General features: G+C 68.9%; 120 protein-coding genes, 2 tRNA genes and 1 pseudogene (2 of these 123 only partly in view). 64 read left to right on the top strand and 59 right to left on the bottom strand.

The window, feature by feature from the left end; all coding sequences use genetic code 11:
* Positions 1–53, top strand: the final stretch of a protein-coding gene (gene pgsA / locus LZ009_RS07490) for a CDP-diacylglycerol--glycerol-3-phosphate 3-phosphatidyltransferase (protein ID WP_275697282.1). It extends 517 nt beyond the left edge of the window; only the last 53 of its 570 coding nucleotides appear in the window; its start codon lies off the left edge, out of view; it ends in the stop codon at positions 51–53.
* A gap of 46 nt (positions 54–99) precedes the next feature.
* Positions 100–963, top strand: coding sequence for a DMT family transporter (locus tag LZ009_RS07485; protein WP_275697904.1), 864 nt, complete (start codon positions 100–102; stop codon positions 961–963).
* On the opposite strand, the gene LZ009_RS07480 is transcribed toward LZ009_RS07485, so the two are convergent.
* Positions 917–1,891, bottom strand: a complete 975-nt coding sequence (locus LZ009_RS07480) for a LysR substrate-binding domain-containing protein (RefSeq protein WP_275697281.1) — start codon at positions 1,889–1,891, stop codon at positions 917–919. The two genes, LZ009_RS07485 and LZ009_RS07480, sit on opposite strands and share 47 nt — an antisense overlap.
* Before the next feature lie 95 nt (positions 1,892–1,986).
* Here LZ009_RS07480 and LZ009_RS07475 point away from each other — a divergent pair, with 95 nt between their 5' ends.
* From LZ009_RS07475 to LZ009_RS07455, 5 genes are all read left to right on the top strand, one after another.
* Positions 1,987–2,844, top strand: a complete 858-nt coding sequence (locus LZ009_RS07475; protein ID WP_430300251.1) for an alpha/beta fold hydrolase — start codon at positions 1,987–1,989, stop codon at positions 2,842–2,844.
* Entirely contained in the window at positions 2,841–3,926 is a 1,086-nt protein-coding gene (locus LZ009_RS07470) for a tartrate dehydrogenase (RefSeq protein ID WP_275697279.1), read from the top strand. The genes LZ009_RS07475 and LZ009_RS07470 overlap by 4 nt, the downstream gene beginning before the upstream one ends.
* 284 nt (positions 3,927–4,210) lie before the next feature.
* On the top strand, positions 4,211–4,483 hold the full coding sequence (locus LZ009_RS07465) for an HU family DNA-binding protein (protein WP_275697278.1): 273 nt from the start codon (positions 4,211–4,213) through the stop codon (positions 4,481–4,483).
* A 19-nt stretch (positions 4,484–4,502) separates the two neighbouring features.
* A tRNA-Val gene (locus LZ009_RS07460) sits at positions 4,503–4,578 on the top strand.
* Positions 4,579–4,637: 59 nt separating this feature from the next.
* Complete coding sequence (locus LZ009_RS07455; protein ID WP_275697277.1) at positions 4,638–6,557, top strand: peptidylprolyl isomerase; 1,920 nt, start codon at positions 4,638–4,640, stop codon at positions 6,555–6,557.
* Positions 6,558–6,575: 18 nt separating this feature from the next.
* On the opposite strand, the gene LZ009_RS07450 is transcribed toward LZ009_RS07455, so the two are convergent.
* A complete protein-coding gene (locus tag LZ009_RS07450) occupies positions 6,576–7,241 on the bottom strand; it encodes a GntR family transcriptional regulator (protein WP_275697276.1) in 666 nt (221 codons plus the stop codon).
* 99 nt (positions 7,242–7,340) lie between these two features.
* Between LZ009_RS07450 and LZ009_RS07445 the strand changes: the two genes are divergently transcribed.
* The 5 genes from LZ009_RS07445 (at position 7,341) to LZ009_RS07425 (ending at position 12,590) form a co-directional block, all read left to right on the top strand.
* On the top strand, positions 7,341–8,735 hold the full coding sequence (locus LZ009_RS07445; protein ID WP_275697275.1) for an NAD(P)H-dependent oxidoreductase: 1,395 nt from the start codon (positions 7,341–7,343) through the stop codon (positions 8,733–8,735).
* A gap of 20 nt (positions 8,736–8,755) precedes the next feature.
* A complete protein-coding gene (locus LZ009_RS07440; RefSeq protein ID WP_275697274.1) occupies positions 8,756–9,769 on the top strand; it encodes a tripartite tricarboxylate transporter substrate binding protein in 1,014 nt (337 codons plus the stop codon).
* 4 nt (positions 9,770–9,773) lie between these two features.
* Complete coding sequence (locus LZ009_RS07435; RefSeq protein WP_275697273.1) at positions 9,774–10,247, top strand: tripartite tricarboxylate transporter TctB family protein; 474 nt, start codon at positions 9,774–9,776, stop codon at positions 10,245–10,247.
* Between the two features lie 7 nt (positions 10,248–10,254).
* On the top strand, positions 10,255–11,754 hold the full coding sequence (locus LZ009_RS07430; protein WP_430300249.1) for a tripartite tricarboxylate transporter permease: 1,500 nt from the start codon (positions 10,255–10,257) through the stop codon (positions 11,752–11,754).
* A 95-nt stretch (positions 11,755–11,849) separates the two neighbouring features.
* Positions 11,850–12,590 carry a phytanoyl-CoA dioxygenase family protein gene (locus LZ009_RS07425; protein ID WP_275697271.1) on the top strand — a complete coding sequence of 247 codons (741 nt, stop codon included), beginning with the start codon at positions 11,850–11,852 and terminating at the stop codon, positions 12,588–12,590.
* Positions 12,591–12,638: 48 nt separating this feature from the next.
* Here LZ009_RS07425 and LZ009_RS07420 read toward each other — a convergent pair.
* Both LZ009_RS07420 and LZ009_RS07415 read right to left on the bottom strand, forming a co-directional pair.
* A tRNA-His gene (locus LZ009_RS07420) sits at positions 12,639–12,714 on the bottom strand.
* A gap of 59 nt (positions 12,715–12,773) precedes the next feature.
* The gene (locus LZ009_RS07415; RefSeq protein WP_275697270.1) at positions 12,774–13,760 is read right to left on the bottom strand and encodes an NADPH:quinone oxidoreductase family protein; all 987 of its coding nucleotides are present in this window, start codon (positions 13,758–13,760) and stop codon (positions 12,774–12,776) included.
* A gap of 95 nt (positions 13,761–13,855) precedes the next feature.
* On the opposite strand from LZ009_RS07415, the gene surE reads away from it, so the two are divergent.
* The 6 genes from surE (at position 13,856) to rlmD (ending at position 19,555) form a co-directional block, all read left to right on the top strand.
* Complete coding sequence (gene surE, locus LZ009_RS07410) at positions 13,856–14,620, top strand: 5'/3'-nucleotidase SurE (protein WP_275697269.1); 765 nt, start codon at positions 13,856–13,858, stop codon at positions 14,618–14,620.
* Entirely contained in the window at positions 14,620–15,378 is a 759-nt protein-coding gene (locus LZ009_RS07405) for a protein-L-isoaspartate(D-aspartate) O-methyltransferase (protein ID WP_275697268.1), read from the top strand. Before surE ends, LZ009_RS07405 begins: the two co-directional genes overlap by 1 nt.
* A gap of 11 nt (positions 15,379–15,389) precedes the next feature.
* Complete coding sequence (locus LZ009_RS07400; protein ID WP_275697903.1) at positions 15,390–16,250, top strand: peptidoglycan DD-metalloendopeptidase family protein; 861 nt, start codon at positions 15,390–15,392, stop codon at positions 16,248–16,250.
* Between the two features lie 2 nt (positions 16,251–16,252).
* Positions 16,253–17,266 (top strand): RNA polymerase sigma factor RpoS, encoded by a 1,014-nt coding sequence (gene rpoS, locus LZ009_RS07395; RefSeq protein ID WP_430300206.1) that lies wholly within the window; start codon positions 16,253–16,255, stop codon positions 17,264–17,266.
* A gap of 18 nt (positions 17,267–17,284) precedes the next feature.
* Positions 17,285–18,070: a 3'-5' exonuclease gene (locus LZ009_RS07390; protein WP_275697267.1), complete on the top strand. Its 786-nt coding sequence runs from the start codon at positions 17,285–17,287 to the stop codon at positions 18,068–18,070.
* 96 nt (positions 18,071–18,166) lie between these two features.
* A complete protein-coding gene (gene rlmD, locus LZ009_RS07385) occupies positions 18,167–19,555 on the top strand; it encodes a 23S rRNA (uracil(1939)-C(5))-methyltransferase RlmD (RefSeq protein WP_275697266.1) in 1,389 nt (462 codons plus the stop codon).
* Between the two features lie 43 nt (positions 19,556–19,598).
* Here the strand turns inward: rlmD and LZ009_RS07380 are convergent, their stop codons facing one another.
* Positions 19,599–20,294: a Bax inhibitor-1/YccA family protein gene (locus LZ009_RS07380; RefSeq protein ID WP_275697265.1), complete on the bottom strand. Its 696-nt coding sequence runs from the start codon at positions 20,292–20,294 to the stop codon at positions 19,599–19,601.
* A gap of 118 nt (positions 20,295–20,412) precedes the next feature.
* Between LZ009_RS07380 and LZ009_RS07375 the strand changes: the two genes are divergently transcribed.
* The gene (locus tag LZ009_RS07375; protein WP_275697264.1) at positions 20,413–20,820 is read left to right on the top strand and encodes a GlcG/HbpS family heme-binding protein; all 408 of its coding nucleotides are present in this window, start codon (positions 20,413–20,415) and stop codon (positions 20,818–20,820) included.
* Positions 20,821–20,826: 6 nt separating this feature from the next.
* Here LZ009_RS07375 and hemP read toward each other — a convergent pair whose 3' ends face one another.
* The 10 genes from hemP to LZ009_RS07325 form a co-directional block, all read right to left on the bottom strand.
* Positions 20,827–21,015 (bottom strand): hemin uptake protein HemP, encoded by a 189-nt coding sequence (gene hemP / locus LZ009_RS07370; protein ID WP_275697263.1) that lies wholly within the window; start codon positions 21,013–21,015, stop codon positions 20,827–20,829.
* Positions 21,012–21,425, bottom strand: coding sequence for an ExbD/TolR family protein (locus LZ009_RS07365; RefSeq protein WP_275697262.1), 414 nt, complete (start codon positions 21,423–21,425; stop codon positions 21,012–21,014). The genes hemP and LZ009_RS07365 overlap by 4 nt, the downstream gene beginning before the upstream one ends.
* Positions 21,426–21,427: 2 nt before the next feature.
* Positions 21,428–22,144, bottom strand: a complete 717-nt coding sequence (locus tag LZ009_RS07360) for a MotA/TolQ/ExbB proton channel family protein (protein WP_275697261.1) — start codon at positions 22,142–22,144, stop codon at positions 21,428–21,430.
* A 2-nt stretch (positions 22,145–22,146) separates the two neighbouring features.
* Positions 22,147–22,887 carry an energy transducer TonB gene (locus tag LZ009_RS07355; protein ID WP_275697260.1) on the bottom strand — a complete coding sequence of 247 codons (741 nt, stop codon included), beginning with the start codon at positions 22,885–22,887 and terminating at the stop codon, positions 22,147–22,149.
* Positions 22,888–22,932: 45 nt separating this feature from the next.
* Entirely contained in the window at positions 22,933–23,175 is a 243-nt protein-coding gene (locus tag LZ009_RS07350) for a (2Fe-2S)-binding protein (RefSeq protein WP_275697259.1), read from the bottom strand.
* Between the two features lie 81 nt (positions 23,176–23,256).
* Positions 23,257–23,784: a cytochrome b/b6 domain-containing protein gene (locus tag LZ009_RS07345; RefSeq protein ID WP_275697258.1), complete on the bottom strand. Its 528-nt coding sequence runs from the start codon at positions 23,782–23,784 to the stop codon at positions 23,257–23,259.
* Positions 23,784–24,059, bottom strand: a complete 276-nt coding sequence (locus LZ009_RS07340; protein WP_275697257.1) for a PepSY domain-containing protein — start codon at positions 24,057–24,059, stop codon at positions 23,784–23,786. Before LZ009_RS07340 ends, LZ009_RS07345 begins: the two co-directional genes overlap by 1 nt.
* Positions 24,056–25,105 (bottom strand): alpha-hydroxy acid oxidase, encoded by a 1,050-nt coding sequence (locus tag LZ009_RS07335; protein WP_275697256.1) that lies wholly within the window; start codon positions 25,103–25,105, stop codon positions 24,056–24,058. The genes LZ009_RS07340 and LZ009_RS07335 overlap by 4 nt, the downstream gene beginning before the upstream one ends.
* A gap of 4 nt (positions 25,106–25,109) precedes the next feature.
* The gene (locus tag LZ009_RS07330) at positions 25,110–25,787 is read right to left on the bottom strand and encodes a Fe2+-dependent dioxygenase (protein WP_275697255.1); all 678 of its coding nucleotides are present in this window, start codon (positions 25,785–25,787) and stop codon (positions 25,110–25,112) included.
* A 28-nt stretch (positions 25,788–25,815) separates the two neighbouring features.
* Complete coding sequence (locus LZ009_RS07325; RefSeq protein WP_275697254.1) at positions 25,816–28,089, bottom strand: TonB-dependent receptor; 2,274 nt, start codon at positions 28,087–28,089, stop codon at positions 25,816–25,818.
* A gap of 173 nt (positions 28,090–28,262) precedes the next feature.
* Between LZ009_RS07325 and LZ009_RS07320 the strand changes: the two genes are divergently transcribed.
* Positions 28,263–28,502 (top strand): FeoA family protein, encoded by a 240-nt coding sequence (locus LZ009_RS07320; protein ID WP_275697253.1) that lies wholly within the window; start codon positions 28,263–28,265, stop codon positions 28,500–28,502.
* A complete protein-coding gene (gene feoB, locus LZ009_RS07315; protein WP_275697252.1) occupies positions 28,499–30,382 on the top strand; it encodes a ferrous iron transporter B in 1,884 nt (627 codons plus the stop codon). The genes LZ009_RS07320 and feoB overlap by 4 nt, the downstream gene beginning before the upstream one ends.
* Here feoB and bfr read toward each other — a convergent pair whose 3' ends face one another.
* The 4 genes from bfr to ppsR all read right to left on the bottom strand — a co-directional run bounded on the left by bfr (position 30,383) and on the right by ppsR (position 34,073).
* Entirely contained in the window at positions 30,383–30,859 is a 477-nt protein-coding gene (bfr, locus tag LZ009_RS07310) for a bacterioferritin (RefSeq protein WP_275697251.1), read from the bottom strand. It lies immediately after the preceding gene.
* A 74-nt stretch (positions 30,860–30,933) separates the two neighbouring features.
* Positions 30,934–32,478, bottom strand: a complete 1,545-nt coding sequence (ahpF, locus tag LZ009_RS07305) for an alkyl hydroperoxide reductase subunit F (protein ID WP_275697250.1) — start codon at positions 32,476–32,478, stop codon at positions 30,934–30,936.
* 78 nt (positions 32,479–32,556) lie between these two features.
* Positions 32,557–33,129 (bottom strand): alkyl hydroperoxide reductase subunit C, encoded by a 573-nt coding sequence (gene ahpC / locus LZ009_RS07300; RefSeq protein WP_275697249.1) that lies wholly within the window; start codon positions 33,127–33,129, stop codon positions 32,557–32,559.
* A gap of 122 nt (positions 33,130–33,251) precedes the next feature.
* A complete protein-coding gene (ppsR, locus tag LZ009_RS07295; RefSeq protein WP_275697248.1) occupies positions 33,252–34,073 on the bottom strand; it encodes a posphoenolpyruvate synthetase regulatory kinase/phosphorylase PpsR in 822 nt (273 codons plus the stop codon).
* A 147-nt stretch (positions 34,074–34,220) separates the two neighbouring features.
* Here ppsR and ppsA point away from each other — a divergent pair, with 147 nt between their 5' ends.
* Positions 34,221–36,614: a phosphoenolpyruvate synthase gene (gene ppsA, locus LZ009_RS07290; RefSeq protein ID WP_275697247.1), complete on the top strand. Its 2,394-nt coding sequence runs from the start codon at positions 34,221–34,223 to the stop codon at positions 36,612–36,614.
* A gap of 9 nt (positions 36,615–36,623) precedes the next feature.
* Here ppsA and LZ009_RS07285 read toward each other — a convergent pair whose 3' ends face one another.
* Entirely contained in the window at positions 36,624–37,199 is a 576-nt protein-coding gene (locus tag LZ009_RS07285; RefSeq protein ID WP_275697246.1) for a hypothetical protein, read from the bottom strand.
* A gap of 129 nt (positions 37,200–37,328) precedes the next feature.
* On the opposite strand from LZ009_RS07285, the gene LZ009_RS07280 reads away from it, so the two are divergent.
* The 9 genes from LZ009_RS07280 (at position 37,329) to LZ009_RS07240 (ending at position 44,949) form a co-directional block, all read left to right on the top strand.
* Complete coding sequence (locus tag LZ009_RS07280) at positions 37,329–37,577, top strand: DUF4212 domain-containing protein (RefSeq protein ID WP_430300203.1); 249 nt, start codon at positions 37,329–37,331, stop codon at positions 37,575–37,577.
* On the top strand, positions 37,570–39,636 hold the full coding sequence (locus LZ009_RS07275) for a VC_2705 family sodium/solute symporter (protein WP_275697245.1): 2,067 nt from the start codon (positions 37,570–37,572) through the stop codon (positions 39,634–39,636). Before LZ009_RS07280 ends, LZ009_RS07275 begins: the two co-directional genes overlap by 8 nt.
* 59 nt (positions 39,637–39,695) lie before the next feature.
* On the top strand, positions 39,696–41,396 hold the full coding sequence (locus tag LZ009_RS07270; RefSeq protein WP_275697244.1) for an MFS transporter: 1,701 nt from the start codon (positions 39,696–39,698) through the stop codon (positions 41,394–41,396).
* A gap of 128 nt (positions 41,397–41,524) precedes the next feature.
* Complete coding sequence (rpsF, locus tag LZ009_RS07265; RefSeq protein ID WP_275697243.1) at positions 41,525–41,890, top strand: 30S ribosomal protein S6; 366 nt, start codon at positions 41,525–41,527, stop codon at positions 41,888–41,890.
* 16 nt (positions 41,891–41,906) lie between these two features.
* Positions 41,907–42,197, top strand: a complete 291-nt coding sequence (gene priB / locus LZ009_RS07260; RefSeq protein ID WP_275697242.1) for a primosomal replication protein N — start codon at positions 41,907–41,909, stop codon at positions 42,195–42,197.
* A 15-nt stretch (positions 42,198–42,212) separates the two neighbouring features.
* Entirely contained in the window at positions 42,213–42,494 is a 282-nt protein-coding gene (gene rpsR / locus LZ009_RS07255) for a 30S ribosomal protein S18 (protein ID WP_275697241.1), read from the top strand.
* A gap of 10 nt (positions 42,495–42,504) precedes the next feature.
* A complete protein-coding gene (rplI, locus tag LZ009_RS07250; RefSeq protein ID WP_275697240.1) occupies positions 42,505–42,957 on the top strand; it encodes a 50S ribosomal protein L9 in 453 nt (150 codons plus the stop codon).
* Between the two features lie 150 nt (positions 42,958–43,107).
* Positions 43,108–44,520, top strand: coding sequence for a replicative DNA helicase (gene dnaB / locus LZ009_RS07245; protein WP_275697239.1), 1,413 nt, complete (start codon positions 43,108–43,110; stop codon positions 44,518–44,520).
* 81 nt (positions 44,521–44,601) lie between these two features.
* Positions 44,602–44,949, top strand: coding sequence for a hypothetical protein (locus LZ009_RS07240; protein ID WP_275697238.1), 348 nt, complete (start codon positions 44,602–44,604; stop codon positions 44,947–44,949).
* Positions 44,950–44,988: 39 nt separating this feature from the next.
* On the opposite strand, the gene LZ009_RS07235 is transcribed toward LZ009_RS07240, so the two are convergent.
* The 3 genes from LZ009_RS07235 to LZ009_RS07225 all read right to left on the bottom strand — a co-directional run bounded on the left by LZ009_RS07235 (position 44,989) and on the right by LZ009_RS07225 (position 47,836).
* Entirely contained in the window at positions 44,989–46,674 is a 1,686-nt protein-coding gene (locus LZ009_RS07235) for a PhoH family protein (protein WP_275697237.1), read from the bottom strand.
* A 194-nt stretch (positions 46,675–46,868) separates the two neighbouring features.
* Positions 46,869–47,345: a peroxiredoxin gene (locus tag LZ009_RS07230; protein ID WP_275697236.1), complete on the bottom strand. Its 477-nt coding sequence runs from the start codon at positions 47,343–47,345 to the stop codon at positions 46,869–46,871.
* A gap of 116 nt (positions 47,346–47,461) precedes the next feature.
* Complete coding sequence (locus LZ009_RS07225; RefSeq protein WP_275697235.1) at positions 47,462–47,836, bottom strand: Mth938-like domain-containing protein; 375 nt, start codon at positions 47,834–47,836, stop codon at positions 47,462–47,464.
* Between the two features lie 77 nt (positions 47,837–47,913).
* On the opposite strand from LZ009_RS07225, the gene LZ009_RS07220 reads away from it, so the two are divergent.
* The 6 genes from LZ009_RS07220 to moaD are packed head-to-tail and all read left to right on the top strand — an operon-like array spanning position 47,914 to position 53,887.
* A complete protein-coding gene (locus LZ009_RS07220) occupies positions 47,914–49,140 on the top strand; it encodes a pyridoxal phosphate-dependent aminotransferase (RefSeq protein ID WP_275697234.1) in 1,227 nt (408 codons plus the stop codon).
* On the top strand, positions 49,137–50,459 hold the full coding sequence (locus LZ009_RS07215) for a homoserine dehydrogenase (RefSeq protein ID WP_275697233.1): 1,323 nt from the start codon (positions 49,137–49,139) through the stop codon (positions 50,457–50,459). The genes LZ009_RS07220 and LZ009_RS07215 overlap by 4 nt, the downstream gene beginning before the upstream one ends.
* A 5-nt stretch (positions 50,460–50,464) precedes the next feature.
* The gene (gene thrC / locus LZ009_RS07210) at positions 50,465–51,874 is read left to right on the top strand and encodes a threonine synthase (RefSeq protein WP_275697232.1); all 1,410 of its coding nucleotides are present in this window, start codon (positions 50,465–50,467) and stop codon (positions 51,872–51,874) included.
* Positions 51,871–52,404: a molybdopterin-guanine dinucleotide biosynthesis protein B gene (mobB, locus tag LZ009_RS07205; RefSeq protein ID WP_275697231.1), complete on the top strand. Its 534-nt coding sequence runs from the start codon at positions 51,871–51,873 to the stop codon at positions 52,402–52,404. Before thrC ends, mobB begins: the two co-directional genes overlap by 4 nt.
* Positions 52,401–53,639 carry a molybdopterin molybdotransferase MoeA gene (locus tag LZ009_RS07200; protein ID WP_275697230.1) on the top strand — a complete coding sequence of 413 codons (1,239 nt, stop codon included), beginning with the start codon at positions 52,401–52,403 and terminating at the stop codon, positions 53,637–53,639. Before mobB ends, LZ009_RS07200 begins: the two co-directional genes overlap by 4 nt.
* On the top strand, positions 53,636–53,887 hold the full coding sequence (gene moaD / locus LZ009_RS07195; RefSeq protein ID WP_275697229.1) for a molybdopterin converting factor subunit 1: 252 nt from the start codon (positions 53,636–53,638) through the stop codon (positions 53,885–53,887). Before LZ009_RS07200 ends, moaD begins: the two co-directional genes overlap by 4 nt.
* Here the strand turns inward: moaD and LZ009_RS07190 are convergent, their stop codons facing one another.
* A complete protein-coding gene (locus LZ009_RS07190) occupies positions 53,888–54,601 on the bottom strand; it encodes a formylglycine-generating enzyme family protein (RefSeq protein ID WP_275697228.1) in 714 nt (237 codons plus the stop codon).
* Positions 54,602–54,641: 40 nt separating this feature from the next.
* Here LZ009_RS07190 and LZ009_RS07185 point away from each other — a divergent pair, with 40 nt between their 5' ends.
* Positions 54,642–55,121, top strand: coding sequence for a molybdenum cofactor biosynthesis protein MoaE (locus LZ009_RS07185; RefSeq protein ID WP_275697227.1), 480 nt, complete (start codon positions 54,642–54,644; stop codon positions 55,119–55,121).
* Between the two features lie 25 nt (positions 55,122–55,146).
* Positions 55,147–57,297 carry a prolyl oligopeptidase family serine peptidase gene (locus LZ009_RS07180; protein WP_275697226.1) on the top strand — a complete coding sequence of 717 codons (2,151 nt, stop codon included), beginning with the start codon at positions 55,147–55,149 and terminating at the stop codon, positions 57,295–57,297.
* 37 nt (positions 57,298–57,334) lie between these two features.
* Here LZ009_RS07180 and LZ009_RS07175 read toward each other — a convergent pair whose 3' ends face one another.
* Positions 57,335–57,841: a MarR family winged helix-turn-helix transcriptional regulator gene (locus LZ009_RS07175; RefSeq protein WP_275697225.1), complete on the bottom strand. Its 507-nt coding sequence runs from the start codon at positions 57,839–57,841 to the stop codon at positions 57,335–57,337.
* Positions 57,842–57,931: 90 nt separating this feature from the next.
* Here LZ009_RS07175 and LZ009_RS07170 point away from each other — a divergent pair, with 90 nt between their 5' ends.
* Positions 57,932–58,906, top strand: coding sequence for a tripartite tricarboxylate transporter substrate binding protein (locus tag LZ009_RS07170; RefSeq protein ID WP_275697224.1), 975 nt, complete (start codon positions 57,932–57,934; stop codon positions 58,904–58,906).
* Complete coding sequence (locus tag LZ009_RS07165; protein ID WP_275697223.1) at positions 58,906–60,120, top strand: flavin-dependent oxidoreductase; 1,215 nt, start codon at positions 58,906–58,908, stop codon at positions 60,118–60,120. The genes LZ009_RS07170 and LZ009_RS07165 overlap by 1 nt, the downstream gene beginning before the upstream one ends.
* Before the next feature lie 115 nt (positions 60,121–60,235).
* Here the strand turns inward: LZ009_RS07165 and LZ009_RS07160 are convergent, their stop codons facing one another.
* On the bottom strand, positions 60,236–60,808 hold the full coding sequence (locus tag LZ009_RS07160; RefSeq protein WP_275697222.1) for a hypothetical protein: 573 nt from the start codon (positions 60,806–60,808) through the stop codon (positions 60,236–60,238).
* A 99-nt stretch (positions 60,809–60,907) separates the two neighbouring features.
* Here LZ009_RS07160 and clpB point away from each other — a divergent pair, with 99 nt between their 5' ends.
* Both clpB and LZ009_RS07150 read left to right on the top strand, forming a co-directional pair.
* Complete coding sequence (clpB, locus tag LZ009_RS07155) at positions 60,908–63,532, top strand: ATP-dependent chaperone ClpB (RefSeq protein ID WP_275697221.1); 2,625 nt, start codon at positions 60,908–60,910, stop codon at positions 63,530–63,532.
* A 46-nt stretch (positions 63,533–63,578) separates the two neighbouring features.
* Positions 63,579–63,842: a hypothetical protein gene (locus tag LZ009_RS07150; protein WP_275697220.1), complete on the top strand. Its 264-nt coding sequence runs from the start codon at positions 63,579–63,581 to the stop codon at positions 63,840–63,842.
* Between the two features lie 2 nt (positions 63,843–63,844).
* Here the strand turns inward: LZ009_RS07150 and LZ009_RS07145 are convergent, their stop codons facing one another.
* From LZ009_RS07145 to LZ009_RS07135, 3 genes are all read right to left on the bottom strand, one after another.
* Complete coding sequence (locus LZ009_RS07145) at positions 63,845–64,165, bottom strand: hypothetical protein (protein WP_275697219.1); 321 nt, start codon at positions 64,163–64,165, stop codon at positions 63,845–63,847.
* A 51-nt stretch (positions 64,166–64,216) separates the two neighbouring features.
* Positions 64,217–65,194, bottom strand: a complete 978-nt coding sequence (locus LZ009_RS07140) for a Bug family tripartite tricarboxylate transporter substrate binding protein (RefSeq protein ID WP_275697218.1) — start codon at positions 65,192–65,194, stop codon at positions 64,217–64,219.
* Positions 65,195–65,267: 73 nt separating this feature from the next.
* The gene (locus LZ009_RS07135; RefSeq protein ID WP_275697217.1) at positions 65,268–66,701 is read right to left on the bottom strand and encodes an amidase; all 1,434 of its coding nucleotides are present in this window, start codon (positions 66,699–66,701) and stop codon (positions 65,268–65,270) included.
* Positions 66,702–66,883: 182 nt separating this feature from the next.
* On the opposite strand from LZ009_RS07135, the gene LZ009_RS07130 reads away from it, so the two are divergent.
* A complete protein-coding gene (locus tag LZ009_RS07130; RefSeq protein ID WP_275697216.1) occupies positions 66,884–67,528 on the top strand; it encodes a response regulator in 645 nt (214 codons plus the stop codon).
* On the opposite strand, the gene LZ009_RS07125 is transcribed toward LZ009_RS07130, so the two are convergent.
* From LZ009_RS07125 to LZ009_RS07090, 8 genes are all read right to left on the bottom strand, one after another.
* Positions 67,525–67,782, bottom strand: coding sequence for a hypothetical protein (locus LZ009_RS07125; protein ID WP_275697215.1), 258 nt, complete (start codon positions 67,780–67,782; stop codon positions 67,525–67,527). The two genes, LZ009_RS07130 and LZ009_RS07125, sit on opposite strands and share 4 nt — an antisense overlap.
* Before the next feature lie 4 nt (positions 67,783–67,786).
* Positions 67,787–68,209: a VOC family protein gene (locus LZ009_RS07120; RefSeq protein ID WP_275697214.1), complete on the bottom strand. Its 423-nt coding sequence runs from the start codon at positions 68,207–68,209 to the stop codon at positions 67,787–67,789.
* A gap of 18 nt (positions 68,210–68,227) precedes the next feature.
* A complete protein-coding gene (locus LZ009_RS07115; protein ID WP_275697213.1) occupies positions 68,228–68,566 on the bottom strand; it encodes a DUF4148 domain-containing protein in 339 nt (112 codons plus the stop codon).
* A gap of 110 nt (positions 68,567–68,676) precedes the next feature.
* Entirely contained in the window at positions 68,677–69,711 is a 1,035-nt protein-coding gene (locus tag LZ009_RS07110) for an L-idonate 5-dehydrogenase (RefSeq protein ID WP_275697212.1), read from the bottom strand.
* A 4-nt stretch (positions 69,712–69,715) separates the two neighbouring features.
* A complete protein-coding gene (locus tag LZ009_RS07105; RefSeq protein ID WP_275697211.1) occupies positions 69,716–70,486 on the bottom strand; it encodes a glucose 1-dehydrogenase in 771 nt (256 codons plus the stop codon).
* 56 nt (positions 70,487–70,542) lie between these two features.
* Positions 70,543–70,932: a hypothetical protein gene (locus LZ009_RS07100; protein WP_275697210.1), complete on the bottom strand. Its 390-nt coding sequence runs from the start codon at positions 70,930–70,932 to the stop codon at positions 70,543–70,545.
* Between the two features lie 56 nt (positions 70,933–70,988).
* Entirely contained in the window at positions 70,989–71,450 is a 462-nt protein-coding gene (locus LZ009_RS07095) for a cache domain-containing protein (protein ID WP_275697209.1), read from the bottom strand.
* Between the two features lie 153 nt (positions 71,451–71,603).
* Positions 71,604–72,521, bottom strand: coding sequence for a diacylglycerol/lipid kinase family protein (locus tag LZ009_RS07090; protein ID WP_275697208.1), 918 nt, complete (start codon positions 72,519–72,521; stop codon positions 71,604–71,606).
* Positions 72,522–72,699: 178 nt separating this feature from the next.
* On the opposite strand from LZ009_RS07090, the gene LZ009_RS07085 reads away from it, so the two are divergent.
* Positions 72,700–73,014: a hypothetical protein gene (locus tag LZ009_RS07085; RefSeq protein WP_275697207.1), complete on the top strand. Its 315-nt coding sequence runs from the start codon at positions 72,700–72,702 to the stop codon at positions 73,012–73,014.
* Here the strand turns inward: LZ009_RS07085 and LZ009_RS07080 are convergent.
* Complete coding sequence (locus tag LZ009_RS07080; RefSeq protein WP_275697206.1) at positions 72,980–74,047, bottom strand: tartrate dehydrogenase; 1,068 nt, start codon at positions 74,045–74,047, stop codon at positions 72,980–72,982. The genes LZ009_RS07085 and LZ009_RS07080 overlap by 35 nt on opposite strands.
* A 93-nt stretch (positions 74,048–74,140) precedes the next feature.
* Between LZ009_RS07080 and LZ009_RS07075 the strand changes: the two genes are divergently transcribed.
* Genes LZ009_RS07075 through LZ009_RS07060 form a run of 4 tightly spaced genes read left to right on the top strand, consistent with a single transcriptional unit; the run spans position 74,141 to position 78,526 of the window.
* Positions 74,141–75,058: a LysR family transcriptional regulator gene (locus tag LZ009_RS07075; RefSeq protein ID WP_275697205.1), complete on the top strand. Its 918-nt coding sequence runs from the start codon at positions 74,141–74,143 to the stop codon at positions 75,056–75,058.
* Between the two features lie 30 nt (positions 75,059–75,088).
* Positions 75,089–75,883: an HpcH/HpaI aldolase family protein gene (locus LZ009_RS07070; protein WP_275697204.1), complete on the top strand. Its 795-nt coding sequence runs from the start codon at positions 75,089–75,091 to the stop codon at positions 75,881–75,883.
* A 22-nt stretch (positions 75,884–75,905) separates the two neighbouring features.
* On the top strand, positions 75,906–76,790 hold the full coding sequence (gene glxR / locus LZ009_RS07065; RefSeq protein WP_275697203.1) for a 2-hydroxy-3-oxopropionate reductase: 885 nt from the start codon (positions 75,906–75,908) through the stop codon (positions 76,788–76,790).
* A 2-nt stretch (positions 76,791–76,792) separates the two neighbouring features.
* Positions 76,793–78,526 carry an IlvD/Edd family dehydratase gene (locus LZ009_RS07060; protein WP_275697202.1) on the top strand — a complete coding sequence of 578 codons (1,734 nt, stop codon included), beginning with the start codon at positions 76,793–76,795 and terminating at the stop codon, positions 78,524–78,526.
* A gap of 4 nt (positions 78,527–78,530) precedes the next feature.
* On the opposite strand, the gene LZ009_RS07055 is transcribed toward LZ009_RS07060, so the two are convergent.
* Both LZ009_RS07055 and LZ009_RS07050 read right to left on the bottom strand, forming a co-directional pair.
* Entirely contained in the window at positions 78,531–78,905 is a 375-nt protein-coding gene (locus LZ009_RS07055) for a hypothetical protein (protein ID WP_275697201.1), read from the bottom strand.
* Positions 78,890–79,618: an RNA polymerase sigma factor gene (locus LZ009_RS07050; protein ID WP_275697200.1), complete on the bottom strand. Its 729-nt coding sequence runs from the start codon at positions 79,616–79,618 to the stop codon at positions 78,890–78,892. The genes LZ009_RS07055 and LZ009_RS07050 overlap by 16 nt, the downstream gene beginning before the upstream one ends.
* 100 nt (positions 79,619–79,718) lie before the next feature.
* Between LZ009_RS07050 and LZ009_RS07045 the strand changes: the two genes are divergently transcribed.
* On the top strand, positions 79,719–79,856 hold the full coding sequence (locus LZ009_RS07045) for a DUF3096 domain-containing protein (protein ID WP_275697199.1): 138 nt from the start codon (positions 79,719–79,721) through the stop codon (positions 79,854–79,856).
* Positions 79,857–79,952: 96 nt separating this feature from the next.
* Here the strand turns inward: LZ009_RS07045 and LZ009_RS07040 are convergent, their stop codons facing one another.
* Positions 79,953–80,363 carry a hypothetical protein gene (locus LZ009_RS07040; protein WP_275697198.1) on the bottom strand — a complete coding sequence of 137 codons (411 nt, stop codon included), beginning with the start codon at positions 80,361–80,363 and terminating at the stop codon, positions 79,953–79,955.
* Positions 80,360–81,145 (bottom strand): SDR family oxidoreductase, encoded by a 786-nt coding sequence (locus LZ009_RS07035; protein WP_275697197.1) that lies wholly within the window; start codon positions 81,143–81,145, stop codon positions 80,360–80,362. Before LZ009_RS07035 ends, LZ009_RS07040 begins: the two co-directional genes overlap by 4 nt.
* A gap of 207 nt (positions 81,146–81,352) precedes the next feature.
* Here LZ009_RS07035 and LZ009_RS07030 point away from each other — a divergent pair, with 207 nt between their 5' ends.
* On the top strand, positions 81,353–81,766 hold the full coding sequence (locus LZ009_RS07030; protein ID WP_275697196.1) for a hypothetical protein: 414 nt from the start codon (positions 81,353–81,355) through the stop codon (positions 81,764–81,766).
* 43 nt (positions 81,767–81,809) lie between these two features.
* Here LZ009_RS07030 and LZ009_RS07025 read toward each other — a convergent pair whose 3' ends face one another.
* The 8 genes and pseudogenes from LZ009_RS07025 to hutU form a co-directional block, all read right to left on the bottom strand.
* Positions 81,810–82,277 carry an NUDIX hydrolase gene (locus LZ009_RS07025; RefSeq protein ID WP_275697195.1) on the bottom strand — a complete coding sequence of 156 codons (468 nt, stop codon included), beginning with the start codon at positions 82,275–82,277 and terminating at the stop codon, positions 81,810–81,812.
* A 50-nt stretch (positions 82,278–82,327) separates the two neighbouring features.
* The gene (locus LZ009_RS07020; protein ID WP_275697194.1) at positions 82,328–82,501 is read right to left on the bottom strand and encodes a hypothetical protein; all 174 of its coding nucleotides are present in this window, start codon (positions 82,499–82,501) and stop codon (positions 82,328–82,330) included.
* The gene (locus LZ009_RS07015) at positions 82,498–82,692 is read right to left on the bottom strand and encodes a hypothetical protein (RefSeq protein ID WP_275697193.1); all 195 of its coding nucleotides are present in this window, start codon (positions 82,690–82,692) and stop codon (positions 82,498–82,500) included. Before LZ009_RS07015 ends, LZ009_RS07020 begins: the two co-directional genes overlap by 4 nt.
* A gap of 130 nt (positions 82,693–82,822) precedes the next feature.
* Positions 82,823–83,608, bottom strand: a complete 786-nt coding sequence (locus LZ009_RS07010) for an ABC transporter ATP-binding protein (RefSeq protein ID WP_275697192.1) — start codon at positions 83,606–83,608, stop codon at positions 82,823–82,825.
* Complete coding sequence (locus LZ009_RS07005; protein ID WP_430300247.1) at positions 83,605–84,528, bottom strand: ABC transporter permease; 924 nt, start codon at positions 84,526–84,528, stop codon at positions 83,605–83,607. Before LZ009_RS07005 ends, LZ009_RS07010 begins: the two co-directional genes overlap by 4 nt.
* A gap of 83 nt (positions 84,529–84,611) precedes the next feature.
* Positions 84,612–85,325: pseudogene (locus LZ009_RS07000) on the bottom strand (ABC transporter substrate-binding protein); the annotation flags it as partial.
* 41 nt (positions 85,326–85,366) lie between these two features.
* Positions 85,367–86,941 (bottom strand): histidine ammonia-lyase, encoded by a 1,575-nt coding sequence (gene hutH / locus LZ009_RS06995; RefSeq protein ID WP_275697190.1) that lies wholly within the window; start codon positions 86,939–86,941, stop codon positions 85,367–85,369.
* The gene (hutU, locus tag LZ009_RS06990; protein WP_275697189.1) at positions 86,938–88,641 is read right to left on the bottom strand and encodes a urocanate hydratase; all 1,704 of its coding nucleotides are present in this window, start codon (positions 88,639–88,641) and stop codon (positions 86,938–86,940) included. Before hutU ends, hutH begins: the two co-directional genes overlap by 4 nt.
* Positions 88,642–88,712: 71 nt before the next feature.
* Here hutU and hutC point away from each other — a divergent pair, with 71 nt between their 5' ends.
* The 5 genes from hutC to LZ009_RS06965 are packed head-to-tail and all read left to right on the top strand — an operon-like array spanning position 88,713 to position 93,294.
* Positions 88,713–89,420, top strand: coding sequence for a histidine utilization transcriptional repressor HutC (gene hutC, locus LZ009_RS06985; protein ID WP_275697188.1), 708 nt, complete (start codon positions 88,713–88,715; stop codon positions 89,418–89,420).
* Positions 89,417–89,971: a HutD/Ves family protein gene (locus LZ009_RS06980; protein ID WP_275697187.1), complete on the top strand. Its 555-nt coding sequence runs from the start codon at positions 89,417–89,419 to the stop codon at positions 89,969–89,971. Before hutC ends, LZ009_RS06980 begins: the two co-directional genes overlap by 4 nt.
* Entirely contained in the window at positions 89,968–91,173 is a 1,206-nt protein-coding gene (gene hutI, locus LZ009_RS06975; protein WP_430300201.1) for an imidazolonepropionase, read from the top strand. The genes LZ009_RS06980 and hutI overlap by 4 nt, the downstream gene beginning before the upstream one ends.
* Positions 91,170–91,967, top strand: a complete 798-nt coding sequence (gene hutG / locus LZ009_RS06970) for an N-formylglutamate deformylase (protein ID WP_275697186.1) — start codon at positions 91,170–91,172, stop codon at positions 91,965–91,967. The genes hutI and hutG overlap by 4 nt, the downstream gene beginning before the upstream one ends.
* Positions 91,957–93,294: a formimidoylglutamate deiminase gene (locus tag LZ009_RS06965; RefSeq protein ID WP_275697185.1), complete on the top strand. Its 1,338-nt coding sequence runs from the start codon at positions 91,957–91,959 to the stop codon at positions 93,292–93,294. The genes hutG and LZ009_RS06965 overlap by 11 nt, the downstream gene beginning before the upstream one ends.
* A 3-nt stretch (positions 93,295–93,297) precedes the next feature.
* On the opposite strand, the gene LZ009_RS06960 is transcribed toward LZ009_RS06965, so the two are convergent.
* Entirely contained in the window at positions 93,298–94,158 is an 861-nt protein-coding gene (locus LZ009_RS06960) for an MBL fold metallo-hydrolase (protein WP_275697184.1), read from the bottom strand.
* Between the two features lie 86 nt (positions 94,159–94,244).
* Here LZ009_RS06960 and LZ009_RS06955 point away from each other — a divergent pair, with 86 nt between their 5' ends.
* Genes LZ009_RS06955 through LZ009_RS06940 form a run of 4 tightly spaced genes read left to right on the top strand, consistent with a single transcriptional unit; the run spans position 94,245 to position 96,281 of the window.
* The gene (locus LZ009_RS06955) at positions 94,245–94,583 is read left to right on the top strand and encodes an ArsR/SmtB family transcription factor (protein ID WP_275697183.1); all 339 of its coding nucleotides are present in this window, start codon (positions 94,245–94,247) and stop codon (positions 94,581–94,583) included.
* The gene (locus tag LZ009_RS06950) at positions 94,580–95,011 is read left to right on the top strand and encodes a YeeE/YedE family protein (protein ID WP_275697182.1); all 432 of its coding nucleotides are present in this window, start codon (positions 94,580–94,582) and stop codon (positions 95,009–95,011) included. Before LZ009_RS06955 ends, LZ009_RS06950 begins: the two co-directional genes overlap by 4 nt.
* Before the next feature lie 9 nt (positions 95,012–95,020).
* Positions 95,021–95,458, top strand: a complete 438-nt coding sequence (locus LZ009_RS06945) for a YeeE/YedE family protein (RefSeq protein ID WP_275697181.1) — start codon at positions 95,021–95,023, stop codon at positions 95,456–95,458.
* Positions 95,459–95,462: 4 nt separating this feature from the next.
* Positions 95,463–96,281, top strand: coding sequence for a sulfite exporter TauE/SafE family protein (locus LZ009_RS06940; protein WP_275697180.1), 819 nt, complete (start codon positions 95,463–95,465; stop codon positions 96,279–96,281).
* On the opposite strand, the gene LZ009_RS06935 is transcribed toward LZ009_RS06940, so the two are convergent.
* Positions 96,278–96,934: a peroxiredoxin gene (locus LZ009_RS06935; protein WP_275697179.1), complete on the bottom strand. Its 657-nt coding sequence runs from the start codon at positions 96,932–96,934 to the stop codon at positions 96,278–96,280. The genes LZ009_RS06940 and LZ009_RS06935 overlap by 4 nt on opposite strands.
* A gap of 72 nt (positions 96,935–97,006) precedes the next feature.
* Positions 97,007–97,822, bottom strand: coding sequence for an AraC family transcriptional regulator (locus tag LZ009_RS06930; RefSeq protein WP_275697178.1), 816 nt, complete (start codon positions 97,820–97,822; stop codon positions 97,007–97,009).
* A 71-nt stretch (positions 97,823–97,893) separates the two neighbouring features.
* Here LZ009_RS06930 and LZ009_RS06925 point away from each other — a divergent pair, with 71 nt between their 5' ends.
* Genes LZ009_RS06925 through LZ009_RS06915 form a run of 3 tightly spaced genes read left to right on the top strand, consistent with a single transcriptional unit; the run spans position 97,894 to position 101,439 of the window.
* Positions 97,894–99,138 carry an MFS transporter gene (locus LZ009_RS06925; RefSeq protein WP_275697177.1) on the top strand — a complete coding sequence of 415 codons (1,245 nt, stop codon included), beginning with the start codon at positions 97,894–97,896 and terminating at the stop codon, positions 99,136–99,138.
* Positions 99,139–99,184: 46 nt separating this feature from the next.
* On the top strand, positions 99,185–100,798 hold the full coding sequence (locus LZ009_RS06920; RefSeq protein WP_275697176.1) for an ExeA family protein: 1,614 nt from the start codon (positions 99,185–99,187) through the stop codon (positions 100,796–100,798).
* 8 nt (positions 100,799–100,806) lie between these two features.
* Positions 100,807–101,439, top strand: a complete 633-nt coding sequence (locus tag LZ009_RS06915) for a general secretion pathway protein GspB (RefSeq protein WP_275697175.1) — start codon at positions 100,807–100,809, stop codon at positions 101,437–101,439.
* A 12-nt stretch (positions 101,440–101,451) separates the two neighbouring features.
* On the opposite strand, the gene LZ009_RS06910 is transcribed toward LZ009_RS06915, so the two are convergent.
* Positions 101,452–102,144, bottom strand: a complete 693-nt coding sequence (locus tag LZ009_RS06910) for a hypothetical protein (RefSeq protein WP_275697174.1) — start codon at positions 102,142–102,144, stop codon at positions 101,452–101,454.
* Between the two features lie 224 nt (positions 102,145–102,368).
* Here LZ009_RS06910 and LZ009_RS06905 point away from each other — a divergent pair, with 224 nt between their 5' ends.
* The gene (locus LZ009_RS06905; protein ID WP_275697173.1) at positions 102,369–102,917 is read left to right on the top strand and encodes a bactofilin family protein; all 549 of its coding nucleotides are present in this window, start codon (positions 102,369–102,371) and stop codon (positions 102,915–102,917) included.
* A gap of 4 nt (positions 102,918–102,921) precedes the next feature.
* Here LZ009_RS06905 and LZ009_RS06900 read toward each other — a convergent pair whose 3' ends face one another.
* The 5 genes in view from LZ009_RS06900 to LZ009_RS06880 are tightly spaced (at most 23 nt apart) and all read right to left on the bottom strand, a layout consistent with a single transcriptional unit that may run on beyond the window.
* Entirely contained in the window at positions 102,922–103,800 is an 879-nt protein-coding gene (locus tag LZ009_RS06900; RefSeq protein ID WP_275697172.1) for a sugar phosphate isomerase/epimerase family protein, read from the bottom strand.
* A 6-nt stretch (positions 103,801–103,806) separates the two neighbouring features.
* Positions 103,807–104,679 (bottom strand): NAD(P)-dependent oxidoreductase, encoded by an 873-nt coding sequence (locus LZ009_RS06895; protein WP_275697171.1) that lies wholly within the window; start codon positions 104,677–104,679, stop codon positions 103,807–103,809.
* Positions 104,676–105,374, bottom strand: a complete 699-nt coding sequence (locus LZ009_RS06890; protein WP_275697170.1) for an SDR family NAD(P)-dependent oxidoreductase — start codon at positions 105,372–105,374, stop codon at positions 104,676–104,678. The genes LZ009_RS06895 and LZ009_RS06890 overlap by 4 nt, the downstream gene beginning before the upstream one ends.
* Positions 105,364–106,320 carry a Bug family tripartite tricarboxylate transporter substrate binding protein gene (locus tag LZ009_RS06885; RefSeq protein WP_275697169.1) on the bottom strand — a complete coding sequence of 319 codons (957 nt, stop codon included), beginning with the start codon at positions 106,318–106,320 and terminating at the stop codon, positions 105,364–105,366. Before LZ009_RS06885 ends, LZ009_RS06890 begins: the two co-directional genes overlap by 11 nt.
* Positions 106,321–106,343: 23 nt before the next feature.
* Positions 106,344–106,729, bottom strand: partial view of a dihydrodipicolinate synthase family protein gene (locus tag LZ009_RS06880; RefSeq protein WP_275697168.1) — the end only. The gene runs 799 nt beyond the window's last position; only the last 386 of its 1,185 coding nucleotides appear in the window; the start codon falls outside the window, past its right edge; the stop codon is at positions 106,344–106,346.

Here is a 106,729-nt window from a genome sequence, read left to right as displayed (position 1 = left end):
TCTACTACCTGCAGAAGGCGCTGCCCGAGATCCGCCGGCGCGTGAAGAAATAGCGCCGTGAGCGTCACCGCCTCGCGCGAGGACCCGCTGCTGCGGGCCATGCCCGCCGTCTTCGTCCTGATCTGGGCCACCGGCTTCATCGTCGCGCGCTACGGCATGCCGCACGCGCCGCCGATGAAGTTCCTGGCGCTGCGCTACGTGCTGTCGGTCGCGTGCTTCCTGCTGTGGGCGCTGGCCGCGCGGGCGGCGTGGCCGCAGGGCGCGGCGCAGTTCGGCCACCTCGCCGTCACCGGCATCCTGATGCACGCGCTCTACCTGGGCGGCGTGTGGGGCGCGGTGAAGTTGGGCATGGGCGCGGGGCTGTCTTCGCTGCTGGTCGGCCTGCAGCCGGTGCTGACCGCCTTCTGGGTGGCGGCCTGGGGCGGCCGGGTCGCGCCGAAGCAGTGGGCCGGCCTTGCGCTCGGCCTGGCGGGGCTGCTGCTGGTGGTCTGGCAGAAGCTCGGGCTGGGCGAGGTGCATCCCCTCAACCTGTCCTTCGCGCTGGTGGCGCTGTGCGGCATCACCGCCGGCACGCTGTACCAGAAGCGCTTCGTCGCGCCCTGCGACGTGCGCACCGCCAACCTGGTGCAGCTGGCGTCGGCCTTCGTCGTCACGCTGCCGCTGGCGCTGCTGGAGACCGAGGGCATGCGCTGGTTCCATGGCGACGGCAGCCTCAATGGCCAGCTCGCCGGCGCGATGGCGTGGTCGGTGCTGGGCCTCACGCTGGGCGGCAGCTCGCTGCTGTACCTGTTGATCCAGCGCGGGGCGGCGACCACCGTGACCAGCCTCATGTACTTGGTGCCGCCGACGACGGCGGTGATGGCCTGGTTGCTGTTCGGCGAGCCGATCACCCCGGCGATCGTGGCGGGGGTGGCCCTTACCGCCGTGGGCGTGAGCCTGGTCGTGCGCCAGCCTCGCTCCTGACCTTCCACGGTTCGGCCCGGAACCGCTCCGCCAGGAAATCCACCAGCAGCTTGATGCGCTTGGGCGTGGCCGTCGTATGCGGCGCCAGCCAGTGGATGTCCGCATCCACCATCGCGTAACCCGGCAGCACTCGCACCAGCTCGCCGGCGGCCAGCGCGCCCGCGATGTCCCACAGGCTGCGCAACATGATGCCGTGGCCGGCCAGGCACCAGTCGCGCACCAGCTCGCCGGAGTTGCTGGAAAGCCGCCCTCCGACGCGCACCCGCACTTCCGAGCGGTCGCGTTCGCGCTGCAGGCGCCAGACGTCGAACTGCTCGTTCTCGCGCACCACCAGGCAGTCGTGCGCGGCCAGTTCCTCGACGCTCGCGGGCGTGCTGCGGCGGCGCAGGTAGTCGGGCGCTGCGGCCAGCACGCGCTGGTTCCGCGCCAGCCGCCGGCCGGTCCATTCGCTGGCGCGCTGGCCGCGCACGGCCCACAGCCACACGGCGCCGTCGAAACCCTCCACCGCCAGGTCGGGCAGCTGTTCCACCAGCTGCAGCTGCACCTCGAGCTGCGGATGCCGGGCCTGGAAGTCCGCCAGGGCAGGGCCCAGCCAGAGGCGGCCGAAGCCGAAGGTGGCCGCCAGGCGGATGCGCCCGACCGGCTCCTTCTGCCGCTCCTGCAGCTCCGCTTCCATCGCGCTGAAGCCCGCCAGCAGGCCGACCGCGCGCTCGCACAGCGCGTCGCCTTCGGGCGTGGGAACGACCTTGCGCGTCGTCCGCTGGAACAGCTTGAGCCCCAGGCGCGCCTCCAGCGCCGCGAGGCGCTTCGTGATGACCGAAGGCACGACGTCGGCGGCCGACGCCGCGCCGGCCAGGCTGCCGTGCTCGCGGATGGCCAGCAGCAGCACGAGGTCGGCGCGGTCGAGGTTGGGGCTGGATTGCTGCATGGATGGAAAGAATCGCTTGCCGGATTATTGCTTGTTGGTGCGCCCCCCGCTGGCGCAGAATCAGCCCCATGCTGCAAGGCTTCGAACTGGTCCCCATGACGCGCGACGGCGTCGCACTGCAGGTGCGCCGCGCGGGGCAGGGCGCACCGCTGCTGCTGCTGCACGGCCATCCGCAGAGCCAGGGCATGTGGCACCGCGTGGCGCCGCAATTGGCCGAGCGCTTCAGCGTCGTGCTGATGGACCTGCGCGGCTACGGCGACTCCGGCCGCCCCGCCGCCGCCGAACAGTCCGCGAACTATGCCAAGCGCGAGATGGCGCGCGATGCGCTGCACGTCATGCGCACGCTGGGCCACGAGCGCTTCCAGGTGCTGGCGCACGACCGCGGCGCGCGCGTCGCGCATCGCCTCGCGCTGGACCATCCGCAAGCGGTGGAACGCCTGCTGCTGCTGGACATCGCGCCCACGCTGGCCATGTACCGCAACACCGGCGAGGCCTTCGCCCGCGCCTACTGGCACTGGTTCTTCCTGATCCAGCCGCCGCCGCTGCCCGAGGCGCTGATCGCCTCCGACCCGGTGCGCTACGTGCGCAGCGTGATGGGGGCGCGCCATGCCGGCCTCGCGGCCTTCGCGCCCGAAGCGCTGGCCGAGTACGAGCGCTGCGCCGCCATCGCCGGCACCGCTGAATCCATATGCGCCGACTACCGCGCCAGCGCCGGCATCGACCTGCAGCACGACCAGGCCGACCAGGACGCCGGCAACAGGCTCACCCAGCCGCTCCACGTGCTGTGGGGCGAGCATGGCGCCGTGGGCCGCAACTTCGACGTGCCCGCGCTCTGGCGCGCGGCCGCCACCGATTTCACCGGCCGCAGCCTGCCTTGCGGCCACTACATCGCCGAGGAAGCGCCCGCGCTTCTCCTGGACGAGGCCTTTTCATTTCTAAGGAGCATCCCGTGAGCAAGAAGCGCATCGCAGCCATCGCCGGTGACGGCATCGGCAAGGAAGTCATGCCCGAAGGCATGCGCGTCGTCGACGCCGCCGCCCGCAAGTTCGGCATCGACCTGCATTTCGACGTGTTCGACTTCTCCAGCTGGGACTACTGCGAGAAGCACGGCAAGTACCTGCCCGACGACTGGAAAGACCAGGTCGGCGGCCACGACGCCATCTTCTTCGGCGCGGTGGGCTGGCCCGAGAAGATCGCCGACCACACGTCCCTCTGGCAGTCGCTGCTGCTGTTCCGCCGCGAGTTCGACCAGTACGTCAACCTGCGCCCGGCGCGCCTGATGCCCGGCATCATCGCCCCGGTGGTGCGCAAGGACGGCAGCCCGCGCCAGCCCGGCGAGATCGACATGTACATCGTGCGCGAGAACACCGAGGGCGAGTACAGCTCCATCGGCGGCCGCATGTACCCCGGCACCGAGCGCGAGATCGTGATGCAGGAGACGGTGATGTCCCGCCACGGGGTCGACCGCGTGCTGAAGTTCGCCTTCGAGCTGGCCCAGGCCCGCCCGAAGAAGCACCTGACCAGCGCCACCAAGTCCAACGGCATCGCGATCACCATGCCGTACTGGGACGAGCGCGTCGCCGAGATGGCGAAGAAGTACCCGCAGGTCAAGCAGGACAAGTTCCACATCGACATCCTCACCGCCCACTTCGTGCAGCGGCCGGACTTCTTCGACGTGGTGGTGGCGTCCAACCTGTTCGGCGACATCCTGTCCGACCTGGGCCCGGCCTGCACCGGCACCATCGGCATCGCGCCCAGCGCCAACCTGAACCCGGACCGCAAGTTCCCCTCGCTGTTCGAGCCGGTGCACGGCTCGGCGCCGGACATCTACGGCAAGAACATCGCCAACCCGATCGGCCAGATCTGGTGCGGCGCGATGATGCTGGAGTTCCTGGGCCACAAGGACGCGCACGACGCCATCCTGGCCGCGATCGAGAAGGTGCTGGACCCGAAGTCGGGCGCGCCGCGCACCGGCGACATCGGCGGCAAGGCCAGCACCACCGACGTGGGCAAGGCGATCGCCGAAGCGCTGTAACGCTTTGCGCCACCGCGGTGCGTGCGCGTCATTGCGCACCGCCGCATGAAAAACGTGCTGCCCTCCACGTGGACGCCCCTAGAATGCGCTCCGCGTGTTGTATTGCCGCAGGCCGTATTGACACGGTTTGCGGCCGTGGCTTTAATCGACGCCAGTGGCCGCAACAGGCTGACTACACCGTCTCCCCTTCCCCGTCATCCGCCGCTTGCGGCCATGCGCGGGAACGGGAGACAAATTTTTGAAGAGACGAACCGTCCAAAACCATTTCCTCACGAGGGGCCCCAATGAACAAGACCGAACTGATCGAGCACATCGCCAAACACGCCGACATTTCCAAGGCCGCCGCCACCCGCGCGCTGGAGTCGATGATCGGCGCTGTGAAGACCACGCTGAAGAAAGGCGGCTCGGTTTCGCTCGTCGGATTCGGCACTTTCGCGGTGGGCAAGCGGGCCGCGCGCAGCGGCCGGAATCCCCGGACCGGCGCTACGATTAAAATCAAGGCTGCCAAGGTACCCAAGTTCCGTCCCGGCAAGGCGCTCAAGGATGCGCTGAACTGATGGCCGGTTTTTCCCGGTGGGGTGCTTAGCTCAGCTGGTAGAGCGGCGCCCTTACAAGGCGTAGGTCGGCGGTTCGATCCCGTCAGCACCCACCAAACGAGAAGGCGAACCGAGGCGGTTCGCCTTTTTGATTTTTACAAGAGCCTGAAGCGACATGTTCGATTTCGTCCGCAAGCACAACAAGATCATGCAGTGGCTGCTGTTCCTGCTGATCTTCCCCTCGTTCGTGCTGTTTGGCCTGGAGGGCTACAACCGCTACAAGGAAAAAGGGGAGGCCGTCGCCAAGGTCGACGGCCGCGAGATCACCCAGCAGGACTGGGACAACATGCACAAGCAGGAAGTCGACCGCATGCGGCAGCAGATGCCCACGCTCGACGCCAAGCTGCTCGACTCGCCCGAGGCCAAGTACGGCACGCTGGAGCGCATGGTGCGCGAGCGCGTGCTGCAGGCGGCGGTGGAGCACGGCCACATGACCGTGTCCGACCAGCGCCTGGCGCGCGAGCTGCAGCGCAACGAGCTGGTCACCATGCTGCGCAAGCCCGATGGCACGCTGGACATGGAGCGCTACACGCAGCTGCTCGCCGCGCAGGGCATGACGCCGCAGATGTACGAGAACTCGGTGCGCGGTGAACTGGCCACGCGCCAGGTCCTGGGCGGCATCAACGACACCGGCACGCCGGTGGCGGCACCGGCCGCCGTGGCCCTCAACAGCTTCTTCGAGAAGCGCGAGGCGCAGGTCGCGCGTTTCGCGACGGCCGACTACCAGGCCAAGGTGGAGCCGAGCGACACCGAGCTCGAGGCCTTCTACAAGGCCAACGGCAAGCTGTTCCAGGCCGCGGAGCAGGCCAACGTCGAGTGGGTGATGCTGGACCTGGCCTCGGTGAGCAAGGGCATCGCGCTGAACGAAGCGGACCTCAAGACCTATTACGAACAGAACGCGCTGCGGCTGGGTGGCCAGGAAGAGCGCCGCGCGAGCCACATCCTGATCTCGGTGCCCAAGGGCGCGCCGCAGGCGGACAAGGACAAGGCCAAGGCGAAAGCCGAGGAGCTGCTGGCGCAGGTGAAGAAGAACCCGGAGAGTTTCGCCGACGTGGCGAAGAAGAATTCGCAGGACCCGGGGTCGGCCCCGCAAGGCGGCGACCTCGACTTCTTCGCGCGCGGCGCGATGACCAAGCCGTTCGAGGACGCGGCCTTCGCGCTGAAGGCCAAGGGCGACATCAGCCCGGTGGTGGAGTCGGACTTCGGCTTCCACATCATCAAGCTCACCGACCTGAAAGGCGGCCAGCCCAAGCCCTTCGAGGAACTGCGCCCGCAGATCGAGGCGGAGCTGAAGAAGGCGCAGGCGCAGAAGAAGTACGCCGAGGCGGCCGAAGCCTTCAGCAACGGCGTCTACGAACAGTCCGACAGCCTGAAGCCCGTGGCCGACAAGCTGAAGCTGGAGATCCACCCGCAGGCCGGCGTCACGCGCACGCCCGCGCCCGGCGCGACCGGCCCGCTCGCCAATCCGAAGTTCCTGGCCGCGCTGTTCGGGCCGGAGGCGGTGGAGCGCAAGCGCAATACCGAGGCGCTGGAGATCGGTCCCAACCAGATGGTGTCGGGCCGCATCACCAAGTACACGCCGGCCACGACCCGGCCCTTCGCGGAAGTGAAGGCGCAGGTGCGCGAGCAGGTGGTGGCGCAGCGCGCCGCCGAACTGGCCCGCAAGGAAGGCCAGGCCAAGCTGGAAGCGTGGAAGAAGGCGCCCGACACCGCCACGCTGCCGCCGGCCGTGACCGTCACGCGCCAGGACGCCGGCAAGCTGCCGCGTGCCGTGATCGAAGCCGCGCTGCGCGCCGATCCGGCCGCGCTGCCGGCATGGATCGGCGTGGACCTCGGCAACGACGGCTATGCCGTGGTGAAGGTGGCGAAGGTGCTGCCGCGCGACACGCCGCCGGCGGAGCAGGCCAAGCAGGAGCAGGCGCAATACCTGCGCTCGTGGACCGGCGCCGAGACGCTGGCGTACTACGAGAGCCTGAAGGCCCGCTACAAGACGACGATCAACGTGGCGAAGCCGAAGGCGGCGCTGGCGGAGTAACGCGTCAGTCGCGCGCGTTCACGCGCGCGACTCCAATACCCGCCGCGACGCCACCCAGCCGCGGCGGTGGTGCTGGCGCAAGGTCTCGCGCAGCATCGCGCCGGCGCGCTCGCGCAGCGCGTCGAGAATCCCCTCGTGTTCGTGCACCGCGCGGCCCCAGCGCTCGTTCTGCTGGTTGCCGGCATAGCGGTAGCGCCGGATGCGCGCGCACTCGCTGGCATAGATGCGTGACAGCACCGGGTTGCGCGCCGCGTCCACGATCTTCTGGTGGATGGCCTGGTTCAGGTTGAAGTAGGCCATGAGGTCGCCCTCGCGGTAGGCCCGCGCCATGCGCGCGTGCAGCGACTCCACTTCCGCGACTTCCGCATCGGTGATGCGCTCGCAGGCCGGTTCGGCGGCCAGCGTCTCCAGGCCGATCAGCACTTCGATCGCCGCTTCCACTTCGTCCACCGACAGGGCCGTCACCACGGCGCCGCGGTTCGGCTCGATCTTCACCAGGCCTTCGGCCTCGAGGATCTTGAAGGCTTCGCGCAGGGGCGTGCGCGACATGCCGTCCAGGTGGTCGGCCACGAAGCGCTCCGTGATGCGCTGGCCGGGCGCGAGCTCGCCCGACACGATCAGTTCGCGCAATTTCCGGGCCGCGACGACGGTGCGGGTGCCGCGGTCTTCCAGCAGGGCATTCATGGACGGTATTTTGAACTGAATGCAATCAACGGCCTAGACCACGCGAATCGGGGAAATCACGTACCAGATCAGCCAATATTGCATGCAATACTGCCGGCCATGAATCATCTGACGCACTACGCCAGCGCCACGCGGCCGGTCGAGACCTGCGTGGTCGGCAGCGGCGGTTTCGGCCGCAGCTTCCTGGCGCAGGCCCTGCGCATCCCCCTGATCAACGCCCGCGTCGCCGTCGACCGCGAGGCTTCCATCGCCGCCGCGGCGCTGCGTTCCATCGGTCTGGCGGAAGACCGCATCGCCGTTTGCGAAACGCGTGAACAGGCAAGCGCGGCCTGGGAGCGTGGCCAGCACATCGCCGCGGCCGACGTCGCCGTGGTGCTCGGACTGCCGCTGGACCTGCTGGTCGAGGCGACGGGCCATCCGGAAGCGGGCGCGCGCCATGCGCGGCTGGCCATCGAGGCCGGCCTGCACGTGGCCATGGCCTCGAAGGAAGTCGACAGCGTGGTCGGCCCCGAGCTGGCGCGCCTGGCGCAAGCGAAGCAGCGCGTGGTGACGCCGGTCGATGGCGACCAGCCCGCCTTGCTGATCGGCCTGGTCACCTGGGCCCGCACGCTCGGCCTGGAGGTGGTGGCGGCGGGCAAGTCGAGCGAATACGACTTCGTCTACGACGCTGCCAAGGGCACGATCTCGAGCAACGGCCGCACCATCCCGGTGGCCGGTTTCGACTCCTTGTGGTCGCTCGGCGAGCGCGACATTGCCGGTCTGGCCAAGGCCCGCGCCGAAGCCTGCGCCGAGTTGCCGCAGCGCGCCGTGCCCGACCTGTGCGAGCTGCTGGTGGTGGCCAACTCCACCGGCATGCAGCCGGACGCCAAGGCCTTGCATGCCCCCATCCTGCGCATCGCCGAAGTGCCGACGGCCTTCGTCCCGAAGGGCGCCGGCGGCCTGCTGGCCAACGCCGGCACCCTCGACGTCTTCCATTGCCTGCGCGCGCCCGACGAAGTGAGCCTGGCCGGGGGCGTGTTCGTCGTCGTGCGCTGCGACGACGCCGAGACCTGGCAGCTGCTGGCGGGCAAGGGCCACATCATGAGCCGCGACGGCAAGCACGCGATGCTGCCGATCCCGCGCCACCTGCTGGGGCTGGAGGCGGCTACCAGCGTGCTCGATGCGGCGGTGCTGGGCCGCTCCAGTGGCGCGCAGCAGCCGCAGCCGGTGCTGGACCTGGTGGCGCGCGCGACGCGGCCGCTCAAGGCCGGCGCGCTGCTGGAAATGGGCGGCCACCACCACACCATGGACGGCACCACCGCCGAATTGATTCCCGCCGCGGCGCTGGGCGCCGGCGTGCCCGTGCCTTTCTACCTGGCCGCCAACAAGCGGCTGGTGCGCGACGTGGCCGCGGGCCAGCCGGTCTGCTTCGACGACATCGCGATCGATGCTGGCTCCGAACTGCTGGCGCTGCGCCGCCGCCAGGACGCGATGCTGTCCGCCGCCAAGAACTGACATTCCACAGGAGACAAACCATGAACCGCATGTCCACTTCGTTCGCCCTGGCTGCCGTGGCCCTGGCCGCCGCCGCCTCCGCTCCTTTCGCGGCGGCCGCTGCCGACTGGAAGCCGACGCGCCCGGTCGAATTCATCGTCACCGCCGGCCCCGGCGGCGGCACCGACCAGTTCGCGCGCGTGGTGCAGTCGATCATCCAGAAGTACAAGCTGATGCCGGTGGCCGTGGTCGTGAGCAACAAGAGCGGCGGCGCCGGCACCGAAGGCTTGATCTATGCGAAGGCGGCCAAGGGCGACCCGAACAAGCTGGTGTTCTCCACCAACCTGGCCTACCTGATGCCCATGATCACCAAGGTGGGCTACAGCATCGACGACCTGACGCCGGTGGCGATCATGGCCGCCGACGAATTCATCCTCTGGTCCTATGCCGACGGCCCGTACAAGACGGCGAAGGACCTGGTCGCCGCGGCCAAGGCCAAGAACGGCGGCTTCAAGATGGGCGGCGCGCAATCCAAGGACACCGACCACATCCTCACGCGCCAGATCGAGAAGGCCACCGGCACCACCATGACCTACGTGCCCTTCAAGTCGGGCGGCGAGGTCGCGGTGCAGCTGGCCGGCGGCCACGTCGAGGCCAACACCAACAACCCCTCGGAGAACGTGTCGCACTGGCGCGCCGGCAAGGTGCGTCCGCTGTGCGTCTTCAGCAAGAACCGCCTGCCGCTGAAGGACAAGGTCACCGCCGACATGGGCTGGAACGACATCCCCACCTGCAAGGAGCAGGGCATCGCCATCGATGAATTCCGCATGCCGCGCACGGTGTGGGCCGCGGGCGACCTGACGCCGGAACAGTCGGCCTACTACGGCAAGCTGATGGCGCAGGTGCGCGAGAAGCCGGAGTTCAAGGAGTGGCTGCAGAAGGGCCTGCAGACCGACATGTTCGTGACCGGCACCGAGCTGGCGCGCTACATCGCCAACGACAAGGCCAACCACAAGGTGCAGTTCAGCCAGGACGGCTGGCTGCTGAAGGACTGATTCCATGGCCGCCACGCGCCGCACGCTGGAGATCGCGACCGCCGCCACGCTGGGGCTGTTTGCCGCCGCCGTCATCGCCGGCAGCCTGCAGCTGAACACCGGCTGGGCCGCCACCGGCCCGCAGTCCGGCTACGTTCCGCTGCGCCTGGGCGTGCTGCTGCTGGTGGTCAGCGCGCTGCTGCTGCTGCAGGCGGTGCGCGGCCCGGCGGGCGAGCCCTTCGCCACGCGCGAGCAACTGGCGCGCAGCCTGTCGCTGCTGCTGCCCACCATCGTGATGGCGATCGCCATGGCCTTCCTGGGCGTCTACCTCACCGGCGCCGTCTACCTCGCGTACATGGCGCGCACGCATGGCCGCTTCAGCTGGCTGCGCGCGATCGCGCTGGGCGTGGTGGCCAGCCTGCTGTTCTTCCTGACTTTCGAGATCTGGTTCGGCGTGCCCCTCGCCAAGGGACCGATCGAGACCTGGCTCGGTTTCTGATTCCATGCTGCACCAACTGCAACTGCTGGCTGGCGGCTTCGACACCGCCTTCAGCCTGTACCACGTCTCGCTGATGATCGCGGGCGTGCTGCTCGGCATCCTGGTCGGCGTGCTGCCCGGCCTGGGCGCGCCCAATGGCGTGACCCTCTTGCTGCCGCTGACGTTCACCATGACGCCGGTGGCCGCGATCATCCTGCTGTCCTCGATGTACTGGGGCGCGCTGTTCGGCGGCTCGACGACCTCGATCCTGTTCAACATCCCGGGTGAGCCTTCGTCGGTCGCGACGACCTTTGACGGCCATCCGATGGCGAAGAAGGGCGATGCGGCCCGTGCGCTGGCCGTGGCCTTCCTCTCGGCGGGCTTCGGCGCGCTGGCCGGCGTGATCGTGGTGACGCTGGTGGCCAATGCCATCGCCGACTTCGCGCTCAAGTTCAGTCCCGCCGAATACTTCGCGGTCTACCTGCTCACGTTCTGCAGCTATGCCGGCATGAGCGGCGGCCGGCCGCTGAAGACGATCGCGGCGCTGCTGCTCGGATTGATCCTCGCAGGCGTGGGCACCGACACGGTGTCGGGCGAGATGCGCCTGACCGGCGGCACCGACATCCTGGTGGGCGGCGTGTCCTTCCTCGCGGCGGTGGTCGGCCTGTTCGGCATCGGCGAGCTGCTGGTGACGGTGGAAGAGGGCCTGTCCTTCCAGGGCCTGCATGCGCGCATGAGCTGGCGCACGGTGTGGAACGCGGCCAAGGAGATGCCGGGGCACGCCTGGGCGCTGGTGCGCTCCACCATCATCGGCTGCTGGATGGGCATCACGCCCGGCGGGCCGACCGCGGCCTCGTTCATGTCCTACGGCATCGCCAAGCGCTTCTCCAGGCGGCGCGACAACTTCGGCCACGGCGAGCCGGAAGGCGTGGTCGCGCCCGAGGCCGCCGACCACTCGGCCGGCGTCTCGGCGCTGCTGCCCATGCTCGCGCTTGGCGTGCCGGGTTCCGCCACCGCGGCGGTGATGATGGGCGGCCTGATGATCTGGGGCCTGCAGCCGGGTCCCATGCTGTTCACCGAGCAGGCCGATTTCGTCTGGGGCCTGATCGCCTCGATGTACATGGCCAACGTGGTGGCCATCGTGCTGGTGCTTGCCACCATTCCGCTGTTCGCGGCGATCCTGCGCGCGCCCTTCGCCATCATCGGCCCGCTGATCGTCGTGGTCTGCCTGATCGGCGCCTACACCATCGGCGGCCGCATGTTCGACGTCTACCTGGCGCTGGTCTTCGGCGTGGTGGGCTACGTGTTCAAGAAGCTCGATTACCCGATCGCGCCGCTGATCCTGGCCATGGTGCTGGGCGACAAGACCGAGGACGCGTTCCGCCAGTCGATGCTGCTCTCCGACGGCTCGCTGGGCATCTTCTACGGCAACGGGCTGGTCGGCACGCTGGTGACCGTGGCGCTACTGCTGCTGGCATGGAGCTTCGTCGGGCCGCTGTTGAAGAAGAGGACTGTTGCAACAGCTTGAGATTGGGTACAGCGTGCGCGGGGACCAGCCGGTAAGATCGGTAGCTCTTGCCAAGCAGGGAGTCCGCGTTGAATGGGAACGAGCACAAAGGGCGGTTGTCCGACGCCCAGGTCGCGACCTTTCGCCAGGACGGAATCGTGGTCCTGGAGAGCGGCCTGGCCGACGAAGTGCTCGATGGCATCACCGCGGACCTGGAACGCCTGCCGCAGCAGCTGCTGGCCGACTACCGCGAGGGCCGCGTGCAGGACGCCTGGCGCGCGGCGCCCAACGTGCAGGCGGCCGCCACCTTCGATCCCATCCTCGAAGTGCTGGCCCAGCTTTACGGCGCGACCCCGCGGCCTTTCCAGACGCTCAACTTCCCGCGGGGCACGCAGCAACGGGCGCATTCCGACTCCATCCACTTCAACAGCGAACCGTTCGGCATGATGTGCGGCGTGTGGCTGGCGCTCGAGGACATCGGTCCCGACCAGGGGCCGCTGGTGTACTACCCCGGCAGCCAGGACCTGCCGGAGATGAACTTCGAGGACATGGGGCTGCCGCCGGACTACGCGCACTACCGCGCGTACGAGGACTACATCGAAGCCACGATCGCGAGGCACGGCTTCGCCCCGCGCTACGGCCTGCTGAAGAAGGGCCAGATGATCGTGTGGTCGGCCAACGTGCTGCACGGCGGCGCCGCCCAGCGCGACATGTCGCTCAGCCGCCTGTCGCAGGTGACGCACTATTTCTTCGAGGGCTGCAGGTACTGGCGGCCGGGCCTGAGCAAGGACGGGCGGGCGTATTTCGAGCCGCAGTGGATCCCGGCCGCCGTGGCCGCGGACAGCTGCATCGCCTGACGCGCAAAACGAAAACGGCCCGCTGGGGGCCGTTTCACGAAGATTCACTGGGGTGGCTGATGGGACTCGAACCCACGACAACAGGAATCACAATCCTGGACTCTACCAACTGAGCTACAGCCACCGTGAGCCGGCGATTATAGCGCGAGCCGGGGCATGGTCGCCGCGCGCGCCGCGGCAGGGTCAGTTCACCATCACCAGCTTGCCCTTGACGCCGCGCGAACCCATGTGCGCATAAGCCTCCTTGAGCTGGGCCATGGGCATGGTGCGGTCGATCACGGGCTTGACCTTGCCCTGCGCGTACCACTGCGCCAGCTCGCCCATCATGGCCGCATTGGCCTTGGGCTCGCGGCGCGCGAAGTCGCCCCAGAACACGCCGACGATGGAGGCGCCCTTCAGCAGCGCCAGGTTCAGCGGCAGGCTGGGGATGGGGCCGGCGGCGAAGCCCACGACCAGGTAGCGACCGCGCCAGGCGATGGAACGGAAGGCGGGTTCGGCGAAATCGCCGCCCACCGGGTCGTAGATCACATCCGGGCCCTTGCCGCCGGTGGCTTCCTTGATCGCCTCGCGCAGGGCGGGGCCGGGCGCATGCTGGCTGTAGTCGATGGTGGCGTCGGCGCCGATCTCCTTGCACAGCGCGCATTTCTCGGCGGAAGAGGCCGCCGCGATCACCTTCGCGCCCACGGCCTTGGCGATCTGGATCGCCGCGGTGCCGACGCCGCCGGCCGCGCCCAGCACCAGCACGGTCTCGCCGGCCTTCAGCTGCGCGCGGTCCACCAGGGCGTGGTGCGAAGTGGCATAGATCATGATGAAGGCGGCCGCATCCACGAACGGAAAGCCCGGCGGCAGCGGCATGCACAAGGCAGCCGGCGCGATCGTGTGGGTGCCGAAGCCGCCCGTGCCCGAGAGGCAGGCCACCGGCTGGCCCACCTTCAGCTGCGTCACGCCTTCGCCGACGGCGGCCACCACGCCCGCGTACTCGGAACCCGGCACGAAGGGCAGGGCCGGCTTCATCTGGTACTTGTTCTGCACGATCAGCAGGTCGGGGAAGTTCAGGCTGGCCGCCTTGATCTCCACCAGCACCTCGCCGGCCTTGGGCTGCGGCGTGGGCAGTTCCTTCCATTGCAGCGCTTCGACGCCGACGGGGTTTTCGCAAAGCCAGGCATGCATGGGAACGCTCCGAATCGTGATGCGCCGAATGATAGGCAAACGGCGCGATGCTGCCTTGTCCCGGCCGTGACCGCGAACCCTACAATCCTCGCAAGATGAAGATCCTGCTCTCCAACGACGACGGCTACCAGGCGCCCGGCATCGTGGCGCTGTACGAGGCGATCCGCGACCTCGGCGAGGTGGAGGTGGTCGCCCCCGAGCACAACAACAGCGCGAAGTCGAATGCGCTGACGCTCAACGCGCCGCTCTATGTCACCGAAGCGGCCAACGGCTTTCGCTACGTGAACGGCACGCCGGCGGACTGCGTGCACATCGCGCTGACCGGCCTGCTCGGTTACAAGCCCGACCTGGTGGTGAGCGGCATCAACAACGGCGCCAACATGGGCGACGACACGATCTATTCCGGCACCGTCGGCGCCGCCATGGAAGGCTACCTGTTCGGCGTGCCCGCCATCGCCTTCTCGCAGGTGGAAAAGGGCTGGGGCCACCTGGACGCAGCGGCGCGCAAGGCGCGGGAGCTGGTGCAGTACCTCGCCGAACACCATCGCACCGACGGCGCGCACTGGCTGCTGAACGTCAACATCCCCAACCTGCCGTTCGAGGCGCTGAAGCCCTTCAAGGTCTGCCGCCTCGGGCGCCGGCATGCGGCGGAGAAGGTGATCTCGCAGACCAGCCCGCGCGGCGACACCATGTACTGGATCGGCGGCGCCGGCAAGGCCAAGGACGATGCCGAGGGCACCGACTTCCACGCTTCGCTGCAAGGCCACCCGACGATCACGCCGCTGAAGGTGGACCTGACCGACCACGAGGCGCTGCGGTACTGGGGCCAGTCGGCCGCGCAGCTGGCCAAGGGCAGTTGATGACGCGCCGCCCCTCCTTTCCCGCCCGGCTCGATGGCGGGCCGGCCCGGCCCGCGGCGCCGCGCGCGGCCGCGCCTGCCGTCGCCGCATCGCCCACGGGTGTCGGGCTCGCCTCGCAGGCCGTGCGCGCGCGCATGGTGCAGAAGCTGGCGGCCCAGGGCGTGAGCGACCCGCGCGTGCTGGCCGCCATGGGCACGGTGGAGCGGCACCGCTTCGTGGACACGGCGCTGGCGAACCAGGCTTACGAAGACACCAGCCTGCCGATCGGGCTGGGCCAGACCATCTCGAAACCGAACGTGGTGGCGCGCATGATCGAGCTGCTGCTGGCCGGACGCACCGACGCGCAGGGCAAGCTCGGTCGCGTGCTCGAAGTGGGCACGGGTTGCGGTTACCAGGCCGCGGTGCTGAGCTGCGTGGCCACCGAGGTGTACAGCGTGGAGCGCCTGCGCGGCCTGCATGACAAGGCGCGCGAGAACCTGCGCCACCTTCGCCTGCCGAACGTGCACCTGCTGTTCGGCGATGGCATGGTGGGTTACGCCAAGGGCGCACCCTATGCGGGCATCATTGCCGCGGCCGGCGGCGAGGCGCTGCCTGCGGCGTGGACCGATCAGCTTGCCGAAGGCGGCCGCATCGTGGCGCCCGTCGTGAGCCCCGGCGGACAGCAGGCGCTGGTGGTGGTGGAGAAGGCCGCCGGTCAACTGAAACACTCCGTGCTGGAGTCGGTCCACTTTGTCCCCCTAAAATCGGGCGTTGCATGAGGAACAAGACGATGTTGCTGGCCCAAGGGCGCGGATGGAAATGGGCGGGCGCCGCGATGGCGTGCGCCTTGCTGGCGGCGTGCGCGTCGCCGCGGCACACGCCCGCGCCGGTGGAAGACCGCACTGCGCGGCATGGCGCCCCGGTGGAACCGGGCCGTGTCGCGACGGCTCCGGCCCCGGCCGTGAACGACAACGCGGGCAAGGCCGGCTACTACACGGTGAAGCCCGGCGACACGCTGATCCGCATCGCGCTGGAGTCCGGCCAGAACTGGAAGGACATCGCGCGCTGGAACGGCCTGGAGAATCCGAACGTGATCGAGGTCGGCCAGGTGCTGCGCGTGGTGCCGCCGGGCGCGGTGGAAACGGCCGCGCCGCGGACGATGCCGCCGGCATCCGCCGCATCGGCCCCGGTTGCGGCCGCCAGCGCAGCCACTGCAGCCAGCGCGCCGCGGCCCTCGTCGTCGGCGGCCAGCACCACTGCGCCGGTGCCGGCCGAGGAAGAAGTCGCCTGGGCCTGGCCCACGGCCGCGGGCACCAGCGTGCTGGCGGGCTTCGACGAGCAGAAGAACAAGGGCCTGGACCTCGGTGGCAAGGCGGGCGACCCCGTGCTGGCGGCGGCCGACGGCCGCGTGGTCTATGCCGGCGCGGGCTTGCGCGGCTACGGCAACCTGATCATCCTCAAACATAACAACACCTACCTCACCGCATACGCGCACAATCAGTCGCTGCTGGTGAAGGAAGACCAGTCGGTCCGCAAGGGCCAGAAGATCGCCGAGATGGGCTCCAGCGATGCCGATCGCGTCAAGCTGCATTTCGAAATCCGTCGGCAGGGCAAGCCCGTCGACCCGAGCAGGTACCTGCCAGCGAGGTAGCCATGAAACGCCGCAACGGCCACGATCCTGCGACGCCCGAGGGCGCCCGGCAGGATGCGGACAGGCCCGTTGCGGATGAGTCGGAGCCGGCGGCGGAGCCGGCCAGCGTCGAACTGCCGCCGCTGCGCGACATGGCGAAGGAATTCGCCGGCGAGTCCAGCGACACGCTCACCCTGTACCTGCGCGACGTGCGCCGCACGACGCTCTTCACCGCCGAAGAGGAATTCGAGACGGCGACCCGCGCGCGGGCCGGCGACTTCGCCGCCCGCCAGTCGATGATCGAGCACAACCTGCGGCTGGTGGTGAGCATCGCCAAGGGCTACCTCGGGCGCGGCGTGCCGCTGTCGGACCTGATCGAGGAAGGCAACCTCGGCCTGATGCACGCCATCGACAAGTTCGAACCCGAACGCGGCTTCCGCTTCTCCACCTACGCCACCTGGTGGATCCGCCAGGCGGTGGAGCGCGCGGTGATGAACCAGGGCCGCGTGATCCGCCTGCCGGTGCACGTGGTGCGCGAACTGCAGCAGGTGCTGCGCGCGCGCCGCACGCTGGAGAACGATCCGGCCTTCGCCATGGGCCGCAATGGCGTCGAGGGCGACGGCGTGCGGGTCGAAGACGTGGCGGCCTTGCTGGGGCGCGACGTGCAGGAGGTGGCGCAGCTGCTGGCGATGGCGGAAACGCCCAAGTCGCTGGACGCGGTGGTGGAGCGTTCGGACGACGAGCACACGCTGGGCGACTTCATGGCCGACGAACTGGCGCTGGACCCGACCGGCGTGACGCAGAACCACGAGGTCGAGCGGCTGCTCGCCAGCTGGATCGACGCCCTCTCGTACCGCGAGAAGGAGGTGCTGGAAGGCCGCTTCGGCCTGCACGACCGCGAACCGGAAACGCTGGAAGTCCTGAGCGACCGCCTCGGGCTCACGCGCGAGCGGGTGCGGCAGATCCAGAACGAGGCGCTCATGAAGCTGAAGCGCCACATGGTGCGCAGCGGGATCGACAAGGAAGCCTTGCTGTAGGTGCTGTACAGTGCCGCCATGCCGTGGCCCGTACTTGTTTTCGACATCGAATCCATCCCTGACGTCGCCGGATTGCGCACCCTGCGCGGGGCGCCTCCGGACCTGGACGACGCCGCCGTCTACGCCCAGTGGGCGCAGGAGCGCAAGGACGAAGGCAAGAGCGACTTCATGCCGCTGCACCTGCAGCGCATCCTGGTCATCAGCTGCGTATTCCGCAACGCCGAGGGCTTGCGCGTGCACTCCTTCGTCGACCGGGACGACAAGAGCGAAGGCAAGGTCGTCCAGAATTTCTTCAATTCCATCGACAAGCATTCGCCGCAGCTGGTGAGCTGGAACGGCGGCGGTTTCGACCTGCCGGTGCTGCACTACCGGGGCCTGCGCCACGGCGTCGTGGCCGGCAAGTACTGGGACATGGGCGAAGACGACCGCGAGTTCAAGTGGAACAACTACATCAGCCGCTACCACATGCGGCACCTGGACCTGATGGACCTGCTGGCGATGTACCAGCCGCGTGCCAGCGCACCGCTGGACGCCATGGCCAAGTTGTGCGGCTTCCCGGGCAAGCTCGGGATGGACGGCTCGCAGGTGTTCAACGCCTACCGCGAAGGCAAGCTGGACGAGATCCGGCGCTACTGCGAAACCGACGTCATGAACACCTACCTGCTGTACTGCCGCTTCCAGAAGATGCGCTGCGGCTTCACCGAGGCCGAATACGAGCAGGAGATCGCCTTCGTCAAGCAGAGCCTGGGCGCGCTGGCGCCCGACGAGCCGCACTGGCAGGAGTACCTGGCGGCATGGGGCTGATCCGCCGCTTCCTGCGCCTGGCCTTCTGCACGCTGGCCCTGGCGTCCGCCTGCACGGACTCGTCGGCCGGCGACGCCGGCCTGAGACAATCGGGGCATGACGGAACAGAAGGAACGGCCGGCGCTGCCTGAGGGCTGGCTGGAAATCGAATCGCTGGACATCGAGGCCCAGGGCGTGGCCCGGCGGCCCGACGGCAAGGTGGTGTTCGTCGACGGCGCGCTGCCCGGCGAACTGGTGACGGTCAACGTCCACCGCAGGAAGAACAACTGGGAACAGGCTTCGCTGGTCGAGGTGCACCGCGAGTCGGCGCAGCGCGTGCGTCCGCGCTGCCCGCATTTCGGCCTGCACGAGGGCGCCTGCGGCGGCTGCAAGATGCAGCACCTGCACCTGGGCGCGCAGGTGGCGATCAAGCAGCGCGTGCTCGAGGACAACTTGTGGCACCTGTCCAAGGTCAAGGCCGACACGATCCTGCCGGCGATCGAGGGGCCGGGCTGGGGCTACCGCTGGCGCGCGCGCTTCAGCGTGCGCCACGTGCGCAAGAAGGGCGCGGTGCTGGTGGGCTTCCACGAGCGCAAGAGCCGCTACGTCGCCGACATCAAGGAATGCCACGTGGTGCCGGCGCACGTCAGCGACCTGCTGCTGCCGCTGCGCGCGCTGATCGCATCCATGGACGCCATCGAGACCTGCCCGCAGATCGAGCTGGCCTGCGGCGACCGCGTCACGGCGCTGGTGCTGCGCCACCTGGAACCGCTCAGCGCCGGTGACCTGGCGAAGCTGCGCGCCTTCGCGGTGGAACATCCCGGCGTGCAGTGGTGGCTGCAGCCGAAAGGGCCGGACACGGTCAAGCTGCTCGATGAAGGCGGCGATGCGCTGGACTACGCGCTGCCGGAGTTCGGCATCACCATGCCGTTCCGGCCGACCGACTTCACGCAGGTCAACCCGCACATCAACCGCGTGCTGGTCGACCGCGCGCTGCGCCTGCTGGCGCCGCAGCGCCAGGAACGCGTGATCGACTGGTTCTGCGGGCTCGGCAACTTCACGCTGCCGCTGGCCACGCGTGCCGGCGAGGTGCTGGGCATCGAAGGCAGCGAGGCGCTGGTGGCGCGCTCGCGCGAGAACTACGCCTTGAATGCGCAGGAGCAGCCGCTGGCGCCCACCACCTTCGCCGCGCGCAACCTGTTCGAGATGACGCCGCAGCAGCTGGTGGAAGACGGCCACGCCGACCGCTGGCTGGTGGATCCGCCGCGCGAGGGCGCCTTCGCCCTGGCCAAGGCGCTGGCCGACCTGCACCAGGACCCATCCTTGCGCGGGGCCTGGAAGCCGCCCAAGCGCATCGTCTACGTGAGCTGCAATCCGGCGACCCTGGCGCGCGACGCGGGCCTGCTGGTGCACCAGGCGGGCTATGCCTGCAGCGCGGCGGGGGTGGTGAACATGTTCCCGCACACGGCGCACGTGGAGTCGATCGCGGTGTTCGATCTCCAATGAAAAAGGGGCCGCGGAGGCCCCTTTTTCCTGGTGCGCGACGCGCTCAGTCGTCGCCGGACGTGATGCCCAGGATCATCAGCAGGCTCTGGAAGATGTTGAACAGATCCAGGTACAGCGCCAGCGTGGCGTTGATGTAGTTGGTCTCGCCGCCGTCGATGATCTGCTTCAGGTCGTACAGCATGTACAGGCTGAAGAGGCCGATGGCCAGCGTGCTGATCACCAGCATGCCGGTGGTGGAGCCGATGAACACGTTGACGATGGCGCCGATCATGATCACCAGCGCGCCGGCGAACAGCCACTTGGACATGCCGGACAGGTCGCGCTTGATCACGGTGGAGAGCGTGGCCATCACGAAGAACACACCGGCGGTGCCGCCGAATGCCGTCATCACCAGGCCGGTGCCGTTCTTGAAGCCCAGGACCATCGCGATCAGCCGCGACAGCATCAGGCCCATGAAGAAGGTGAAGCCAAGCAGCACCGCCACGCCGGCGGCGGAATCCTTGGTCTTCTGGATGGCGTACATGAAGCCGAAGGCGCCGCCCAGGAACACGATCAGGCCGATGCCGCCGGTGAGGTTGCGGGTGATGCCGGTCGCCACGCCCAGCCAGGCACCCAGCACGGTGGGGATCAGGCTCAGGGCCAGCAGCCAGTAGGTGTTGCGCAGGACCTTGTTGCGCTGCTCCAGCGAGGCAACTTCGCCGTAGCCTAGGGTCTGGACCGTCTCGACGCTATCGTTCATGGACATCTCCTGGGGCTGTACACAGCCGTTAGATGGGCGCATTCTAGGTTGGTTCAAGCGGATTCGGCCAGATGGCCCGGAACGCGGGCGCTATGCTTCGCGTTTTCCCCGACAGATCATGAAAACCAAGCATTTTCTCGAAGCGGCCGACGTGAAAGCCGTGATGGCTGCCGCCGAAGCCGAAGCTCTGGCCAACAAATGGGCCGTCACCATCGCCATCGTCGACGACGGTGGCCACCTGCTGGCGCTGCAGCGCCTGGATGGGGCCGCCGCCGTTTCCGCCCACATCGCGCCGGCGAAGGCGCAGACCGCGGCGCTGGGCCGGCGCGAAAGCCGCGTCTACGAGGAGATCATCAACGGCGGCCGCGTCTCCTTCCTGTCGGCGCCGGCGCTGCAAGGCATGCTGGAAGGCGGCGTTCCGATCGTGAAGGACGGCCAGTGCATGGGCGCCGTCGGCGTGAGCGGCGTGAAGTCGACCGAGGATGCGCAGGTCGCGCGCGCCGGCATCGCGGCGCTGGGGCTTTGAAGCCGCCTATTTCGTCAGTATGAGCTTGCCCAGGCGCGTGGCCTGCAGCCGGTAGACCTCGCCGTTGTGCGAGATCTCGACCAGCCGGCGGCCTTGCAGCAATTGCTCGCTGGGAAGCGGCTGCGGCCGGTTCGGATCGGTTTCCGGCCCGTTCCGTTCGCCGGCCGGCTCCGGGCGTTCGCCGGCCGTTTTCATGGCGCCTTCGGCTCCGTGATGAAGCCGATCTTTTGCAGCCCCGAGCGCTGCGCCGCGGCCATCGCCTGCGCCACCAGCTCGTAGCGCGCATCCTTGTCGCCGCGGATGTGCAGCTCGGGTTGCGGCAGGCGCGCGGCCTCGGCCTTGAGGCGCAGCTCCATCTCCTGTTCGGACACGCGCTGCTCGTTCCAGTAGTACTCGCCCGCGGCATTCACGGAGAGCCGGATGGTCTGCGGCTTCACCTGCTGCGGCGTATTGCTGGCGCGCGGCAGGTCGATGTTGACCGCGTGCTTCATCACCGGCACGGTGATGATGAAGATGATCAGCAGCACCAGCATGACGTCCACCATGGGCGTCATGTTGATCTCGTTCATCACCTCGTCGGTGTCGTCCGTGGTGCCGAAGGCCATGCTCAGGCGCCCTTCTTCATGGGCACGACGCGGGCGGCGGCGCCGGCGGCCGAAACGCGCGAGCCCATCACGAAGTAGGCGTGCATGTCGTGGGCGAAGCGATTGAGCTTGCCCAGCACGCCCTTGTTGCCGCGCACCAGCGCGTTGTAGCCCAGGACCGCGGGAATGGCGACCGCCAGGCCCAGGGCCGTCATCACCAGCGCCTCGCCGATCGGGCCGGCCACCTTGTCGATGGTCGCCTGGCCGGCGGCGCTGATCGACAGCAGCGCGTGGTAGATGCCCCAGACCGTGCCGAACAGGCCGACGAAGGGCGCGGTGGAGCCCACCGAGGCCAGCACGGCGAGGCCGGACTGCATGCGCGCGGTGGCTTCGTCGATGGAGTTGCGCAGCGTGCGCGTCATCCAGTCGCTGGCGCTCAGCGAATCGTGCAGCTGCGCCTGGGCGTTGTGGTGCGCGGAGGCTTCGCGGCCTTCCAGGGCGAGGTTGCGGAACGGGTTGGCCGGATCGGTGCCCAGCTTGTTCAGGCCGTCGGCGAAGTCGGCCGCGTGCCAGAAGCTTTCGATCTTGCGCGACTGGCCGGCGTAGCGGCGCAGGTCCAGGACCTTGATGATGATGACGATCCAGGAGGCCAGCGACATCCCCAGCAGCAGCAGCGCCACCGCGCGGGTGACGATGTCGCCCTGGTTCCAGAGGTTGACGAGGCCGAATTGCGAATCCATCTTTATTGTTCCAGGACGAAGTTGATCGGGACGGTGAACCACATGGTCTCGGCCACGCCGTTGCGCTTGCCGGGCACGTAGCGCCACTTCAGGACGGTGGCGACGGCGGCCTGGTCCAGCCGGTCGTAGCCGCTCGACTTCCTGACTTCCGCCTTCTGCGCGCTGCCGTCGGCGGCGATGAGCACGTGGACCAGCACGCTGCCTTGTTCGCCCAGGCGCTTGCTCACGGGCGGGTAGGCCGGCTTGGGGTTGTTCAGGTAATCGGCGTCGCTGGACGGCATTTCCACCCGGGGCGGAGCCGGCGGGGCCGGCGGGGCCGGCGGCGCGACGGCCGCCGCGATCGGTGGGGCCGGCGGCTGCGGCGCGACGATGCCCGTCGGGGCGTTCGGCGCCGGCGTCGGGTCGGCGATGGCGACCGGCTGCGGTGCGGGCGGCAGGCTGGGTGCTTTAGGCGTGGCCTGCTGCTTCACCGGCTGCGGCGGCTGCGCCTTGGGCTGGGGCGGCGGCGGTTCGACCTTCGGCTCGGCCGGCGTGATGATTTCGCTGATCAGCGCGGCGGGAACCACGACCTCGACCACGCGGCGCAACAGGCCTGCCTGCAAGGCCCAGAGGGCCGCGACGTGGAAGAGGACGACGCCGCCGACGATCAGTGCGTTGCGGCTCAGGCGCGGTTCGGGTCCTGCCTGCGGAGGCGGGGAGCCGGCAAATCCGAATCCGCCTGCCGGCGTGGGAATGCTGCTCATGGCGTCAATCGCTGAGGGCCCACCAGGCGGAACCCAGGACGAGGATCAGGCCGATGCCGAGGGCGAGGAGTTCCATGCTGCGCTTTCCTTGATGCGGCTAGCGAGCTGGATGGCGGCGACCGGGTGGGTGGCGCTGCACTGGGCCACCACGTCGCGGGCGCAGCTTTCGCATTGCCCGCACTGGGTGGCCACGCCGAGTTCGAACTGGATGTCGTCGAAGTCCATCCCGGCCCGTGCATGGCTGGCGATTTCGCGGTCGGAAACACGGCGGCAGACGCAGACGATCATGGAACTGGCTTTGGCTGGCGGTTGAACAATGTGTGGCTTGATTATAAATGCGAATCCTTCGCATTTGCAATGCCTATGGATTCAAGGGATATCGCCGGGCGCCGGAGGCCGCTTGTCGCCGTGCACCATGGCCGCGACCAGGCTCTCGCGGTGCTTGCGCGAGGCATGAATCACGCCGGCGAGGTGCAGCACCACCAGCACCAGGAGCGACCAGCCCAGCCATTGGTGGGTGCGGTCCAGCCAGGCCTCGCCCCAGAACCGGTCGGTGGAATAGAGCCAGCCGCTCAAGCCCAGCAGGGCGACGACGCTCCAGAGCACGACGGCCATCCAGCCGCCCAGGGGGTTGTGGCCGAGGTGGCGGGGCGCGCTGCCGTCGGCGAGCCGACGCGCATAGGCGAGGGTGGACGACGGGCTGCGGAGGAAGTTTGAGAAGCGGGCATAAGGGCTGCCCGCGAAGCCCCAGGCGACGCGAGTGACGACCAGCGCCAGGGCGAGGTAACCGAGCGGCTCGTGCCAGCGCAGCCCGGCCTGGGTCGTGACCCAGGCGGCCGCGCAGGTGGCGGCCAGCGCCCAGTGGAGGGCGCGGACCGCGCCGTCCCAGACGCGCATCACTTCTTCTGCTTGACCGCGCCGACCAGCTCGAAGGTCTTGGGGTTGTAGAACTTCTCGGCGCGCTCGTTCTTCTCGTCGAAGCCGTAGACCTCGTAGCAGCCGTTTTCGACCTTCACCTGGCGCACCTTCTTCCAGCCGTCGGTCTCCAGCTTGGCCTTGAGTTCCATCTGGGGCTTCCATTCGGCCTTGGGCACGTCGCACTTGAATTCGCCGTGGGCGAAGGCGGAAGCGCCGAGGGTGAGGGCCGCGATAGCGGTGAGGAGGGATTTCATGATGTCCTTTCGCAGGTGGGTGGTGAAGAGAGATCGGTACAGCCGCACAGCGCCATGGCCAGTTCCAGTTCGTCGCGCAGCAGGCGCAGCACGTGCGCCACGCCCAGCGCGCCGGCATTGGCCAGTCCCCAGACCGCGGGGCGGCCGACCAGCACGGCACGGGCGCCGAGCGAAATGGCCTTGAGCACGTCGGTGCCGCGGCGGATGCCGCCGTCGGCCAGCAGGGGAAGCGCGCCGCCGACGGCGTCGGCAATGCGCGGCAGCATGGTGGCGGTGGCGGGCGCGCCATCGAGCGTGCGGCCGCCGTGGTTGGAGACGACGAGCGCAGCGGCGCCGCTGGCCTGCGCCGCACGCGCGTCGTCGGGATGCAGGACGCCTTTGACCACCACGGGTAATGGCGCGTGGGCACACAGCCATTCGAGCTCGCGCCAGGTCGGTGCGGTGGCGCAGAGGTCGGCCAGCGAACTGTCGCCCGAAGTCGCGGGCGCGTTCGGCGTGGCCATCCCGGCGGGCAGGCGGAAGCCGGTGCGCACCGGCGCGTCGACGGTGAGGACCAGGGCCTCGTAGCCGGCAGCGCGCGCGCGCTCGATCACGGCGCGCAGCAGGCCGCGGTCCGCCAGCCAGTAAAGCTGGAACCACAGGGGCCCGCGGCCCGCGTCGGACCGCACCGCATCGGCCACGGCTTCCAGCGGCGTGCTGGCCTGCATGCTCAGGACCATGCCCGCCTCCTGCGCGGCCGCGGCCATGGCGGTGCCCAGTTCGGCATCCGCGTGCGCGAGGCGCTGGTGGGCCAGCGGCGCAACGAGCAGCGGGCAGGCCAGGGTGCGACCGAGCAACTCGGTGCGCGTGTGCAGGCCGGCGAGCGGCGCCAGGACGCGGGGCAGCAGCGTCCATGCGTCCCAGGCGGCGCGGTTGTGGCGCGCGGTGAGACCGTCCCCGGCCGCGCCACAAAGGTAATCCCACGCCGCCGCGTCCAGCGTCGCCCGGGCGTGGCGCTCGTGGTCCGCAAGCGTGGCCAGGCCGGCCGGGAGGGATTGCAATTCCACGGCCTCAGGTCTCCGACCACATCCGCAGGAGGTTGTGGTACGTGCCGGTCAAGGCGACCGTGGCGGGACTGTCGCCCTCGCGCTGGCGCAGCGTGGTGAGCGCCTGGTCGAACTCCAGCAGCAGCCGGCGCTGTTCGGCGCTGCGCACCAGGCTCTGCACCCAGAAGAAGCAGCCGACGCGCTCGCCGCGCGTCACCGGCCGCACCTCGTGGACGAGCGACGCGGGATAGAGCACGGCCTGGCCGGCCGGCAGCTTCACCGACTGCTCGCCGTCCGGGCCGTGCAGCACCAGCTCGCCGCCGTCGTAGGCGTCGGGATCGCTGAAGAAGACGGTGCACGACAGGTCGGTGCGCACGCGCAGGCCGTTCTCGCCGAAGCGCACCGCGCTGTCCACGTGCGGGCCATAGTGGTTGGCCTCGCCGCGATAGCGGTTGAACCGCGGCGGATAGATGCGGGCCGGCAGGGCGGCCGCCAGGAACATGGGCGACCCGTCGAGCGCCTGCAGCACCAGCGCGCTCAGTTGGCGCGCCTCGGCACAGTCGCGCGGCATCTGCGTGTTGTTCTTGGCCTGGGCGGCCTGCGCGCCGGCGCTGTCGCGCCCGTCGGCCCATGGTGCGCGCGCAAGCAGCGGGCGGGCCCGCGCGAGGGCCTGCGCATCCAGCAGGGAGAAGTTCAGGAGCATGGCGGCGGCTTTGCCCTCGTTGGAATGGCTAGAACTTCACGCCCAGCGACAGCTGCACCAGCCGGCCCGCGCCGGGCACGTAATGCCCGCGGTAGAGCGATTCGGCGTAGTACTTGTCCGTGACGTTGCTCACGTTGCCGCGCAGCGTGACGTCCGGCGTGACGGCGTACTCGGTCATCAGGTCGCCGGTGACGAAGCCGGGCGCCTCCCACGCCGGCGCCGTGACGTCGGCGGGCGACTGCGGGCTGCGGAAGTTGAGGCCGGCGCCCACGCGCCATTGCCCGTTGACCTGGTAGGTGGTCCACACCGTGCCGCTGTGCTTCGGCGACAGCCCGGGACGATCGCCTTCGCGGTTGCCCACGGTGTTGACGGTCGAGGCGGCATCGTCCACCACGGCGACCGGCAGCCACTGGTAAGAGCCGTAGACCTCCCAGCGTGGCGTGATGCGGCCGGAAAAGTCGATCTCGACGCCGGCGGAATGGCGCTTGCCGGACAGCAGCAGCCGCGTCGCGGCCGTGTCGGCGTCGGTGTTGCGTTCGTTCTTCTTGGTGGAGCGGAAGATGGCGACCCGCGTGGTGAAACGCTTGTCCGCCGAGTCGAAGGTGCCACCGACCTCGATGTTCTCGCTCTGCTCGGGCGGGGTGTTGGCCGAGAGCGCGTTGTACGAATAGGTGTCGCCCGAGGTGTTGAACGAGGTGCCGTAGGAGAAGTGGAAGGACGTCGTGTCCGTCGGCTGGTACAGCACGCCGAAGCGCTTGCTCCAGTCGGACACGGTCTGTCCGTAGCTCGTGGTCGTGACGGGGCCGGGCGCAGTCGCGGGGATCGCGTAGCTGTTGTACTGCCCGCGCATGTGGTCGTAGCGCAGTCCGCCCAGCAGCTTCCAGTGCGGCGCGACTTGCAGCAGGTCCTGCGCATAGATGCCCACCGCGTCGTTGGTGAAGTCGTTGTTGTCGCGGAAGACGCGCCGGCCCTCGTCGACCCAGGCGCCGTCGTCGGGCGTGCCGGCCACCGTGGTCGGCTTGGCGAGGTTCACGCCGCCCTGCGCCGCGGTGCGCGCCGCGTAGACGATCTTCTTTTCGCGCGCGTAGTCGACGCCGGCCGTCACCTGGTGGCGCAGGCCCCAGGCGTCGAACTTGGCGCTGAGGTCGCTTTGCGCCTGCAGCACGTCCATGTCCTGCACCTTGAGGTTCGTGCCGCGGGTGAAGACGGTGCCGGGGCCGAAGGTCGACAGATCAGCCGCGGCGCCGCCTGGCTGCAGGGCAGCCGCCGCGAAGCGGATCGCGCTGGCGCGCAGGTCGCGCGTGAACTCGCCCTTGCGCACCAGGGTCTTCACTTCCACGTCGGGGCTGAAGCGGTGGATCCAGCCGAGCGTCGCGATCTTCGCGCTGCCATCGTTGTAGTCGCTGGCCATGCCGAAGTAATCGGTGGGCTTGAGCCCGCGGATGATCGTGTTGCTGGCCGTCGTGTCGCTGGCATTGGGCTTGATCCACGGCAGGCCGTAGTTGATGCCGTTGTGGTTGTCCAGCCAGTAGAGCGCGCCGTAGAACTCGTTGTCGGTGCCGATGCCGAAGCGGTAGGAGCCCGAAAGGCCCTTCTTGTCGATGCTGGAGCCCGAGCCGTTGTTGTCGGCCTGGTTGCCCATCGCGGTGATGCGCAGCGCCGAGGTCTCGCCGGTGCGCTTGTTGAAGTCGCCCGTGACGCGCACGTAGGAATGGTTGCCCACCGTGGTGACGACTTCGCTCTCGTCGACGAGCTGGGGCACCTTGCTCACCTGGTTGACGGCCCCGCCCGTGGAGCCGCGGCCGAACAGCATCGAGGCCGAGCCGCGCAGCACTTCCAGGCGGTCGAGGTTGAAGGTGTCGCGGTCGTAGAACGCCGGGTCGCGCATGCCGTCGAGGAAGATGTCGCCGCTGGTGGCCAGCGAGAAGCCGCGCAGGCGGATGTCTTCCTCGCCGCCCTCTGCGGCCTGGAAGGTGACGCCGGCCGTCTGGCGCAGCGCATCCTTGACGGTATCGATGTTGCGGTCGTCCATCAGCTTCTCGGTGACCACGGTCATGGACTGCGGGATGTCGCGCACGGCTTGCGTGCCCTTGCCGATGCTGGTCTGGGTCGCGCGCAGCGAATCCTTGCCTTGCGGCGCCTCGGCCTTTTCCTTCACCGTCACCGGGGCCAGGGTCTTGCCTTCGGGCGCCGGCTGTGCCGACTGGGCCCAGCTGCCCATCGATGCCGCCAGCATCATCGCGCCCAGCGGCAGCAGGGCGGTTTCGGACGACGCCTTCGGCGTCGGGACGTTCTTCTTCATGAATGCCAACCTTGTTTTGTCGTTTGGAGAGAAGGCTGGCTGGGCGCCCGGCGAGGCGCGAAGGTTTGGCTGGCCCGGATTCGGCGGCGATTGTAACGCAAATGCGAATTGTTCCTATTTGAGAAAGCAGGTCATCCGCATTAGAATGCGAATAGTTCTTATCTGGAGATGGCATGACAGTCGAAAGACTGGACCAGGCGCCCCTTGGACGGGTTTTCACCGTCCGCCACGTGGAAGCGGACCCGCAAGTGCCGGAGCGTGCGCGCCAGCTGGAGGAGATCGGCTTCTTCCCGGGCGAGCAGGTGACGGTGATGACCCGCGGCTTCCCCGGCGGCGACCCGCTGGTCGTGCGCATCGGCCAGTCGACCTTCGCGCTGCGCGGGGCCGAGGCTGCCTGCGTGCGCGTGGCATGAACGAAGCCATCATCCACATGCATCCGCCGGGCCGCCTCGCGGCCCTGGTCGGCAATCCGAACGCCGGCAAGACCGCGCTGTTCAACCGCCTGACCGGCAGCCACCAGAAAGTGGCCAACTACGCCGGCGTCACCATCGAGCGCAAGGAAGGCAAGCTCACGCTGCCTTCGGGGAAGTCGGTGCGCGTGCTCGACCTGCCGGGCACCTACAGCCTGCATCCGCGCTCGCCCGACGAGCGCATCACCTGCGAAGTGCTGCTCGGCCAGGCGACGGGCGAGAAGCGGCCTGACCTGGTGGTCTGCGTGGTCGATGCCACCAACCTGCGGCGCGGCCTGCGGCTGGTGCTGGGCATCCGCCGCATGGGACTGCCTTGCGTGGTCGCGCTCAACATGGCCGACCTAGCCGCCAGCCGCGGCATCAAGCTGGATCCGCAAGCGCTGTCGCGCGAGCTGGGCGTGCCGGTCGTGAGCACGGTGGCCGTGCAAGGCGAGGGCGACGTCGCGCTGCGCGAATTGCTGGAGCAGCCGGAAGTCTGGAAGCCCCAGGGGCCCGTGGCTGCCGAACTGCCTGGCGCCGTCGAAGTGCCGGACCACGAAGCGGTGCGCGCCATCCTGCGCCGCCTGGGCCTCGACGATGTCGCCCCGCACCTCGCGAGCGACCGGATCGACCGCATCGTGCTGCATCCGGTGATCGGCCCGTTGCTGCTGGCGGTGCTGCTGTTCCTGGTGTTCCAGGCCGTGTTTGCCTGGGCCGAACTGCCCAAGTCAGTCATCGAAGGCGCGACCGAGTGGCTGGGCAAGGGCGTGGGCGCGCTGCTGCCCGAGGGCCACCTGCGCAGCTTCATCACCGATGGCCTCATCGCCGGCGTCGGCGGCGTGCTGGTGTTCCTGCCGCAGATCCTGATCCTGTTCTTCTTCATCCTCGTGCTGGAAGAGTCGGGCTACCTGCCGCGCGCGGCCTTCCTGCTCGATCGCATCATGGGCGGCGTGGGCCTTTCGGGCCGCTCCTTCATCCCGCTGCTTTCCAGCTTTGCCTGTGCCATCCCCGGCATCATGGCCACCCGCACCATCGCCAATCCGCGCGACCGGCTGGTGACGATCATGATCGCGCCGATGATGACCTGCTCCGCGCGGCTGCCGGTCTACGCGCTGCTGATCGGCGCCTTCATCCCGCGGCGCGAAGTCGGCCCCGGCATCGAGCTGCAAGGCCTGGTGCTGTTCCTGCTGTACGTCGCGGGCATCCTGGGTTCGCTGGCCGTGGCGTGGGTGCTCAAGCGCACCACCGGCCGCGGCCAGGTGCGCGCGCTGATGATGGAACTGCCCACCTACCACTGGCCGCACGTGCGCAACGTGGCGCTGGGCCTGTGGCAGCGCACGGTGATCTTCCTCAAGCGCGTGGGCGGCATCATCCTGGTGCTGACGATCGCGCTGTGGTTCCTGGCGAGCTTCCCCGGCGCGCCCGAAGGCGCGACGCAGCCGGCCATCGAGTACAGCTTTGCCGGCATGCTGGGCAAGGCGCTGGCCGTGGTGCTGGCGCCCATCGGCTTCAACTGGCAGATCAGCATCGCGCTGGTGCCGGGCCTCGCCGCACGCGAAGTGGCGGTGAGCGCGCTGGGAACGGTCTACGCGCTGTCGGCGACGGGCGAGGACACGGCCGGCGCGCTGGCCCCGCTGATCGCCCAGAGCTGGAGCCTGGCGACCGCGCTGTCGCTGCTGGCCTGGTACGTGTTCGCGCCGCAATGCCTGGCGACGCTGGCCACGGTCAAGCGCGAAACGGGGGGCTGGAAGTGGCCCGCCGTGATGGCGGGCTATCTCTTCGCGCTGGCCTACGCGGCGTCGTTCATCACTTACCGCGTCGCCATCGCTTTCGGCCTGGGCTGATTACTCGGGCGAGCCCATCTGCGACTGCAGGTAGTTCTGCAGTCCCACCTTGGCGATCAGGTCGATCTGGGTTTCGAGGTAGTCGATGTGCTCCTCGGTGTCCTCGAGGATGCGCTCCAGGATCTCGCGCGAGATGTAGTCGCGCACCGCTTCGCAATGCGCGATGCCGACCTTCACGGCCGCCTGCGCGCCGCGCTCGCTCTTCAGGTCGCAATCGAGGATCTCGGGCACGTCCTCGCCCACCATCAGCTTGCCCAGGTCCTGCAGGTTGGGCAGCGCGTCCAGGAACAGGATGCGCTCCATCAGCTTGTCGGCGTGCTTCATCTCGCCGATCGACTCCTCGTATTCCTTCTTCGCCAGCTTGTCGAAGCCCCAGTGCTTGAGGATGCGGTAGTGCAGGAAGTACTGGTTGGTCGCGGTGAGCTCGTTCTTGAGCTGCGCCTGCAGGTGCTGGATGACTTGGGGATCGCCTTGCATGGCCGGGTACTCCGGTTGTGATTTATGCAGGCGATTGTGGCGCAAGTGCGGGGGCATTGCGCCCCCGCGCCAGGTCAATTGCGGATCAGGTGATCGAAGGCGCCGAGCGCCGCCTTCGCGCCGTCGCCGGCCGCGATGATGATCTGCTTGAACGGCACCGTCGTCGCGTCGCCGGCGGCGAACACGCCGGGCACCGAAGTGGCGCCCTTCGCGTCGACGACGATCTCGCCATGCTTGGAGAGCTCCACCGCGCCCTTGAGCCATTCGGTGTTGGGCACCAGGCCGATCTGCACGAACACGCCTTCGAGCTCGATCTTGTGGATCTCGCCCGTCGCGCGGTCCTTGTAAGCCAGGCCGTTCACCTTCTGGTCGCCGGTGATCTCGGTGGTCTGCGCGTTGGTGATCACCGTGGCGTTGGGCAGGCCGCGCAGCTTGCGCTGCAGCACTTCGTCGGCGCGCAGCTTGGTGTCGAACTCGATCAGCGTCACGTGCGCCACCAGGCCCGCGAGGTCGATCGCGGCCTCGACGCCCGAATTGCCGCCGCCGATGACGGCCACGCGCTTGCCCTTGAACAGCGGACCGTCGCAGTGCGGGCAATAGGCCACGCCCTTGTTCTTGAATTCCTTCTCGCCCGGCACGTTGATGTTGCGCCAACGCGCGCCGGTGGAAATCACCACCGACTTCGCCTTCAGCGAGGCACCGTTCTCGAGCTCCACCTCGATCAGGCCGGAACCCGTCTTCAGCGCCTTGGCGCGCTGCAGGTTCATGATGTCGACCTCGTAGTTGCGCACGTGCTCCTCGAGCGCCAGCGCGAAGCGCGGGCCCTCGGTTTCCTTGACGGAGATGAAGTTCTCGATGCCCAGCGTGTCCAGCACCTGGCCGCCGAAGCGCTCACTGGCGATGCCGGTGCGGATGCCCTTGCGCGCCGCGTACACCGCCGCCGCGGCGCCGGCCGGGCCGCCGCCGACGATCAGCACGTCGAAGGGATCTTTGGCGGCGATCTTCTTCGCTTCCCGCTCGGCGCCGGAGGTGTCGACCTTGGCCAGGATCTCCTCCAGGCTCATGCGGCCATTGCCGAACATGGTGCCGTTCAGGAACACGGTGGGCACGCCCATGATCTCGCGTTCCTTGATCTCGTCCTGGAACAGGCCGCCTTCGATCATGGTCGCCTTGATGCGCGGGTTCTGCACCGCCATCAGGTTCAGCGCTTGCACCACGTCCGGGCAGTTGTGGCAGGTGAGGGAGACGTAGACCTCGAACTCGAAGTCGCCGTCGAGCGCGCGGATCTGGTCCAGCAGCGCCTGTTCCACCTTGGGCGGATAGCCGCCGACCTGCAGCAGCGCCAGCACCAGGGAAGTGAATTCGTGCCCCATGGGCAGGCCGGCAAAGCGCGGGCCGTGGCTTTCGCCCGGGCGGTTGATCGAGAAGGAAGGCGTGCGGTAAGGGCCGCCGGCGGTCTCGCTGACCGTCACGCGCGGGGACGCTTCCTGGATGTCCTTCAGCAGCGCGCGCATCTCCCCCGAAGCCGGAGTCTCGTCGAGGGAAGCGACGATCTCCACCGGCTGGGTCATGCGTTCCAGGTAGGCGGCGAGTTGGGCTTTGAGGTTGGCGTCGAGCATGGGAAATCCTTGTTCTTGAAAGCAAAAAGGCCCGGGGCGCGCAGCGGCGCCCCGGGCCTGAGGCGCAATGTGGCTTGCTTAGATCTTGCCGACCAGGTCCAGGGACGGTTTGAGCGTCTCGGCGCCTTGCTCCCACTTGGCGGGGCAGACTTCACCCGGGTGGGCGGCGACGTACTGGGCGGCCTTCAGGCGGCGCAGCGTCTCCTTGGCATCGCGGCCGATGCCGTTGTCGTGCACTTCGATCGTCTTGATCTTGCCTTCGGGGTCGATCACGAAGGTGCCGCGCAGGGCCAGGCCGGTGTCCTCGCCTTCGGTGATCAGCACCTGGAAGAAGCGGGCCAGCTGGTGCGAGGGGTCGCCGACCAGGGGGTACTGCACCTTCTTGATGGTGTCGGAGGTGTCGTGCCAGGCCTTGTGGGTGAAGTGGGTGTCGGTGGACACGCCATAGACTTCGGCGCCCAGCTTCTGGAATTCGGCGTAGTTGTCGGCCAGGTCGCCCAGCTCGGTGGGGCAGACGAAGGTGAAGTCGGCCGGGTAGAACACCACGACGGACCACTTGCCCTTGAAGCTCTGCTCGGTCACGGGCACGAACTTGCCCTTGTGGTACGCGGTGGCGGAGAAGGCGGGGATTTCGGTGTTGATCAGGGACATTGTTTTCCTCTATTGCTGAGTCGGCGCTCATGAACTGCGCCTATGGAGAAGCATAAGGGCATTTCGGGCCCCTTCCCATTGAAAGGGGCCATGGAGGCTTTAGGCGCTGCCTATGGCGGAGGTCAGTAGTCCAGCCGCTCGGGCCGGATCTCCTGCAGGATGGTCGTCGCGATCTCTTCGATCGACTTGGTGGTGGTCGAGAGCCAGCGGATGCCCTCGCGCCGCATCATGGCTTCCGCCTCGGCCACTTCGTGACGGCAGTTGTCGAGCGCGGCGTACTTCGAGTTGGGGCGGCGCTCGTTGCGGATTTCGCTCAGCCGCTCCGGCTGGATGGTCAGGCCGAAGATCTTCTTGCGATGCGCCACCAGCGACGGCGGCAGCTGGCGGCGGTCGAAGTCTTCCGGGATCAGCGGGTAGTTCGCCGCCTTCAGCCCGTGCTGCATGGCCAGGTAGAGCGAGGTCGGCGTCTTGCCGCTGCGGCTGACGCCCACCAGGATCACGTCGGCCTGCTCGAGGTCGCGGTTGCTCTGGCCGTCGTCGTGCGCGAGGCTGAAGTTGATCGCCTCGATGCGGTCGTGGTATTCCTTGCTCTTGCTGACGTCGGAGAAGCGGCCCACGCGGTGGCTCGACTTCATGCCCAGCTCGATCTCCAGCGGCCGCACGAAGGTGCCGAACATGTCGAGCACCATGGCCTTGCAGCCTTCCTCGATCACCTGCAGCACCTCGACGTTCACGAGCGTGGTGAAGACGACCGGCTTGCGGCCCTCGAGCTCCGCCGCATGGTTGACCTGCCGCACCACCTGGTGCGCCTTGTCGACCGTGTCGATGAAGGGCAGCCGCACGTGGCGCGGCTTGAATTCGAACTGGGCGAGGATGGCGTTGCCGAAGGTTTCGGCGGTGATGCCGGTGCCGTCGGAGACGAAAAAGACCGTGCGGGTGTGCATGCGATGGGAGCCTACAATTCTGCCCATTATCCGAATTCCCAGCCGCATGCTCCCCCGCCGCCCATTCGAACAAGCACAAAGCCCAGCGGTGGGGCATGTCGCAGCGCGCGAGCGCGCAGACCCAGTTTCAACTTCCGGAGTCTTCCCATGTCTGCACGCTTTTCTGCGACCGCCCTGGTCGTACCGTTTGAGAACCTGAGAATGACCGACGTCGAGGCGGTCGGCGGCAAGAACGCCAGCCTCGGCGAAATGATCTCGCAGCTGCCCGAGGGCGTGCGCGTGCCGACCGGCTTTGCGACCACCGCCCACGCCTTCCGCGAGTTCCTCAAGCACGGCGGCCTGGACGCGCGCATCCAGCAGCGCCTGGACACCCTGGACACCGAAGACGTGCGCGCGCTGGCCGCCGCGGGCGCGGAGATCCGCGGCTGGGTCGAGGCGCAGCCTTTCCCGCCCGACCTGGAGCAGGCGATCCGTGCCGAGTTCGAGAAGCTCGCGGGCGGCAACGCCCAAGCGAGCTTCGCCGTGCGCTCGTCGGCCACCGCCGAAGACCTGCCCGATGCTTCCTTCGCCGGCCAGCAGGAGACTTTCCTCAACGTGGTCGGCATCGACACCGTGCTGCACAAGATGAAGGAGGTCTTCGCCTCCCTCTACAACGATCGCGCCATCAGCTACCGCGTGCACAAGGGCTTTGCGCACGCCGGCGTCGCGCTGTCGGCCGGCGTGCAGCGCATGGTGCGCTCCGACCTGGGTGCCGCCGGCGTCATGTTCACCATCGACACCGAGTCGGGCTTCGACCAGGTCGTCTTCATCACCTCCAGCTACGGCCTGGGCGAAACGGTGGTGCAGGGCGCCGTGAACCCCGACGAGTTCTACGTGCACAAGCCGATGCTGGCGGCCGGCAAGCGCGCGGTGATCCGCCGCAACCTCGGCTCCAAATTGATCCAGATGGTGTTCGCGAGCGACGCCGAGCGCGCGCAAGGCGGCAAGCTGGTGAAGACGGTCGATGTGCCGCTGGAGCAGCGCAACCGCTATTCGCTCACCGATGCCGACGTCGAGGCGCTGGCGCGCTACGCGCTGGTCATCGAGAAACACTACGGCCGCCCGATGGACATCGAGTGGGGCAAGGACGGCAACGACGGCCAGCTCTACATCCTGCAGGCGCGCCCCGAGACGGTGAAGAGCCAGCAGCAGGGCAAGGCCGAGATGCGCTACAAGCTCAAGGGCCGCGGCACGATCCTGGCGGAAGGCCGCGCCATCGGCCAGAAGGTCGGCACCGGCCCCGTGCGCCTGGTGCACAGCACCGCGGAGATGGACAAAGTGCAGGCCGGCGACGTGCTCGTCACCGACATGACCGACCCGAACTGGGAGCCGGTGATGAAGCGCGCCAGCGCCATCGTCACCAACCGCGGCGGCCGCACCTGCCACGCGGCGATCATCGCGCGCGAGCTGGGCATCCCCGCCGTCGTCGGCTGCGGCGACGCCACCGAGAAACTGGTCGACGGCACGCTGGTCACGGTCAGCTGCGCCGAAGGCGATACCGGCTTCATATACGACGGCCTGCTGGAAACCGAGGTGACCGAGGTGCAGCGCGGCGAGATGCCGGAGATCGCCACCAAGATCACGATGAACGTCGGCAACCCGCAGCTGGCCTTCGACTTCGCGCAGCTGCCGAACCACGGCGTCGGCCTGGCCCGCCTCGAATTCATCATCAACAACAACATCGGCGTCCATCCGAAGGCGATCCTCGACTACCCGAATGTCGACGCGGACCTGAAGAAGGCGGTGGAGTCGGTTGCACGCGGCCACGCATCCCCGCGCGCCTTCTACGTCGACAAGGTCGCCGAGGGCGTCGCGACGATTGCCGCGGCCTTCTGGCCCAAGCCGGTGATCGTGCGCCTGTCGGACTTCAAGTCCAACGAGTACCGCAAGCTGATCGGCGGCAGCCGCTACGAGCCGGAGGAAGAGAACCCGATGCTGGGCTTCCGCGGCGCGGCGCGCTACATCAGCGGCGAGTTCCAGGAAGCCTTCGCGATGGAATGCGAGGCGCTGGTGCGCGTGCGCAAGGACATGGGCCTCACCAACGTGCAGGTCATGGTGCCTTTCGTTCGCACGCTCAAGCAGGCCGAGCGCGTGACCCAGCTGCTCGCGCAGCAGGGCCTGGCCCGCGGCCAGGACGACCTGAAGCTGATCATGATGTGCGAGGTGCCCAGCAACGCCATCCTGGCCGACGAGTTCCTCGAATACTTCGACGGCTTCTCGATCGGGTCCAACGACCTCACGCAGCTCACGCTGGGCCTCGACCGCGATTCGGGCCTGGAGCTGCTGGCGGCCGATTTCGACGAACGCGATCCGGCCGTGAAGGCCATGCTGTCGCGCGCCATCCAGGCCTGCGTGAAGGCGGGCAAGTACGTCGGCATCTGCGGGCAGGGCCCCAGCGACCACCCGGACTTTGCAGTGTGGCTGGTGGAGCAGGGGATCGCTTCGATCTCGCTGAACCCCGACAGCGTCATTGCGACCTGGCAGCGTCTCGCGGCCAAGTGAGCATCGCGCTCACTGCACCCGCTGGGTCTCGACCTCGCGGGTGAACTGCGCGGCCAGTTCCGGGCCCACCATGACGCGCAGCACCTTGGCCGTGCTGCGCACCGCCGCCGTGAATTCGGGTGCGGTGGTGGCCGCTTCGAGCCGCGGGCAGAGGTCGTCGGCGGCCGGGCCGAGCATGTCCTTCAGGCGGTCGACCGCGAAGCGCTGGGCCTGTCCCAGCGGCACCTCCTGGTCGCCCAGGTCGGCGGCGAAGCCGGGATAGGACGAATCGCTGCCGCCCAGCGGCGCGGGGGTGGAACCGGGACCGAAGCCGGAGTTGCCCCACACCGGCAGCAGCGGTGCGGTCGCGCTGGGCGGGCCGGGGCGGGGGTCGCCGCGCTCGATGTAGCCGGCCTGTTCCAGCTGGTCCAGCAGCATGTCGGGATCACCTAGGACCTTCCCCAGCTGCGCGAGTTCGTCGCAGCTGCGGCGGCCGTTCACCAGGATGAGCATGGAGCGCTGGCGCGGCGTGAGTTCCCCATGGCGCGTCGCGATGGCTTCCGCGCCCTTGGGAGACTTGTGATACGTAACACTTTTGTCCAGCATGGCAACGACGTGGGCCGGGACGGGCCCGAGGTCGGTACGCCGGCAAGGATACGCCAGCCGGCGGCCCGAAGGCGCCCTGTCGGAAATACCTACGCCCTTTGGCTGAGCCAGGTGCGATGATGGCTGGCCATGGATGACCAGGGAACGACCGAGCCGCTGAACCGCCGCGTGTTCGCGCTCAAGGCCGGCCTGCTGGCCGTCTGGGCGCTGGTCAGTTTCGGCGCCTGCTACTTCGCCCGCGACCTGCGGTTCTCGCTGGGGCCGTGGCCTTTCAGCTACTGGTTCGCGGCGCAGGGCGCGCTGGTCGCCTTCATCGCCATCGTGGTGTTCTACGCCTGGGCGATGCGCCGGCTGGTTCCGGAAGACGACGGTGCCTGAGCGCGGGCGCGCCTACGAGCGCCGCCTGCATCGCATCCTGGCGTCGTTCATCGCCGGCTTCATCGCCTTCCTGCTGCTGCTGGCGTGGGCCGAGCAGCATGGCCTCACGCGCTTCTGGATCGGCCCGATCTTCCTGTTCGCCACGGTGATGATGTACGCGGTGATCGGCATCCGCAGCCGCACCACCGACCCCGAGGAGTACTACGTCGCCGGGCGCCGCATCCCGCCCATGTACAACGGCATGGCGGCGGCGGCCGACTGGATGAGTGCCGCCTCCTTCATCAGCATGGCCGGCGGCCTCTACCTCCAGGGCTTCGGCGGCTCGCAGGGCCAGGCCGGCGGTCTCGCCTACGTGCTGGGCTGGACCGGCGGCTTCTGCCTGGTGGCGCTGCTGATCGCTCCGCACCTGCGCCGCCTGAACCTGTACACCGTGCCCGAATACTTCGAGGTGCGCTTCGGCGGCCGCGCCCCGCGCATCATCGCGGCGCTGGCGGCGGTGCTGTGCTCCTTCGTCTACGTGGTGGCGCAGATCTACGGCATCGGGCTCATCGCATCGCGGCTGACCGGCGTGCAGTTCGAGATCGGCATCCTGCTGGGCCTGGGCGGCGTGCTCCTGTGTTCCTTTCTGGGCGGCATGAAGGCCATCACCTGGACGCAGGTGGTGCAGTACGTGGTGCTGCTCCTCGCCTTCCTGATCCCGGTGTCCTGGCTCGCCTACAAGCAGCTTGGCAATCCGGCCGCGCCGCTGGTGTACGGCGCGCAGCTGTCGAAGATCACCGAGCTCGAGGCGCGCATCGCTGCCGACCCCAAGGAGCGCGAGGTGGCGGCCATCTTCGCGAAGCGCGCGCGCGAGTACGAGGCCCGCCTGCAGGACGTGGAAGGCGCGCTGCAGCGCGAGCGCGCCGCCGCGCAGGAGCGGGTGCGGCGGCTGAAGGCGCAGGGCGCCGATTCGGCGGAGGTCCTGCAGGCCAGCCGCGCGCTGGCCGCCTTGCCCAAGACGCCGGCGGCGGCGCGCGAAGCGTGGACCCGTGCCATGCAGGAAAGCCAGGAACGCGCCCGTCCGCTCGGCGGCGTGCCCGCGCATGCGCAGCCTTTTGCCGGTGATCCCGATGGCACGCCTCAGGAGCAGGAAGCGTTCACCACGACGCGCCGCAACTTCCTCGCGCTGATGTTCTGCCTGATGGTCGGCACCGCCGGCCTGCCGCACCTGCTCACGCGCTACTACACCACCCCCAGCGTCGCCGCCACGCGCTCCTCGGTCGCGTGGTCGCTGGTGTTCATCGCGCTGGTCTACGTGAGCGCGCCGGCACTTGCCACGCTGGTGAAGTTCGAGGTGATGAACAACCTGGTGGGCAGCAGCATCGACGCGCTGCCGCCCTGGATCGCGCAGTGGGCGCGAGTGGACGGCTCGCTGATCTCGGTGGCCGACGTCAACGGCGACCACGTGCTGCAGTGGGGCGAGATCCGCCTGGGCGCCGACCTGATCATGCTGGCCACGCCGGAACTGGGCGGGCTGCCGTACGTGATCTCGGGGCTGGTCGCCGCCGGCGGACTGGCCGCGGCGCTGTCCACCGCCGACGGCCTGCTGCTCACGATCAGCAATGCGCTGGTGCGCGACATCTTCTGCCACGAGGTCAAGCCGGACCTGCCGCCACACGAGCGCGTGATCCTGTCGAAATTCGCGCTGATGGGCGTGGCGCTGGTGGCGGCGCTGGTGGCCACGGCCAAGCCGGCGGAGATCCTCACCATGGTGTCGGCGTCGTTCTCGCTGGCGGCCTCGGCCTTCGTGCCGGCGATGCTGCTCGGCATCCTGTGGCGTGGCGCCACGCGTCGCGGTGCCGTCGCGGGCATGCTGGCCGGCCTGTCCGTCACGCTGTTCTACATGCTGGTCAACGCAAGCGGCGTGCGTGCGGCGCTCGGACTGCCGCCGGGGCAGGAGCTGTGGTTCGCCATCCAGCCGCTGTCGGCCGGCGTCTTCGGCGTGCCGGCCGGCCTGGCGGTCACCTGGCTGGTGAGCGTGCTGGATCCTAGGGATCACCCCATCAGGGTTTCTCCCTGAGCCGTCAGTCTTCCGTCAGTCGGGCTTCCGAGACTCGCGATTCCACAAGAGGAGACAACATGGCAACAGCTTCCACTGCAGACGGGATGGCCGCACGCGCGGACGCGCCCATGACGAGAGAGGAGAAGAAAGTCATCTTCGCCTCGTCCCTGGGTACGGTATTCGAGTGGTACGACTTCTACCTGTACGGGTCCCTCGCCGCCATCATCGGCGTGCAATTCTTCGGGGGCCTGGACCCGACGTCGCAGTACATCTTCGCGCTGCTCGCGTTCGCCGCCGGCTTCCTGGTGCGCCCCTTCGGCGCGCTGGTGTTCGGCCGCCTCGGCGACATGATCGGGCGCAAGTACACCTTCCTGGTCACCATCCTGATCATGGGTGCGTCGACCTTCATCGTCGGCCTGCTGCCCGGCTACAAGTCGATCGGCATCGCCGCGCCGCTGATCCTGATCGCGCTGCGCCTGCTGCAGGGCCTGGCCCTCGGCGGCGAGTACGGCGGTGCCGCGACCTACGTCGCGGAGCACGCGCCGCACGGCAAGCGTGGTGCCTACACCTCGTGGATCCAGACCACGGCGACGCTGGGCCTGTTCATGTCGCTGCTGGTGATCCTGGGCGTGCGCGAATCCATGGACCCCAAGGCCTGGGCCGAGTGGGGCTGGCGCATTCCCTTCCTGGTGTCCATCGTGCTGCTGGGCATCTCGGTGTGGATCCGCCTGAGCCTCAACGAGTCGCCGGCCTTCCAGAAGATGAAGTCCGAGGGCAAGACCTCGAAGGCTCCGCTGTCCGAGTCCTTCGGCCAGTGGAAGAACCTGAAGATCGTGATCCTGGCGCTGCTGGGCCTGACCGCCGGCCAGGCCGTGGTCTGGTACTGCGGCCAGTTCTATGCCCTGTTCTTCCTGACCACGATCGCCAAGGTGGACGTGACCACGGCCAACCTGCTGATCGCGGCATCGCTCCTGATCGGCACGCCCTTCTTCGTCGTGTTCGGCGCGCTCTCGGACAAGATCGGCCGCAAGCCGATCATCATGGCCGGCTGCCTGATCGCCGCGCTGACCTACTTCTCGGTGTTCCCGATGCTGATGAAGGCCGCCAACCCGGCGCTGGTGGCCGCGCAGCAGGCCTCCAAGGTCACCATCACGGCCGACCCGGCGCAGTGCTCCTTCCAGGGCAGCCCGATCGCGCGCGAGATCGACTTCACCAGCTCCTGCGACATCGCCAAGCGCACGCTGACCCAGGCCTACATCCCGTACGAGAACAAGGTCGGCCCGGTCGGCTCGCCTGCCACCATCTCGCTGGGCGACAAGGTCTTCACGGCGCCGACGGCGACGCTCAACGCCGAGCGCCACGGCTTCTCCGCCGAGTCCAAGACCGCCATCGACGGCTTCAAGAAGCAGGTGGGCGAGAGCGCCAAGGCCGCCGGCCTGATGCAGACGGCGGACAAGGAGAAGATGAACAAGGGCATGGTCCTGGTGCTGCTGGTCTTCCTGGTGATCCTGGTCACCATGGTCTACGGCCCGATCGCCGCCATGCTGGTGGAGCTGTTCCCCACGCGCATCCGCTACACCTCGATGAGCCTGCCGTACCACATCGGCAACGGCTGGTTCGGCGGCCTGCTGCCGACCACCGCCTTCGCCATGGTGGCCGCCACCGGTGACATCTACTACGGCCTCTGGTACCCGGTGATCGTGGCCACCGCCACCTTCATCATCGGCATGCTGTTCATCCGCGAGACCAAGGACGTGGACATCTACGCCCGCGACTGACGGCGCCCCTGCATCGAGCTCCAAGGCCCGCTTCGGCGGGCTTTGTGCTTTCGGGCTATAATCTTGGGCTTCCCTTGCCGCACCCCGTCTTGACGCCGGAGGCGGCTTTCAATCCTCAAGGAGAACGAATGCGTCACTATGAAATCGTCTTGCTGATCCACCCGGATCAAAGCGAGCAGGTTCCGGCCATGCTGGAGCGCTACAAGGGCATGATCACCGCCGGCAACGGCAAGGTGCATCGCGTGGAAGACTGGGGCCGCCGCCAGCTGGCCTACCAGATCAACAAGCTCGCCAAGGCTCACTTCCTGTGCGTGAACATCGAGGCCGACCAGGCCGTGATGAACGAGCTGGAGCACGCCTTCCGCTTCAACGACGCCGTCCTGCGCCACCTCACCGTGGTCAAGAAGAAGGCCGACACCGGCCCGTCGTCGATGATGAAGACGGTGGAGCGCGAGGAAGCCCGCAAGCAGCAGCAGGCGGAGTTCCAGTCCTGATCGGCGCAAGCCGGGAGTGAACCAGACGATCCTGAGCGCCCGTATCGCGGAGGCCAAGGCCCTGCGCTACACGCCGGCCGGATTGCCAGCCATCGACCTGCGGCTCGAACACGAGTCGGAAGCCCTGGAAGCGGGGCAGAAGAGGCAGGTCAAGGTGGAGATCCGGGCGGTGGCTTTCGGGACCGATGCCGAGACCCTTGCCAGGCAGGCGGTCGGCAGCGGCTTCCGGTTCACGGGCTTCCTGGCGGCGTTCCGCAACGGCAAGCACCCGGTCCTGCACATCCAGTCATTTCAGCAAGATATCTAATTCGTAGAGGTCCCCATGGCCACCTTCAAGAAGTTCAACAAGGACAAGCGTCCGAAGCGCAACACCCAGTCGCTGCTGTTCAAGCGCAAGCGCTTCTGCCGCTTCACCGTCGCCGGCGTCGAAGAGATCGACTACAAGGACGTCGACACCCTGCGCGATTTCATTTCCGAAAACGGCAAGATCATCCCCGCGCGCCTGACCGGCACGCGCGCGATCTACCAGCGCCAGCTGAACACCGCCATCAAGCGCGCGCGCTTCCTGGCCCTGCTGCCGTATTCCGACCAGCACCGCATCTGAGGAAGTAGCCATGCAAGTCATCCTGCTCGAGAAAGTCATCAACCTGGGCAACCTGGGCGAGATCGTGAAGGTGCGTGACGGCTACGCCCGCAACTTCCTGATCCCGCAAGGCCACGCCCGCCGCGCCACCGAAGCCAACAAGGCCGAATTCGAAGCCAAGCGCGTCGAACTGGAAAAGGCCGCCGCCAAGAAGCTGGCCGACGCGCAAGCGCAAGGCGAGAAGCTGGCCGGCCAGACCGTCAAGCTGACCCAGAAGGCCGGCGTCGACGGCCGCCTGTTCGGCTCGGTCACCAACTTCGACATCGCCGAGGAACTCACCAAGATGGGTTACCCGGTCGCCAAGGCCCAGGTGCGCATGCCCAACGGCCCGATCAAGACCGTCGGCGACAGCAGCGTCTCCGTGGCGCTGCACACCGACGTGGTGGTGGACATCAACGTCACCGTCTACGGCGAAACCGCGTAAAGCGGCGCGCCCCGACGAAAGGCCGCCCGAGGGCGGCCTTTTTCTTTTCTGAACAGGCTCCGGCCGGTTGTCCACAGCATTCCCCCAGTGTTGTCACTGGACATTTCTACAGCCCGCGGGACAATCCGGGTTTGAGGAGAGAGTGAATCCATGGCCGCAGTCCTGAGCGCCGATTTCGACGAGTTTCCGCGCGACCGGGAGGTGGCGCAGCTGCGCATTCCGCCGCACTCGATCGAGGCGGAGTCCAGCGTGCTGGGCGGCCTGCTGCTCGACAACGGCGCCTGGGACCGCGTGGGCGACCTGCTGACCGACGGCGACTTCTACCGTTACGAGCACAAGCTGATCTACGCGGCCATAGGCGCGCTGATCAACTCCAGCCGCCCGGCCGACGTCATCACCGTCTTCGAGCAGTTGCAGAGCCTGGGCAAGGCCGACGAGATCGGCGGCCTGGTCTACCTGAACTCGCTGGCGCAGTACGTGCCGAGCGCCGGCAACATCCGGCGCTACGCCGAGATCGTCCGCGAGCGCTCCATCCTGCGCAAGCTGGTCTCGGCCAGCGACGAGATCGCCACCGCGGCCTTCAACCCGCAGGGCAAGCCGGTCGAGAAGATCCTCGACGAGGCCGAGCAGAAGATCTTCCACATCGGGGAAGAGGGCTCGCGCATGAAGCAGGGCTTCCAGGGCATGGACAGCCTGGTGGTGCAGCTGCTCGACCGCGTGCAGGAGATGGCGGACAACCCGAACGACATCACGGGCGTGCCCACCGGCTTCTACGACTTCGACCGCATGACCTCGGGCCTGCAGGCCGGCGACCTGATCATCCTGGCGGCGCGCCCCTCGATGGGCAAGACCTCGCTGGCCATCAACATCGCCGAGCACGTGGCGCTGAACGAAGGCCTGCCGGTGGCGGTGTTCTCCATGGAAATGGGCGCCTCGCAGCTGGCCGTTCGTATCGTCGGCTCCATCGGCCGCATCGACCAGGGCCACCTGCGCACCGGCAAGCTGACCGACGACGAGTGGCCGCGCCTCACGGAAGCCATCGAGAAGCTGCGCAACATCTCCCTGCACATCGACGAGACGCCCGGCCTGACGGTGAGCGAACTGCGGGCCAACGCCCGGCGCCTGGCCCGCCAGTGCGGCGGCAAGCTCGGGCTGATCGTGGTCGACTACCTGCAGCTGATGAGCACCTCCAGCAGCATGAGCGAGGAAAACCGCGCCACGGCGGTGGGCGAGATCTCGCGCGGCCTGAAGATGCTGGCCAAGGAGCTCGGCTGCCCGCTGATCGCGCTGTCGCAGCTGTCGCGCGGCGTCGAGGCCCGCACCGACAAGCGCCCCATGATGAGCGACCTGCGCGAATCCGGTGCCATCGAGCAGGACGCCGACCTGATCATGTTCATCTACCGCGACGACTACTACAACAAGGACTCCAAGGAGCCCGGCGTCTCGGAAGTGATCATCAGCAAGCACCGCAACGGGCCCACCGGCACGGTGAAGATGGCCTTCATCAAGAACCTGACCAAGTTCGAGAATCTCGCTTCGGGCGGCAGCGGCGACGATTTCTGACGCCTCCGTCGCGCTGCTTTCCTACTTGGCAGCGGCGTGGAAAGGCGGATGCTTGCTCCTGCAAAGATTCAGGAGAAGCACATGGGCAAGGAAGAACATCCGCTGCTGCCGGAAGCGTCGGCTGCAGCGATCGAGGCGCTGCCGGCCGACGCATCGGCGCTGGACAAGGTCAAGGCCGCGGACGCCGCGCGCGACGGCTTTCCGGGCGAGCACTGGCTGGTGCTGGCCATCGGCATCGGTGTGTGGCAATTCACGCGCACCCACCGCAACGTGCTGGTGCGTACGGCGGGTGGCTTTGCTGCGGCGGCCCTGGTCGCGCGCGCCGCATCCGGCCGCGAAGGCGTGTGGAAGATCCTGCGCTACACGCCCTTCGGCAGCCGCATCGACCGGTGTCCGCCCTGCGAGACCGGTGCGACGCGACGCCCCTGACCACCGTGTCATCCCCGCCTGCGCGGGGATGACGGAGCCCTAAAGCACTTCGCTCGCGAAATCCGCCAGCCGCGACCGCTCGCCGCGTGCCAGCGTGATGTGCCCGCTGTGGGGCCAGCCCTTGAACTTGTCGACCGCGAAGGTCAGGCCCGAGGAGCCTTCCGTGAGGTAAGGCGTGTCGATCTGCGCCAGGTTGCCCATGCAGATGATCTTGCTGCCCGGGCCGGCGCGCGTGATCAGCGTCTTCATCTGCTTGGGCGTCAGGTTCTGCGCCTCGTCGATGATCACGTACTTGTTCAGGAAAGTCCGCCCGCGCATGAAGTTCATGCTCTTGATCTTGATCTTGGAGCGGATCAATTCGTTGGTGGCGGCACGACCCCACTCGCCGGCGCTGCCCTCGGTCTTGCCCAGCACTTCCAGGTTGTCGTCCAGCGCGCCCATCCAGGGGCCCATCTTCTCTTCCTCGGTGCCGGGCAGGAAGCCGATGTCCTCGCCCACGCTCACGGTGGCGCGGGTCATGATGATCTCGGTGTAGCGGCGGTCGTCCAGCACCTGCGTGAGGCCGGCGGCCAGCGCCATCAGCGTCTTGCCGGTGCCGGCCGTGCCGGTCAGCGTGACGAAGTCGACTTCCGGATCCATCAGCAGGTTCATCGCGAAGTTCTGCTCGCGGTTGCGCGTGGTGACGCCCCACACCGAGTTCTTCAGGTGGCCGTAGTCCTTCAGCGTCTTCAGCACCGCCGTCTTGCCGCGGATCTCGATCACGCGGGCATACAGGCTCGGCTCGCCCGGCGCCTCGAAGAACACGAACTGGTTGATCAGCAGCGAGGGCACGATGGGGCCGCTGATCCGGTAGAAGGTGTGGTGGCCGGACTGCCAGCTTTCCACCGTCTTGCCGTGCTTGATCCAGAAGTCCGGCGGCAGGGCCAGCGAACCCGAGTACATCAGGTCCAGGTCGTCCAGCGCCTTGTCGTTCTGGTAGTCGTCGCACTTCAGGCCCAGCGCGCGCGCCTTGACGCGCATGTTGATATCCTTGGACACCAGCACCACTTCGCGCGGCGTGTGCTTTTCCTGCAGCGCCTGCACCACCGACAGGATCTGGTTGTCGGCCTTGCCCGGGGGCAGGCCCAGCGGCAGCCCGCTGTTGGACAGCGGCATGGTCTGGAAGAACAGGTTGCCGGTCGCCTCGCGGTGCCCGGTGCGGTCCAGCTTCAGGCCATGGGCGATGTCGGCGCCTTCGCTGCCCGCCAGGGCGTCGAGCGAGCGGCTCACCTGGCGCGCGTTGCGCGCCACTTCGGTCATGCCCTTCTTGTGGCCGTCCAGTTCCTCCAGCACGATCATCGGCAGGAAGATGTCGTGTTCCTCGAAGCGGAACAGGCTCATCGGGTCGTGCATCAGGACGTTGGTGTCCAGCACGAACATCTTGGCCGGGCCGGTCGATTTCTTCTTCTTGGGCGCGGGAGCGGGCAGGGTGACGTTCTTCTTGCGCGCCGGCTGCGGCTCGTCCAGGTAGGTCTCGATGTCGCCGGCATAGGCGCCGACGGCCACGTCGCCGCCGCCCGCGCGCGGGTCGAAGTCGTCTTCGGCCTGGGGATGCTCAGCGAGCAGCGACTCCTGCGCCGGCGACTCCGATTTTCGCGCCGCCTTGTGCGAGGAACGGGCCGGAGCATCGTAGGCTTCCGGCGGGAGCATGGCGGCGCGCTTGGTCGGTGCGGGAGGCAGGGGCATGGGTGTTACAGCTCTCGGATGAGGAGGACGAAAAACAAAAAAGCCGCCAGGCGGGCCAGGCGGCTTCTTCGGGACTGACGGTGATGACGCGGAGCGTCGGGATCAACGGCATGAATTCATTATGCACATCGCGCGCTGCGCAACAATGTCAGCCGGTTACCTGTTGCGCCTATACGTCAAGCCCTACAGTGGCCTCATGCGGCCTTCTTCAGCAGCTTGACGGCCTTGAGCACGTCGTCGACGTGGCCCGGCACCTTCAGGCCGCGCCATTCCTGCTTGAGGATGCCGTCGGCGCCCACCAGGAAGGTGCTGCGTTCGATGCCCTTGACCTTCTTGCCGTACATGATCTTGTTCTTGACCACGCCGAACATGTGGCACATCTTTTCTTCCGTGTCGGCGATCAGGTCGAACGGCAGTTCCAGCTTGGTCTTGAACTCGTCGTGCGACTTCATGTTGTCGCGCGACACGCCCATGACCACCGCGCCGGCCTTCACGAAGTCCTTGTACTTGTCACGGAACTGCATGGCCTCGGTCGTGCAGCCCGGGGTGTTGTCCTTCGGATAGAAGTACAGCACCAGGATCTGGCCCAGGTGGGACGTGTTGGTGACCTTGATGCCGCCGGTGGCGCTCGCTTCGAATTCGGGGAGGGGTTTGTTGACTACGATCGCCATAGGTCCTGGTCGGGTATGTGGTTCTGTGTGAGTGCGAGTCGGCGGCTCGGGCTTCGCGCAGGCCCTTGTCGCAACACGAGATTTTACCGCAGAACCGCCCCCGCCCGCCTGCTCCTTCAGGAGGGGTTATCGAGGAGCAGGGCCACTGCCACGTCCCTTCCTTCCTGGGCCAGGATGTTGTAGGTGCGGCAGGCTGCCGGCGTGTCCATGGTCTCGATGCCGATGCGCGCCGCGCCCAGGGAGGCCAGCCAGGCCGGCTTGGGGAAGCGGATGCGCGTCCCGCTGCCGAAGATCACCACCTCCACGCCCAGGTCGGCGATCTGCCGGAAGTGCTCCGGCCCCAGCTGCTCGAAGCTGCCGGCCCATTCCAGGCGCTGGCCGCGCGCGCCCAGCACCACGTTGTGCGTGATTTTTTCCTGCCCCACGGCCACCCAGCCGGGCCCGTGGGCGCTGATGGTCTGGGCGTCGGATTGATCGGGCTGGAGTTTCAAGGCGGCTCGGGGAAGGTTGGCGGGTCTGTGGTCAAATTATAGGTTTCCCCTAGTGCAATCCCCCTTCAGGAGTGGCTTTGAAGACCGTCCAGAAATCCACCAAGCTGGCCAATGTCCTGTACGACATCCGGGGTCCCATCATGGACGCCGCCCGGCAGATGGAGGAAGAGGGCCACAAGGTGATCAAGCTGAACATCGGCAACCTCGCCGTCTTCGGCTTCGACGCGCCCGAGGAAATCCAGCAGGACATGATCCGCAACCTGCCGAATTCGGCGGGCTACACCGACAGCAAGGGCATCTTCGGCGCGCGCAAGGCGGTGATGCACTACACCCAGCAGCAGGGCATCAAGGGCGTGACGCTCGACGACGTCTGGCTGGGCAACGGGGCCAGCGAGCTGATCGCCATGGCGACCAACGCGCTGCTGAACGAGGGGGACGAACTGCTCCTGCCCTCGCCGGACTACCCCCTGTGGACGGCCTCGACGGCGCTTTCCGGCGGCACGCCGGTGCACTACCTGTGCGACGAGTCCAACGGCTGGATGCCCGACCTGGACGACCTGCGCCGCAAGATCACGCCGGCCACCAAGGGCATCGTGGTGATCAACCCGAACAACCCCACCGGCGCGCTGTACTCCGACGAACTGCTCAAGGAGATCGTCGCCATCGCCCGGCAGCACGGGCTGGTCATCTTCGCCGACGAGGTCTACGACAAGGTGCTGTACGACGGCGCGAAGCACACCGCCATCGGCAGCCTGTCGGAAGACGTGCTGACCATCACCTTCAACTCGCTGTCCAAGAGCTACCGTTCCTGCGGCTACCGCGCCGGCTGGATGGTGGTTTCGGGCGACAAGCGCGCCGCCACCGACTACATCGAGGGGCTGACCATGCTCTCGAACATGCGGCTGTGCGCCAACGTCCCCGGCCAGTGGGCCATCCAGACCGCCCTCGGCGGCTACCAGAGCATCAACGAGCTGATCGCCCCCAGCGGGCGCCTCGGCCGCCAGCGCGACGTCGCCTACGAAGCGATCACCGCGATACCGGGCGTCACCTGCGTCAAGCCGCAGGCGGCGCTGTACATGTTCCCGCGACTCGATCCCAAGATGTACCCGATCCAGGACGACCGCCAGTTTTTCCTGGAGCTGCTCCAGGAAACCCGGGTGATGCTGGTGCAGGGCACCGGCTTCAACTGGCCGCAGCCGGATCACTTCCGCATCGTCTTCCTGCCGCATGAAGACGACCTGCGGGAAGCCATCTCGCGGATCGCCCGGTTCCTCGCCCAATATCGCAAACGCCACTCCACATGAAACCGATACAAGTCGGCCTGCTGGGCATAGGCACCGTCGGAAGCGGTGTCTTCAATGTCCTGAAACGCAACCAGGCCGAGATCCAGCGGCGCGCCGGCCGCGCCATCGAAATCACGATGGTCGCGGACCTCGACACCGCCCGCGCCCAGGCCGTGGTGGGCAAGTCCGCCAGGGTCGTCAAGGACGCCCGTGAAATCATCGCCAACCCCGACATCGACATCGTCATCGAGCTGATCGGCGGCTACGGCATCGCCCGCCAGCTGGTGATGGACGCCATCGCCCAGGGCAAGCACGTGGTCACGGCCAACAAGGCGCTGCTGGCCGTGCACGGCACCGAGATCTTCGCCGCCGCCCACGCCAAGGGCGTGATGGTGGCCTTCGAAGCCGCGGTCGCCGGCGGCATTCCCATCATCAAGGCGCTGCGCGAAGGCCTCACGGCCAACAGCATCGAGTGGATCGCCGGCATCATCAACGGCACCACGAACTTCATCCTGTCCGAGATGCGCGACAAGGGCCTGGACTTCGGCGTGGTGCTGAAGGAGGCGCAGCGCCTGGGCTATGCCGAGGCCGACCCGACCTTCGACATCGAAGGCGTGGACGCCGCGCACAAGGCCACCATCATGAGCGCCATCGCCTTCGGCGTGCCGGTGCAGTTCGACAAGGCCTATGTCGAAGGCATCACCAAGCTGGCGGCGCAGGACATCGAGTACGCCGAGCAATTGGGCTACCGCATCAAGCTGCTGGGCATCACCAAGCGCCGGCCCGAGGGCATCGAGCTGCGCGTGCACCCGACGCTGGTGCCGTGCAAGCGCCTGATCGCCAGCGTGGAAGGCGCGATGAACGCGGTGGTGGTGCAGGGCGACGCCGTCGGCACCACGCTGTACTACGGCAAGGGCGCGGGCAGCGAGCCGACCGCCAGCGCGGTGATCGCCGACCTGGTGGACATCACCCGCCTGCACACCGTCGACGCGGCGCATCGCGTGCCGCACCTGGCCTTCCAGCCGGACCAGATGAGCGAGGCGCCCATCCTGCCGATGTCCGAGGTGGTGACCAGCTACTACCTGCGCCTGCGCGTCGCCGACCAGGCGGGCGTGCTCGCCAAGGTCGCCAGCCTGCTGGCCGGCGCGGGCGTGAGCATCGACGCGATGCTGCAGCGCGAAGCTTCCGCCGTCGGCGGCGCGGGTTCGACCCACACCGACCTGATCCTGCTGACGCACAGCGTGCGCGAAGGCACCATGAACGAGGTGATTGCGCAGATGCAGGCGCTGCCCACCGTGCTGGCGCCGATCACGCGGATCCGCAAGGAAGAACTGGCCTGAAGCCGATGCTGTACCTCTCCACGCGCGGCCATCCCGACCGCAAGCATTTCTGCGAGATCCTGCTCGAAGGCCTGGCGCCCGACGGCGGCCTGTACCTGCCGGAACGCTATCCGCAGGTCGACGCCGCCACGCTGGCCAAGTGGCGCGGCCTGCCGTATGCGGACCTCGCCTTCGAGATCCTGTCGCTCTACATCGACGACATCCCGGCGGCGGACCTGCGGGCCATCTGCCGCAAGACCTACACGCAGGAAGTGTTCGGCACCCGCGAGATCGTCCCGCTGAAGAAGCTGGAGGAGGGCGTGTACCTCGAAGGCCTGTCCAACGGCCCCACGCTGGCCTTCAAGGACATGGCCATGCAGCTGCTGGGGAACCTGTTCGAGTACGAACTGGGCCGCCGCGGCGAGGAGCTGAACATCCTGGGCGCGACCTCCGGCGACACCGGCAGCGCCGCCGAATACGCGATGCGCGGCAAGAAGGGCGTGCGGGTCTTCATGACCTCGCCGCACGGCCGCATGAGCCCCTTCCAGCAGGCGCAGATGTTCAGCCTGCAGGACGCCAACATCCACAACCTGGCGGTAGAAGGCGTGTTCGACGACTGCCAGGACATCGTCAAGGCGGTGTCCAACGACCTCGAATTCAAGCGCAAGTACCGCATCGGCACGGTGAACTCGATCAACTGGGCGCGCCTCGTGGCCCAGGTCGTCTACTACTTCGCGGGCTACTTCCAGGCCGCGAAGGCCAACGGCGAGAAGGTCAGCTTCGCCGTCCCTTCCGGCAATTTCGGCAACATCTGCGCCGGCCACGTGGCGCGCAGCATGGGCCTGCCCATTGCGCAGCTGGTGCTGGCGACCAACGAGAACGACGTGCTGGACGAGTTCTTCCGCACCGGCGTGTACCGCGTGCGCGGCAGCGCCGACACCTACGAGACGTCCTCGCCCTCGATGGACATCTCCAAGGCCAGCAACTTCGAGCGCTTCGTGTTCGACCTGCTGGGGCGCGACGGCGCCAAGGTGCGCTCCCTGTTCGCCGAGGAACTGCCGGCCAGGGGACGCTTCGACCTTTCCGGCGACATCGCGCGGGCGCGTTCGCAGTACGGCTTCGTCTCCGGCCGCAGCAGCCATGCCGACCGCCTGGCGACCATCCGCTCCACCTTCGAACGCTTCGGCACCCTGATCGACACGCACACGGCCGACGGCCTGAAGGTCGCGCGCGAGCACCTGCAGCCCGGCACGCCGATGATCGTGCTGGAGACCGCGCTGCCCATCAAGTTCGCCGCGACCATCGTCGAGGCGCTGGGGCGCGAGCCCGAGCGGCCGGCGAGGTTCGCCGGCATCGAGGCCTTGCCCAAGCGCGTGACCGTGCTGCCGGCCGACGCGGCGCGGGTGAAGCAATTCATCGCCGCGCACTGCGCATGAAGGCCGTCGGCTTCGCCGGCTTCTCGGGCGCGGGCAAGACCCACCTGGTGGAGCGCCTGATCCCCGCGCTCAAGCTGCGCGGCCTGCGGGTGTCCGTGGTCAAGCACGCGCACCACAAGTTCGACATCGACCATCCCGGCAAGGACACCTACCGCCATCGCGAGGCCGGCGCCTTCGAGGTAGTGGTCGCGTCCGACCGGCGCCTGGCGCTGATCCGCGAGTTCGAGCAGCCGGCGGAACTGTCGGTGCACCAGCTGATCGCCGAGCTGTACGACGGCGTCGACTGGGTGCTGGTGGAAGGCTTCAAGCAGAGCAGCCTGCTGAAGGTCGAGGTCTGGCGCGCGGCCGTCGGCAAGCCGGCCCGCTACCCCGACGACGACTTCATCGTGGCCATCGCCACCGACTCGCCGGCGCAGCTGCCGCAGGAAACCCTGAGGCCGGTGCTCGATCTGAACGACCCCGACGCGGTGGCGCAGTGGCTGGTCGACAATGGCGACCGCTTCGACTACGACGCGGAGAAATACACGTGAACGCACCCCGGCCCGGCGCCAAGCCCTTGCGCAGCCTCGACGACGCCCTGGCTGCCTTGCTGGCGCAGGCCGAGCCGTTCGCGGACACGCAAGCGGTCTCGCCCTTCGACGCCGATGGCCGCGTGCTGGCGGAAGACCTCGTCTCGGCGCTCCAGGTGCCACCGCAGGACAACAGCTCCATGGACGGCTATGCCGTGCGCTGCGCCGAGATCGCCGACGAGGGCGTGCCGCTTCCGGTCAGCCAGCGCATCCCCGCCGGCGCCGCGCCGCAGCCGCTGCAGGCCGGCACCGCGGCGCGCATCTTCACCGGCGCGCCCGTGCCCGCGGGGGCCGACGCGATCGTGATGCAGGAGGACACCGAAGCGCAGGACGACGGCAAGGTGCGCATCCTGCGCATGCCGGTGCCCGGCCAGTGGATCCGCGCCAGCGGCGAGGACATCACCCGCGGCAGCACGGTGCTGGCGCGCGGCGAGCGCCTCGGCCCCGCGGCGCTGGGTCTGGCGGCCAGCATCGGGCGCGACCGCATCCGCGTCGCGCGCAGGCCGCGCGTGGCGCTGTTCTCCACCGGCGACGAGCTGGTGATGCCCGGCGACGTCGCGCCCGAAGCGATGAAGCCGGGCGCGATCTACAACTCCAACCGCTTCTTCCTGCGCAGCCTGCTGCTGCGCCTGGGCTGCGAAGTCGACGACCTCGGCATCGTCCCCGACCGGCGCGATGCGACGGTGCAGGCGCTGCAACAGGCCGCAACGAACAACGACGTGATCCTCACCAGCGGCGGCGTGTCCGTCGGCGAGGAAGACCACATCAAGCCCGCCGTGGAGCAGCTGGGGACGCTGGACCTGTGGCAGATCTCGATGAAACCGGGCAAGCCGTTCGCCCATGGCCGCGTCGGCCAGGCGCATTTCATCGGCCTGCCGGGCAATCCGGTCTCGAGTTTCGTCACGTTTCTCCTGCTGGTGCGCCCCTTCCTGCTGAAGCTGCAGGGTGCAACGCGCCTCGCCCCGCCCGCGCTGCAGTTGCCGGCGCATTTCGACTGGCCGCGCGCCGACCGGCGCCGCGAGTTCCTGCGCGCGCGCCGCAACGAGGCAGGCGGGCTGGAGCTCTTTCCCAACCAGAGCTCCGGCGTGCTGACCTCCACCGTGTGGGCCGACGGCCTGGTCGACGTGCCGGCGGGGCAGACCATTGCCCGCGGCGACCTCGTGCGCTTCCTGCCGCTGGCGGAGCTGCTGGCATGAACGTCCGCCTGAAATACTTCGCCTCGATCCGCGAGGCCGTGGGGCAGGGCAGCGAGACGCTGCAGACCCGCGCCGAAACACTGGCGGCGCTGCGCGACGAGCTGATCGCGCGCGGCGAGCCCTATGCCGGCGCCCTGGCGCGCGGCAAGGCCGTGCGCATGGCGCTCGACCAGGCGATGTGCGAGGAGAGCGTGGCCCTGCGCGAGGGCGCCGAAGTGGCTTTCTTCCCGCCCGTCACCGGCGGCTGATCACGGCGCGGCGTCGCGCGCGAGGCGCAGGCCGATCCGCGGATCGCGCCGGTCCGGCTCGTAGCGGTTGCGGATGGCGCAGCGCACGTAGTTCGCCTTGCCGTCCCACGAACCGCCGCGGATGACGTACTTGCCTTCGGGCTGCGGGTTGCCGTATGGCGAGTCGAAGCGGCTCGCCGTCCATTCCCAGACGTTGCCGCTCATGTCGTGCAGTCCCAGGCCGTTGGCGCGCTTGGTGGCCACCGGGTGCGTCATGTTGCCGGCGTCCATCTTGTTGTACCAGGCGACGTGCAAGAGCTCCTCAGTCTTGTCCGTGCCCGCGAAGGTCTCGTCCTTGCCGCCGCTGCGGCAGGCGTATTCCCATTCCGCCTCGGACGGCAGGCGGTAGCGGCCGCCAGCGGCATTGAGGCGGCGGACGAACTCCTGGGCGTCGTTCCACGACACCATCTCCACCGGGGCGGTCTCGCCCAACGGGAAGCGCGCGGGGTTGGCACCCATCACGGCCAGCCACTGGCCCTGTGTGACTTCGGTGCGGCCGATCTCGAAGGCCTGGAGGCAGACCTCGTGCACGGGGCGTTCGTGCTTCTCGCCGCTTTCCGTCCCCATCCGGTAGCAGCCGCCGGGAACGCGAACCATGTCGAATTGCACCGGCTGCGCGCCGGCAGCCAGCATTGCGAGCAGCGGCAGTGCCGCGAGCCATGTCCTCGTGCGCATGGGATTTCCTCCAGCCCGCGACTGTAGGGGAAAATGGGCCATGCCCGCCGCCCGCGTTTCCATCCAGACCCAGGACTTCGACCTCGCCGCCGAAATCGCCGCCTTGCGCGGCCAGGACGCGGGCGTGGGCGCGGTCTGCAGCTTCATCGGCACGGTGCGCGACCGCAACGACGGCAGCGCCGTCAGCGCGATGGAGCTGGAGCACTACCCGGGCATGACGGAGAAGGCGATCGAGCAGATGATCGACGAAGCCTTCCGCCGCTTCGACATCCGTGGCGCCCGCGTGATCCATCGCGTCGGGCCGCTGCAGCTGCAGGACCAGATCGTGCTGGTCGTGGTGACTTCCGCGCACCGGGGCCAGAGCTTCCAGGCCTGCGAGTTCCTGATGGACTACCTGAAGACGCAGGCGCCGTTCTGGAAGAAGGAAAGCACGCCCGAAGGCGAGCGCTGGGTCGACGCCCGCGTGGCGGACGACGCGGCGCTGGCGCGCTGGGGCGTCGACGCCGGCAAGAACACATAACAAGCGAGGAGACCTCTTGAAGTCCATGAAGTCATGGCGCATCGCTGCGCTTGCCCTGTTGCTGCCCTGGGGTGCCGCCCAGGCACAAAACGGGCCCCCCGTCGCACCCGTCCGCGACCATGTCGACACCTGGCACGGCGTGCAGGTGCACGACCCGTACCGCTACATGGAGAACCTGGCCGATCCGCAGGTGCGCAACTGGATGCTGGCGCAAGGCGCTTACGCGCGGACGGCGCTCGATCGCCTGGAAGGGCGCGCGGCGCTGGAGAAGCGGCTGGCCGCCATCGATGCCGGACTCGGCGACCGCCGCTTCGACATCACGCGCCTCGCTTCGGGCGCGCTGTTCTACGCCTTGAAGGGCAGGCACGACCGGCAGGTGAAGATCGCGATGCGCGAGCGCGCGGACGGCCCGGAACGCGTGCTGGTCGATCCGGACCTGGCGGCGCGCCGCACCGGCATTCCCCATGCCGTGAACTGGTGGGTGCCGTCCTGGGACGGGCGCTACCTCGCCTATGGCCTGTCGGCCGGCGGCTCCGAGGACGCCAGCCTGGTCGTGGTCGACGTGCAGACGGGCCGGCAGGTGGGCGAAGCCGTGACGCGCGTTCCCGACGGCGGCGTGAGCTGGCTGCCGGACAGCCGCACCATCGCCTTCAACCGCCTGCGCCAGCTGACCGCGGAAGACCCGGCGACGGAGCAGTACCTCGACAGCGCCGTGCACCTGCTGAAGGTGGGCGAGCCGGCCAATCGCGCGCGGGCGGTTTTCGGTCCGACGGTGAACAAGGACCTGGGCCTGCGCCGCCTGGACAACGCGCGCCTGCTGTTCGCTCCCGGCAGTCCTTGGGTGGTGGCGGCCACCAACGACACGACGCAGCGCGAAGGCTCGGTGTTCGTGGCACGCGCCGCCGACCTGGCCGGCGGCACCGTCGCCTGGCGCCGCCTGGCCGGCTTCGACGACCACTGGGTCGAGCTCGCGCTGCGCGGCGACCAGCTGTTCCTGCTGACGACCAAAGGGGTGCCGCGCCGCCAGCTGCTGGAGCTGGACCTGCGCAGCGAAGGCGCGACGCCGCGGCTGGCCGCGAACCCGCCGGCAGACGGCGTGATCGAAGGCTTCACCGTCGGGCGCGAGCAGCTGCTGCTTCGGGTGCGCCAGGGAGCGAACATCGGCCTGCGGGCCTACGCGGCCGGCGATCCCGAAGGCAAGGCGATCGTCACGCCCTTGCACGGCGCGGCTTCCGTCGCCGAGGACCCCGCCCATGCGCATGCGGACTTCATCTACCAGGAGACCAGCTGGACGGTCCCGGGCCGCGCGTTCCTGCTGCGCGCCGCCCAGTCGCGTCCGCTGGCCGCCTTCGACACCGCCACGCCGGCGGGCCTCCCGAAGCTGGTGGTGCGCGACGTGCTGGTGCCCAGCCACGACGGCGTGCTCGTGCCCATGACCGTGATGCACCGCAAGGACCTGTCCCGCAAGGAGCCGCATCCGACGCTGCTGCTTGGCTACGGCTCCTACGGCTTCAGCGAGACCGCCGGCTTCCGCGCCCGCAACATCCCGTGGCTGGAACGCGGCGGCGTGATCGCCGTGGCCAACGTGCGCGGCAGCGGCGTGCTGGGCGACGACTGGCGCATGGCCGGAACGCGCCTGAAGAAGCCCAACACCTGGAAGGACGCGATCGCCTGCGGCCAGTACCTGGTGAAGGAGGGCTATGCGACGCCGCGCATGCTGTCCATCATGAGCGGCAGCGCCGGCGGCGTGTTTGCCGGCCGCGCCATCACCGAGGCGCCCGCGCTGTTCGGCGCCGCGGTGATCCACGTGGGCATGCTGGATGCGGTGCGCGCCGAGGACACGGCCAACGGCATCACCAACATCTCGGAGTTCGGCTCGGTGAAAGATGCCGACGGCTTCCGCGGCCTGCTGGAGATGAGCGCCTACCACCAGGTGCGCGACGGCACGGCTTATCCCGCGGTGCTGCTGGTGCACGGCCTCAACGACCCGCGCGTCGATGCCTGGAACAGCGCCAAGATGGCGGCGCGCCTGCAGGCGGCGAGCACGAGTGGCAGGCCGGTGCTGCTGCGCGTGGACGCGCAGGATGGCCACGGCGTCGGCCGGACTGTCGCGCAGGCGCGGTCCATCGATGCGGACGTGTACAGCTTCCTGTGGTGGCAGGCGATGGGGCGATGAAAGAGCGCCGTCGTCCCCGTGCAGGCGGGGACCGCGGCTACGGCGACAACGGGCGGGCCGCGGCCGGCGGCACGAAGGCCGCCCGCGCTTCCTCTTCAAGCTCCCCGGTCAGCAGCTGCAGCAGTTCCAGCAACTGCTCCTGCTGTTCCCTGGCCAGCGGCGCCATCAGCCGCTTGTAGGCCTTCTCGGCCGGCTTCTGCGCCTGCTGCAGCACGCTGGCGCCTTCGGCAGTCAGGGTGACGGAGATGTTGCGCTTGTTGTCCTCGGCCGGCACCCGGGCGACGAAGCCGCGCGATTCCAGCCCGCGCAGCACGCGCAGGACGGTCACCTTGTCGAAGCCGAGCGCCCGGGCCAGGCTGGACTGGCCCATGCCGGGATGGGCCTGCAGGACGGTCAGAACCCCGAACTGGGCGGGCGTGAGGCCCAGGTCCTTGCAGGCGTCCTCGAACACCGCTGCCGAGATCTGGTGGGCGCGGCGCAGCAGGAAGCCGGGGCGCGCGTAGAGCCGGGACAGGCTGGTGGGGGACTTGGGCGGGGTTGCCACGGTTTGTTGCAAAGTGCGGGAATGCGCGAATTGTGCCCTGCCGGGCCGGGCCCGGATAATCGTTAGCATGCAAACACAAAGGAAACAGCCATGAAAGTCCTGTTCCGACTGGCCGCCGCCGCCACCGTGGCGCTGAGCTCGCTGGCCGCCCTGGCGCAGGCGCCCGCCGCCGCCAGCCAGGTGCCGCTCAAGCTCATCGTTCCCTTCACGCCGGGCACCGGCATCGACCTCATCGCCCGCACCGTCGGCCCGCGCCTGGGCCAGCGACTGGGCCGCCCGGTGGTGGTCGACAACCGCGCCGGCGCCTCGGGCAACATCGGCACCGAGGCCGTGGTGCGCGCGCCGGCCGACGGCAATACGCTGCTGGTCAGCGTGAACACGCTGGTGATGAACCGCGGCCTCTACCCGCACCTGCCGTTCGACCCGGTCAAGGACCTGCAGCCGGTGTCGCTCACCAGCTGGGGCCAGCTGCTGCTGGTCACGCACCCCGGCACGCGCCTGAAGACCGCGGGCGAGCTGGTGGCCGCCGCCAAGGCCAGGCCCGGCCGACTGAACTACGCCAGCCCCGGCGTGGGCACGCCGCACCACATGTCGATGGAGCTGTTCAAGCAGGCCACCGGCACCTTCCTCACGCACATCCCCTACCGCGGCACGGCGCAGGCCGTCACCGACCTGCTGGGCGGCCAGGTGGACGCGATGTTCCTTCCGATCCACGTCGCGCTGCCGCACATCAAGAGCGGCAAGCTGGTCGCGCTCGGCATCGGCTCGGAGCACCGCCATCCCCTCTTGCCCGAGGTGCCGACCCTGGCCGAGGCCAAGGCCGGCAAGGTGAACGTCGACATGTGGTACGGCATCTTCGCGCCCAACGGCACCTCGCCCGAATTCATCGCGCGCATCAACCACGAGCTGAAGGACATCCTGGCCAGCCCCGAGGTGCGCACCGCCTTCCAGACCCAGGGCATGGATCCGGCCGCGAGCACTCCCGAGGATTTCCGCAAGCTGGTGACGCGCGATGCGGACCGCTGGGCGGCGCTGGTGAAGCAGCAGAACATCAAGGCCGAATGATGTGCATCGCGATCGTCGGAGGCGGCATCGGCGGCCTCGCCCTGGCCTTGGGACTGCACCAGCGCGGCTTGGCTTGCGACGTCTACGAGAGCGCGGCCGAGATCCGCGAGATCGGCGTCGGCATCACGCTGCTGCCGCACGCGATGCGCGAGCTGGCGGCGCTGGGCGTGCAGCCCGAGCTGGAAGCGCTCGGCATCGAGAACCTGGAGAGCGTGTTCTTCAACCGCTGGGGGCAGTTCATCTACCGCGAGCCGCGCGGCCGCCACGGCGGCTACGCGCTGCCGGAGATCGGCATCCACCGCGGCAAGCTGCACGCGGTGCTGTACCGGGCCGCGGTGGAGCGCCTGGGCGCGGCACGCATCCACCTGGACCACCGCTGCACAGGCGCGGAGCAGGACGCCGAGGGGGTCAGCCTGCGCTTCGAGAACCGGCCGGAGGTTGCGGCGGACGTCGTGATCGCCTGCGATGGCGTCAATTCGGCGCTGCGCCGCCAGTTCTATCCGCAGGAAGCCCCGGCCTTTGCCGGCATCAACACCTGGCGCGGCACCACGGTGCACAAGCCCATCCTCACCGGCAAGAGCTACCTGCGCATCGGTTCCATCGACACCGGCAAGATGGTGATCTACCCGATCGCCGACAACGTCGACGGCCGGGGCAACCAGCTGGTGAACTGGGTGGCCGAACTGCGCCGCGCCGACGCCGGCATGAACGACTGGAACAAGCCGGGCCGGCCGGAGGACGTCGTGCCCATGTTCGCGGACTGGAAGTTCGACTGGCTCGACGTGCCGGCGCTGATTGCCGGCGCGTCGCAGGTGTTCGAATACCCGATGGTCGACAAGGACCCGGTGGCGCGCTGGACCTTCGGCCGCATCACCTTCCTGGGCGACGCGGCGCATCCGATGTACCCGCGCGGCTCGAACGGCAGCGCGCAGGCGCTCATCGATGCGGCCACGCTGGCGAGCGAGCTGGCCGCGGGTGGCGATGCGCAGGCCGCCTTGCAGCGCTACGAGGCGGTGCGGCTGCCGGCGACGGCGAAGGTCGTGGAGACCAACCGCACGGTTCCACCGGACTTCATCATCATGAAGGCCGACGAACTGGCGGGGCACCAGCCGTTTCCCGGCACGATCGACGACCTGATCAGCCAGGAGGAGCTGCGCAAGATCTCGGACGACTACAAGAAGGTCGCGGGGTTTTCGCTGCAGGCGCTGAAGTAGCGCGACTGCGTCATCCCCGCGCAGGCGGGGATCCAGGGCTTCCGCATTGAAAAAGCCCCGCGGCGCGGGGCTTCTGGACGCTCTGGATTCCCGCCTTCGCGGGAATGACAGCCTTTCAATTCAAATACCGCGGCTTGCTGCCGTCCCCGTCCTCGTGCGCCGGCTCGGCGGCGATGGCGGGGACGAAGCTTTCGCGCCATTGCGACTGCAACAGCGCCTGGTCCAGCAGGTGCATCAGCCCCTGCATCAGCTTGGGCTGCATCTCCATCTGGAAGCTGCGCGGCTTGCTGTCGCCGTTGGGCGGGCGCTCGTTGAAGTTCAGGCGCAGCGGCCCGTTGGCCAGCGGCGTCGCGTCGACGTCGGTCACCAGCAGCGGCTCCTCGCCCAGCGGCAGGCGGGCCTGGCCTTCCTTGTACGGCGTGTCGAAATCGGCGTGCTGCAGGAACTCTTCCTTGCGGAAATCCGCCAGCATCTTCTTCAGTTCGGGATTGGCGCCGGCCAGCGAGGCGCCCGCCGATTCGAGCTTCAGCAGGTGCTCGGTCAGCAGCTTGGTCAGCAGCGGCCACAGGCCCACCATGAGGCGGCGCGTGAGCCACATGCGCATCTCCTCCCCCTCGGTGGTGTTGATGCGCATCAGGATGCGGTCCTGCTCGGGCAGGTAGGTGACCGACATCTGGTGAATCTGCATGGCGCTTGATTCTAGTCACCCGAACGCGTCGCAACGGGGCTAGATTCCGTCCTTGAAAAGTGTTGTGTGGGGCCTATCTGGGCTGTAACGGAGCATTACATGCGACTCGACAAACTCACGACCAAATTCCAGGAGGCCCTGGCCGACGCCCAGAGCCTGGCGCTGGCCAACGACCACGCCTACATCGAACCCGCGCACCTGCTGGTGGCCATGCTGCGGCAGGAGGACGGTCCGCGCGCGCTGCTGCAGCGCGCGGGCGTCAACGTGCCCGGCTTGCTGGCAGCCGCCGAAGGCGCCATGCACAAGCTGCCGCAGGTGCAGGGTGGCGAGCAGGTCACCGTCGGCCGCGACCTCGGCGCGCTGCTGCAGGGGGCGGAGAAGGAAGCGCTCAAGCGCGGCGACCAGTTCATCGCCAGCGAGAACTTCCTGCTGGCCCTGGCGGACAGCAAGCAGGACATCGCCCGCATCGGCCGCGAAAACGGCTTGGTGCGCAAGTCGCTCGAATCGGCGGTCGACGCGGTGCGCGGCGGCCAGGGCGTCAACTCCGCCGAGGCCGAGGGCCAGCGCGAGGCGCTCAAGAAGTACTGCCTCGACCTGACCGAGCGCGCCCGCATCGGCAAGCTCGACCCGGTGATCGGCCGCGACGAGGAGATCCGCCGCGCGATCCAGGTGCTGCAGCGGCGCACCAAGAACAACCCGGTGCTGATCGGCGAGCCCGGCGTCGGCAAGACCGCGATCGTCGAGGGCCTGGCCCAGCGCATCGTGGCCGGCGAGGTGCCCGAGACGCTCAAGGGCAAGCGCGTCCTGTCGCTCGACATGGCGGCGCTGCTGGCCGGCGCCAAGTTCCGCGGCGAGTTCGAGGAGCGCCTGAAGTCGGTGCTCAACGAGCTGGCCAAGGACGAGGGGCAGACCATCGTCTTCATCGACGAACTCCACACCATGGTGGGCGCGGGCAAGGCCGAAGGCGCGATGGACGCCGGCAACATGCTCAAGCCGGCGCTGGCGCGCGGCGAGCTGCACTGCGTCGGCGCCACCACCCTCGACGAATACCGCAAGTACATCGAGAAGGACGCCGCGCTGGAGCGCCGCTTCCAGAAGATCCTGGTCGGCGAGCCCACGGTGGAAGCCACCATCGCCATCCTGCGCGGCCTGCAGGAGAAGTACGAGGTGCACCACGGCGTGGAGATCACCGACCCGGCCATCGTGGCCGCGGCCGAACTCTCGCACCGCTACATCACCGACCGCTTCCTGCCGGACAAGGCGATCGACCTGATCGACGAGGCCGCTTCCAAGATCAAGATCGAGATCGACTCCAAGCCGGAGGCCATCGACCGCCTGGACCGCCGCATGATCCAGCTGCAGATCGAGCGCGAGGCGGTGAAGAAGGAGAAGGACGAGGCTTCGCAGAAGCGCCTGGGCCTGATCGAGGAAGAGATCACGCGCCTGCAGAAGGAGAGCTCCGACCTGGAAGAGATCTGGAAGTCCGAGAAGGCGCAGGCCCAGGGCAGCGCGCACGTGAAGGAAGAGATCGACAAGCTGCGCCGCGAAATCGAGGAATCGACCCGCAAGGGCGACTTCAACAAGGTGGCCGAGCTGCAATACGGCCGGCTGCCGGCGCTGGAAAAGCAGCTGAAGGAAGCGCAGGACAGCGAAACGGCCAAGGGCAAGAGCGGCCGGCCGCAGCTGCTGCGCACGCAGGTCGGCGCCGAGGAAATCGCCGAGGTCGTGGCGCGCTCCACCGGCATCCCGGTCAGCAAGCTGATGCAGGGCGAGCGCGAGAAGCTGCTGCTGATGGAAGCCAAGCTGCACGAGCGCGTGGTCGGCCAGGACGAGGCGATCAGCGCGGTGGCCAACGCCATCCGCCGCTCGCGCTCGGGCCTGTCCGACCCGAACCGACCGACCGGCTCCTTCCTGTTCCTCGGCCCCACCGGCGTCGGCAAGACCGAGCTGTCCAAGGCCCTGGCCTACTTCCTGTTCGACAGCGAGGAGCACCTGATCCGCGTCGACATGAGCGAGTTCATGGAGAAGCACTCAGTGGCCCGCCTGATCGGCGCGCCGCCGGGCTACGTGGGCTACGAGGAGGGCGGCTATCTCACGGAAGCCGTGCGCCGCAAGCCCTACAGCGTGATCCTGCTCGACGAGGTCGAGAAGGCGCACCACGACGTCTTCAACGTGCTGCTGCAGGTGCTGGACGACGGCCGCCTCACCGACGGCCAGGGCCGCACCGTGGACTTCAAGAACACGGTGATCATCATGACGAGCAACATCGGCTCGCACATGATCCAGGCCATGGCGGGCAAGCCCTACGAGGACGTGAAGGAGCGGGTCTGGGACGAGCTGAAGAACCACTTCCGCCCCGAGTTCCTGAACCGCATCGACGAGACGGTGGTGTTCCACGGCCTGGACGCCGGCAACATCGCGCAGATCGCGAAGATCCAGCTGCGGGTGCTGGAACAGCGCCTGGCCAAGATGGACCTGCACCTGCAGGTGAGCGACGCGGCGCTGGAGGAACTGGCCAAGGTGGGCTTCGACCCGGTGTTCGGTGCGCGGCCCCTCAAGCGCGCGATCCAGCAGCGCATCGAGAATCCGCTGTCCAGGCTGATCCTCGAGGGGCGGTTCCCGCCCAAGAGCACCATCCCGGTGGAAGTGGACCCGGTGCGCGAGCCGGGCGTCTTCCACTTCGGCGGCGCCCAGGGCGCGAAACGGGAAGCGCAGGCGGCCTGAGCGCCGTCCTCATCGCCGCTTAAGGAAGGCGGGGCACAATGGGCCCATGCCTTCCCTCTTCGGCTTCCTCCTGCGGGTCCTGCTGTTCGCGGCGGGACTGGTCTTTGCCGCGAGCCTGGCGGTGGTGTTCCTGCTGCTGCTGGCGGTGTGGGCGCTGCGCGCAGGCTGGGCGGTCCTCACCGGCCGGCCGCGCACGCCCTTCGTGGTGCGCTTCCGCGCTGCCGAGGGCTTCCAGCGCACCTACCGCCGCGCGCAGACCGTGCGGCGTCCGCCGCTGGGCGACATCACGGACGTCGAACCGAAGCGCTGACCCTAGCGGCGCACCCGGCTTTTCTTGGACTTGAGCGGACCCACGGCGCCGCGCATCGTGCGCAGCAGCAGCAGCAGGACGACCGCCCCGCCCACCGCCAGCCCCAGCGACTGCACCACCGTGCCCGAGCCGGTCGGCCCGACGAACTGCGACAGCAGGAAGTCGCCGCCGATGAAGGCGCCGAACACGCCGACCAGCATTTCCTCGATCCGGACGATCCGGCCTGCGCTGCCCATGAGAAAGCCGCCGAGCCAGCCGGTGGCGGCGCCGACGGCGCAGATGATGAGGGGATGGATGGAAGCTCCTTGCCATGGAGCTTCCATGGAACACCATGGTGACAGGGTTTGGCCCTGCCGCCCGGGTTTCTTTTCCGGCTATTCCGAGGTGATCTTGCGCTCGCGCACGATCGCGCCCCACTTGGCCGATTCCTTCTGCATGAAATCGGTCAGTTCGGCGCGGGTGGTCGGCTGCGGCGTCAGGCCGTGCTTGGTGAGCGCGTCCCGCACTTCCGGGTCCTTCAGCACCTTCACCACTTCCTGGTTCCAGCGCTCGAGGATGGGCGCCGGCGTCCTGGCGGAGGCCACGAAGGCGTACCAGTTGAGCGCCTCGAAGCCCGGGAGGCCGGCCTCGGCCACCGTCGGGATGTTCGGCATGTAGGCCGGACGGGTCAGCCCCGTGGTTGCCAGCGGGACGAGCTTGCCAGTCTCGACGTGCGGCAGCGCCGTCGGCGGCGCCGCGAAGTAGCCGGTGAAGCGGTTGGCCAGCAGGTCCTGCATGGCGGGCGCGCCGCCCTTGTAGGGCACGTGCGTCATCTCCGCGCCTATGCGCTGCGCAAACAGTTCCCCCGTGAGGTGGGAGGCGGAGCCGGATCCGGTGGAGGCAAAGGTCACGTTGCCGGGCGACTTCTTCGCCGCGGCGATGAAGTCGGCCAGCGTCTTGATGCCGGACTCCTTGCTCACCACCAGCATGTTGGGGAAGTAGACGCCGCCGGACACCGGCGCCAGGTCCTTGAAGGGGTCGTAGCCGACCTTCATCATGTGCGGCGCGATCGTCAGCGGCCCGATGGAGCCGAACAGCAACAGCGAGCCGTCGGCCGGCCCGTTGGCCGTGAGCTGGTGCGCGATGTTGCCGCCGGCGCCGGCCTTGTTGTCGACGATGACCGTCTGGCCGATGTTGTCGCCCAGCTTCTTGGCGATCAGGCGGGCGGCGGCATCGGCCGCGCCGCCGGGGGCGAAGCCGACCATCATGGTCACGGCCTTCTTCGGGGGAAAGTCCTGGGCCGTCGCCGGCCCCAGCGCCAGGCCGGCGGCGGCAAGGGCGAGGGCGGTGCGCAGCAGGCGGCGCTTGTTCATGCGGTTCTCCGGTAATGCTTGGGGGCCGGCCGAAGGTGCCACAAGCGGCCGCACCGCACAATGCGTGCAGACCTCAGGGCGGCCGCAGCTGCGTCCAGCCCGAAGCCGCCTCGTAGGCACGGGCCAGCGCGAGCACGGAAAGGTCGGCGCGCGCCGGCCCCGCGATCTGCATGCCCATGGGCAGGCCGTTGGCGCCGAAGCCCACCGGCACGTTGCAGACGGGCAGTCCCGCCAGCGTGAAGGGCGTGACGATCTCCATCCAGCGGTGGTAGGTGTCCATCGCCACGCCCGCAATCTCGGTCGGCCAGTGCAGCTGCGCGTCGAAGGGGAAGACCTGCGCGGTCGGCGCCACCACGTAGTCGTAGCGCTCGAACAGGCGCCGGAAGGCCTGGTAGACGGAGCTGCGCGCCACCGTCGCCTGGTAAAGCTGCGCCGCGGTGAGCGCGAAGCTTTCCTCGACCTCCCAGCGCGCCTCCGGCTTGATCTGCTCGCGCAGCGCCGGCTGCGCATACAGCGCGCCCAGCTTGCCGCCCACGAGCATCTGGCGCAGGCGCAGCCAGGCCGTCCAGTTGCGTTCGCGCGGCACGTCCAGGGTGCAGGCTTCGACCACGCAGCCCATGCCTTCCAGCGTCTCCAGGGCGGCTTCGCACAGTTCGCGGATGCCGGGCTCCAGCGGCAGGTCGGGCCAGATGCCGCCCAGCCAGCCGACCCGCTTGCCGGCGACGCAGGCGATGGGGTCGGCTGCGTCCGGGTCGGGCAGGGTGTCGTCCAGGGCGAGTGGCGCTCGCGCATCCCAGCCCGCCATGGTGGCGAGCAGGCGGGCGACGTCTTCCACCGTGCGGCCCATGGGCCCTTCGGTGCCCAGCTGCTGGAAGAACACGTCCTCCGCCGGCACCGCGGGCACGCGCCCGCGCGAGGGCCGGAAGCCGATCACGTTGTTGAAGGCCGCCGGGTTGCGCAGCGACCCGCCCATGTCGCTGCCGTCGGCGACCGGCAGCATGCCCAGGGCCAGGGCGACCGCGGCGCCGCCGCTGCTCCCGCCCGCGCTCTTGCCGGGATTCCAGGCGTTGCGGGTGAGGCCGTAGACCTTGTTGTAGGTGTGCGAGCCCAGTCCGAATTCCGGCGTGTTGGTCTTGCCGATCACGATGGCGCCGGCGCGCTTCATGCGCTGGACGAAGAGGGCATCCTCGCCGGCGATGCGCTTGCCGGTGGCGAGCGAGCCCAGCGTGGTCGGCAGGCCGGCCGCGTCGCTCAGGTCCTTCACCGCGATCGGGAAGCCGTGCATCCAGCCGGCCCGCTCGCCGCGCGCCAGGCGCTCGTCGCAGGCGCGGGCCTCGGCCAGCAGCGCGTCGCCATCCCGCAGGGCGACGATGGCGTTGTGCACTGGGTTGAGTGCCGAGATGCGGTCCAGGGTGGCCTGCATCAATTCGCGGCAGGACAGTTGCTTGCGCGCAACCTGCCCCGAAAGGGCAGTCGCGCCCAGCGCCAGGGGGGAACTCAGAGCCATGAGGCGCATTCTGACGAACTTGTCCTACTGCCGCGTAGGACTAAAGCCCTAGGGTCACCATCTCTGCATCTCCTAACTTGTAGAGTAGCCTGCCAACTTTCTGCTACAGGGAACGCGCCTTGCAGTTCAACCGATTTCAGCGCCGCGAGGGGTTGGAATTGCCGGTATCGACGCCTCCTCCCATGGGGGTGCAGCCGGTGCGGGTGGGTATCGCCGACGATCACCCGATCACCCGGTCCGCCCTGCGCGCCTACCTGGACGAACTTGACGACATCCGCGTCGTGGCCGAAGCCACCTGCGGCCGCGAAGCGATCGACCTGGTGCGCACCCAGGCGCTCGACGTCCTGTTGCTGGACCTGGACATGCCGGGGCAAAGCGGCATCGACGCGCTGGGAATGATCAAGGCGAAGGCGGAGCACGTGGGCGTGCTGGTGCTCTCCGGCTATCCCGAACACCAGTACGCCGTGCCCTTGATCCGCAACGGCGCCAGCGGTTACCTGAACAAGGCCTGCGAGCCCTCGGAGATCGCGACGGCGATCCGCCGCGTCGCGCAAGGCAGCCGCTACATCACCCCCGCGGTGGCGGAACTGCTGGCCACCCAGGTCATCACGCCGCCCAGCAGCGGGCTGCACGAGCACCTGTCCGCGCGCGAACTGCAGGTGTTCCTGAAGCTGGCGCAGGGCAAGACGGCGGGCGAAGTGGCGAGCGAGCTGTCGCTGAGCGCCAAGACCGTCAGCACGTACCGGGCGCGGTTGATGCTGAAGCTGCAGGCGCGGTCGAACAGCGACCTGACCTACTACGCGCTCAAGCACCGGCTGCTGGACTAGGAGCGCGGCGCGCGGCCGGTGGGACACAGCAAGTTCTTGAGTGTCTCGCCGCGGATGTACTGGAGCTCCTCCGCCTCGGTCGCCGGCCGCACGCCCACCAGCTGCGCCTTGTCGCCGTACCAGTCGCGGAGCAGCGCTGCCATCGCCGCGCCCGCATCGGTGCCTTGTGGCAGCGGCTTGTACCAGGTGCGGGGCCGGCCTTCGTAGCGGAAGTCCACGATCCAGACGTGGGTGCGGCGGAACAGTTCGGCCATGCGCTCAGTCCAGCGCGACCAGACCCGGATTGAACGCCACCTCCCACAGGTGCCCGTCCGGGTCCTGGAAGTAGCCCGCATAGCCGCCGTAGAAGGTCGGCTGCGCGGCCTTGACCATCGTGGCGCCGGCCGTGGCGGCCTCGGCCATCACGGCATCGACTTCCGCCTGCGAGCCCACGTTGTGGGCCAGCGAGCATTCGAGCGGCCCGCCTTCCTGCGGCAGCAGGCCGCTGTCGGCGGCCATGCTGCGGCGCGGCCACAGCGCGAGCTTCAGGCCCGGCTGCAGCTGGAAGAAGCACACCGCGCCGTTCTCGAACTCGGTGCCCACGATGCCCTGGGTGGGCCAGCCGAGGCCGTCGCGGTAGAAGGCGACGGCCCGTTCCAGGTCGGCGACGCCCAGGGTGAGCAGGGTGATGCGGGGCTGCATGGCCCCCGCATCATGCCCTCAGTTGCCGGCCTGGGCCAGCACCGGCGCCACGTTGCCCAGGCTGCGCGCGGCCATCAGGTAGCCGGAGCCGCTGTCCTCGCCGTTGAAGGCCTGCATCTCGTCGCGCGTGAGCAGGAAGTCGGCGACGACCTCCTCGCGCGTGAGCGTGCTGCGGAAGGCCGCCAGCTGGTCGTAGCCGTCGGCCCACGGGTTGGGCGCGGCGCGCGCCGCCTGCAGTTCCGCGATGACTTCCGCGCGGCTGCGGCTGGACACGAAAGGCGTTGCCTCGATGGTGATGTCGTCCGCGAAGGCGGATCCGGCGGCAGCGAGGCAGATCGCGATGATGATTCGCTTCATGATGGTTCACTCCTCAGGGACGGTTGCGTGGACGGCTTGTCCACGCAACGAACTCTAGGGAGCGCGCCGCCGCGGCGATGTGCACAAGCGCACCGCCACCCCGCGAATACTCAATCGAAGCGCAGCACCACCTTCATCGCCTGCGAGCGGTCCGCCGCGAGCCGGAAGGCGCGCGTGGCGTCGCGATAGGGGACGGTGGCCGACACCAGCGGCTTCACGTCCACGAGCTTCCGGTTCAGGAGCCCCACGGCCACCGCGAACTCCTCGTGGAAGCGGAAGGCGCCGCGCAGGTCGAACTCCTTGGCGACGATGGTGTTGATCGGGATCTGCATCTCGCCGCCCAGCCCCACCTGCACGATCACGCCGCGCGGGCGCACGGCATCGAAGGCGGCGCGCAAGGCCTTCTCGTTGCCGCTCGCCTCCAGCAGCACGTCGAAGTAGCCCTTGTCGGCGCCGAAGCGCTTCAGCGCATCCGGATCCTCCGCGGTGTTGAGCGCGAGGTCGGCGCCGATCTCGCGCGCCTTGCGCAGCGGGAATTCGCCGATGTCGGTGACGACGACCTCGCCGGCCCCGGCGCGGCGCGCGGCGATCACCAGCAGCGCGCCGATGGGCCCGCAGCCGGTCACGAGCACGCGCTGCCCGAGGAGCGGCCCGGCGCGGCGCACGGCGTGCAGCGCCACCGCGAGCGGTTCGGCCAGCGCGCCTTCCTGGTCGCTCACGTGGTCCGCGAGCAGGTGGGCCTGCCAGGCCTCGCACACGATCTCCTGGCGGAACGCGCCTTGCACGTGCGGCGTGCGCATGGCGCTGCCGTAGTAGCGCATGTCGAGGCAATGGTTCTGCAGGCCCTGCTGGCAATAGCGGCACAGCCCGCAGGGCCGGCTGGGGCTGATCGCGATGCGCTGGCCGGCGGCGAAGGTGCCGCAGTCGGGGCCGGTCGCGCGGATGGTGCCGGCCACTTCGTGGCCCAGCACCATCGGCTCCTTGATGCGCACGGTGCCGAAGCCGCCATGCTGGAAGTAGTGCAGGTCCGAGCCGCAGATGCCGCCGGCGTCGACCTTCACCAGCAGCTGGCCGGGCCCGGGCTCCGGCGTGACGATGGTTTCGACGCGCAGGTCGCCGGGGGCGTGGATGACGAGGGCTTCCATGGGCTCAGAGGGTTGCGGTCACGCCGCCATCGACGTAGAGGATGTGGCCGTTGACGAAATTGCTGGCATCGCTGGCGAGGAACACGGCGGCGCCCGCCAGGTCCTCCACGTCGCCCCAGCGGCGGCTCGGCGTGCGGTTCACCAGCCATTGGGTGAACTCGGGATTGGCGACCAGCGCCTGGGTGAGCTCCGTCTTGAAGTAGCCGGGCCCCAGGCCGTTCACCTGGATGCCGTACGGGCCCCAGTCGATCGCCATGCCCTTGGTCAGCATCTTCACGGCGCCCTTGCTCGCGGTGTAGGGCGCGATGCTGGGCCGCCCGAGTTCGCTCTGCACCGAGCAGACGTTGATGATCTTGCCGCGGCCGCGCGGGATCATGTGCTTCGCCACTGCCTTGCCCACGTGGAAGACGCTGTCGACGTTGGTGCGCATCAGCTCGTGCCAGGCGTCTTCCTCGAAGTGCTCCAGCGGCCCGCGGCGCTGCATGCCGGCGTTGTTGACGAGGATGTCGATCGGTCCGATGTCGCGCTCGATCGCATCGACGGCCGCCCGGGTCGCGTCGGAAGAGGTCACGTCGAAGGCCCGCGCGTGGACGGTGGCGCCCTCTGCGCGCAGGGCGGCGGCGGCCTGGTCCACCTTGGCGGCGCCGCGCCCGTTCAGGACGACGCTGGCGCCGGCCTGCGCCAGGCCGCGGGCCAAAGCGAGGCCGATGCCGGCGCTGGAGCCGGTGACCAGCGCGAGCCGGCCCGTAAGATCGAATTTGCGGAGAAAGTCCATGCGGCCGAGGTTAGCCGCAGGCGGGGCCGGTGAACAGCCCCGCGTTCAAGCGACGCTCAGGGTTCCTGGCGGATCAGGTCGCGCACCGTGTACGAAACGTCGCGCAGCAGCGTGGCGCTGCCGGCGGTGGTGCCGTAGCCGGTGAGCTGCGCCACCGGGGCCCAGCGCTGGAACTCGCCGTCGCCCAGCTGCTTCTCCACGCTGGCGCGGAAGGTGTAGACGAAGGCGGCGTTGGCCGACTTGTGGCAGCGCAGCTCGCCGCGCAGCGCCATGTCGCGCGGCAGGTCGAGGCCGTTGGCCTTGCCGATCTTCTGCAGCGCCTGCTGCAGCTCGCCCGCCGTCAGCAGCGGGCAATCGGATTCCTGCTGCACGGAGTAGGTGCCGGCCTGGGCGGCCCCGGCGGCGGCCAGCAGGGCCGCGGACATCAGCATGACGACTTTACGCATACGACTCTCCTTCTCTTGTCTCGTGGAGGGGAGCCGGCCGCGGCCGGCCCGTGGCCTTACTTCTTGTAGACGCCGCCGCAGACGACGGTGTCGTCGAGGCGTTCGCAGTAGGAGGTCTTGGCCTCGATCTTCTTGGTCAGCGGGTTGGGGAACTTGTAGTCCGTCCAGAAGCTGGTCTTCGTCTTGGCGAAATCGACGCGCTCCTTGATGTATTCCTTGCCGTCGATGTCCTTCATTTCCATGAAGTTCTTGCCGACCATCTTCTCGTTGGTGCCGTGGGCGACGGCGGTGCCATCCAGCTTGTGCACGGCGAGGTACAGGTCGCGGTCGTGGAAGTCCTTGTTGTCCTTGTCGCCGATGGCGGCGTAGCCCTTGTCCTTGCCGTTGGCCTTGATGAAGGCAACGCCCTTCTTGACCATCGCCTCGGCTTCCTTGGCGGTGGCGGGGTTGTCGGTGGCCCAGGCGGCGGTGCCGGCCAGCAGGGCGGCCATCAGGGTGGTTTGGATGATCTTGTGCATGTAGTTTTTCCTCGCTCTTCAGTGGTGGCCCGCATCGTAACTAGGAGTTAAATCCTGCAACAAGCGCTGTTACACGGGCGCTGCCGGGCATCCGGACGAGCGGCGCGGGGCGGGGAACGAGCGGTGGAACCTGGGGCAAATGCCCAACGGGTGTCAGGCGGCGGAGGGCGCCGGCGGGGCGATCACGCGCAGCGCGCCTGGGCGGCAGCGGTAATGCAAAGGTGTGTCCATCAACGTGACTTCGCCGTCGGTGGCGACGCGCAGCTTGCGGTGGCCGGAGTGCACCACGAACTCCCGCGCCAGCGCCGTATGGAAGTCGCGCGCCTGCTGCAGCCGGTGGAACAGCGCCAGCAGCGCGAGCCGCAGCAGGCCGAAGCGGCCCGTGCGCTGCGCCGTGTAGACGGCCAGCGAGCCGTCACTGAGGCCGCGGCGTTCGCCGATCTGGAAACCCTCCATCGTGTACTCGTTGTTGCCGATGAAGAGGAAGGGCGTGCGCAGCGCGTGCGTTTCGTCGTCCAGGTCGACCTGCACGCGCAGCACGGGATAGCGGCGCAGCACGTCCAGGCTGGCCGCTGCCAGCGCGCGCCACTTGCTGTGGCCCAGGCGCCGCTGGCGCTGCTCGCGGTCGCGCACGATGTCCGGGTACAGCCCCAGGCTCGAGTTGTTGATGAAGATGCGGCCGTTGACCTCGCCGACGTCGACGGTCGTCACCGAGCCCGCGACCAGGGCCGCCACCGCTTCTTCCTGCGCCAGCGGCATGCCCAGGTCCTTGGCGAAGTGGTTCAAGGTGCCCAGCGGCAACACCCCCAGCACGGCGTCGGTGCCTGCCAGCTGCGAGGCCACGGCGCTGACGGTGCCGTCACCGCCGCCGGCCACGATGGTGCGTGCGCCGCCATCCAGCAGTCGCCGGACGGTTGGGATGATGTCGCTGCCTTCCTTCGCCTGCAGCACCTGAGCGGCTACGCCATGGTCGGCGAACTGGGCGCGCAGCTTCTCGATCCAGTCGGGCGGGCAGCCCGTGCCGGCGGTGGCATTGAGGACGACGGCGAGGGGGGCGGGCGCTTGGGACAAGGTGCGACGACTCTACCGGCGCCGTGCCGCCCGCGGTGGGCGCGCGGTCGCGCCTCGGCGTAGTCGGGCGACTACAGGCGGTCGGCGAAATCGCCGGTTGCGTCCCGGCGGCGCCCGCAGCCCAGCTTGCCTGCGCGCCTACGCGTCCGGGTCACTGCGCGCCCGATAGTTTGCAGCCATGAAACTGCCCGCCCCTGAAATCCTCGCGACGCCCGCCTGGGCCGACGTCGCCAGCGCACTGAGCAAGGCCAGGACCATCGATTGCGACGAGAACGACTTCTCCGTCGGCGTGTGCGACGCCGACGGCGTGGTGGTCGGCGCCGCGCTCCTGCGCTGCTACAAGCAGGTGTCCTTGTTCACCCGCGAGATGCGCAAGCTCGGTTACGCGCCGCACATCGACCCGAACTGCGAAGCCATGCAGGGCTGCGACGTGCTGTACGCCGCGCCCCGAGCCCGGCTCACTTCGCGAGCTGCGCGCAAACCGCGCGCGTGACGTCCACGGTCTTCGCGCTGCCGCCGAGGTCGCCGGTGTGCAGCTTGGGGTCGGCGGTGACGCGTTCGATCGCCTGCATCAGGCGGCCGGCCGCTTCCTTCTCGCCCAGGTGCTCCAGCAGCATCACGACCGACCAGAAGGTGCCTACCGGGTTGGCCAGGCCCTTGCCCATGATGTCGAAAGCGGAGCCGTGGATCGGCTCGAACATCGACGGGTAGCGGCGCTCGGGATCGATGTTGCCGGTGGGGGCGATGCCCAGGCTGCCGGCCAAGGCCGCCGCCAGGTCGCTCAGGATGTCGGCATGCAGGTTGGTGGCGACCAGCGTGTCGAGCGAGGCGGGCCGGTTCACCATGCGGGCCGTGCAGGCGTCGACCAGTTCCTTGTCCCACTTGACGTCCGGGAACTCCCTGGAGACCTCGAGCGCGATCTCGTCCCACATCACCATCGCATGGCGCTGGGCATTGCTCTTGGTGACGACCGTCAGCAGCTTGCGCGGGCGTGACTGGGCCAGCTTGAAGGCAAAGCGCAGGATGCGCTCGACGCCGGCACGGGTCATCATCGAGACGTCGGTCGCCACTTCGATCGGATGCCCCTGGTGGGCGCGGCCGCCGACGCCGGCGTATTCGCCTTCGGAGTTCTCGCGCACGATCACCCAGTCCAGGTCCTCGCGCTTGCAGCGCTTCAGCGGGCCGTCGATGCCGGGCAGGATGCGCGTGGGCCGCACGTTGGCGTACTGGTCGAAGCCCTGGCAGATCTTCAGGCGCAGGCCCCACAGCGTGATGTGGTCGGGGATGTGCGGGTCGCCGGCGGAGCCGAACAGGATGGCGTCCTTGCCGCGCAGCGCGTCCAGGCCGTCGGCCGGCATCATCACGCCGTGCTTGCGGTAGTAGTCGCCGCCCCAGTCGAAGTCCTCGAACTCGAAGCGGAAGCCGCTGCCGGAAGCGGCCAGCGCCTCCATGACTTCGCGGCCGGCGGGAACGACTTCCTTGCCGATGCCGTCGCCCGGAATGGTGGCAATACGATAGGTCTTCATGGTGGGGTTCTCGTGGGGGATGCGGCACTGTAGGCGCGCCGGGCCCTGTACGATCAGCCCTGGACTCAAGCCATTGTTAACCGCCATTCAAGTATGAGCCGCGCCATCCAGCCCGCCGACCTCGGCTTCTTCTCCGCGCTGATGTCCGCCGGCAGCATGGGCGCCGCCGGCCGGGAGCTGGGCATCACCACGGCGGCCGTGAGCAAGCGGCTCGCGCAGATGGAGGCGCGGCTGGGCATCTCCCTCCTGAACCGCACCACCCGCCGGATGAGCCTGACGGTGGAAGGCGAGCTGTACCTCGAGCATGCCCGCCGCATCCTGGGCGACCTCGACGACCTCGAGGAGATGCTGGGCCTGTCGCGGTCCACGCCCAGCGGGGCGCTGCGGGTGAATGCCACGCTCGGCTTCGGCCGCAGCCATGTGGCTCCTGTGATCTCCCGCTTCGCGAAGAAGCATCCGCAGGTGGACGTCAAGCTGCAGCTGAGCGCGGACCCGCCTCCGCTCACCGACGATGCCTTCGACGTCTGCATCCGCTTCGGCCCGCCGCCCGATGCGCGCGTGATCGCGCGCCAGCTGGCGCCCAACCGGCGCCTGCTGGTGGCCGCGCCGGCCTACCTGGCGCGCGCCGGCGAGCCCCGCACGCCGGCCGACCTGGCGCAGCACAACATCATCCGCATCCGCCAGGGCGACGAGGCCTATGGCGTGCTGCGCCTCGCGCGCGGCCGCGCCGAGCAGGAGGAAAGCGTCAAGGTGCGCGGCAACCTGGCGACCAACGACGGCGGCGTCGCCGTCAACTGGGCGCTCGACGGCCACGGCATCCTGCTGCGCGCCGAATGGGACATCGCGCGCTACCTGCGCAGCGGCCGGCTGGTGCAGGTGCTGGCGCCGTACCGCACGCCCAATGCCGACATCTACGCGGTCTATCCGCAGCGGCACCAGACCACGGCGCGGGTGCGGGCCTTCGTCGACCTGCTCGCGGCCGCGCTCGCCAAGGAGGGCGAGGCGGGATAGGATGCCCGTTCCGCTCGCGAGGAGAAAGCATTGAGACCCAATCCGCTGCGCACGCTCTGGCAATCGGGCGGCGCCGCCGTCAACGGCTGGCTCGCCATCCCCAACGGTTTCTCCGCCGAAACGATGGCCCACCAGGGCTGGGACTCGCTCACCGTGGACATGCAGCACGGCGTGGTCGACTACCAGGCCATGGTGGGCATGCTGCAGGCGATCTCCACCACCGGCACGGTGCCGATGGTGCGCGTGCCCTGGCTGGAGCCGGGCATCCTGATGAAGTCGCTGGACGCCGGCGCCTACGCCGTGATCTGCCCGATGGTCAACACGCGCGAGGATGCGCAGAAGCTGGTGGCGTGGACGCACTATGCGCCGCGCGGCACCCGCAGCTTCGGCCCGGTGCGCGCGCTGCTCTATGGCGGCGCCGACTACCCGCAGCATGCCAACGACACCATCGTCGCATTCGCCATGATCGAGACGGCGCAGGCCATCGACAACCTCGACGCCATCCTGTCGGTCGAAGGGCTGGACGCGGTCTACATCGGCCCGTCCGACCTGTCGATCTCGCTGGGCTGCAAGCCCGCGATGGACGACCTCGAACCGAAGGCGCAGCAGGCCGTGGACCACGTGCTGGCGCGTGCCAAGGCCCACGGCATCGTGGCCGGCATCCACAACACCGGGCCCGAGTCGGCGCTCAAACGCATCGCCGCCGGATTCCAGTTCGTGACCGTGAGCTCCGACGCGCGCCTCATCGCCGCGGGCGCGCAGCAGGTCATGGCCGCGATGCGCGCGGGACTCAAGTCGCCCACGCTGGCGGGCGACAGCTATTGAACTTCACCGAGAGGACGGAACCATGAAGATCGGATTCATCGGCCTGGGCATCATGGGCGCGCCGATGGCGCAGCACCTGCTGGCCGCCGGCCACGAGATGTTCGTGCGCACGCGCAGCAAGGTGCCCGCGGGGCTGGAGAAGGCGACCGTGTGCGCCACCAACACCGAAGTCGCGCGCCAGGCCGACGTCACCTTCCTGATGCTGCCGGACACGCCGGACGTCGAGACCGTCCTGTTCGGCAAGGACGGTGTTGCGGCGGGACTGGGCAAAGGCAAGACGGTGGTCGACATGAGCTCGATCTCGCCCATCGAAACCAAGCGCTTCGCCGGCGAGGTGAACAAGCTGGGCGCCGACTACCTCGATGCGCCGGTGTCGGGCGGCGAGGTCGGTGCCAAGGCGGCCAGCCTGACGATCATGGTGGGCGGCGAGGAGGCGGTGTTCGAGCGCGTGAAGCCGCTGTTCGCGCTCATGGGCAAGAACATCACGCTGGTCGGCGGCAACGGCGACGGCCAGACCACCAAGGTGGCCAACCAGATCATCGTGGCGCTCAACATCGCCGCGGTCGGCGAGGCGCTGCTGTTCGCATCGAAGGCCGGCGCCGATCCGGCCAAGGTGCGGCAGGCGCTGATGGGCGGCTTTGCGGCCTCGCGCATCCTCGAGGTGCATGGCGAGCGCATGATCAAGCGCACCTTCAACCCCGGCTTCCGGATCGCGCTGCACCAGAAGGACCTGGGACTGGCACTCGCCGGCGCCAAGGCGCTGGACGTCGCGCTGCCGCAGACGGCGTCGGCCGCGCAACTGATGCAGTCCTGCGCCGCGCAGGGATGGGACCAGCTCGATCATTCGGCGCTGGTGAAGGCACTGGAAACCATGGCCGCGCACCAGGTGGCGCCCGAACCGAAGTAACGATGACGAAGAAAGACGACGACGCGAGCGGCATGCGCAAGGGCCTCACCAACTACGGTGACGCCGGTTTCTCGCTGTTCCTGCGCAAGGCCTTCATCAAGGGAGCGGGCTACACCGACGCGGCGCTCGACCGGCCGGTGATCGGCATCACGGACACCGCCAGCGGCTACAACCCCTGCCACGGCAACATGCCGCAGCTGCTGGAAGCGGTGCAGCGCGGCATCCTGCTGGCGGGCGGCCTGCCGATGAAGTTCCCCACGATCTCGATCGGCGAAAGCTTCGCGGCGCCGACCAGCATGTACCTGCGCAACCTGATGTCGATGGACACCGAGGAGATGCTTCGCGCCCAGCCGATGGACGCGGTGGTGCTGATCGGCGGCTGCGACAAGACCGTGCCCGCGCAACTGATGGGCGCCGCGTCGGCCGGCCTGCCGGCAGTGCAGCTGATCACCGGCTCCATGCTGACCGGCTCGCACCGCGGCGAAGTCGTCGGCGCCTGCACCGATTGCCGGCGCTACTGGGCCAAGTTCCGCGCCGAGGAAATCGACGCCCGCGAGATCGCCGCCGTCAACGACCAGCTGGTGCCCAGCGTCGGCACCTGCTCGGTGATGGGAACCGCCAGCACCATGGCCTGCATCGCCGAAGCGCTGGGAATGACGGTCCCGGGCGGCGCGACGCCGCCGGCCGTGACGGCCGACCGCATGCGCGTGGCCGAACACACCGGCATGGTGGCCGTGCAGGTCGCGAAGGAGCGCCGCACCATAGCCCAGGTCCTCACCGACAAGGCCTTCGAGAACGCGATGCGCGTGCTGCTGGCGATCGGCGGCTCCACCAATGCGATCGTGCACCTGACCGCTATCGCCGGGCGCCTCGGCTACGAGATCGACCTGAAGGCGCTGGACCGCATGGGCCGCGAGACGCCGGTGCTGCTGGACCTGAAACCTTCGGGCCAGCACTACATGGAGCACTTCCACGCGGCCGGCGGGATGGCGACCTTGCTGCGCGAGCTCAAGCCGCTGCTGCACCTGGATGCGCTGACGGTGACCGGCCGGACGCTGGGCGAGGAACTCGAGCGCGCCGCACCGCCGTTCCCGCAGGACGTGGTGAAGACGCGCGCGCAGCCGATCTATCCGCAAGGCGGCATCGCCGTGCTGGAAGGCAACCTCGCGCCCGGCGGCGCCATCATCAAGCAGTCGGCCGCCGACCCCAAGCTGATGGAGCACGAAGGTCGCGCGGTGGTTTTCGAGGGCCTGGAAGACCTGGCCACGCGGATCGACAGCGACGACCTCGACGTGCAGCGCGAGGACATCCTGGTGCTGAAGAACATCGGCCCGAAAGGCGCGCCCGGCATGCCCGAAGCCGGCTACATCCCGCTGCCGCGCAAGCTGGCGCGGCAAGGCGTGAAGGACATGGTGCGCATCTCGGACGGCCGCATGAGCGGCACGGCCTTCGGCACCATCGTGCTGCACGTCACGCCCGAGTCCGCCATCGGCGGGCCGCTGGCGCACGTGCGCAATGGCGACCGCATCCGGCTTTCGGTGAGCAAGCGCGAGCTGAGCCTGCTGGTTCCGGCGGAGGAAATGGCCAGGCGCGCGCAGGAGCAGCCGGTGACCGCCCCGACGGCCGACCGCGGCTACCGAAAGCTGTTCCTGGCGACGGTGACGCAGGCGGACAAGGGCGTGGATTTCGATTTCCTCGCGGCGGCGGAAGTCAAAGGGACCTTGCCGCGCGCTTGATCGATCACGCCGCGGTCACGTTCCAGCCGCCGAGGATCAACACCACGAAGCCCACCACTGCGATGGCCGCATGCGCCAGCACCAGCCAGATCGGCAGCGGCAATTCCTTGGTGTGGTAGGCCAGGTTCAGCACCAGGCCGCCGAGCGCGGCGCCGGCCAGCAGCACGATGCCGAGCCAGGCCATGCCCGGCAGGCCGTGCACGATGGCGGCATAGAGCAGCAGCGTCAGCCCGGAACCGGCCAGCAGCCCGTGCAGCATCGCGATGCTGCTGGGGGGCCTCGGCTTGCCGCTGAAGCGGATGCCCGCCATCAGCAGGCCGCCAAGCGCGGTCAGGGCCAGCAGCACGAGTGCGGTGCGCACCATCAATTGGGTTTCCATGGTTCGTTCTCCTTGTGGTTCTCGACGACGTCCAGGGCCGCGATGCGGGACTGCACCCCGGCCACGATGCGGTCGCAGCGCGCGCCCGCGAATGCAAAGGCTTCGTCGATGGCGAAGTCCAGTTCGCGCTCCAGCGCCGCGCGCAGCAGGGCGCGGGCGCGGAAGAAGCGGGTGCGGACGGTGGCCTCGGGCACGTGCAGGGCGGCGGCCACTTCCTCGACGTTCATTTCCTCGACGGCGCGCAGGATGAAGACGGTGCGGAACTGCTCCGGCAGTTCGTCGATCTGGGCCTCGACGATGCGCCGCAACTCGCCGCGCAGGGCCGCATGTTCGGGGTCGTGGGCCTGGGCCGCGGCGGGGTCGTGGGCTTCTTCCGCGGCCTCCGGTTCGGGCTCGAGCCCGGGCGCGATCGTCACGATGCGGGCACCGGCGCGGCGCAGCCGTCCCAGGGCCTCGTTCATCACGATGCGCACCAGCCAGGTCGAGAGCTTGGCCTCCGCGCGGAAGCCGGGCAGGGCGCGCCAGGCCTTGAAGTAGGCCTCCTGCACCGCGTCCTCGCTCTCCGCGTCGTTGCGCAGCACGCTGCGGGCGGTGCGGAACAGCAGCCGGTTGTGCCGGCGCATGATGGCCTCGAACGCGCGCGCGTCTCCGCTGCGGGCGAGCGCAACCAGGGCATCTTCTTCGCGGGGGAGGGCGGTCGACGGTTCAGGCATGGACTTGGGGCGGATGGTATGCGGCATCCGATGCGCCGTGCGGCCCCCGCGTTCCCGCGGCCGCGCGCATACTGCCGGCTTTTCGACCCGGAGCGAACCCATGCCCTATCTCCAGCACATCGGACCCCTCACCGCCCTGATCGCGGGCGTCCTGATCCTGATCATGCCCAGGCTGCTGAACTACATCATCGCGCTGTACCTGATCATCACCGGGCTGGTGGGCTTGTTCGGGCGCTAGCGTCCAGCCGCGGTTCGTTCCTCACCACGGCCTACGAACGCGTGTCCCATGGCCCCCGTAGGCCGTGGTGAGCGCGCAGCCGAACCGCGGCGGCCCTCAGCGCACGTACTGCACGACCTTGCCTTCGAGGTCGGCATCCGAGGGCGCGAAGTAGATGTCCTTGCCCAGCAGGTAGAGGTAAGCGCAGTCGCGCACGTCCATCCGAAAGGCGGGCAACGCGACTTCGATGCAGCGTTGCCCCGCGGCGTCGACCGCCCAGCGGCCCAGCGCTTCGCTGCTGCCATGGCCCTGCTTGTTGTCGACGCGGCCGACCACCGTGCCGTCGGCGCGCAAGGTTAGGTCGGCATCCGCGTCGGCGCGCTGCGCGCGCAGGCGGGTCTCGCCCAGGGCGGCCACCTCGGCCGGCGCCATCTTGCGGCCGCCCAGGTCCAGCAGTTCGCCCAGGTTGACCTGGGCCTGCGCCGCACCCGCGGCGAGCAGTGCAGCGAGCAGCGCTGCGCGCCTCATGGCTTGTTGCCTTCCACCGCGTGCTGCGCGTAGAGCTTCTGCATGCCGCCCAGCCAGCGGTCGTAGTCCTGGCCCTTGGCCTGGAAGTACTTCGCCACCTCGGGGTGCGGCAGGGCCAGGAATTTCTCCTCGCGCATGGTCTGCACCACGACTTCGGCCACCTGTTCCGGCGTCAGCACGCCGTTGATGCCGGCCGAGCCGGTGCCGTCCTTGGTCATGTCCGTGGCCACCGATTGCGGGCAGAGGCAGGACACGCGCAGGCCCTTGCGGCCGTAGGCGATGCGCAGCCATTCGGCAATGGCCACCGCCGCGTGCTTGGTCACGCCATAAGGGGCGGTCTCGACGATGTTCAGCAAGCCGGCGGCCGAGGCGGTCACCAGGAAGTAGCCCTCACCGCGCTCGATCATCTCGGGCACGACGGCGCGCGCCGCCCACACATGGGCCATGCCGTGCACCTGCCACATCTTGTCCCAGAGGGCATCCTCCAGCTCGATGCCGCCCATGCGGCCCAGGATGCCGGCGTTGGAGCAGTAGATGTCCACCCGGCCGAAGCGCGCCTTCGCCTGGCGCACGAGTTCCTGGATCTCCGCCTCCTGGCTCACGTCGCAGCGCACGGCCAGCGCCGAGCCACCGATGCCCGCCGCCACGCCCTGCGCCCGCTCGAGGTTCAGGTCGGCTACCACGACACCGGCTGCGCTCTCGCGCGCGAACCGCTCGGCCAGCCCGGCGCCGATGCCGCTGGCGCCCCCGGTTACCACCGCTACCTTGCCCTTGATTTCCATCTCGACCTCCGTTGGCGTGCAGTATGTCGCGCCTGCCGGCTGGGGGCCAGCCACGCAGGCGACAGAAAGTATCCCTTCCTGCCCGGCCGTGCGGCCTGCATCGGGTGGGTAGAGATTCCGACAGCAGCGCGACCCGTGTGTCCTACGCACGAGGACACGGGCCGTGGCGATCATCCCTTCCAGCAACAAACACACGGAGCGACGGGCATGAACGCCATGGAACTGGATACTTGGGCAGAACAGCAGGATGAGCCGGCGGTGCGCATCGACGGCCGCGTCGACCCGCAAGTGCACGATGCCTTCTGGCAGACCGTGTACTGGGGCGAGTCCTACTACCGCCGCGAATGCGAGTACGAGGACTACGCGCCGGCCTACTGCGTGGGTTACATCGGCTACGCCCAATACGGCGGCTGCTTCGAGGACGCCGAGAAATCGCTGTGCGCCAACTGGTTCCGCATCAAGGGCGACTCGCGCCTGACGGTGGACGAAGCCATGCAGGCGATTCGCGCGGCCTGGGACCACGCCGCGCAGGTGTCGCACGCCGAGGCCCACGACGAGGTCGCCCCGGCCACGCAGCACGCGCCGCGCCGCAGCGAACAGCGCCAGTACGCCGCGGCCTGACCGCCGCGCATGCCGGATGCCGCCTGCGGGCGGCATTCGTCATTCAGGGCGGGTTCAACACCGTTTCGAGCGCATCGAGGAAGGGTGCCTGCCCCGGCAGGAGCTTGTGCCTCGCCTGCGCGATGGTGAACCACCCGACGCGATCGACCTCGGGAAAGGATTGCATCCGGCCCGAACGCGGCGGCCACTCCATCTCGAACAGGTTGCTGCGCAGGTCGCGGGGATCGCCGTCGCCCTCGAAGGCCCAGGCAGTGATGCGCTTGCCGCTTTTCTGTTTCAGCTCGCCCAGCAGGTGGTAAGGCGGCTGCGCGGTGAAGCCGGTTTCCTCGTTGAATTCACGCTGCGCCGCGGCCAACGGGTCTTCGCCTTCGTCGACCGCGCCCTTGGGCAAGGTCCAGGAGGCGGCATCGCGGGCGGCCCAGAACGGACCGCCCGGGTGGGCCAGGAGGACTTCGACCGCCGCGCCGCGGCGGCGGAACATGAGCAGGCCGGCGCTGCGGACGATGGGCACCGCCGCAGTGTAGCGAAGCTGAGCGATGGGCGTCCGGCGGCGCCGGAGAGTCAAGGTCCGGCGGGTGCCGGAGGCGGAGGCGTGTCGGGCGTCTCGGCCTGCTTGCGCTTGCGGATCAGGGCTTCGAGCGCGGTGCTGGAGCCTTCGCCGCTACCGATGGTGGATTCGCCCGGCGCCGGCGCCGGGGCCGGAGGCACGGGCTTGTTGGGACCGTCGGTGTTCACTGGCCCGGGCCCCCGCCCGGTTCTTCGTTGTCCCCGGTCTGGCGGCGGTGCTGCTTGGTCTGCGTCTTCAGCTGCGCCAGCGCGCTGGCGGCTCCTTCACCGGACGCGCCCGCGTGCTCCTGTTCGCCGGTGTTGGACGAAGGCTGGTCCTGCCCGCTGGTTTCCTGCCTCGATTCGTTGGAATTGCTCATTCTGTTCCCGGCCAAAAAGCTTGCGGGGCGGACGCCTCGCGATGCCTTGCATTCTGGTCAGCCGGATTTGGCTCGACGGTCGGAAACCGAAAGTGTCTGGTGTAGGAAGAAATCCAACCCGACCGTGGGCCTAGCTCGACAGCAACCCGGCGGCGCGTTGAACTTCGACCCGGATCTCCTCGGTCAGGCGCGCCTTCAGGTCCATGAAGGGCGGCGTCGTCTTCATCGCGTAGTGCCTCGGGTGGGCGAGCGGCACCGGCAGGTCGCACTTGATGCGGCCCGGGCGGGCGCTCATGACCACCACGCGGTTGGCCATGAAGATGGCTTCGTCGATGTCGTGGGTGACGAAGAGGACCGTCTTGCGTTCTTCCTCCCAGATCCCGAGCAGCAGTTCCTGCATCAACTCGCGCGTCTGGTGGTCCAGGGCGCCGAAGGGCTCGTCCATCAGCAGGATGCGCGGATTGTTGGCGAGCGCGCGGGCCAGCGCGGTGCGCTGCTGCATGCCGCCCGACAGCTGCTTGGGATAGTGCTGCTCGAAACCCTTCAGGCCCACCTTGGCGATGAAAGCGCGCGCCGTTTCCTGCTGCTGCGCGAGCGGCAGGCTCTTTTCGCGCAGGCCGAAGCAGACGTTTTCCAGCACCGTCAGCCAGGGGAACAGCGTGTAGCTCTGGAACACCATGCCGCGGTCCGCGCCCGGCCCGGTGACCTGCCGGCCATCGAGCGAGATCAGGCCGGTGCTGGGCGTGTCGAGCCCGGCCACCATGCGCAGCAGCGTGCTCTTGCCGCAGCCCGAAGGCCCGAGGATGGTGATGAAGTCGTTCTCCTGCACCAGCAGGTCGGTGGACTCCAGGGCCACCGTGCCGCCGCTGCGCCCCGCGAAGGTCTTGGCGACGCCGGCGACCTGGAGGATGCTCATCGTCCGATCTGGGCCCATGGGAACAGCTTCCGGTTGAAGGCCTTGAAGGCGAAGTCGGTGACGAGGCCGATGAGGCCGATCACGATGATGCCGAAGATGATCTGGTCGGTGGCCAGCAGCGCCTGGCTGTCGGTGATCATGTGGCCGATGCCGCTGGAGGCGCCTATCAGTTCCGCCACGATCACGTAGGTCCAGGCCCAGCCCAGCACCATGCGCAGCGTCTCGGCGATCTCGGGTGCACCGGAAGGCATCAGCACCCGCGTGACGATGCCGCGGTCGCCCGCGCCCAGCGTGTACGCCGCTTCCACCAGGTCGCGCCGCGTGTTGCCCACGCTCACCGCGATCATCAGCACCAGCTGGAAGAAGGAGCCGATGAAGATCACCGCCAGCTTCTGCGCCTCGCCGATGCCGGCCCACAGGATCAGCAGCGGGATGAAAGCCGAGGCCGGCAAGTAGCGCGCGAAGCTCACGAAGGGCTCGAAGAAGGCTTCGACCGGCTTGTAGGCCCCCATTAGCACGCCCAGCGGCACCGCCAGCACCGCCGCGATGGCGAAGCCGCCCAGCACGCGCCAGACCGTCATGCCGATGTCGTGCAGGAAGCCCTGCTTCCACAGCAGGTCGGCGCCGGAGCGCACCATGGTCAGCGGATCGGCCAGGAAGGTCTTGGGCACCAGGCCACCGAAGGTCACCGCGGCCCAGGCCGCGAAGAAGACCACGAAGAAGGACAGGCCCAGCACGACACGCGTGCCGGGCGCGACCGGCTGCAGCGGCCTCATTTCAGGAAGCGCGTGTCCGCCAGCTTCGCCATGTCCGGCAACTGCTTGATGATCCCGGCTTCCAGCAGCAGTTCCGCCGCTTCCTTGCTGAAGGCGGCGTGCTCGGCGGCGAAGAACTTCTGGTTGGCGGCGCGGTCCTGCCAGCGCAGGAACTTCTGGCTGGCCTCGAAGGCCTCGGCGCTCTGCTTCACGTCGGCGCCCATGATCTCGAAGCTTTTCTTCGGCTCCTTCTGGATCATCTCCACGGCCTCGAAGTAGCTGTCGGCCAGCGCCTTGGCGGCCTTCGGGTTCTCGCTCAGGAACTTGGGCGTGCAGCCGAAAGTGTCCATCACCATCGGGTAGTCCAGCGTCGTCGCGATGATCTTGCCGGCTTCGGGCTTGGCGCGCACCGCCGACAGGTAGGGCTCGTAGGTCATCGCGGCGTCGAGGTCGGCGGTGCCGGCGATCATCGCGTTGGCGGCGGCCTGCGGTTCCAGGTTGACGACCTTCACGTCCTTGGTCGACAGGCCGTTCTTCTTCAGCATCCAGGCCAGGGTGAAGTAGGGCGCGGTGCCGGGCGCGCTGGCGGCGACGGTCTTGCCTTTGAGGTCGGCGATCTTCGCGATGTTGCCCTTGACCACCATGCCGTCGGCGCCGTAGCTCTTGTCCAACTGGAAGATCTGCGTCGTCGGCACGCCGTTCGCGTTCCACACGATCCAGGTCTCCACCGTGGTCGCGGCGCACTGGACGTCGCCGGAAGCGACGGCCAGGTGGCGGTCCTTCTGCGGGATCTTCTTCAGCGAGACGTCCAGGCCGTTCTTCTTGAAGATGCCGGCTTCCTTGGCCAGGGTCAGCGGCGCGAAGCCGGTCCAGCCGGAGAGGCCGATGGCGACCTTGGTTTCCTGGGCCTGGGCGGTGGCGGCCGCGAACGCGACCAGCGAGAGTGCGAACAGCTTCTTCATGGGGTCCTCCGGGATGGGTGAAAGAAAACTCTATGCAGGTGTCATGCCAGGCGCAATGCGTGCAACTCCGGGATGCGCGTTTCGGTGGCGTGGCCGATGTCGCCGCTGCACACCAGGTGGTGCACCGCGGCGATGTCGCGCGCCAGGCTGCGGTCGGCCGGCATGGCGGGCGAGACGCTGCGCACCAGGCGCAGCACGCCTTCCAGCGCCGGCGCGCTTTGCAGCGGCCGCAGGAACTCGATGCCCTGGGCGGCGGCCAGCAGCTCGATGGCCACGATGTGCGCCGTGTTTTCCAGCATGGGGCGCAGCCGGCGCGCGGCGAAGGTCGCCATGCTGACGTGGTCCTCCTGGTTGGCGGAGGTCGGCAGGCTGTCGACGCTGGCGGGATGCGCCATCGACTTGTTCTCGGAGGCCAGGGCGGCGGCCGTGACGTGCACGATCATGAAGCCCGAGTTCAGGCCCGGCTCGGCGGTCAGGAAGGGCGGCAGGCGCGACACCACCGTGTCGACCAGCATGGCGACGCGCCGCTCCGAGATCGCGCCGATCTCCGCGATGGCCACCGCCAGCGCATCGGCCACCAGTGCCACCGGCTCGGCGTGGAAGTTGCCGCCCGAGAGCATGTCGCCCGGAGCCTGCCCCGGACTTGATCCGGGGGCCGCGAACACCAGCGGGTTGTCGGTGACGGCATTGGCTTCGCGCACCAGCACCTGCGCGGCGTAGCGCATCTGGTCGAGGCAGGCGCCCATCACCTGCGGCTGGCAGCGCAGGCAGTAAGGGTCCTGCACGCGGTCGTCGTCTTCCAGGTGCGACTTGCGGATGGCGCTGCCCACGGCCAGCGCGCGGTAGGCGCTCGCGCAGTCGATCTGGCCCGGCTGGCCGCGCACCGCATGGATGCGCGGGTCGAACGGCGCATCGCTGCCGCGGGCGGCATCCAGCGTGATCGCGCCGGTGATGACGGCGGCTTCGAAGATGCGGTCGGCGGTCAGCAGCGCGTCGATGGCCAGGGCGGTGGAGACCTGGGTGCCGTTGATCAGCGCCAGGCCTTCCTTGGCGCCGAGTTGCAGCGGCTTGAGCCCCGCGCGTTCCAGGGCCTGCGCTGCCGGCAGGCGCTCGCCTTCGAACCAGGCTTCGCCTTCGCCGATGAGGGGCAGCGAGAGATGGGCCAGCGGCGCGAGATCGCCGGACGCGCCCACCGAGCCCTGGCACGGGATGACGGGCAGCACGCCGTGGTTGTGCATGGCGACCAGGCCGTCGATCACTTCCTCGCGCACGCCCGAGTAGCCGCGTGCGAGGCTCGTGGCCTTCAGCAGCAGGATCAGGCGGACCACGCGTTCGTGCAGCGGTTCGCCGACGCCGACGGCATGCGAGCGCAGCAGCTTCAATTGCAGCAGTGCCAGGTCTTCGCGCGCGATGCGCTGCGTGGCGAGCTTGCCGAAGCCGGTGTTGACGCCGTACACCGGTGCGTCGCCTTCGGTCGCGCGCCGCACCTGTTCCGCGCTGGCGCGGATGGCCGCCCGGGAGGAAGGATCGATCCGGACCGGGATGCGTTCGGCGCCGCACAAGCGGCGCAGCTGCGCTAGCGTCAGTTCGCCGGGGTGGAGGAGTTCTGGCGTCATCCGATCATCGGCAGGTTCAATTTGTTCTCGCGCGCGCATTCGATCGCTTCCTCGTAGCCCGCGTCGGCATGGCGCATCACGCCCGTTGCCGGGTCGTTGAACAGCACCCGGGCGATCTTCTCGTCGGCTTCCTTGCTGCCATCGCAGACCATGACGACGCCGGCGTGCTGCGAGTACCCCATGCCGACGCCGCCGCCGTGGTGCAGGCTGACCCAGGTGGCGCCGCTGGCGGTGTTCAGCAGGGCATTCAGCAGCGGCCAGTCGCTGACGGCGTCGCTGCCGTCGCGCATGGCTTCGGTTTCGCGGTTGGGCGAGGCCACCGAGCCGGAGTCCAGGTGGTCGCGGCCGATCACGATCGGCGCCTTCAGCTCGCCCTTGCGCACCATTTCGTTGAAGGCCAGGCCCGCCCGGTCGCGGTCGCCCAGGCCGATCCAGCAGATGCGCGCCGGCAGGCCCTGGAAGGCGATGCGCGCGCCGGCCATGTCGAGCCAGCGGTGCAGGGAAGCGTTCTGCGGGAACAGCTCCTTCATCTTGGCGTCGGTCTTGCGGATGTCCTCCGGGTCGCCCGAGAGTGCGACCCAGCGGAAGGGGCCGACGCCGCGGCAGAAGAGGGGGCGGATGTACGCGGGGACGAAACCGGGATAGGCAAACGCATCCTGCACCCCGAAGTCCTGCGCCACCTGCCGCAGGTTGTTGCCGTAGTCGACCGTGGGCACGCCCATCGCGTGGAACTCCAGCATCGCGCGCACGTGCACCGCGCACGATTCGCCGGCCGACTGCTTCAGCGCGGCGTGCTGCGCCGGATCCTTCTGCGCGGCCTGCCACTGTTCGACCGTCCAGCCGCGCGGCAGGTAGCCGTTGATGATGTCGTGGGCGGAGGTCTGGTCGGTGACGATGTCGGGCCGCGGGCCGCCGGCGCGCGCGCGGCGCGCCAGTTCCGGCACGATGTCCGCCGCATTGCCGCACAGGCCGATGGATACGGCTTCCTTGCGCTGCGTGTGGTGCGCGATCAGGGCGAGCGCCTCGTCGAGGTCCTTGGCCTGCTTGTCCAGGTACTTGGTGCGCAGGCGGAAATCGATGCGGCTTTGCTGGCACTCGATGTTGAGGGAGCAGGCGCCCGCGAACGAGGCCGCGAGCGGCTGCGCGCCGCCCATGCCGCCCAGGCCCGCGGTCAGCACCCAGCGGCCGGCGAGGCTGCCGCCGTAGTGCTGGCGACCGGCTTCGGCGAAGGTCTCGTACGTGCCTTGCACGATGCCCTGCGTGCCGATGTAGATCCAGCTGCCGGCCGTCATCTGGCCGAACATCATCAGGCCGCGCTGGTCGAGCTCGTTGAAGTGCTCCCAGGTCGCCCACTTGGGCACCAGGTTGGAATTGGCCAGCAGCACGCGCGGTGCGCCGGCATGCGTGCGGAACACGCCGACCGGCTTGCCCGACTGGACCAGCAGGGTTTCGTCGGGCTGCAGCCGCTTGAGGCTCGCGAGGATGGCTTCGAAGGCCGGCCAGTTGCGCGCCGCCTTGCCGATGCCGCCGTAGACCACCAGCGCGTCGGGGTTCTCGGCGACGGCCGGGTCCAGGTTGTTCTGGAGCATGCGGTAGGCCGCTTCGATCTGCCAGTTGGCGCAGCTGAGCTGCGTGCCGTGCGGGGCCTTCACGGGACGCGGGCCGGCGGAAAGGAAGGGCGTCTGGGATAGATCGGACATGAAGTCGCTCCTGAGGTCGGGCGGAGAATAGTTGTCTATACAACTTGTGTCAACTGGGATATCCTCGCGGCATGGTCAACGAAGCGCCCGCCTACGAGCAGGTGAAGAACTGGGTCCGGCAGCACATCGCCAGCGGCGCATGGCGGCCGGGCGACGCCGTGCCCAGCGAGGCTGCACTGATGGAGCAGTTCGCGATCAGCCGCATGACGGCCAACCGCGCGCTGCGCGAGCTGGCCGCCGAAGGCCTGGTCACGCGCGTGCAGGGCTCGGGCACGCGGGTGGCCGAGCTGCACCGGATCTCCTCGCGACTTGTCATCCGCGACATCCACGAGGAAGTCGCCGAGCGCGGCCACGTGCACACGGCGCGGGTCCTGCTGGCGGCCGAAGAGAAGGCCGGCGCGGAACTCGCCGAGGCCTTCGGGCTGCGCAAGGGCGCGCGCCTGTTCCACACCGTGCTGGTGCATGCGGAGAACGGCGTCGCCATCCAGTACGAGGACCGCTGGGTCAATCCCGCCGCGGCGCCGGATTACCTGCGCACCGACTTCACGCAGGTGTCGCCCACCTTGCACCTGCTGGAGCATGCGCCCCTCACCGAGGCCAGCTACTGCATCGAGGCCTGCCTGCCGACGCCGCAGGAAGCGAAGGAGCTGGGCATCAAGCGCGGCGAGCCTTGCCTGAGCATGAAGCGCCGCACCGTGAGCGGCGGTAACGTGGCCAGCGTCGCCCGGCTGCTCTATCCCGGCACGCGCTATTCGATCGCGGGAGAATTCCAGGCATGAACTGGCAGACCGTTTCCCTGGCGCAGGTGCCCGCCACGCCGTGGCGCAACGGCGGGGGCGTCACCCGCGAGCTGCTGGCCTGGCCTGCGCAGCAGGACTGGCAGGTGCGCATTTCCGTGGCCGACATCGCGGCCGCCGGACCCTTTTCCGCCTTTGCCGGCAGCGAGCGCTGGTTCGCGGTGATCGAAGGCGCCGGCGTGGAACTGCGCTTCGGCGAGCAGGCCAGGCTGCTGCCGCTGGGCGTGCCGCTGCGCTTCGGCGGCGAGCAGGCGGTGCATTGCAGCCTGCCCGCCGGGCCGACGCGCGACCTGAACCTGATGGCGCCGCCGGGCAGCGGGCAGATGCGGCCCGTGGTGCCGGGCGACCGCATGCGCGGAGATCCGGCGCGCCGCCTGGTGGCGCTCTATGCGCACCAGCAGCCGGCCGCCTTGCTTTGGGGCGGCGACACCCTGGAGCTGCCCGCGGCCACGCTGGCCTGGCAGCTGCACGAAGGCGCCATGGACGGCCAGCTGCGCGGCGGCAGCGCGTGGTGGCTGGAGGTGATGCTGTGAACGCGCAGGTCTGGACGCATTGCAGCGCCGCCACGATGGTGGAGGGCGGGGCGCCGTATGGGCTGGTCGACGACGCCGCGCTGGTGACCGAGGACGCCCGCATCGCGTGGGTCGGGCCTCGGCGCGAACTGCCGGCACAGTGGCGTGCCGCGCCCGAGCAGGATTGCCGCGGTGCGCTGCTGACGCCGGGGCTCATCGACTGCCACACGCACCTCGTCTACGGCGGTGACCGCGCGCAGGAATTCGAGCAGCGCCTGAACGGCGCGAGCTACGAGGAGATCGCGCGGGCGGGCGGCGGCATCGCTTCGACCGTGCGGGCGACGCGAGCCGCAAGCGAAGACGAGCTGTTCGCGCAAAGCCGCACACGCTTGCGCGCGCTGCGTGCCGAAGGCGTGACCACGGTGGAGATCAAGTCCGGCTATGGCCTCGCGCTCGCGCAGGAGCGCAAGTGCCTGCGGGTGGCGCGGGCGCTGGGGCGGGAAGAGGGCGTGGCGGTGACCACCACCTTCTTGGGCGCGCATGCCTTGCCGCCGGAATTTGCCGGCCGGCCCGACGACTACGTCGATGAGCTTCTGCGTATGCTGCCCGCCTTGCACGCTGAAGGCCTGGTCGACGCGGTGGACGCATTCTGCGAACGCATCGCGTTCACGCCGGCGCAGACCGAGCGCGTCTTCATGGCGGCCCGCGCGCTGGGCCTGCCGGTGAAGCTGCACGCCGAGCAGTTGAGCGACAGCGGCGGCGCCACGCTGGCCGCGCGTTTCGGCGCCCTCAGCTGCGACCACCTGGAGTGGGTGGGCGAGGAGGGCGTGCGCGCGATGGCGCAGGCCGGCAGCGTCGCGGTGCTGCTGCCCGGCGCCTTCTATTTCCTGCGCGAAACGCGGCTGCCGCCCATCGCCCTTTTGCGCGAGCACGGCGTGCCGATCGCCATCTCCACCGACTGCAATCCCGGCAGTTCGCCTTGCACCTCGCTGCTGCTGATGCTGAACATGGCCTGCACCTTGTTCCGAATGGCGCCCGAGGAGGCGCTGGCCGGCGTGACGCGCAACGCGGCGCGCGCGCTCGGCCTGGCCGATCGCGGCACCCTGCAGGCGGGCCGCCGTGCCGACTTCGTGTCGTGGGACGTGGCGCGGCCGGCGCAGCTGGCCTATGCGATCGGCGCCAACCCGCGGCTGCAAACCATCCAGGAAGGACGAGCACGATGAGTTTCCAACTGACGCGCGGCAACGTGCCGCTGCTGGTCAGCATCCCGCACATGGGCACCGAGATTCCGAAGGACCTGCAAGGCGGCTACGTGCCGCGCGCGCTGGCTGTCGAGGACGCCGACTGGCATCTCGATCGCCTGTATGCCTTCGTACGCGACCTCGGCGCCAGCGTGCTGCAGCCGCAGTACGCGCGCTACGTGATCGACCTGAACCGGCCGCCGGACAACGCGCCCATGTATCCCGGCGCCTCCAACACCGAGCTGTGCCCGACGCGTTTCTTCGACGGCGAGCCCTTGTATGCCGGGGCGGCACCGGCGCAGGCGCAGCAGGATGAGCGGCGCGCCACCTACTGGCAGCCTTACCACGACGCCTTGGCGGCCGAACTCGCGCGCCTGAAGCAGGAGCACGGCTACGCCTTGCTGTGGGATGCCCACAGCATCCGTTCGGAGATTCCCTGGCTGTTCGAGGGCGTGCTGCCGGACCTGAACATCGGCACCAACGCCGGCGCGAGCGCCGCGCCCGCCATCACCGAGGCCGTGGCCGCGGCGGCGGCGCAGGACCCACGCTACACCCGCGCCGTCAACGGCCGCTTCAAGGGCGGCTACATCACGCGCCACTACGGCCGGCCGCAGGAGCACGTGCATGCGGTGCAGCTGGAGATGACGCAGAAGTCGTACATGCGCGAAGCGCCGCCCTACGACTATCGCGAGGAGCGCGCACGGGAAGTGCAGCCCGTGCTGCGCTCCATGGTCGAAGCCGCGCTGCAGGCCACGCGGGCGCTGTATGGCCGCTGAAACACAGCGCTTCCTGGCGCCGCGCGCCTGGGTCGCCGGCGGCTGGGCCGAGGACGTGCTGCTGGTGACCGGCACCGATGGGCGTTGGGCGGAGGTGCGCGTCGCCAGCGACGCCGCCGCGGCTGCAGGCGCCGTGCGGCTTGCCGGAGCGGTTCTGCCCGGCCTGGTGGACGCGCACAGCCACGCCTTCCAGCGCGCCATCGCCGGCCTGACCGAGCATGCCGCGGAAGGCAAGGACGATTTCTGGAGCTGGCGCGACCGCATGTATGCCGCCGCCCTGCGCATCACGCCGGAGCAGCTGGAAGCGATCGCGGCGCACCTCTACGCGGAGCTGCTGGCTTGCGGCTACACGCAGGTCTGCGAATTCCACTATCTACACAACGACGTCGACGGACGGCCGTACGCCGAGCCGGCGGAGATGGCGCAGGCGCTGGTGCGCGCGGCGCGCTGCGTCGGCATCGGCCTGACCTTGCTGCCCACGCTGTACCTGCGCTCCGGCTTCGGCGCGAGCGGCCTGCGCGAGGACCAGCGGCGCTTTGCCTCGACGCCGGCTTCGGTGCTGGCGATCGCGGACGGCCTGCGCGCCGCGGATGCGCTGGTCACGAGCGGCGTCGCGCTGCACTCGCTGCGCGCGGTGGATGCGGGCGCGCTGGCCGAAGTCGTCGCCGCCGCCAGGGGGCCGGTGCACATCCACATCTCCGAGCAGCGGCAGGAGGTGGAGGACTGCGTTGCGCTGTACGGCAAACGGCCCATCGAATGGCTGCTGGAGAAGGCGCCGGTCGATGCGCGCTGGAACCTGGTGCATGCCACGCACGCGAGCCGGGACGAACTGGCCGCGCTGCGCCAGGCCGGTGCTTCCATCGTCCTGTGCCCCAGCACCGAAGCCAACCTGGGCGACGGCGTGTTCGACCTGCCCACCTGGCTCGGTGCCAGCGGCCGCTGGTCGATCGGATCCGACAGCCACGTCACGCGCAGCTGGATCGAGGAACTGCGGCTGCTCGAGTATTCGCAGCGCTTCGCCCTGCGCGAGCGCAATGTGGCCGCGCGCGCAGCCGTGCGCGAGAGCACAGCCGCGGCGCTGTTCGAGGGGGCGCTGGAAGGCGGCAGCGCCGCGGCCGGCGTGCCGCTGGCAGGGCTGGCCGTGGGGCAGCGCGCCGACTTCATGGTGGTCGATGCGCCACCGGGTGTGCCGCCGGCGCACCTGCTCGATGCGCTGGTGTTTTCGAGTCCATCCGCGCCGCCGCGCGAGGTCTACGTGGCGGGACGGCGCACGCCGCCGGTGGAAACGGCGAGCGGCTTCCTCGCGGCGATGCGCGCGCTCTGGTAGCGCTTACAGGGTGTTGAGCGGAATCTTCAGGTAGGACACGCCGTTGTCTTCGGGCGGCGGCATCTGCCCGGCCCGGATGTTGACCTGCACCGAAGGCAGGATCAGGGTCGGCATGCCCAGCGTGGCGTCGCGTGCCTGCCGCATGGCCACGAAGGCTTCCTCGCCGATGCCGTCGTGCACGTGGATGTTGCTAGCGCGCTGCGCCGCCACCGTCGTTTCCCACTGCGGTTCGCGGCCTTCGGGCGGGTAGTCGTGGCACATGTACAGGCGCGTGGAGGGCGGCAGCGCCAGCAGCCGGCGGATCGATCCGTACAGCTGCGCCGCGCTCCCGCCGGGAAAGTCGCAGCGTGCGGTGCCCACGTCGGGCATGAAGAGGGTGTCGCCCACGAACACCGAGTCGCCCACCTGGTAGGCCACGCAGGCCGGCGTGTGCCCGGGCATGGCGATGACCCGCGCCTGCAGCGCCCCGATGGCGAAGGTCTCGCCGTCGGTGAACAGGTGGTCGAACTGGTGGCCGTCGGCGGCGAACCCGGGCTCGAGGTGGAACAGTTTCTTGAACACGCCTTGCACCTCGGTGATCCTGCCGCCCACGGCGATCTTGCCGCCCAGCCGGCCGCGCAGCCAGGCCGCGGCGCTCAGGTGGTCCGCATGGGCATGGGTCTCGAGGATCCATTCCACCTGCAGGCGCCGGTCGGCCACGAAGTCGACGATGCGCTCGGCGGAGGCCGTGCTGGTGCGTCCCGACCGGGCGTCGAAATCCAGCACCGGATCGACGATGGCGCAGGCGCTGCCAGCGCCCGCGTGGACCACGTAGCTCACCGTGCCGGTGACGGGATCGAAGAACGCTTGCACCTGGGCTTGCATGGGCGGGGCTCCTTGCGTGTTTGTTGGTTCGATGATAATATATCAATCAATAGATTGTCAAACGCGAAAGTGAAAGGACGCCACCGATGGCAGCAACCACCATTCCGGATGCCGAGACCATGCGCTCGGCGGCGCAGGCCGCCTGCGCGCTGATGAAGGTGCTGGCCAATCCCGACCGCATGCTGCTGCTGTGCGAGCTGGCCGACGGCGAGAAGAACGTCGGTGAACTGCAGGAGGCGGTGGGCATCGTGCAGCCGACGCTGTCGCAGCAGCTCGCGGTGCTGCGCGACGAGGAACTGGTGTCCACGCGCCGCGACGGCAAGAACATCTACTACAGCATCGCCAGCCCGCAGGCGCTGGCCGTGCTGAAGGTCCTCTACCAGCAGTACTGCACGCCCGCGCGGGCGAAAAGGAAGGCCAAATGAACCTCGACTGGCAACACTTCACGCCCTGGGCTTCGCTGGCCGGCGGCCTCCTGCTCGGCCTGGCGGCCGCGCTGTTCATCCTGCTCAATGGCCGCGTGCTGGGCATCAGCGGCATCGTCGGCGGGCTGCTCAGGCCGCAGCGTGGCGATGCCGGCTGGCGGCTCGCCTTCGTCGCCGGCCTGCTGGCGGCGCCGACGATCTGGGCGCTGTTCGCAGCGCCGGTGGCGCCGCGCATCGCGGCCGGCCCGGTGTTGCTGGTGGCTGCCGGCCTGCTGGTGGGCTGGGGCACGCGCCACGGCTCCGGCTGCACCAGCGGCCATGGCGTCTGCGGCCTCGCACGGCTGTCGCCGCGCTCGCTGGTGGCGACGCTCGCCTTCATGGGCACCGGCTTCGCCACCGTGTTCGTCCTGCGCCACCTGTTCGCCTGAGGAGAAGCCATGAAAGAACGCATCGTCGAATTCCTGGTGGGGCTGCTGTTCGGCCTGGGCCTCATCCTCGCCGGCATGACCGATCCCGGCAAGGTGCAGGCTTTCCTCGACCTCGCCGGCCCCTGGGACCCCTCGCTTGCCTTCGTCATGGGCGGGGCCATCCTGGTCGGCTTCTTCGCCTTTGCGCTGGCGCGGCGGCGCACCGTGACCTTCCTCGGCGGCATGATGCAGATCCCGACTTCCCGCGACATCGACCGCAAGCTGGTGACCGGCAGCCTGGTGTTCGGCATCGGCTGGGGCCTGGCCGGCTTCTGCCCGGGGCCGGCGCTGGTGGCGCTGGGCGCGGGCCACTGGCAGGCGCTGGTATTCGTGCTGGCGATGCTGGCCGGGATGGCGCTGCACGACCTGGGGCAGCGCGCCGCCGCCATGCCCCTGGTGCAGGATTGAAGCCATGAGCGTCTTCGGCGCCTGGGGCCTTGCGCCGCTGCTCGGCATGCTGGTCGGGCTGGTGCTCGCGCTGACGGGCGCCGGCGGCGCCATCCTCGCGGTGCCGCTCCTGCTGTTCGGGCTGCACCTCAAGCTCGCGCAGGCCGCGCCGATCGGCCTGCTGGCCGTTGCGCTGGCAGCCGCTGCCGGCGCCTTCCTCGCCTGGCGCGCCCGCACGTTGCGCTACCGCGCGGCAGCATTGATGGCCGTGTGTGGCATCGCTGCCGCGCCGGTGGGGCAGGCCTGGGCGCAGGTGCTGCCCGAGCGACCCTTGACGCTCGTCTTCGCGCTGGTGCTGGCCGCCGCCGCGGGCCGTACGCTGGTGCAGGCAAGCCGCGAGTTGCGAGGAGACACGGCGCAGCGCCCGGCGCACGGTCCCTGCCACCTCGGCCAGGCCAGCGGCCGGCTCGAATGGAACGCACCCTGCGCGGCCGCGCTTGCCTTGACCGGCGCCGGGACCGGCCTGCTGTCCGGGCTGCTGGGCGTGGGCGGCGGCTTCGTGCTGGTGCCGGCGCTGCTGGTGCTGACGGACCTGCCGATGAAGGCGGTGATCGCGACCTCGATGGGCGTGATCGCCCTGGTGTCGGCGGGCGCCGCGCTGAACGCGGCCTGGCAAGGCCAGCTGCTTTGGCAGATTGGCTTGCCGTTCGCGCTGGGCGCGCTCGCGGGCCTGCTGGCCGGGCGCCTCTTCGCCGAGCGCGTGCGCGGGCCGCGGCTGCAGCAGGGATTCGGCGTTCTGTCGCTGCTGGTGGCCGCCGGGCTGGTGTTGCGCGCTTCGCTCTAGCGCGGCTGCTTGACGACGCGCAGGTAGGGCTTGACGGTCTTCCAGCCGTCCGGGAACAGCTTCTTCGCGTCGTCGTCGTTCACCGAGCCGGCGATGATCACGTCGTCGCCGTGCTTCCAGTTCGCCGGCGTCGCCACCTTGTGCTTGGCGGTGAGCTGCATGGAATCGAGCACGCGCAGGATCTCGTCGAAGTTGCGGCCGGTGGTCATCGGGTAGGTGAGCATCAGCTTGATCTTCTTGTCCGGCCCCACGATGAAGACGGAGCGCACCGTCTGGTTGTTGACGGCGGTGCGGCCGTCCGCCCCCACTTCGTCGGCCGGCAGCATGTTGTACAGCTTGGAAACCGCGAGATCCTTGTCCGCGATGATCGGGTAGTTCACCTTCGCGCCCTGCGTCTCCTCGATGTCACCGAGCCAGCGGCTGTGACTGTCGACCGGGTCGACGCTCAGCCCGATCAGCTTGGCATTGCGCTTCGTGAACTCGGGTTCGATCTTCGCCATGTAGCCCAGCTCGGTGGTGCAGACCGGCGTGAAGTCCTTGGGATGCGAGAACAGGATCGCCCAGCTGTCACCGATCCACTGGTGGAACTGGATGGTCCCCTGGGTGGTTTCGGCCCGGAAGTCGGGGGCGGTGTCGTTGATGCGCAGTGACATGGTGGTTCTCCTTGGGGCAGCGGGCATGATGCGCCGCCGCGCGCGCGCATGTCAACGCGGGGAGGGCGCGCTTCAGCGGCCCTGGAACTGGCTCGGCGGCTCGCCCATCGCGGCCTTGAACATCGCGGTGAAGGCGCTGTCGCTGGCATAGCCGCTGGCCGCCGCGACGTGGCTCACGGGCATGCCGCGGGCCAGCAAGGGCAGGGCGTGCGCGAGTACCGCCTGCTGGCGCCACTGCTGGTAGCTCGTGCCCAGCTGTTCGCGGAACAGGCGCGCCATGGTGCGCTCGCTGGCCCCGACCGACCCGGCCCATTGCGCCAGGGTTGCGCGCTCGGCGGGCGCGCGCAGGACCGCTTCGCACAGCGCGCGCAGGCGCTTGTCGCCGCCTTGCGCCGGTGGCAGCGGCACGCCCAGGTCCTGCGTGGCCGCGTTGCCCAGTTCGTCCAGCACCAGGTTCGTGAGCAGCGTCTCGCGTTCGCGCGCCAGGCGGGGGGCGTCGAGCGCCGCGACCAGCTCGCGCAGCAGCGGCGAGACCACCAGCACGCGGCAACCGGTCCAGCCGGTGGGCGTGACCGAGGCGTCGATGTACAAGGTGCGGAACTGCGCGTCCTCCAGCACGTGCACATGGTGCAGCGCCCCCGGTGCGATCCACACCGCGCGCGACGGCGGGACGATGAAGGTGACTTCGCCGCTGGCACTGTCCGCGTCGGCGGCGCTCACCTGCAGGATGCCGGTGGCGCAGTAGGCGAGCTGGGCCCAGGGATGGCGATGCGGGTCGAAGTGCGCGTCGGCCGGCATGTTGCGCGAGCGCACCCGCACCGGCTTGGCGCGGTTCGGCTGGAAGGGATCGGTGTCGCCCAGGGGGATGGAGCGGTGCGCGCGGGGCATTGGCCGATTTTCGCCGAAATGTGTCTTTCCGTCGCATTTCAGAAGCGGCCGCTGCCGATAGCATCGCCTCCATGACTTCCGCCAGCACCGCCTTGCCCGCCGCTCCCGTGCCGCTGCGTTCCGACGCCGGCGTGATCGGCCTGGTCGGCATCGCCCACCTGATCAGCCATTTCAGCCAGCTCCTGCTGGCGCCGCTCTTTCCCTGGCTGAAGGACGCCTTCCACGTCAGCTACATCGAGCTGGGCTTCCTGATGACCGTGTTCTTCGTCGTCTCGTGCGCGGTGCAGGCGGCGTCCGGCTTCCTGGTGGACCGCTTCGGCCCGCGACCGATCCTGTTCGGCGGGCTCGCGCTGGTGGCGACCGCGGCCTTCGGCTGGGCGTCCAGCCCGAACTACTGGTCCATGGCCTTCTTCTCGGTCATCGCCGGCATCGGCAACGGCGTTTTCCATCCGGTCGACTACACGCTGATCAACCGCAAGGTGAGCGCGCCGCGCCTGGGCCACGCCTACAGCGTGCACGGCATCACCGGCAGCCTGGGCTGGGCGGCGGCGCCGGCGCTGGTCGTGCCCCTGGCCATCGCCTTCAACTGGCGCGTGGCGCTGGCCACGGCAGGCTGCATCACGATCGCGGTGCTCGCGCTGCTCGTGCTGAACCGCGAGAAGCTCGCCTTGCCGCCCAGCGCGCCCGCCAAGCCGCAGCATCCGAGCGCGCCGGTGGAAGGCAACTTCGATTTCCTGCGCATTCCCGCGGTATGGATGTGCTTCGCTTTCTTCTTCTTCTATGCGGTCGTCCTGAGCGTGGTGCAGGCCTTCGCGCCGGAAGCGGCGCGCCAGCTGCACGACGTGCCGACGGCGATGGCGGCCGCCTGCCTGACCGTCTACATGGTGTGCAGCGCGGGGGGCACCCTGGTGGGCGGCTTCCTGGCCTCGGATCCGGCGCGCTGCGAACGCGTGGTCGGCGCCGGGTTCGGCCTGGCCGCGCTGATGGCGCTGGCGATCGGTTTCCTGCCGGTTCCCGGCCTGGTGGTGCCGGTGCTCTTCGGCGGCATGGGCTTCGCGAGCGGCCTGGCCGGGCCGTCGCGCGACATGCTGGTGAAGAAATCCACTCCGGAGAACTCCACGGGCCGTGTCTACGGCGTCGTGTATTCGGGCCTGGACATCGGCCAGGCGGTGTCGCCGCTGGTGTTCGGCGCGCTGATGGACCACAGGAACTACCAGGGCGTGTGGCTGGGCCTGGTGATCATGCAGGCCGTGCTGATCGCGAGCGCCTTCAACGTGCGCAAGGTGCGGAGAACGGCGGTGCCGGTGCCGGCCTGAGGCCGATCCCGATGGCGCCGTTACATTGGCGCGCTATCCTAGGGCCATGTATGCCGAGTATTACGGGCTGAGGCAGGAGCCGTTCTCCATCGCGCCCGACCCGCGCCTGCTGTTCATGAGCGAACAGCACCGCGAGGCATTGGCGCACCTGCTGTACGGGGTGCAAGGCGGCGGTGGCTTCGTGCTGCTGACCGGCGAGATCGGCACGGGCAAGACCACCGTCTGCCGCTCCTTCCTGGAGCAGGTGCCGGAACACGTCAACCTGGCCTACATCTTCAATCCCAAGCTGACCGTGCTCGAGCTGCTCGAGACGGTCTGCCACGAGTTCGGCGTCGCCGTCACGCTGCCCGCGCAGCGCGCCGCGACGGTCAAGGACTACCTCGATCCCTTCAACGCCTTCCTGCTGCGCTCGCATGCCGCCGGCCGCAACAACGTGCTGGTGATCGACGAGGCGCAGAACCTGGAGCCCGAGGTGCTGGAGCAGCTGCGCCTGCTGACCAACCTGGAGACCAACGAGCGCAAGCTGCTGCAGATCATCCTGATCGGCCAGCCCGAGCTGCGGGCCATGCTGGCGCGCCCCGACCTGGAGCAGCTCGCCCAGCGCGTGATCGCGCGCTACCACCTGGGCCCGCTGGCGCCGGCGGAGAGCGAGCAGTACGTACGGCATCGGCTGGAGGTCTGCGGCCTGCAGCGGCCGCTGCCCTTCGACCGCGGTGCCTTGAAACGCATCCACGCCGCGAGCGGCGGCGTGCCGCGCCGGATCAACCTCCTGTGCGACCGCGCGCTGCTGGGGGCCTACGCCAACGGCCAGGGCGCCGTCACGCGGCGCGTGGTCGATCGAGCGGCTGATGAAGTGTTCCCGCGCGCGGGCCGCGCTGCAACGGCTTGGCGGCGCCCGGCGCTGGCGGGCGTGATCGGATTGCTGGCCGGCGCCGGCTTGCTGGCCGCCGCCACACGTGTCGCACCGACGGCCCCCACGGTGGCGGCGCTGCCGGTGCGCGGGGATCCCATGCCGCCCGTCAAGCAGCCGGCGGCGACGCCCTTGCGCGTGGCCGCGGCGGCGCCTGCCGCACCGACCTTGCTGCGCGACGAAGACGCGGCCTGGCGCGAACTGGCGCAAGGCTGGAAGCTCACGCCGCCCGCCGAGGGCGACACCTGCGCGGCCCTCGCCAAGGAGGGCGTGCAGTGCTTCAACAAGACGTTGAGCCTGGCGCTCATCCGCCAGCTGGCGCGCCCCGGCATCGTGACGCTGGATGCGGCGACCGGCCGCCCCTCCTATGCGGTCTTGTGGGCCTTGAACGACCAGACGGCCACCTTGCGCGCGGGCGGCACCGAACAGACCGTCACGCTGGCCGCGCTGGCGCAGCGCTGGCAGGGCGACTTCGGCACCCTGTGGCGCGCGCCCGAAGGCTACGCGGGCCGCATTGCCGACGGGCAGGGCGGCCCCGCGGTGAGCTGGGTGGCGACGCACCTGGCGGCGATCAAGGGCGCGCCCGCGCCCAAGGCCCCGCCCGTGCTCGATCCCGCCTTGCGCGCCGAAGTGAAGTCCTTCCAGCTGGCCCAGGGCCTGCCGCCCGACGGCCGCCCGGGACCGCTGACCTACATGCAATTGAACCGCGTGAGCGGCGTGGACGAACCCCGCCTGCGCACGGAGCCTTGAGGTCCCCCATGTCGTACATCCTCGATGCCCTGCGCAAGGCCGACGCCGAACGCGAACGCGATCCCGCCCGTGGCATCCACGCGCAGCCGATGGCGGCGCAGCCCGCGCCGCAACGCGCGTCCTACGCGCCCTGGGCTGCCGTGGCCCTGGTTGCGGCGGCGCTGGCCGGCTATGCCTGGTCGCAGCGCAGTCCCGCGCCATCGTCCCTCCGGCTGCCCGTCGCGGCGCCGTCCGACCCCATGCCGGCCGTTGCGCCGCCGAAGGTGATGACGGTGGCCACCGCCGTCCAGCCGGCGCCGCCGCCCATGCCGGAACCGGTCAAGGTGCCGGTGGTGGCGAAGGCCGTGATCAAGGCGCCGGCGGATGCGAAACCGGTCGCGGCGGAGGCGAAGCCGGCCGCCGCGGCGCCCGAACGCATCTATGCGCAGACCGAACTGCCGCAGGACGTGCAGCAGGCGCTGCCCAAGCTCGCGATCTCGGGCGGCGTGTTTTCGGACAACGTGGCGCAGCGCATGCTGGTCGTCGGCGGCCAGGTCGTGAGCGAAGGCAAGGAACTGGCGCCCGGCCTGGTGCTGGACCAGATCGGGCCGCGCAACGCGGTGCTCCGCTTTCGCGGCTACAAGTACAGCGTCATCTACTGACGCCGCGCGGCGTCAGTCCGCCGGCTGCTGCGCCGGCTGGAACACCGACCAGCGCCCATCCTTGAACAGGTACAGCGCCGACGAGACGCGCACGCGCTCGTTGGCGGCGTAGAGCGCCGCGGCGCTGAAGCGCAGGCTGGTCAGGGCCTCTTCGTCGTCGGCGCGCGCAAAGACCAGGCCGCCGGAGCGCGGAACCGCGGCGACGATGCCTTCCGGATAGTCGCGTGCGGTGTCCAGCCAGAACTGGCGATCCAGGAAGTAGCTGCTGTCCAGTTCCGGCGCGTTGCCGTGCACCGTCATCAGCCCGCCGGTCCAGGGTTCGACCACCGGAATGCCGTAGCGCGCGCGCAGGTTGTCGATGGCGCGCTCCAGCGCTTCCTGCGGCGACAGCTTCAGTTTCTGCAGGTCGCCGGGCAGCGCGCTCTGCACCTTGCTCAGGCCGTCGAACACCAGCCGCAGGTGCATGTCGCCCAGGTACTGGAACCAGCTGGCCTCGAATTCGACGACGCGGCCATCGGGCAGCCGCGCGGAGATCTTGCCGATCGGCTCCAGCGTCTCGTCCTGCTTGTTCGCGCCGGGCGACTCGCGCAGCACCACCAGCAGGTTGGCGGCGCTCATGTCGAAGTTGTCGTCGTTGTCCGGCGTCGACGCGCGCGCGCCGGCCAGGGCCGCCAGCAACAGCAGCGACGCTCCGGCGCGTCGCATCAGCCTCGTGTCCATCGCTATCCTCCGTCCTCTTTTGCGCAATCGTGCGCCGGAGACCCGGCGTGCGCAACGGAATGCTGGCGCCTCGTGACCATTAGTGCCAGTGGACGTAGGTCCCATGCAACGCCATTCGTTACCCTTCTTGCGCATGGGGCCGAAATGTGAACCCACCTGCGTTGCATAGTGCAGACCTTCGCAGTTCATTCCACACAGAGGTAGCTTCCATGGCATTGCAATCCCCCTTCTTCAACAACGCCGGCAAGCGCGAGAACGACCCTTATGCGCGCCCGGGCGTGAGCAGCCCGAACGCCGCGGCCGCCGCCGCCGCCGCTGCCGCTGCCGCTGCTGCCGCCGCTGCCGCGCCCGCCGCACCGGCCGCCGCCGCCGCCGCGAGCCTGACGAAGGAAGGCGAAAGCAAGCTCACCGTCGGTCCCAACATCAAGCTCAAGGGCGTGGAGATCACCGACTGCGACACGCTGGTGGTCGAAGGCTCGGTCGAAGCGACGATGGACTCGCGCGTGATCCAGATCTCCGAGCGCGGCGCCTTCAAGGGCTCCGCCGACATCGACGTCGCCGAGATCCGCGGCGTGTTCGACGGCAACCTGACGGTGCGGCAGAAGCTCGTGATCTACTCGACCGGCAAGGTCACCGGCCATGTCCGCTACGGCAAGGTGGTCATCGAGGAGGGCGGCCAGCTCTCCGGCGACGTCGAGTCGGGCACGGCCGCCCGCACGGCGGCGCCGGCGGTGCGACCCTTGCAGCAAGTGCAGTAATCGTTCAAACGGCGCTGCGATGCCTGGCGATGCAGGTGTCCAGCGTCTCCTCGTGCGGCTTGCGCCACCAGTTGCCGGTGGAGAAGATCTCCACCTCGCTGTAGCCGGCGAAGCCCTGCGCCTCGACCCAGCCGCGGATGCGCGGGATGTCGATCACTCCGTCGCCCATCATGCCGCGGTCGTTCAAGAGGTCGGTCGTCGGCGTCATCCAGTCGCAGACGTGGAAGGCCAGCAGCCTTTCCTTCCCGGCGCGGGCGATCTGCTGCTGCAGCTTGGGGTCCCACCACACGTGGTAGACGTCGACGGCGATGCCCAGGGAACCGGTGCGTCCCGGGTCGAGCTCGTCGCAGACGTCCAGCGCCTGCTCCATCGTGTTGATGCAGGCGCGATCGGCCGCATACATCGGATGCAGCGGCTCGATGGCGAGCGGCATCCGCGCCTGCTTCGCGTAGTCCAGCAGTTCGGCGATGCCGTCGCGCACCTGGCTGCGTGCCAGGGCGATGTCCTTGTGCGCCGCCTCGCCTTGCAGCGCGCCCGGTAGCCCGCCCACCACCAGCACGAGGCAGGGCGCGCCCAGTTCGGCGGCTTCGTCGACCGCGCGCCGGTTGTCGTCGCGCGCTGCGTGCAACCCGGCCGCATCGGCGGCGGGAAACATGCCGCCCCGGCAGTAACCGGAAAGGGCAAGGCCGTGCTCGCGCACCAGCCGCGAGATGACGGGCAGGCCGGCGGCCGCGACCTGGTCGCGCCAGGGCGAGATCGCGCGGATGCCCTTGCGCACGCAGGCTTCGATGATCTGCGGCAGCGGCAGGTCCGCGCCCTGGCTCTTGCGGATGGTGGCGGTGTTGATCGACAGCCAGCGATGGTCTTGCGAAAAGTCGCGCATGGGAGTTCAGTTCGTTGGGGTTCGGCCGCGCCGCCACTGGCGGATGATCGCGGCGTTGTCGAGGTCGCCGTCGCCGGCGGCGATGGCCGCGCGCATCAGCTGGGCATGGGCTTCGGAAAGCGGCAGGGGCTGGCCGGCCGCGCGCGCCGCCTCCAGCATCAGGCCCACGTCCTTCAGGTGCTGGCGGATGCGGGACTGGGGCTCGAAATTGCCGCTGGCCATCAGGGGGCCCTTGACCTCCGCCGCGGCGGAGCGCGCCGGCGTCGCCAGCACCAGGGCGAGGAAGGTTTCGGGCGCGATGCCGAGGCTCTCGGCGAACGCCATCCCTTCGGCCAGCACGGCACGGTTCAGGCCCAGCACGAGGTTGGTGGCGAGCTTGGCCTTCGCCGCCATGCCGGCCGGGCCGACGTGCACGCGCTTGTGCGCGATCGCGTCCAGCACCTCGCTGTTGCGCGCGATGTCTTCCGCCTCGCCGCCGAGAAGCTGGGTGGCTTCGCCCGCGGCAATCTGCTGGCTGGAGCCGGACAGCGGTCCTTCGATGAACGCGATGCCTTCATCGCGCAGTTGCGCCGCCAGCTCGCGCAGGGCCTCCGGATCGCCGGTCGAACAATCGACGATGGTCCGGGTCTTCCTTGGGGTGGGTTCGCGCAGCGACCCCACCACGCCCATGACATCCCGTGTATCGAACACGGCCAGGACCACGCATTCGCACCGCGCCGCGATCTCCGCCACCGTCGCCGCCTGTCCACCGACCGTCGCGAGTGCCTTGCGTGCCTCTTCCCGCAGGTCGAATCCCTGCACGCGGAACCCGGCCGCCAGCAGCCGCTGCGCCAGCGCCTGCCCCACCAGCCCGAGCCCGACCAGTCCGACGTCCTTCATGGCACGAGCGAGGACCCGCCGCAGATCTGGATCTCCTGCCCGGTGATGGCGGCAGCGTCCGGCGAGAGCAGGAAGGCGACCAGCGCCGCCACTTCCTCCGGCTGGATCAGGCGGCCGATGGGCGGGACGCGCGAGGGCGTGCCCTGGCGCGCCGGATCGGCGAGCATGCCGGTCTGCGTCGCGGCGGGCGCCACCACGTTCACCGTCACGCCCTGGGCCACCACTTCGGCGGCCCAGCTGCGCGCGAGCGAGGCGATAGCCGCCTTGGTCGCCGCGTACTGGCTGCGGCCCGCCACGCCGCGGGCGACGCGGCTGCCGATCAACACCATGCGGCCGTGGCCGCGCTTCGCCATCTGCGGCAGCACGGTGTTGGCGAGCGCGGTTGCGGCTTCCACGTGCAGGCGCCACATCGCCTCGCCGTGGGCGGGATCGAGCGCGCCGAGGGAAGCAGGGCGCAGGATGCCCGCGGCATGGACGACGGCGCCGAGGGGGCCCAGCGTTTCGGCCCGGCGTGCGACGGCCGCGGTGTCCGTGAGGTCGACGGTCACCGGCTCGAAGCGCGCATCCTCCATGGCGGGGGGAGCGACGTCGAAGCCCAGCACCTGCCAGCCGTCCGCGAGCAGGCGACGCGCCACGGCCAGGCCGATGCCCGAGCTGCTGCCCGTCACCAGCGCGCGGCCGGCTTCACTCGACACGGATGTTGCCTTCCGTGATGATCTTCTGCGCGCGCGCCATGTCGGCGGTCTGGAACTTCACGAAGTCGTCGACCGAGCCGGGCGTGAGCAGCAGGCCCTGCTGCGCCAGCTTGTCGTGCATCTCGCCCGCCAGCGCCTTGTTCACTTCGGCATTGAGGCGCTGCGTGATGTCCGCCGGCAGCTTCGCCGGGCCCCACAGGCCGTACCAGCTGTAGAACTCGTAGCCGGGAATCGTTTCGGCCACGGTCGGCACATCCGGCAGGTTGGGCACGCGTGCGCTGGACGTCACCGCCACCACGCGCAGCAGCCCGCTCTTGTGGTACTGCAGCGAGCCGAGGATGGGATCGATGAAACCATCGATCTGGCCGCCGATCAGGTCCTGGAAGGCGGGCGCCGTGCCCTTGTACGGCACCACCATGTAGTTGATGTTGCCGCTGCGCTTGAGGAGTTCGGTCGACAGGTGGCCGGCCGAGCCGATCGAGCCGACCGCGAAGGTCATCTTGCCGGGGTTGGCCTTGGCGTAGGCCAGCAGCGACTTGATGTCGGTGACCGGCAGGTTCTTGTTGATCGCCACCGAGAGCGGCGCCTTGGCCACCAGCGCGATCGGCTGGAAGTCCTTGGTGACCGAATACGCCACCGACTTCATCGTCATGGGCGCGCTGACGAAGGTCGAGGCGTTGAACAGCAGCGTGTAGCCATCCGCCGGCGCCTTGGACACCAGGTCCGCGCCTATGGTGCCGTTGCCGCCCGGCTTGTTGTCGACGACGAAGGGCTGGCCCAGCTGGTCGCCCAGCTTCTGCGCCAGCTGGCGGCCTACTGCGTCCAGCGTGCCGCCGGGCGGGAAGGGGATGATCACCTTGACCGGGCGCGCAGGCCAGGATTGGGCGGCAACGGCGAGGCTGGCGGCGGCCAGCACGGCACCTAAAGCGAACTTCGTCTTCCACATGGTTGGTCTCCTCGGGGTTCGGATCACTCGACGCCGTGCAGGGCCAGCAGCATCTTCATGCGCTTCGTGGCCAGCTCCGGTTGTTCCAGCAGGTTGGCCGCATCGGCCAGGCGGAACAGCTCGGCGAAGTGCGGCAGGCTGCGCGTGCTTTGCTGGCCGCCCACCATGGCGAAGTGCTTCTGGTGGCCATTGAGCCAGGCCATGAAGACGACGCCGGTCTTGTAGAAGCGCGTGGGCGCCGCGAAGATGTGGCGCGACAGCGGCACCGTGGGGCCGAGGATCGCGTGGAACTTCTCGATGTTGCCGCGCGCCAGTTCGCCCAGCGCGGCGCTGGCCGCCGGCGCGATGGCGTCGAAGATGCCCAGCAGCGCGTCGCTCTTGCCGTGCGTGGGTTCCTGGCCCCAGCCGT

It is taken from the genome of Ramlibacter paludis (genome assembly GCF_022012305.1).
In the GTDB taxonomy this organism is placed as follows: domain Bacteria; phylum Pseudomonadota; class Gammaproteobacteria; order Burkholderiales; family Burkholderiaceae_C; genus Ramlibacter; species Ramlibacter paludis.
This window is presented reverse-complemented; position numbering and strand designations above follow the sequence as displayed.

Coding starts and splice junctions, on each gene's coding strand:
- LZ009_RS07340 (WP_275697257.1), bottom strand. CDS start 24,059: ATGAAATCCCTCCTCACCGCTATCGCGGCCCTCACCCTCGGCGCTTCC.
- LZ009_RS07180 (WP_275697226.1), top strand. CDS start 55,147: ATGAAGTCATGGCGCATCGCTGCGCTTGCCCTGTTGCTGCCCTGGGGT.
- hutH (WP_275697190.1), bottom strand. CDS start 86,941: ATGACGCCAGAACTCCTCCACCCCGGCGAACTGACGCTAGCGCAGCTG.
- LZ009_RS07415 (WP_275697270.1), bottom strand. CDS start 13,760: ATGCATGCCTGGCTTTGCGAAAACCCCGTCGGCGTCGAAGCGCTGCAA.
- LZ009_RS07280 (WP_430300203.1), top strand. CDS start 37,329: ATGGATGACCAGGGAACGACCGAGCCGCTGAACCGCCGCGTGTTCGCG.
- LZ009_RS07170 (WP_275697224.1), top strand. CDS start 57,932: ATGAAAGTCCTGTTCCGACTGGCCGCCGCCGCCACCGTGGCGCTGAGC.
- LZ009_RS06915 (WP_275697175.1), top strand. CDS start 100,807: ATGTCGTACATCCTCGATGCCCTGCGCAAGGCCGACGCCGAACGCGAA.
- LZ009_RS07150 (WP_275697220.1), top strand. CDS start 63,579: ATGCCTTCCCTCTTCGGCTTCCTCCTGCGGGTCCTGCTGTTCGCGGCG.
- LZ009_RS07120 (WP_275697214.1), bottom strand. CDS start 68,209: ATGCAGCCCCGCATCACCCTGCTCACCCTGGGCGTCGCCGACCTGGAA.
- LZ009_RS07230 (WP_275697236.1), bottom strand. CDS start 47,345: ATGGCGATCGTAGTCAACAAACCCCTCCCCGAATTCGAAGCGAGCGCC.
- LZ009_RS07455 (WP_275697277.1), top strand. CDS start 4,638: ATGTTCGATTTCGTCCGCAAGCACAACAAGATCATGCAGTGGCTGCTG.
- LZ009_RS07445 (WP_275697275.1), top strand. CDS start 7,341: ATGAATCATCTGACGCACTACGCCAGCGCCACGCGGCCGGTCGAGACC.
- hutC (WP_275697188.1), top strand. CDS start 88,713: ATGGTCAACGAAGCGCCCGCCTACGAGCAGGTGAAGAACTGGGTCCGG.
- LZ009_RS07405 (WP_275697268.1), top strand. CDS start 14,620: ATGACGCGCCGCCCCTCCTTTCCCGCCCGGCTCGATGGCGGGCCGGCC.
- LZ009_RS06900 (WP_275697172.1), bottom strand. CDS start 103,800: ATGCGCGACTTTTCGCAAGACCATCGCTGGCTGTCGATCAACACCGCC.
- LZ009_RS06905 (WP_275697173.1), top strand. CDS start 102,369: ATGGCATTGCAATCCCCCTTCTTCAACAACGCCGGCAAGCGCGAGAAC.
- LZ009_RS07060 (WP_275697202.1), top strand. CDS start 76,793: ATGACGAAGAAAGACGACGACGCGAGCGGCATGCGCAAGGGCCTCACC.
- LZ009_RS07435 (WP_275697273.1), top strand. CDS start 9,774: ATGGCCGCCACGCGCCGCACGCTGGAGATCGCGACCGCCGCCACGCTG.
- LZ009_RS06955 (WP_275697183.1), top strand. CDS start 94,245: ATGGCAGCAACCACCATTCCGGATGCCGAGACCATGCGCTCGGCGGCG.
- LZ009_RS06980 (WP_275697187.1), top strand. CDS start 89,417: ATGAACTGGCAGACCGTTTCCCTGGCGCAGGTGCCCGCCACGCCGTGG.
- LZ009_RS06930 (WP_275697178.1), bottom strand. CDS start 97,822: ATGCCCCGCGCGCACCGCTCCATCCCCCTGGGCGACACCGATCCCTTC.
- LZ009_RS06945 (WP_275697181.1), top strand. CDS start 95,021: ATGAAAGAACGCATCGTCGAATTCCTGGTGGGGCTGCTGTTCGGCCTG.
- rpsR (WP_275697241.1), top strand. CDS start 42,213: ATGGCCACCTTCAAGAAGTTCAACAAGGACAAGCGTCCGAAGCGCAAC.
- LZ009_RS07165 (WP_275697223.1), top strand. CDS start 58,906: ATGTGCATCGCGATCGTCGGAGGCGGCATCGGCGGCCTCGCCCTGGCC.
- moaD (WP_275697229.1), top strand. CDS start 53,636: ATGAACGTCCGCCTGAAATACTTCGCCTCGATCCGCGAGGCCGTGGGG.
- LZ009_RS07040 (WP_275697198.1), bottom strand. CDS start 80,363: ATGAGGCGCGCAGCGCTGCTCGCTGCACTGCTCGCCGCGGGTGCGGCG.
- mobB (WP_275697231.1), top strand. CDS start 51,871: ATGAAGGCCGTCGGCTTCGCCGGCTTCTCGGGCGCGGGCAAGACCCAC.
- LZ009_RS07355 (WP_275697260.1), bottom strand. CDS start 22,887: ATGAGCAGCATTCCCACGCCGGCAGGCGGATTCGGATTTGCCGGCTCC.
- LZ009_RS07215 (WP_275697233.1), top strand. CDS start 49,137: ATGAAACCGATACAAGTCGGCCTGCTGGGCATAGGCACCGTCGGAAGC.
- LZ009_RS07015 (WP_275697193.1), bottom strand. CDS start 82,692: ATGAGCAATTCCAACGAATCGAGGCAGGAAACCAGCGGGCAGGACCAG.
- LZ009_RS07115 (WP_275697213.1), bottom strand. CDS start 68,566: ATGAAGCGAATCATCATCGCGATCTGCCTCGCTGCCGCCGGATCCGCC.
- LZ009_RS07085 (WP_275697207.1), top strand. CDS start 72,700: ATGAAACTGCCCGCCCCTGAAATCCTCGCGACGCCCGCCTGGGCCGAC.
- LZ009_RS07375 (WP_275697264.1), top strand. CDS start 20,413: ATGAAAACCAAGCATTTTCTCGAAGCGGCCGACGTGAAAGCCGTGATG.
- hutU (WP_275697189.1), bottom strand. CDS start 88,641: ATGTCCGATCTATCCCAGACGCCCTTCCTTTCCGCCGGCCCGCGTCCC.
- bfr (WP_275697251.1), bottom strand. CDS start 30,859: ATGCAAGGCGATCCCCAAGTCATCCAGCACCTGCAGGCGCAGCTCAAG.
- LZ009_RS06960 (WP_275697184.1), bottom strand. CDS start 94,158: ATGCAAGCCCAGGTGCAAGCGTTCTTCGATCCCGTCACCGGCACGGTG.
- LZ009_RS07010 (WP_275697192.1), bottom strand. CDS start 83,608: ATGAGCATCCTCCAGGTCGCCGGCGTCGCCAAGACCTTCGCGGGGCGC.
- LZ009_RS07135 (WP_275697217.1), bottom strand. CDS start 66,701: ATGGCTCTGAGTTCCCCCCTGGCGCTGGGCGCGACTGCCCTTTCGGGG.
- hemP (WP_275697263.1), bottom strand. CDS start 21,015: ATGAAAACGGCCGGCGAACGCCCGGAGCCGGCCGGCGAACGGAACGGG.
- LZ009_RS07100 (WP_275697210.1), bottom strand. CDS start 70,932: ATGCGTAAAGTCGTCATGCTGATGTCCGCGGCCCTGCTGGCCGCCGCC.
- LZ009_RS07050 (WP_275697200.1), bottom strand. CDS start 79,618: ATGCCTGAACCGTCGACCGCCCTCCCCCGCGAAGAAGATGCCCTGGTT.
- LZ009_RS07160 (WP_275697222.1), bottom strand. CDS start 60,808: ATGCAGATTCACCAGATGTCGGTCACCTACCTGCCCGAGCAGGACCGC.
- rpsF (WP_275697243.1), top strand. CDS start 41,525: ATGCGTCACTATGAAATCGTCTTGCTGATCCACCCGGATCAAAGCGAG.
- rplI (WP_275697240.1), top strand. CDS start 42,505: ATGCAAGTCATCCTGCTCGAGAAAGTCATCAACCTGGGCAACCTGGGC.
- LZ009_RS07350 (WP_275697259.1), bottom strand. CDS start 23,175: ATGATCGTCTGCGTCTGCCGCCGTGTTTCCGACCGCGAAATCGCCAGC.
- LZ009_RS07325 (WP_275697254.1), bottom strand. CDS start 28,089: ATGAAGAAGAACGTCCCGACGCCGAAGGCGTCGTCCGAAACCGCCCTG.
- LZ009_RS07125 (WP_275697215.1), bottom strand. CDS start 67,782: ATGGCCGAACTGTTCCGCCGCACCCACGTCTGGATCGTGGACTTCCGC.
- LZ009_RS06910 (WP_275697174.1), bottom strand. CDS start 102,144: ATGCGACGCGCCGGAGCGTCGCTGCTGTTGCTGGCGGCCCTGGCCGGC.
- LZ009_RS07045 (WP_275697199.1), top strand. CDS start 79,719: ATGCCCTATCTCCAGCACATCGGACCCCTCACCGCCCTGATCGCGGGC.
- LZ009_RS07345 (WP_275697258.1), bottom strand. CDS start 23,784: ATGCGCGTCTGGGACGGCGCGGTCCGCGCCCTCCACTGGGCGCTGGCC.
- LZ009_RS06940 (WP_275697180.1), top strand. CDS start 95,463: ATGAGCGTCTTCGGCGCCTGGGGCCTTGCGCCGCTGCTCGGCATGCTG.
- rpoS (WP_430300206.1), top strand. CDS start 16,253: ATGAAACGCCGCAACGGCCACGATCCTGCGACGCCCGAGGGCGCCCGG.
- LZ009_RS07485 (WP_275697904.1), top strand. CDS start 100: ATGCCCGCCGTCTTCGTCCTGATCTGGGCCACCGGCTTCATCGTCGCG.
- LZ009_RS07130 (WP_275697216.1), top strand. CDS start 66,884: ATGGGGGTGCAGCCGGTGCGGGTGGGTATCGCCGACGATCACCCGATC.
- LZ009_RS07240 (WP_275697238.1), top strand. CDS start 44,602: ATGGGCAAGGAAGAACATCCGCTGCTGCCGGAAGCGTCGGCTGCAGCG.
- ppsA (WP_275697247.1), top strand. CDS start 34,221: ATGTCTGCACGCTTTTCTGCGACCGCCCTGGTCGTACCGTTTGAGAAC.
- hutG (WP_275697186.1), top strand. CDS start 91,170: ATGAGTTTCCAACTGACGCGCGGCAACGTGCCGCTGCTGGTCAGCATC.
- LZ009_RS07030 (WP_275697196.1), top strand. CDS start 81,353: ATGAACGCCATGGAACTGGATACTTGGGCAGAACAGCAGGATGAGCCG.
- clpB (WP_275697221.1), top strand. CDS start 60,908: ATGCGACTCGACAAACTCACGACCAAATTCCAGGAGGCCCTGGCCGAC.
- LZ009_RS07400 (WP_275697903.1), top strand. CDS start 15,390: ATGTTGCTGGCCCAAGGGCGCGGATGGAAATGGGCGGGCGCCGCGATG.
- ppsR (WP_275697248.1), bottom strand. CDS start 34,073: ATGCACACCCGCACGGTCTTTTTCGTCTCCGACGGCACCGGCATCACC.
- LZ009_RS07080 (WP_275697206.1), bottom strand. CDS start 74,047: ATGAAGACCTATCGTATTGCCACCATTCCGGGCGACGGCATCGGCAAG.
- feoB (WP_275697252.1), top strand. CDS start 28,499: ATGAACGAAGCCATCATCCACATGCATCCGCCGGGCCGCCTCGCGGCC.
- LZ009_RS07185 (WP_275697227.1), top strand. CDS start 54,642: ATGCCCGCCGCCCGCGTTTCCATCCAGACCCAGGACTTCGACCTCGCC.
- LZ009_RS07360 (WP_275697261.1), bottom strand. CDS start 22,144: ATGGATTCGCAATTCGGCCTCGTCAACCTCTGGAACCAGGGCGACATC.
- LZ009_RS07110 (WP_275697212.1), bottom strand. CDS start 69,711: ATGGAAGCCCTCGTCATCCACGCCCCCGGCGACCTGCGCGTCGAAACC.
- LZ009_RS06965 (WP_275697185.1), top strand. CDS start 91,957: ATGGCCGCTGAAACACAGCGCTTCCTGGCGCCGCGCGCCTGGGTCGCC.
- LZ009_RS07075 (WP_275697205.1), top strand. CDS start 74,141: ATGAGCCGCGCCATCCAGCCCGCCGACCTCGGCTTCTTCTCCGCGCTG.
- ahpC (WP_275697249.1), bottom strand. CDS start 33,129: ATGTCCCTGATCAACACCGAAATCCCCGCCTTCTCCGCCACCGCGTAC.
- LZ009_RS06920 (WP_275697176.1), top strand. CDS start 99,185: ATGTATGCCGAGTATTACGGGCTGAGGCAGGAGCCGTTCTCCATCGCG.
- rlmD (WP_275697266.1), top strand. CDS start 18,167: ATGACGGAACAGAAGGAACGGCCGGCGCTGCCTGAGGGCTGGCTGGAA.
- LZ009_RS07055 (WP_275697201.1), bottom strand. CDS start 78,905: ATGGAAACCCAATTGATGGTGCGCACCGCACTCGTGCTGCTGGCCCTG.
- LZ009_RS06935 (WP_275697179.1), bottom strand. CDS start 96,934: ATGTCACTGCGCATCAACGACACCGCCCCCGACTTCCGGGCCGAAACC.
- LZ009_RS07285 (WP_275697246.1), bottom strand. CDS start 37,199: ATGCTGGACAAAAGTGTTACGTATCACAAGTCTCCCAAGGGCGCGGAA.
- LZ009_RS07270 (WP_275697244.1), top strand. CDS start 39,696: ATGGCAACAGCTTCCACTGCAGACGGGATGGCCGCACGCGCGGACGCG.
- LZ009_RS07105 (WP_275697211.1), bottom strand. CDS start 70,486: ATGGACTTTCTCCGCAAATTCGATCTTACGGGCCGGCTCGCGCTGGTC.
- dnaB (WP_275697239.1), top strand. CDS start 43,108: ATGGCCGCAGTCCTGAGCGCCGATTTCGACGAGTTTCCGCGCGACCGG.
- LZ009_RS07190 (WP_275697228.1), bottom strand. CDS start 54,601: ATGCGCACGAGGACATGGCTCGCGGCACTGCCGCTGCTCGCAATGCTG.
- LZ009_RS06950 (WP_275697182.1), top strand. CDS start 94,580: ATGAACCTCGACTGGCAACACTTCACGCCCTGGGCTTCGCTGGCCGGC.
- LZ009_RS07480 (WP_275697281.1), bottom strand. CDS start 1,891: ATGCAGCAATCCAGCCCCAACCTCGACCGCGCCGACCTCGTGCTGCTG.
- thrC (WP_275697232.1), top strand. CDS start 50,465: ATGCTGTACCTCTCCACGCGCGGCCATCCCGACCGCAAGCATTTCTGC.
- glxR (WP_275697203.1), top strand. CDS start 75,906: ATGAAGATCGGATTCATCGGCCTGGGCATCATGGGCGCGCCGATGGCG.
- LZ009_RS07475 (WP_430300251.1), top strand. CDS start 1,987: ATGACGCGCGACGGCGTCGCACTGCAGGTGCGCCGCGCGGGGCAGGGC.
- LZ009_RS07140 (WP_275697218.1), bottom strand. CDS start 65,194: ATGAACAAGCGCCGCCTGCTGCGCACCGCCCTCGCCCTTGCCGCCGCC.
- surE (WP_275697269.1), top strand. CDS start 13,856: ATGAAGATCCTGCTCTCCAACGACGACGGCTACCAGGCGCCCGGCATC.
- LZ009_RS06895 (WP_275697171.1), bottom strand. CDS start 104,679: ATGAAGGACGTCGGACTGGTCGGGCTCGGGCTGGTGGGGCAGGCGCTG.
- LZ009_RS07390 (WP_275697267.1), top strand. CDS start 17,285: ATGCCGTGGCCCGTACTTGTTTTCGACATCGAATCCATCCCTGACGTC.
- LZ009_RS07380 (WP_275697265.1), bottom strand. CDS start 20,294: ATGAACGATAGCGTCGAGACGGTCCAGACCCTAGGCTACGGCGAAGTT.
- LZ009_RS06885 (WP_275697169.1), bottom strand. CDS start 106,320: ATGTGGAAGACGAAGTTCGCTTTAGGTGCCGTGCTGGCCGCCGCCAGC.
- LZ009_RS07035 (WP_275697197.1), bottom strand. CDS start 81,145: ATGGAAATCAAGGGCAAGGTAGCGGTGGTAACCGGGGGCGCCAGCGGC.
- LZ009_RS07365 (WP_275697262.1), bottom strand. CDS start 21,425: ATGGCCTTCGGCACCACGGACGACACCGACGAGGTGATGAACGAGATC.
- LZ009_RS07465 (WP_275697278.1), top strand. CDS start 4,211: ATGAACAAGACCGAACTGATCGAGCACATCGCCAAACACGCCGACATT.
- ahpF (WP_275697250.1), bottom strand. CDS start 32,478: ATGCTCGACGCCAACCTCAAAGCCCAACTCGCCGCCTACCTGGAACGC.
- LZ009_RS07440 (WP_275697274.1), top strand. CDS start 8,756: ATGAACCGCATGTCCACTTCGTTCGCCCTGGCTGCCGTGGCCCTGGCC.
- LZ009_RS07095 (WP_275697209.1), bottom strand. CDS start 71,450: ATGCACAAGATCATCCAAACCACCCTGATGGCCGCCCTGCTGGCCGGC.
- LZ009_RS07320 (WP_275697253.1), top strand. CDS start 28,263: ATGACAGTCGAAAGACTGGACCAGGCGCCCCTTGGACGGGTTTTCACC.
- LZ009_RS07145 (WP_275697219.1), bottom strand. CDS start 64,165: ATGGAAGCTCCATGGCAAGGAGCTTCCATCCATCCCCTCATCATCTGC.
- LZ009_RS07235 (WP_275697237.1), bottom strand. CDS start 46,674: ATGCCCCTGCCTCCCGCACCGACCAAGCGCGCCGCCATGCTCCCGCCG.
- LZ009_RS07330 (WP_275697255.1), bottom strand. CDS start 25,787: ATGCTCCTGAACTTCTCCCTGCTGGATGCGCAGGCCCTCGCGCGGGCC.
- LZ009_RS07450 (WP_275697276.1), bottom strand. CDS start 7,241: ATGAATGCCCTGCTGGAAGACCGCGGCACCCGCACCGTCGTCGCGGCC.
- LZ009_RS06925 (WP_275697177.1), top strand. CDS start 97,894: ATGACTTCCGCCAGCACCGCCTTGCCCGCCGCTCCCGTGCCGCTGCGT.